Raw genomic sequence first — 110,783 nt, 5'->3', positions numbered from 1 at the left:
CATCAAGGAATTCAGCACGGATACCTACGAGTTCATTCGAACCCTGCCGTCGGGTCCCGACCCCGAACTGCTCGTCGTCTCGCCGGACGGCTCCCGCCTCTACGCGGCCAACGAGGACGACAATCTCGTCACCGTCATCAATCTCGAGACCGGCGCCCGCGTGAACGAGGTTCCGGTCGGCGTCGAACCGGAAGGCATGGGGATTTCCCCGGACGGCCAGACGATCGTCAACACCTCCGAGACCACCAACATGGCTCACTTCATCGACAAGGATTCGCAGCAGATCACCGCGAACGTCCTCGTCGATTCGCGGCCCCGCTTCGCGCAGTACAAGGCCGACGGGTCGGAGATCTGGGTTTCGGCGGAAATCGGCGGCACCGTCTCGGTGATCGATGCGGAAACAAAGGAGATCAAGACGAAGATCACCTTCGAGATCCCCGGCATCCGCTCCGAGGCGATCCAGCCGGTGGGCGTGCGGATCACGCCGGACGACAGCAAGGCCTACGTCGCGCTCGGACCTGCCAACCGCGTGGCGGTGATCGACGCGAACACCTATGAGGTGCTCGACTACCTGCTCGTCGGGCAGCGGGTCTGGCAGCTCGCCTTCTCGCCGGACGCCGAGCATCTCTTCACCACCAACGGCATTTCCAACGACATCTCGGTCATCGACGTCTCCGAAGACGAAGTCGTTCGCTCGGTCCAGGTCGGCCAGGAGCCTTGGGGCGTGGCGACCGCGGACGTCGATTGACGCGACCGAAAGACGGGGCGGTCGCGCATGCGGCGCGCCGCCACGAACGAGGATCCATAAACGGGAGGACTTTCATGCAGAACAACAAATTCTGGCTCATGCTGATGGCGTCGAGTCTCATTCTCGCACCCGCCACGCTCGCACAGGCGCAGACCGCGTCGGACCAGCCCGCCGAGACCGGCGCGTCCGAGACGGGCGATGCGGCATCGTCCGCGACGGCTGACGAGGATGCATCCTCCGGTGCCGAGAGCGCGCCGGAAGACGATGATGACGACGACGACGATGACGACACGGGCTCAAGCGCCATGGTTCCGCCGGCCAGCGAGCTGAACATGGCGCCCGGCTCGGAGATGATGCCGGCCAGCGCCCTCAACGGCGACCAGATCGGCCTGCCTCCTATCTCCCTGTCCACGCAGATCATCACGCCGCTCACCATCGGCTCCGACGAGGATCCGTTCGCCGTCAGCGCCAACGATTTCGTCCTGCGGGCCGGCCAGCCCTATCGCTGGAACATCGTTTCGGACGGCAATGTGGAGTACAAGTGGCACGCGCCGGACTTCTTCCGGAACGTGTGGAACAACCAGCTCGTCATCAACGATCTCGAAATCCACATGGACGGATCGCCGGCCTGGCTCGAATATGATGCCAAGGGCACGATCAGCGTTCAGTTCCAGACCATCCGCCCGGGCCGCTACGACTGGTACGTGGAAGGTCTCGACGACGAGGAGCGCAACATGAAGGGCACGATCACCGTCGTTCCGTGATAGTCCAGTCTCCTTGACAACGATCCTCGGGGCGGCGAGCTTCCACCGCCGTTCCGAAAATCTGGGAGGATTTGGGTGACATTGGCGTCCAACGCACAGACCAGGCCATCGCCGTTCGCCCTCGAGGTGAGCGGCGTCAGCCATTCCTACGGCACGCGCAAGGCGCTGGACGACGTGTCGTTCTCGGTGCCGCAAGGTTCGTTCACCGCGCTGCTCGGTCCGAACGGCGCCGGCAAGTCGACGCTGTTCTCCCTGATCACCCGTCTCTTCAACACGCGCGCCGGCGACATCCGCATTCTCGGCTTTCCGCTGCGCGGCCAATCGACGGAGGCGCTGCGCCGCCTCGGCGTCGTGTTCCAGGCGCGCACGCTCGATCTCGATCTCTCGATCAAGCAGAACCTCACCTATCACGCGGCGCTTCACGGGATCGGCCGCAGGGATGCCGAAGCCCGTATCGCCGAAATACTGAAGAATTCCGAACTCGCCGAGCGCCTCGGAGAGAAGGCCCGCAATCTTTCCGGCGGCCAGCTTCGCCGTATCGAGATCGTGCGCGCCTTCATGCATCGCCCCCGCCTGATTCTGCTCGACGAACCGACGACCGGCCTCGACATCAGGTCGCGCGCGGAGATCGTCTCCGAAGTGCGCCGGCTCGTCGAGGAGGAGAACGTCTCGGTGCTCTGGGCAACCCATCTCATCGACGAAATCGACGCATCCGACCGCGTGGTGATCCTGCACCGTGGAACGGTGCTCGCGGAAGGATCGGTCGCGGACGTGACCGAGGCCGAGAACACCAGCTCGATCCATGATGCCTTCACGCGGCTGACAGGCCTTGCGAAGGCGGCCGAGCCGAAACTTTCGGACGTGCTGGCATGAGCGACGCATCGGCCCTGAACGAGCAGGCGAACGAGCGGGCTGCCCGCCACGACGCCCCGATTGGATTTTCGGCGTCCGCTTACGCGATCTGCGCCGGCGGCATCGTCTGGCGCGAAGCCCTGCGCTTCCTGCACCAGCGCGAGCGCTTCGTCTCGGCGCTCGTCCGTCCGCTGCTGTGGCTGTTCATCTTCGCCGCGGGCTTTCGACAGGTGCTCGGCGTCTCGATCGTTCCGCCCTACCAGACCTACATTCTCTACGAGGTCTACATCACGCCGGGGCTGATCGGCATGATCCTGCTCTTCAACGGCATGCAGTCCTCGCTCTCCATGGTCTACGACCGGGAGACCGGCACGATGAAGACGCTTCTCGTCTCGCCCCTGCCGCGCTGGTTCCTGCTGGTCTCCAAGCTTTCGGCCGGCGTCGCCGTGGGCATCCTGCAGGTCTACGTCTTTCTCGCCATCGCCTGGTTCTGGGAGGTGCGGCCCGACTGGATCGGCTATCTCTACGTTCTTCCGGCGCTCGTGCTCACGGGCCTCATGCTGGGCTCCCTCGGCATGCTCCTGTCCTCGCTCGTCCAGCAGCTCGAGAACTTCGCGGGGGTCATGAACTTCGTGATCTTCCCGATGTATTTTGCCTCGAGCGCCCTCTATCCCCTCTGGCGCGTCCAGGAATCGAGCCCACTTCTCTATACGATCTGCCTGTTCAACCCCTTCACCCACGCGGTCGAACTGGTGCGCTTCGCGCTCTATCAGGAGTTCAACCTTCAGGCCTTCCCGATCGTCGTCGGCTGCACCGTCTTCTTCCTGGGCGCTGCCATCTTCGCCTATGACCCGGCCCGCGGAACGATCGCGCGCAAGAAGCAGGGTTGAACAGACGCATGACCCATCCCGGGAGGATCATCATGACCATGACGAACACGCATTCGACCTCATCTGAACCGACGCGCCGGGCGCTGCCATGGGCGCGCGCGCTGTGCGCTTCGACCTTGATCGCCTGTCTTTCCGGCATGCCGGCCGCGTTCGCGCAGGACGGGGCGCAGCCACGGGAGATTCCCGAAGGCTTCGTCGTGCCGGGCCCGGCCCCGACCAACGCGCCGGAAGCCGGCGGCGGAACCGGCGCCGCGGCACCAAGCGGGCAGGACGCGCCGGCCTCGAGCCCTGCGACACCCGAGGCGGCGGACGCGGCCACGCGCGCGCCGGTCTCGCAGGGCGGTTCCCTGCCCGCCGCGCCGTCGACCGTCGTCGGCGAGGGACGCACGGCCGCCAACCCGATGGCGTTCGCAAACATGCCGGAAACCGGCACGACGAACTGGCCATGCGTCCAGCGGCAGGTCGAAACCATTCAGGCCGCACAGATCTGGTCGGGTCCCGATCTTGAGATCGGCAGATCCGTCGAGCGGACCGCGCAGATGCGGGCCATCGTCGATCAGGCGGTCGCCCGCCGCATCGACGGGGAGGCGGCGACGCGTCTCGTGCGCGACTATGTCGAGACCGTACCGGAAGACGAGCGCGAAGCGGTTTCGACGGCACTCTTCACCGACATTCTCGATCGGCTGAACCTCGAACGCAACCAGGTCATGGGCGGCATCATGCGCTACGGCTCGCGCCAGAAGGCCCTGGCGGACGCGCTGCGCGAAAAGGCGCGTGAGATGGCTCGCATCCGCCGCGAAGGCGATGCGACGGCGTTTGCCGACATTCGCGAGGAAATGGCTTGGGACACGCGCATCTTCGACGATCGGCGCAAGTCCCTCACCTATGTCTGCGAGGTCCCGATCCTCATCGAGCGGCGTGCCTTCGCGCTCGGCCGCGAACTCAGCCGCGGCCTCTGATCGGCCGAGCGACACGCGGGCGGGCAACGCCCTCTAAACTGTCCGCCCGGCCGCTGCCGGGCGGGTTCGAGCGCGCGTCCCGTGTCAGCGACAAGGGGCGTGGCGCCCGCCTCAAAAGAATTGCCTACCGGCTCAGCGCCTTGAGGCCGAGGCGGATCAGCCGCGCGCTGTCCGCGCCCTTGCCCGCTTCCTTGACGGCTGCCGCGACCGCCGTTGCCGCCTGATCGCGGGCATAGCCCAGATTGGTCAGCGCCGACACCGCATCGGATATGGGTGCGGACGCCGTTCCGCCTCCCAGATCGCGTTTCAGGCCGAAGCTCTCCTCGGCGCCCGCGCCGGAAAATGCCGGTGCGCGATCCTTCAACTCGGCCACGATCCGCTGGGCGACCTTCGGTCCGACCCCGGGCGCCCGGGCGATCATCGCCTTGTCCTGCAGCGCCACCGCACTGGCGAGATCGCCCGGCGAGAGCGTCGCGATCACGGCGAGGGCGACCTTCGCGCCGACACCCTGCACCGTCTGGAGAAGCCTGAACCAGTCGCGCTCGGACGCGGTCGCAAAGCCGTAGAGCCGGATCATATCCTCGCGCACCACGGTCTCGATGAAAAGGATCACCGCCTCGCCGACACCGGCGAGAACCGAGAGCGTCCGCGTGCCGCAGTAAGCCACGTAGCCGACGCCGTGAACGTCGACGACCACATGATCCTCGCCGATCTCGTCGATCGTGCCCTTGAGTTTTCCGATCATGGCGTGCCTTCCGGTGTGACGATCGCAAGATCGGGGAAATAGGTTCGGTAGCGGACGGGATCGCGCGTCAGGAGCCGGTGTCCGCCCGTGTGGGCATGAGCGCCGATCAGGAAATCCGGCAGCGTGCGCTCGCGCCGTCCCCCGCGCCGGCGGTAGGCACGATGGGCCTGCCCCGCGCGATTGGCCGCCGAGAACGAAAAATCTTCGCGCCGGTAGGAAACGATCGAGTAGGCGCGCTCGATGTCGGCCTCCGTATCCAGCGTCGCGCTCAACTCGGCCCAAACGACGGCGCTCATGATCACCTGCTCGACTTCGCCTGCCTCGATCACCGAATGCAGGGACGGGCGATAGAACGGTCCGTCGTCGAGGAGATCGATCCAGATATTGGTATCAATCAACGTCGATGTCATCGCGTGGGCCCCTCAGCCAGTCGACATAGGCTTTCCCGTCCAGACCCCTCGTATCGAACGTTCCATGGAGCTTGCGAAAATGGCGATCCGTCGCGTCGATCCGTTCGTCGCGCGTACGTTCGGACCGAACGATGTGAACCTCGCCTTCGCTTTCCACGAACTCCACCTGGCTTCCGGGCCCGATACCGAGCTTGTCCCGAATGGGCTTCGGAATGGTCACCTGACCCTTTTCCGTCACGCGCATGGCCGTCTCCCCAGGTAATACTTCTTCGGTAATACTAACCGTGGCCCGGAACAAGTCAAGAACATGGGACGGTCGGGCGGCCCTCACAGCCCGGCCAGCGCGGCCCTTGAATGGGCCGACTGGCGGTGATGGGTGTGGCAGATCGCGATCGCGATCGCGTCGGCCGCATCGTCGGTGTCGAACGTCGCCTTCGGCAGAAGCACCTTCACCATCATGTGGATCTGCTTCTTGTCTCCGTGGCCGACGCCGATGACCGCCTTCTTCACGGCGTTCGGTGCATATTCGGCAACGGGAAGTCCGGCGAGCGAGGGTACCAGAAGCGCGATTCCCCTTGCCTGGCCGAGCTTCAGGGTCGCCACGGCATCCTTGTTGACGAAGGTCTGCTCCACCGCCGCCTCGTCGGGCCGGAACGAGTGGACGATCTGCGACAGCCCATCGTAGAGCTGCTTGAGGCGCGAGGCGAGATCGAGCTTCGCATCCGACGTCACGGTGCCGCTCGCCACGAAGCGAAGCGAGTTGCCTTGCGTTTCGACGACGCCCCAACCGGTGCGCCTGAGGCCCGGATCGATGCCGATAATGCGAATGGGTGTCTCCTGCAGCATGTCGATCGTGGTCTCCCGTTAGCACAGGCGGGAAGGAATCGCATCCGAACCGTGAACAAACATGAAACGATCGATCGCTTTTGTCGCAAAGGCGGCGCTTCCGGTCGATGGGTGTCGGCCGCCCCCGACGCCGCGCCGGGTTCGGCGGTCGCATCGACGATGACGAGGCGGCCGGAACTTCGATCCGTCAGCCTTGCGGCAGGGTGAAGATCTTGCCCGGATTCATGATGTTCAGGGGATCGAGGGCCGTCTTGATCGAGCGCATCACGTTCACGGCGGCGCCGAGCTCGGCGTCGAGATAGCCGCGCTTGCCCTGCCCGACGCCATGCTCCCCGGTGCAGGTTCCGTCCATGTCCAGGGCGCGCTCGGCCAGCCGCTTCATGAAGCCTTCCGCATTCGCGACCTCCGCCGCAACGTCCGTGTCGATCAGCAGGGTCACGTGGAAGTTTCCGTCGCCCACATGGCCGACGATCGGCGCGATGAGACCGGCCGAATCGGCGTCGGCACGGGTCTCGTCGATACAGTCGGCGAGGCGCGAGACCGGCACGCAGACATCGGTGGCGATCGCTTTCGCGCCCGGCCGCAGGCCCATGGACGCCCAGTAGAAATCGTGCCGCGCCTTCCAGAGCCGCGAGCGCTCCTCGGCGCGGCTCGCCGATTGCAGCAGGCCACCACCATGATCGGCGACGATCTCGGCGAAGGTGGCCGCCTGCTCCGTCACCGAGGCGGGGCTGCCGTGGAACTCGACGAACAGGTGCGGCGTCTCGGGCATGTCCATCTTCGAATGGGCGTTCGTCGCCCGGATCGACAGCGCGTCGAGAAGCTCGATCCGGGCGATCGGCAAACCCATCTGCACGGTCTGGATCACGGCGTTCACAGCGCTCGTCACATCTTCGAACGGGCAGGTGCCGGACAGGATCTCTTCCGGTATTCCGTAGAGCTTCAGGTTGAGCCGGGTGATGACGCCGAGCGTGCCCTCCGAGCCCACCAGCAGCCGCGTCAGATCGTAGCCGGCCGAGGTCTTGCGCGCCCGCCGCGCCGTGCGGATCGCGGTGCCGTCCGCCATCACCGCGTGGAGGGCGATGACATTGTCCCGCATCGTGCCGTAGCGCACGGCGTTCGTGCCCGAGGCGCGGGTCGCCGCCATGCCGCCGAGCGAAGCGTTCGCGCCGGGATCGATCGGAAAGAACAGGCCGGTATCGCGCAGATGGGCGTTCAGCGCCTCGCGCGTCACGCCGGGCTCGACGGTGCAGTCCAGATCCTCCGCATTCACCTGAAGCACCCGGTCCATGCCCGACAGGTCGAGCGAGACCCCGCCGAACGGCGCATTGACATGGCCCTCCAACGACGAGCCGACGCCGAACGGAATGATCGGCATGCCGTGGCGCGCGGCGATCCGCACAAGGGTCTGAACCTCCGATTCGGTTTTGGCGAACAGCACCGCATCGGGAAGCTGGTTGGGAATGTAGGTCGTCGTGTGGCCGTGCGCCCGCCGCACGTCCTCGCCGGTCACGAGCCGCTCGCCGAACGTTTCGGCAAGCTCGGCCAGAGCCGCTGCCGTCCCTGCTCGCCGTGGCCGTTCTTCCGCCAGAATCTCAGCAAGCGCCATGTGCGTGTCTCCCGTTGCGTGCGCCGGGAACTTTGGAGCCGCAAGCCTCCCATGGCAACCGCCGTTCACCACAACAGGCGAGAGCCGCGACGAAATTTCCTGTGGCGCCTCGAACCGGTCCGGTTGCTCGGCGTCAGCCGTGCTGGCTTCGTCGCCACGTCAGGGTGCGGAACGAAAGGGGTCATCACACCGCTCCAGGCTGTCTTTCCATGAATGTGCGAAGACGCCCCGATCCACGCCTCATGCAACCGCTGCATGGCATTTCGAAATCCGGCTGTCTGTTCACGGCTGACGGCCCATCGCCCCGGTTCATGCGAGGCTGGGTATCGTTCCGACCGGTGCCGCTGATCTCGGAACCGGCAATGATCGCGATGATGATGGAAGTCGCGGCCTGGTCTCGTGCGCCGCTTCGGGGCTGCAGGAAACCTGCTAACGTCGCAATCTCATCGTTTCCTGACGCTTGGGGTCGCGCAAGGCTCGCACGAAGCATTGAAAGCGCCTGACTGCTTGAAGTCTCAATGGTCGTCATGAGATCCGCTCCTGGCAGGATCTGCTCGAACATGTTTCACTCGTGCTTCCACGCGTGCGCCTTTCACTTCGATGGCCTCGGCTCGACGAGGTTATCGACACGATCGCGCACCTCTAGATTGCATAATTGCCACTCGTGAAAACTCCGTTAAACAAGCGGCACGGTTGACGACAGCGGCGCGTCGTTTCCCCGACACGGTCATGGATCGGCTTCCATGGTTCCGTGCCTTCATGGGAGCAAGACGATCTGGGGCGGCTTTCGAAGGACGAACTCTTCATTCTTGGTGCTGCGCCCCGATGACGGTGTCACCCTCTGGATGAGGATCGCGCGCCCCGGATGGGGGTGTCCGGTTCCGAGGATGCAGGTGGCCGGGAGATTGTCCAACAGATCCCACGGGCTGCGGGGCGTCCTCACGGTTCTAATTTACCTGCGAACCGGCGCACGCGACGTCACCCCGCCAGCAGCGAACACACGCGGCGGACGGCGAGAGAATAGCCCTCGACGCCGAAGCCGGCGATGACGCCGTCGGCGCGCGCCGAGACGAAGGAATGGTGCCGAAAAGCCTCGCGCTTGTGGACGTTCGAGATGTGCACCTCGAAGACGAGGCCTTCATAGGCGTTCAGCGCATCGAGGATCGCAACCGATGTGTGAGTGAAGGCAGCCGGGTTGATGACGATGGCGGCCGCACGTTCGCGCGCCTCGTGAATCCAGTCGATGATCTCGTATTCCCGGTTCGACTGGTGAAGGCGGACCGCGTGGCCGGCGTCGCGGGCCAGGGCCGCGCAGGCCGCCTCGACATCGGCCAGCGTCTCGCGCCCGTAGATCTCGGGCTGGCGCTTGCCGAGCAGATTGAGGTTGGGTCCGTTGAGGATCATGATCTCGGCCATGCGGCGCTCCGAAGTTCGTCAGTGCTTTGATCGCGCCTATCAGCCGCGGGACGTGCGCACAACGGGACCGGGCCTTCGGGCCCGGCCTGAAGGCGAGCGCTATGAAAAGAGCCTGTCGCCCTGCTCGTCGATCACCCGCCTCGCCTTTCGCAGCGCGGCTGCGTCGGCTTCGGCGCGCGAGGGAAAGAGATCGGCGCGAATCAGCCGATGCGCGCGCGGCTTGCCTTCCACCGTCTTCTCGATCAGGGCGGACAGGCGGAACTGGCCACCCTCGGGCATCGGCGCGGACGTGATGGTGAAGCCTTCGTAGCGTTCAGGATCGCCCCGCATGTCCGGTGCGGGCTCGGACGAGGATCCACCGCCGAAAAGGCGCTTCAGGAATGACATGTCACCTCTCTCACGGTCTTCGGACGCTCACGGCAAATCCGCTTTGATGCCACCGGCACAAACGCGCCGGCGCCTGGTTCGAATCGCTCCGTTCCGCCCGCACGCCGCGCCCGGCGGTCCCTTCGCCGTCCGGCTGGTGCGGTCGAGCCTCGATGCAGGCGGGACGTCCGAAAGCACCGACATGCCCTCAGACTAGCGTCGGAACGGCGGGAGGCAAAGATCGTCGCGGCGCTATCGCGTGAAGATCACGAATGCGAGCCGGCATCCTTCGAAGATACCGGCTCGCATTCGTACATGGGGGATCGCCCAGCCGGTCAGCTGTCAAGGAAGCTCCGGAGCTTGCGCGAACGGCTCGGATGCTTGAGCTTGCGCAACGCCTTGGCCTCGATCTGGCGGATACGCTCGCGCGTCACCGAGAACTGCTGGCCGACCTCTTCGAGCGTATGATCGGTGTTCATCCCGATCCCGAACCGCATGCGCAGGACGCGCTCCTCGCGCGGCGTCAGGGAGGCGAGAACACGCGTTGTCGTCTCGCGCAGATTGCCCTGGATCGCAGCATCGATCGGCAGGATCGCGTTCTTGTCCTCGATGAAATCGCCCAGATGCGAATCCTCCTCGTCGCCAACCGGCGTTTCGAGGGAGATCGGCTCCTTGGCGATCTTCAGGACCTTGCGGACCTTCTCGAGCGGCATTGCGAGCTTTTCGGCGAGTTCTTCCGGTGTCGGCTCGCGACCGATCTCGTGCAGCATCTGGCGCGAGGTCCGGACGATCTTGTTAATCGTCTCGATCATGTGCACCGGGATGCGGATCGTGCGCGCCTGATCGGCGATCGAGCGCGTGATCGCCTGCCTGATCCACCAGGTGGCGTAGGTCGAGAACTTGTAGCCGCGGCGATATTCGAACTTGTCGACCGCCTTCATCAAGCCGATATTGCCCTCCTGAATGAGATCCAGGAACTGCAGGCCGCGATTGGTGTATTTCTTGGCGATCGAAATGACGAGCCGCAGGTTCGCCTCGACCATTTCCTTCTTGGCCTGGCGGGCTTCCCGCTCGCCCTTCTGCACCATGTGCACGATGCGCCGGAACTCGGTGATCTCGAGTCCGGTCTCGGTCGCCAGATTCTGGATTTCCGTGCGCAGCTTCTGGATCTTGTCCTTGTCCTTCTGGACAAAGGGGAGCCATCCCTTGCCGGACAGGTTGGCGACCCGGCGGGTCCAGTTCGGATCGAGCTCGGAGCCCTGATACTCCTTGAGGAACTCGTCGCGCTTGACGCCGTGCGATTCGCCTAGCCGCAGGAGACGGCCCTCATTGCCCACGAGGCGCTTGTTGATGTCGTAGAGCTGCTCGACGAGGGCATCGATCCGGTTCTGGTTGAGGGACAGGCCCTTCACCGCCGCGATCAGGTCCTCCTTCAGCTTCCGGTAGGATTTCTCCTGCGAAGGCGAAAGCGCGCCAGTGGCCTGCAGGCGATTCTCGACCTGCTGGTCCTGCAGCTTGCGAAGCCGGAAATAGGTGTCGGCGATAAGATCGAAGGTTTCCATGACGAGCGGCCGGATCTCGGCTTCCATGGCGGCGAGCGAGAGATTGTTCTCGTCGTCCTCGTCCTCTTCCTCCTCCTCGGTGCCGACGGGCCTCGCCTCGCCAGGACGCGTCTCGTTGGCCGGCGGCTTCGGGATCGCCGAGCCGTTGGCCGCGCCGTTTTCGCCGGTCGTCGCGGGAACGGCGGGCGCCTTGGCCTCCGGGCCCGCATAGGTCGCCTCGAGATCGACGATGTCGCGCAGGAGGATGTTGCCCTCGTTGAGCTCGTCACGCCAGATGATGATGGCCTGGAAGGTCAGCGGGCTTTCGCAGAGCCCGGCGATCATCGTCTCGCGGCCGGCCTCGATCCGCTTGGCGATGGCGATCTCGCCTTCGCGCGACAGGAGTTCGACCGATCCCATCTCGCGCAGATACATGCGCACCGGATCGTCCGTGCGATCGTTCGACGCCTTCTTCTCGGCTGTCGCGATCTGGGTCTTGCCGGTCTCCGCGACGTCGGTCGACCCCGACGAATTGGTGTCGTCGTTATCGTTCTCGGATTCGCCCTCCTCGTCATCCTCGACGACGTTGATGCCCATATCGTTGAGCATCGCCATCAGATCCTCGACCTGATCGGACGTGACGTCGTTGGAGGACAGCATCGAATTGAGCTTGTCCATCGTGACGAAGCCGCGCTTCTTCGCCGCCTTGATGGTTTTCTTGACGGCGTCGTCCGAAAGGTCCAGCAAAGGCCCGTCGGTGGCGGCCTCGGCGCGCTCGTCCGTTGGGGCTTCTTTTTCTTTGACCTTTGTCGCCATAGGCTTCATTCTCCGATTTCGGGCGCATGCGCCCGGGTATTATGTGCCGGCATCCCGCAAACGACGGCCCACGGACTGACCCGTGAACCCGCCCGTTCGACTTTCAGTTCCAGACCCCTCGATCGTTCCGGGGATGCGTCGCCTGCGTCTTCGGGCCGCGGGGATCGAGTCTATGTCCGCTGTCATCACATGAGCGTTATTCTACGTTCAGCCGCGGTATATGTGCGCCGGACCGCGAGTTGGCAATGTTTAAACCATGCGACTTGCCGCAACCGTGCGGGAAGGTGCTGATCCGAAACATTCTTTTCCCCTCAGCCGACACGAGCGAAGAACGGAAATTAGAAGCTTTACATGGTCTTAACGGCACGTCCTGACAAGATGCCGAAACCCTCCACCAGAGCCTCGATCGTTTCGACCCGTTCGATTTCCGCCTTGACGGCGCGCATGTGCTCATATGCGTCATCGGTGGGTTCCTGACCGAGAAGCTGTTCGGCCTGCTTGAGTTCCCGGGTCAGGGCCTTGAAACGATGCTGCAGATGCAGGGCCTGGCGGAGCGCCTCGCGCGCGTCGTCGGCCGCCGCATCGGCGAGGACGGGCCAGAGACGGACCATCCGCGCCTTTTCCTCGTAGGCGATGAAAATCTCTTCCGCGCCGCGAAGCCGCAGCCCCTCGATGATCACGTCGCGATCGTGCGGCGCGCTTTCGGCGTAGATGTCGAGGACGCATGCCCGCAGCCGCGCCAGATCCGGCGCGTCGATTTCCAGATCCGCGAAATAGTCGAACGCCTCCTGCATCAGCACCGGGTGATTGACGAAGCCGACGACGATCGCGATTTCCCTCAAGGAGGGCGCCGGCCCACCCGTCGCGCGCAGAAGGCTGGAGCGGGCCAGGCGGTCGGAAATGGCCGGCCGCATGCCGGCCCCCGCGCCGTACCGCCCATTGGACTGACGCCCGCCGACCGCATTGGCGTAGCCGCCGCGATCTCCTCGCTGCCCGCGATCGCCGCCGCGCCCGTTCGATCGATCGCCGTAGGAGCGTGGCGCCGATCCGCTGCCGAAAAACGCCGAAAGCCGCTGGCGCATGTCCTGGCTGTAGTGCCGCCGCACGCTCTCGTCGCCGATCTGCCGGGTCAGCTGGTCGAGCCGGCGTTCGAGTTCGGCCCGCGCTTCGGGCGTATCGAAGGTCGAACCGGCGGTCTCGCGAGACCAGACCATGTCCGACAGGGGCCGCGCCTGCGCGAGGACGTCGCGGAACGCGTCCGCGCCGCCATCCTTCACGAGATCGTCGGGATCCTTTCCGTCCGGCAGGAGCGCGAAGCGCAGGGATCGTCCTGGCTTCAGCAGGGGAAGCGCCAGTTCGGCCGCCCGGTGCGCGGCCTTGATGCCTGCGCCGTCACCGTCGAAGCACAGGATCGGGTCCCCGGCGCTGCGCCACAGAAGCTCGATCTGGCTCTCGGTGAGCGCGGTACCGAGCGGCGCCACGGCGTGATCGAAACCGGCCTGCGCGAGCGCGATGACGTCCATATAGCCTTCGACCACCAGCAGCGTGCCGGCATTCTTCGAAGCCCGGCGCGCCATGCCGAGATTGTAGAGCATGCCGCCCTTGTGGAAGACGTCGGTCTCGGGAGAGTTGAGATATTTGGCGCGTGCCTCGGGCGACATCGCCCGGCCGCCGAAGGCGACGCAGCGCTCGGACGGGTCGAGGATGGGGAACATGATCCGGTCGCGAAACCGGTCGTACGACACGGCGATATCGTCGCCATGGACGACGAGACCGGCGGCCTCGATCTCCTTCTTGCCGACACCCTTGGCCGCCAGATGCTCCTTCAGCCGGTTGCGCGCCTCGGGCGCGAAACCGAGGCCGAACCGTTTCTGGATCGCGGGGTTCAGTCCGCGATCGCGCAGATATCCGCGCGCCTTCGCCCCTTCATTGTCCTGAAGACGGTCGCGGAAGAATTCGGCGGCGAGCTTGAGCGCGTCGAGGATCGTCGCGCGCTTCTCGTCCCGCTTCTCCGCCTCCGGGTCGCGCGCCGGCATCGCAAGACCGGCCATGCCGGCGAGCCGCTCCACCGCCTCGGGAAAGCTCAGCCCGTCGAGCTCGGTAAGAAAGCGGAAATGATCGCCCGAAACCCCGCAGCCGAAGCAGTGATAGCGGCCCTTGTCGTCCTCGCAGTGGAAGCTCGGCGAATTCTCGCCGTGAAACGGACAGCACGCCCAGTGATCGCCCTTGGCGGGACGGGATTTGCGGCGATCGAAGGTCACGCGCTGGCCGATCACGTCCGAAATCGGAACGCGGGCGCGGATATCGTCGAGGAAGGATGGCGGAAAACGCATATCGTTCGTCTAACCCATTCCGATCGTTTGGGGGAGTCGGGTGTCCGCAGGGACCCCCATCGCAAAAAGCGCGCAAAAGGCTTGCGAAGCCACGGACGCATGGGCGAAGTGATCCGGCCCGTGTGCCATCATCGCCGGGGGCCGAGCCGTTTCGACCGACATATGAGAGACATCGTTCCATGAACCGCGTCGCCGTTTTGACCACCCGCCCATGCTGAGGGCCCTTACCGCCATCTTCGCCTGCCAGCTGGTCGGCGAAGCGCTCGTCGCGGCAAGTGGCCTGCCGATGCCGGGACCGGTCATCGGCATGGCGCTCCTGTTCGGCTTCTTCGTGGCGCGGGGCGGCATCCCCGCCCCGATCGCGTCCGTCGGCGACGGCCTGCTCGGCAATCTCTCGGTCCTCTTCGTTCCCGCCGGCGTCGGCATCATGCAGCATGCCGCCCGCATCTCCTCGGAGGGCGTCCAGCTCGGCGGCGCGCTGGTCGGCTCGACCCTCGTCACCATCGGCGTCACCGGCCTCGTCATGAAGTTCTTCATGAAACCGGACGGGCGCGCGAAGCGGAAGCGGACCGACCATGGCTGACGAGATCACCGATATCTGGGTCTATCTCGCCACGAGCCCGCTCCTGTCGCTGACGCTGACCCTTGTCGCCTACCAGATCGTGCTGGAGGTCTGGACCCGGATCGGTCGACCCGCCCTTCTCAATCCCGTGCTCGCTTCGGTCCTGATCATCGTCGCAGTCCTGGCGGCGACAGGCACGCCCTACGACACCTATTTCGAAGGCGCGCAGTTCATCCACTTCCTTCTCGGGCCGGCCACCGTCGCCCTCGCGATCCCGCTCTACCGCCAATTCGAGCGGATCAGGGCGAACAAGCTCGCCATCGCCGCAAGCCTCGTCACCGGTTCGGTCACCGGCATCGCAACCGGTCTCGGACTGGGCGCCCTGCTCGGCCTCGATCGCGTGAGCTTCGTCTCGCTGGCACCGAAATCGGTCACGGCGCCTGTCGCCATGGGTATCGTCGAGCGGATTGGCGGATTGCCGTCCTTGACGGCGGTGCTGGTCATCGTCACCGGCATCATCGGCGCGGCGCTCGGGCCGGCGGCCCTCAACGCGATCGGCGTGACGGACGCCGCAGCGCGCGGCATGGCGATGGGGGTGGGCTCGCACGGCATCGGAACGGCCCGCGCGCTTCAGGAAAGCGAAGCCGCCGGGGCGTTTTCGGGCCTGGCAATGGGGCTGAATGCGCTTGCGACGGCGATCCTCGTGCCGCTCGCCTTCGCACTGTTCTCCTGATCGCGCCGCCTTCGGCCGCGACCGGCCGTCAGAAGCCCTGAAGGCCCGTCAGCGGAGCATGCCCTTCACGACGGTCGACGCCTTGGTGAAGTCCATCTGGCCGGGGAAGCGCTGCTTGAGCGCGTTCATGCAACGCCCGACGTCGCGCAGGCCCTTGGCGTCGATGTCTTCCACGGCGGATTTGCAGGCTTCCTGCATCGCGCTCTCGTCGAGCTGCGCGGGCAGGAATTCCTCGATGACCTCGATCTCATGGCGCTCCTGCTCGGCGAGCTCCAGGCGGCCGCTTTCCTCGTATGCCTGCGCCGACTCGATCCGCTGACGGCGCATGGTCAGGAGAATGTTGAGGATGTCGTCCTTGTCGACCGGGTCGCGCCCGGCCTCGCGATTGGCGACATCCCGATCCTTTACGGCACATTTGATGAGCCTGAGAATGGACATGCGCGTTTTGTCGCCCTTGTCCTGGGCACTCGTCAACGCTTCGGAAATCGCTTCGCGCATTGCGCCGATCACTTTCGAATTTACGACCGGGGCCTGCCAAAAGCAGAGAAAACCCTCGGACATGGAATGATTTTAAGCCAAGCGGAGCGGGATGCAACGCAGAATCCGGCGGAGTGCCACACGAAGCACACAATGTTGCAGGCTCACACAGGCTTGGACGTCGGACTGTCGAATTTTGGCGTCTGCGATGGATTTTGGCCGTTGCAGGCAGGCGGCGTCTTGTGGTCCATAGCGCCGCGCATATAGAGAAGCGTGAAGACCCACGCAAGCTTTGCGACGTTTTCGCAAGGTGAGGCGCTCCGTTTCCCGCGCCCCCAGCCTGTCCGGCGCGACGGAAACGCAAGGGAATTGACACGTTTGACCTTCGAGAAGGAGACCCGGACATGAGCGAGGGATGGACGAAACACGCGCCGACGGGGCTGCTGGTGCTCAGCGACGGAACGGTCATCGAGGGTTTCGGCCTCGGGGCCGAGGGCGCGATCGAGGGCGAGGTCTGCTTCAACACGGCGCTGACCGGCTATCAGGAGATCCTGACCGACCCCTCCTATGCCCAGCAGATCGTGACGTTCACCTTTCCGCACATCGGCAATGTGGGCGCGAACGAGGAAGACCGCGAAGACTTCTCGCCGCTCGGCAATGCGGGCGCGGTCGGCGCAGTTCTGCGCGCCGAGGTCACCGAACCCTCGAACTACCGCTCGGCCGGCCATCTCGACAGCTGGCTGACATCGCGCGGCATCGTCGCGATCTGCGGCATCGACACGCGGGCGCTGACGGCGCTGGTGCGCGAGACGGGCATGCAGAACGCGGTGATCGCCCATGATCCGTCCGGCCGGTTCGACATCGACGCGCTGAAGCGGAGGGCGCGGGACTGGAGCGGGATCGTCGGCGCCGACATCGCCCGGATCGTTGCCACGAAGGACCAATCCGTCTGGACCGAGAAGCCGTGGGTCTGGGGCGACGACGCGCGGGCCGAGACGGGCGCGCGCTACAAGATCGTCGCCATTGATTACGGCGCGAAACGCAACATCTTCCGTCTTCTCGCCGGCCATGGCGCCGAGGTCGTCGTGGTCCCGCCGACGACGAGCGCGCAGGAGATCGTCGCCATGGCGCCGGACGGGGTGTTCCTGTCGAACGGCCCCGGCGATCCGGCGGCCACCGGCCTCTATGCCGTCAAGGAAATCCAGGCGCTGGTCGAAGCCGACGTGCCGCTCTTCGGCATCTGCCTCGGCCATCAGCTTCTCGCCCTGGCCCTCGGCGGACAGACCACCAAGATGCACCAGGGTCACCATGGCGCGAATCATCCGGTGAAGGACTACACCACCGGCAAGGTCGAGATCGTTTCCATGAACCACGGCTTCGCGGTCGCCGCCGATAGCTTGCCGAGCGGTGTCTCGGAGACCCACCGCTCCCTGTTCGACGGATCGAACTGCGGCCTGCGGCTCGACGACAAGCCGGTGTTTTCCGTTCAGCATCACCCGGAAGCCTCGCCCGGCCCGCAGGATTCACACTATCTCTTCCAGCGCTTCTTCCAGATGATCGACGGGCACAAGGACGGCAAGCGCGCCGCCTGATCCATACCGTTCAAAGCCTGCCGCCGAGCCCGAGGAAGAGCCGATGCCCTGCCTCGGGCTCGATGCGTTCAGGAGAGCGGAAACCTCAAGACGGATCGACGCCGTCGTACTTCAGGCGAGCCAGGTGGCGTAGTCGCTGACCAGGAGATGGGTCGGTGCGACGTCTTCCTCGATCCGGGCGAACCGGCCGATCGGTTCGCGGAAGATGTTGTCGGTTTCATCGTCGTTGACGGTCGAGACCTCGCCGATGAGGACATCGCCGTCCTCGCCCCAGAAGGCGTGCCAGTCGCCGGGCATCAGCGTCACGCTCTCGCCGGGGGCGAGACGAAGCCGTTCGCCGGGGCCGTAGGCGCGGCGTATGCCGTCGCACATCACCGTGCCGCCGGCACGATCGTCGAATCGGCCGTCCGCGTCCGAACCGAACAGCTCGACGACCAGCGTTCCACCGCCGCGATTGATGATGTCCTCGGCCTTGATGATGTGGGTGTGCATCGGGCTCAGCTGACGCTCGCGCGAGATCAGCAGCTTCTCGGCGTAGCACATGCCGCGGCCCGCCGTGAGATCGGCAAGCCGGCCGTTGCGCAAGGTGAAGAGGAACAGGCCCATCTCGTCGTAACGGCCCGCGCCGTAATCGGTGATGTCCCAGCCGCATCGCGCGTCGATGACGTGGCGCGCCTCGTCCTTGCGACGGGCGAACGTCTCGGGAGACCATCGGGCGAAGGGCGGAAGGCTGAAGCCATGGCGCGCGATCATCGCGGCCGCGTCTGCGAGAATGCGATTGATGTCGGAACGTTTCATGTCGGGCCCGGCTCTTTCTCGATGGCGTATCGCGCAAGGCGGAGGCTCGCGCGTCGTTGGATCAGGTGCACCGTCCCCCGCAACGGGCCGGGACCGGTCGCGGGTCGCGATGACATCAAACGTACAAGAAAATCTGGAAGAAGGTTTGGTGGAGCTAAGCGGGATCGAACCGCTGACCTCTACAATGCCATTGTAGCGCTCTCCCAGCTGAGCTATAGCCCCACGCCGCGTCCTCGACGCGGAACGTTGCGGGTTCTGGTAAACACCGCTTCGTGTTGGCGGCGGTTTAGTCGAGAGCCGCGGACGGGTCAAGCGGTTTTCCGCATTCGCCTCGATGATTTCGGGGCAGCGCTCCCGATCGCTCCGCAGTGGCAGGTTCGAGGCGAACGGTGGCGTGGAAAACGACCGTCCCGGACCGATCGGCCCGCGGCGGGCGGCACCGCATCCCGCGGACCGCGCCCCCGGAACCGGCATGAAACGAGCCGGCATGAAAAAGCCGGATGTCGCGTCGACACCCGGCTCCTTTCGTTCTCTTCCGTTCGGAGCGAGGCGGCGCTTCCGCCTTCGTCGCGCTTCAGCCGGAGAACCGGCGATCAGGTGTCGTCGTCGTCGTCGCGGCCCGTGCCGAGAATGTCGGAGACGTCGTCGTCATCGTCATCGTCGTCGTCCGCCAGGAACGTGTCGTCGTCGTCATCGTCGTCGACCGCGACATCGTCGTCGCTCTCGTCGATATCCGGCGAGTTCTTGTCCTCTTTCTCGTTCTCGTCGTCCTCGACGTCGGAAAGCGACACCGTCTTGTCGTCGGCCTCGATCTCGACCTCCGACTCTTCTTCTTCCTTCTTCTTTTCCTTCACCTTGGATCGCGACGGCTTTTCCGGTTCACCGTCGAAGAAGGCGAGCGGATAGCTTTTTCCGGTGTAGGGGGAGACGATCGGATCCTTGTTCAGATCGTAGAACTTCTGACCCGTCTCCGGGTCGATCCGCTTGGTACCAAGTTCGGGTTTGGCCATGTATGCCTCGTTTGAAGACGTCGTCGGTCTGTTGAATGTCGTCCGGGACGCTGCGCCGGCACGAAACGCATCGGCGTGGTTTCGCGCGTCGTCCAGCCCACCCGATTCGGCGGCGTCCACGCGGCTCACCATCTGGATGGCCGACGTGGCGTTATAAAACGGTCTTGGCCTTACGGCCTGACCCCCGCCTTGTCAAAGCATCTGAGAAGAAGGCAATAAGAGACCATCGAAGGGACCCGTCCCACGACGCTCAGCACCTTGAAGAGAAGACGTTCATGCACAGCGACGATCAGACGCCACGACCCTTGCGCGCTTCCAGCGGAACGCCGCTTCGCGGCACTGCGCGCGTTCCCGGCGACAAATCGATTTCGCACCGGGCGTTCCTGTTCGGCGGGCTTGCGTCTGGCACGACGCGAATCACCGGTCTTCTCGAGGGTGAGGATGTCATCGCCACCGGCCGGGCCATGGTCGCGATGGGCGCGCTGATCCGGCGCGAGGGCGAGGCGTTCGTCGTCGACGGCGTCGGCAATGGCTGCCTTCTCGAACCCGAGGCCCCGCTCGATTTCGGCAATGCCGGCACCGGCGCGCGGCTGACCATGGGGCTTGCGGGGGCGTACAATTTCGGCGCGACCTTCATCGGCGACGCGTCCCTGTCGAAGCGCCCCATGGGCCGCGTGCTCGATCCCTTGCGCGAGATGGGGGTTCAGGTGGTCGCACGCTCGAAGGACCGGCTGCCGCTCTCGATCCACGGCCCGAAAATGACCGCGCCGATCGCGTACCGGGTGCCGATGCCGTCGGCGCAGGTCAAGAGCGCCGTGCTTCTGGCGGGCCTCAACACGCCGGGCGTCACCACCGTCATCGAACCGATCGCGACCCGCGACCATACCGAGAAGATGCTCGCGGGATTCGGTGCGGCGATCGACGTCGAGACGAAGGCGGACGGGGTCCGGCACATCCGTCTCGAAGGCCAGGGCGAACTGATCGGGCTTGCCGATTTCCAGGTTCCGGGCGACCCCTCCTCGGCCGCCTTCCCGGTGGTCGCGGCGCTGATCGTCGAAGGCTCGGACGTGACGATCGAGACCGTCCTGATGAACCCGACCCGCACCGGCCTGATCGAGACGCTCATCGAAATGGGCGGCTCGATCGAGATCCTGAACCGGCGCACGGAGGGCGGCGAGGACGTCGCCGACCTGCGCGTGAGGCACTCCGCGCTCACCGGCGTCGAGGTGCCGCCCGAGCGCGCGCCCTCGATGATCGACGAATATCCCGCCCTCGCCGTCGCGGCCGCCTTCGCGAAGGGACGGACCACCATGCGGGGGCTCGAGGAGTTGCGGGTGAAGGAATCCGATCGCCTGTCGGCGGTCGCGGCCGGCCTGGCCGCCAACAATATCGCGCACGAGGAAGGCGCCGACTGGTTGATCGTCGACGGCAATCCGGACGGCGTCGGGGCGAACGGCGAGGGCTATGGCAAAGGGACGGTCACCACCCATCTCGACCATCGCATCGCCATGAGCTTTCTGGTTCTGGGTCTTGCATCCGCCCATGCCGTGACGGTCGACGACGGACGCATGATCGCGACGAGCTTCCCCGAATTCGCCGGCATGATGGCAGGTTTCGGCGGAGCCATCGAAGCTGCGGCGCTCGACCCATGATCGGTGGGCTCTTCGTCGTCGTCTTCTTCCTGCCCCTGTCCTTCATCTACGGACGCTGGCGGGCGCGCGGCCTGAAGGCGGCGCATGCGACGCTGAAGGGCCGGCTTCTCGCCCTCATGCCGATGCCGCTGTTCTTCGCGGTCTGCTTTGCCGTCGCAACGGTGTGGCAGAGCGAAGCGGCGCAGCGGCGCATGGCGGATCTTGCGGGCAGCGAAGCCGAAAGCGCGCTCGACACCGGAAACGGCGTTCTCGACGGGGTTTTGACGATCGCCCGCTGGCTCGGCCAGGTCGAGCTCATCCTGTTCATGGTCGCCCTGCCCTATCTTCTCGGCGCCCTCGTCGCATGTGGGCTCCTGATCCTCGACGCGAACGGCCGGATCGTGCTCGCGCCGCCCGAGCCGCCGGCAGTGGACCCGCAGGCCGGCGAAGGCTAGACAGTCGTCATGTCATCATCTCTTCTCATCGCCATCGACGGGCCGGCGGCGGCCGGCAAGGGCACGCTCGCCAAGCGTCTCGCCGTCCATTACGACCTCCATTATCTCGACACCGGCCTGCTCTACCGCGCCGTCGGCCGCAAGGCGCAGGCCGAAAGCCTCGATCTGGACGATCCGGACCAGATGACGACGATCGCGCGCGCGCTCGACACGTCCGATCTCGACGAGGCGTCGCTGAGAGGCCGGGAGGCGGGCGAGCTTGCCTCGCGTGTCGCCGCCCATCCGGGCGTCCGTGCGGCGCTCAACGCGTTTCAACGGGATTTCGCGCGCCAGGCCGGCGGCGCGCTGCTCGACGGGCGCGACATCGGCACCGTCATCTGCCCCGATGCGGACGTGAAGATCTTCGTCACCGCGAGCGCGGAGGTGCGCGCCCGCCGGCGCACCGACGAACTTAACGCCAAGGGGCGGACGGTGATCTACGAGAAGATCCTCGAAGAGGTCCGCCAGCGCGACGATCGCGATTCCAATCGCGCGGTCGCACCGTTGAAACCGGCCGACGACGCCCACTTGCTGGACACCAGCGAATTGGATATAGAAAGCGTGTTCCGCGAAGCTTGTCGTCTGATAGACGCGCGAGAGGCTTGATACGCGAAACGGAGTTTTGTGGGGCGGCCCTCCTTGGGAAGGCGCGCCCTTTTCGGTCATGTTCAAACGGTTTTGTCCGTTTTGGCCGGCGACTTCGATGAACCGGTCCGTCCCGGCGTTCTTCTGCGCCAGACGGCGGCCATGCCTGATCCTTCATGCCAGGGCCGCCGCCAAGCCTGTTCGACAGCGCGTTTGCGCCAGAACGGGCGGAACCCGATTTCGGACCAACGCAACACGAACCTGGCAATCCGACTGGACGGCCAACGGCGCATACCCTTTTCGGCGTTTTGATGAGCCGGGAAGGTCTTCAAGGAGAACGAATGTCAAATCTCAATCCCTCTCGCGACGATTTCGCCTCGATGCTCGAGGCCTCGTTCCACGAGCAGGACGTCGCCGAAGGTTCGGTGATCAAGGGAACGGTCGTTGCGATCGAGAAGGATATGGCCGTCATCGACGTCGGCCTGAAGGTCGAGGGCCGCGTGGCTCTCAAGGAATTCGGCGCCAAGGGTCGCGACGGCGAACTCTCGGTCGGCGACGAAGTCGAAGTCTATGTCGAGCGGATCGAAAACGCTCTCGGTGAAGCTGTTCTGTCGCGCGACAAGGCACGCCGCGAGGAAAGCTGGATCCGTCTTGAGGCCAAGTTCAACGACAATGAGAAGGTCGAAGGCCAGATCTTCAACCAGGTCAAGGGCGGCTTCACGGTCGATCTCGACGGGGCGGTCGCCTTCCTTCCGCGCAGCCAGGTCGACATTCGTCCGATCCGCGACGTGACGCCGCTGATGAACACGCCGCAGCCGTTCCAGATCCTGAAGATGGACAAGCGCCGCGGCAACATCGTCGTCTCGCGCCGCACCGTCCTCGAAGAGAGCCGGGCCGAGCAGCGTTCGGAAATCGTCCAGAACCTCGAAGAGGGTCAGGTCGTCGACGGCATCGTCAAGAACATCACCGATTACGGCGCGTTCGTCGATCTCGGTGGTATCGATGGTCTCCTGCACGTCACCGACATGGCATGGCGCCGCGTGAACCATCCGACGGAGATCCTGCAGATCGGCCAGACCGTCAAGGTCCAGATCATCCGGATCAACCAGGACACCCACCGCATCTCGCTCGGCATGAAGCAGCTCGAGGCCGATCCTTGGGACGGCATCGGCGTGAAATATCCGATGGGCGTCAAGGTCACCGGACGCGTCACGAACATCACCGACTATGGTGCGTTCGTCGAGCTGGAGCCGGGCATCGAAGGCCTCATCCACGTGTCGGAAATGTCCTGGACGAAGAAGAACGTCCATCCGGGCAAGATTCTCGCCACCTCGCAGGAAGTCGAGGTCGTCGTACTCGAAGTCGACCCGAACAAGCGTCGCATCTCGCTCGGCCTGAAGCAGACGCTTCAGAATCCGTGGGATGCGTTCGCCGAGAAGTTCCCCGTCGGCACGACCGTCGAAGGCGAAGTCAAGAACAAGACCGAGTTCGGTCTCTTCATCGGCCTCGAAGGCGATGTGGACGGCATGGTCCATCTCTCCGACCTCGACTGGAACCGTCCGGGCGAGCAGGTCATCGAAGAGTTCAACAAGGGCGACCTCGTCAAGGCCCAGGTTCTCGACGTCGACGTCGAGAAGGAGCGCATCTCGCTCGGCATGAAGCAGGTCGGCGGCGATCCGTTCGTCGAAGCTGCGGAAGCCGGTGACGTTCGCCGTGGCTCGGTCGTGTCCTGTGAAGTGACCTCGGTCACCGATGGCGGCATCGAGGCGAAGATCCTCGAGACCGATCTGTCGGCCTTCATCCGCCGGTCCGATCTGGCCCGCGACCGCGAGGAGCAGCGGCCCGAGCGTTTCTCGGTCGGTCAGACGATCGATGCACGCGTCACCCAGTTCGACAAGAAGGCCCGCAAGGTCGGCCTGTCGATCAAGGCGCTGCAGATCGCCGAAGAGAAGGAAGCCGTCGCGCAGTTCGGTTCGACCGACTCGGGCGCTTCGCTCGGCGACATTCTCGGCGCCGCCCTCAAGGGCAACAAGGGCGACGAGGAATAAGCACCCTCCGGCGTTCTCGAACGCCGCATGAATGAAAAGCCCCCGGCGTGGAAGCGCCGGGGGCTTTTTCGTTCGCGTTCCCGGCTTTGCCGATCGCGGCGGCGCGCAGTGCCTCGACAAAGTTGACGGATGGGCCGTCCGCCGCATAGGCAGACGCCATGATGGCCAGTTCCCCCTCACCGCCCTTCGCCCCGCCGCTCTTTCCCTCGCAGCTCAATCCCGCCCGCCTTGTCCAGCGCTACAAGCGCTTTCTCGCCGATGTGGTGATCGACGAAACCGGTGAGGAAACCACCGTCCATTGCCCCAATCCCGGCGCGATGATGGGGTTGAAGGCGCCCGGGTCGAAAGTCTGGCTCTCGCGCTCGTCCTCCAAGACCCGCAAACTGCCGCTCACGCTGGAACTGGTGGAGGCCGACGGCACGCTGGTCGGCATCAACACCAATCTGCCCAACAAGCTTGCGGAAGAGGCGATCGCGGCCGGTCTCGTGCCGGCATTGTCCGGCCTCGGGGCCCTGCGGCGCGAGGTGAAATATGGGATCAATTCGCGCATCGATCTTCTGGGCGAAGAGCCCGGCGGGCGGCTCGTCCATATCGAGGTGAAGAACGTTCACCTGATGCGCGAGCCGGGTCTCGCCGAATTTCCCGATTGCGTGACGCTGCGCGGGGCAAAGCATCTGCGCGAACTCGGCGACCAGGTCGAGGCCGGGCATCGGGCCGTGATGCTCTATATCGTCCAGCGCGGCGATTGCGACCGGGTCGCGTTCGCGGCCGATCTCGATCCCGGCTACGCGGCGGCCTTCACGGCCGCACGCGCCAGAGGGGTTGAAGCGTACGGCGTTCGGTGCGACATCAGCCCGGATATGATCACCCCGTCGGTCGCGATCCCCATCTGCGATCCGGCAGGTCCCGTTCCACCACGAAATCCGGCATCCGACGCGCCATGACCACCTATCTCGAAGCCGAAGCCAACCCGCAACGCAACACGGGCGCGATCCGTCTCTACGGGCCGGAGGCCTTCGAGGGCATGCGCCGGGCATCGCGCGTGACGGCCGAATGCCTCGACGCGCTGGCCGAGATCGTCAAGCCGGGCGTCACGACCCAGGCGATCGACGATTTCGTCTGGCAGTTCGGCGTCGAGCGGAATGCGGCTCCGGCTTCGCTGCATTATCGCGGCTTCACCAAGAGCGTCTGCACCTCGATCAACCATGTGGTCTGCCACGGCATTCCGAACAACAAGCCGCTGAAGGAAGGTGACATCGTCAATATCGACGTCACCTACGTGGTCGATGGCTGGCATGGGGATTCGTCCCGCATGTATCCCGTCGGCCAGGTCAAGCGTGTCAGCGAACGCCTTTGCGAGGTGACCTACCGTGCGCTGTTGCTCGGCATCGCGGCGGTGAAACCGGGCGGCCATGTCGGCGATATCGGGGCGGCGATCGAGGAATATGCCAGAGCGGAACGGTGTTCCGTCGTCCGCGACTTTTGCGGCCATGGCGTCGGCCAGCTGTTTCACGACGCCCCGAACGTGCTGCACTACGGCTCGTACGGCGAAGGCCCCGAGCTGAAACCCGGCATGATCTTCACGATCGAGCCGATGATCAACACCGGGCGCCAGAACGTGAAGATCCTCGCGGACGGCTGGACGGCCGTCACCCGTGATCGTGGTCTTTCCGCGCAGTACGAGCACTCCCTCGGCGTGACCGAGGAGGGATGCGAGGTGTTCACCTATTCGCTGAAGGGTCTCGACACGCCCGGCATCACGGTTCCGCCGCTCGCCGCAGCGGCCTGAGGCGCGGGCGATGGCGGGATGGGACAAGCGGCCCGATCTGCGCGCAAGCGAGCGTGAGAGCGAACTGGACGATGCGACGGCGCGGCCGGGTCTTGCGGAAAGCGCAAGTTCGGCCAGGGCCAAGCCGGTCAAGCATCACGACGGCCATCGCGAACGCCTGAAGGGCAAGTTCGCCGCGCAGGGATCCGACGCCCTGGCCGATTACGAACTCCTCGAACTGGTTCTGTTTCGCTCGATCCCGCGCAAGGACGTCAAGCCCGTCGCCAAGGCGCTGATCGCGCGGTTCGGCTCGCTCGGAGAGGTGCTGAACGCACCGCATCGTCTTCTGACGGAGGTGGAAGGGGTGAAGGACGCCGTGGCGCTCGATCTCGCCATCGTCGCCAGCATCAACCAGCGCGCCATGCGCTCGGCCGTAAGGCAGCGCGAGGTGCTGTCATCCTGGTCGGCGGTCCTGCAATATTGCACCGCGGTCATGGCGCACGAGCCGCGCGAGCAGTTCCGCATCCTGTTCCTGGACAAGAAGAACGCCCTCATCGCCGACGAGGTGCAGGGGCGCGGAACGGTGGATCACACGCCGGTCTATCCGCGCGAAGTGGTGCGCCGGGCGCTCGAACTGAACGCGACGGCGCTGATTCTCGTTCACAACCATCCGTCCGGCGATCCGACCCCGTCGCGGGCCGACATCGATATGACGCGGATGATCCAGGATACGGCGAAGCCGCTGGGGATCAATCTTCATGATCACGTCATCATCGGAAAGAACGGCCACGCCAGTCTGCGCGGCCTGAAGCTGATCTGAGAGGCCTCGCACATGCGGCAGGCGTCAATGACGGGCAATGATCTCCTCGCCGTCCACCATCATGCGCATGCCGAGGCCGCCGATCTTGCGACGGGCGAGAAAGCGCGGGCGACGGGTGCGGTTCGAGGAGCGGCGGCGCGGTGCGGGCTGGCCGCTCTTCACGGTTCCGACCGTGTCTTCCAGTGCGATGACGGAGCCGTTGGCCTCGATCATCAGCATGGGAAGCGCGAAGAAATCGGCCCATGAGCGCCAGTCGGCGGCGACGTCGTAGAGATCGCTCGCCACCAGCAGCGGCACGCACAGGGCCGGATCGGTCTTGTGGAACAGCTCCAGCGTGACGGTCACCGAGCCGTCGGCATGTTCGATGGCCCGGGCGGCGATGCCCTCAAAGGCGCGCGCCGAAAGCGCGATCGACACCGGCAGACCGGCGCGCTGAAGCTTGCGGTGAATCACCGCGCCGCGCGGGCTGACCTGATAGCGAACCAGTTCGCCATCGGCGGACGGGATCTCGATCGACTGGACACCGGCGGGAACGGACGGATCCATGCGGACCGGAGCGTTGGCCCAATCGGGTCGCGAAAGATCGACGGTCTGTGCAACGTTGATGGTCATGACGCCTCTTGCCTGTGTTGAGAGCCGTTTGCGGCTTCTCTTGCCGGCCGGTGTGTCCCGGCCTTTCATGACACCAACTTACGGACCGCCTCCTACTCCCCTCCTAAGATATGGGGTTAAGCAAATCTGACGGATCAGAGGGTTAGCGGAAAGAAAACTTGAATCAAATCTGAATCAGCTTGCCCGGATTCATGATGTTGTTTGGATCGAGCGCGGTCTTGATCGCCACCATCGCCGCGTATTCGGCGCCCGCCTTGGTTTCGGCCAGCTCCTTGGCCTTCAGGACGCCGATGCCGTGCTCGGCCGAGAAGCTCCCGTCGAAATCCCGGACGACGGCGTGAACGAGATGGCTGATCTCGTCCCAACGCGCGAGAAAGGCGGCGGTATCGGCACCGACCGGCTGGGAGATGTTGTAGTGGACATTGCCGTCGCCCAGATGCCCGAAGGGCACGATACGCGCGTCCGGCATCGCCGCCAGAACCGCCTCGCTGGCCTTGACGAGAAAGTCGGGAACGGTTGCCACGGGCACCGACACATCGTGCTTGATCGAGCCGCCTTCCGGCTTCTGGGCCCAACTCATCTCTTCGCGCAGCGTCCAGAACGCCTCGGCCTGGGCTTGCGACTGGGCGATGACGGCATCGTCCACGAATCCGCTCTCCAACGCGTCGGTCAGGAGCGCTTCGAGGGTTTCGCGCGCGTCCTGCGACGAGCGCTGCGACGTCACCTCGATGAGGACGTACCATTCGTGCGCCGCGTCCAGAGGGTCGCGCGCGCCTTGCGTATGGCGCAGCGTCATCTCCATTCCGGCGCGCGAAAGAAACTCGAAACCGGTAAGGTTCGTGCCGGCATGGCGTTCCGCAACGCCCAGAAGCGCCGTCATGTCCGCCGCCTTCTTCAGTCCGGCATAGGCCACCTCCCGGCCCCTCGGCTTGGGAAAGAGCTTGAGCACCGCACCGGTGATCACCCCGAGCGTGCCTTCGGCGCCGATCAGAAGGTTTCGCAGGTCATAGCCGCGATTGTCCTTCTTCAGGCGCCGGAGGCCATGAATGATCTCCCCGTTCGGCAGGACCGCCTCGATGCCGAGACACATGTCGCGCGCGGTGCCATAGGCGAGCGCCCCGGTGCCGCCCGCATTGGACGAGAGATTGCCGCCGATCTGGCACGTGCCCTTGGCGCCGAGCGACAAAGGAAAGAACAGGCCGGCATCGTCCGCCGCCTCCTGGATCGTCTGGAGCACGGCGCCCGCATCGACCGTCATGGTCCGGCCGACGCGGTCGAGCTCCCGGACCGCGTTGAGGCGCGACAGGCTAAGAAGGATCTCGCCCTTCGAGCGGGGTTGCTGCCCGCCGACAAGACCGGTGTTTCCACCTTGAGGTACGATCGGCGTTCCGGTCTGGCTGGCGAGCCTCACGATCGCCGCGACCTCTTCGGTGGAGCGAGGCCGCAGGACGAGCCCCGCCACCCCCTGGAACAGGTCGCGCGGTTCGCGCAGATATTGCGCGCCCGCCGCCTCCGGGCTCAGCGCGTTGGCCGGGCCGACGATCGCGGCGAACCGCTCCCGGAGCGCAGGCGCGATCATGCTGCGCCCGGTCGTATCAGATGTGGTTTCCATGCTCCGGACCTACCGCGCGGGAGAGCATCCGTCGATGGTCGATCACGAAAGCGTAAGCGTTGCCCTTGCGAGGCGTTCGAGTTCAGTCCCGCGGGGCTGCGGCCCGTTTCAGGCGATCGTTGATCGCCTCGCCAAGGCCCTCGTCGGGTATCGGCATGACCGCGATGGCACGGATCGCGGGCCGGTCGATGGCGGCGAGAGCACCGAAGAGATTTGCCGCCGCTTCTCGAAGATCGCCGGACGGGCTGAGATTGATAATGCCCCGCGCCGCGTCGTGCCCCTCCGGAAGGCGGGGACCGAATGCGATCAGCCATTCGTGGGGCTCGACATGTTCGGCATCGAGGCGAACGGCGCCCGTGGGGGCATAATGGGAGGTCAGCTGGCCGGGCGCCGTGACGATCGGGTTCGACGCGCCACGGGAGGGCGTCCTGACCGGACGTCCCGATGCCTGCGCGATCGCGCCGCGCGAAATGCCGCCCGGCCGCAGAAGCGCGATATGGTCGGCTTCGACCCGCACAATGGTGGATTCGACGCCGACGCGGGCCGCGCCCCCGTCGAGGATCAGCGGGATCCGACCTTCCAGGCTTGCCGCGACATGGGCCGCGCTCGTCGGGCTGACGCGGCCGGACTTGTTGGCGCTCGGGGCGGCCAGCGGCTGGCCGAGCGCCCGCGCCAGCGCCGACATGACGCCGACGGGCGATCGCAGACCCACCGTGTCGAGGCCGGCGGTCGCGAGCGGATGGATGCCGCTTTCTTCCCGAAGCCGGCAGACGATCGTGAGGGCACCGGGCCAGAACGCGGCCATCAGCGCTTCGGAAAGGGGATCGATGAACGCCAGCCGATCCGCCATGCCCATATCGGGGACATGACAGATCAGCGGATTGAAGGATGGCCGGCCCTTGGCCGCGAAGATGCGGGCGACGCCGTCACCGTTCGTCGCATCGGCGGCGAGGCCGTACACGGTTTCGGTCGGCACGGCGACGCATTGGCCGGCACGCAGGAGTTCCAGCGCTTGGCCGATCGCGGCCGGGTCGTTCGCATCGCGGATGATGGGGTCGTCGATTTTTCGGGACATTGCGGGCTCCGTGCGCGCCTATAGCAAGCGGGCCGCGCAAATGCACGGGGCGTGACTTGGAAGCCGCTGCGGTTCGGGCACGAAAAAGGGCGCTTCCCAAGGAAGCGCCCTGCGGCATTCGCTCACCGGGTGCGGGGTCCAGCCCCGGCCGATCAGTTGGAGGTGGCAGGCTGTTCCGCGCCGTCCTCGGGAGCCGGCTCGATATCGATCGTCGGAACTTCGACAGTTCTTTCTTCGGATCCGACATTCACGTCGCCGGTCTGGACATCCGCCTCAGGAAGTTCGCCGCCCTCGACGTTCACTTCCGGGAGCGAACCCTCCTGCGTCACGTCGACATCGACAAAGAAGAAAAGAAAATATGCAACGACCACGACGATGATGATCGCGATGATGGCGCCGATCGCCTTACCCATGATTATACTCCAACACTGTTATTTTGTTCTGGTCCGTCCGAAATGTCGCAACGAGAAGAACGTTCCGGACCGATGCAAAATAATTCGTGACTGCCGGCCGAGGGCCGTGGAGAATTGATTGTCGAGCGGGGAATCCCGTCAGAAGCTGCGCATCGTCAATTGGTCAGGCTGAACGCATCGGCAACGCGCAGATCTGCCGCCGACAAGGTCGCATATCGGCCGGCGCCCGTTTCGTCGGCGCTCGACAGGTTCGCCGCCTCGTCCCCGGCGACGGCTTCGCTGTCCGTCGCCGCCGGCTCGGGGATCACCGTCGACGCCTGATCGTCGGCTTCGCGGCGCGGCGTTTCGTCCTGCGTCACGGTCTGGGTCACCGTGGCGGGAGGTTTGCCGGCTGTGCGATGGGCCCGCATCGGATTGAAGCTCGGGATCGGCATGCCGGGTGCCGCTTCCCCCTCGACCGTCGCCGCCACGGCGCCCGCAGCGTCCGAACCATCGGCGGCGTCGGAGGTGTCCTCTGCGTCGGCCGCGGCGGCCGGCCGAACCGCGACCGGCGACGGGTCGCGCCCGGGCCCCTCGGCCGCGACCGTGTTCAGAAGCTTGAGCGGATCGATGCGTTTCGGTCGATCGCCCATCGGACCATAGGCCGCCAGCATGCCGCTTTCGGTCTCGTCCGTTCGGTCGGCGTCGAGTTCGAGCTTCGAGACGGCGCTGCGCGTTTCGGCGTCGATCCCGGCCATCAGCATGGATGGATCGGACAGCGGATCGGGCAGCGGATGCAGCTCGTCGAACGGCCATGCCGCCTTCAGACCCGCGACATCCAGGTTCGAAACGTTGACGTCGATGTCGTATTTGGTGCCGTCCACCCGGTACGGGCAGGACCGCGCATTGCAATTGTGCATGGAGGAGAACTGCCACAGCGCATAGGACGGCCACGTCTCTTCCGGGAATTTGCCGGTGATGTCGCCGGTATAGCGCGCATACCAGAGCGGCAGGCGCGACAGCAGCGGGTAATCGGCGCGGTTGTCCGAGATATGCTTGGCCGTATTGCCGTTGGTATAGAGGACCGGATAGCGCCCGGTGCGGATCTTGATCTGGTCTGAGAAGATCTCGGCGTCTTCGAGGCTCATCCATTCCGGCCCGATATCCTCGATATCGAGGGCGATCAGATCGTCTTCGTCCGGCTCGGCGAAATTGATGAAATGGTCGGCCTGGGCGCGCGGATTGCCGGGACGTCCGAGGTGATAGGCGCCCCACAGCATGCCTTTGGACTTGGCGATCTGCTTGCGGGTCATGAACAGCTCTTTGGTGACGGAATATTTCCACCAGCGATTCTTGCACAGCTTCCAGGCATCGTCCTGTTTGGAACCGCACCGGTATTCCGGCGGCATTCCATCGGAGCCCTTGTTGATGAACGCGGCGATCCGCTTGTCCGACGCCATCTTCTCCCAGTCGATGGGATTGAACTCGTAGGCGTCGATGACGATCGCGCGGTCGTCGTCCTTCCAGGGCGTCTTCCAATCGGCCATGGCCGGCTGAGCTGCGAAGCCGAAAAGGCCGAGCGCCAGAACCAATGCCCGTTTCAGGCTCGTCGCTGATGCGGCGTGCGTCATCGTCATAAGTGGTTCCCCTCGATCAAGGTCCGAAGCGTTGGTCAGGTCTGCCACCTCGGACTATGGCCGGCCGGCCTTACCATCTCATGGATCTTCCCCAATCCAGAAGCATGGCGCCGGCCTGCAGTGGCTCTTCGACCTCTCTGCATACAAAATCTGTCAGGTTCCGGGCATGCGCGTTCACGAATTGTTAAAATCGCCGACAGGGCGATATCGGCCGACGCGGCCCCGTCTGCCGCAGTTCTTTTGCCATCACAGTATAGTTGCGGACGTCGCTTCCCGGCCGGGCCGTTGCCCGGCGTCCCGTCGGGCGTCAGGCTCTCGCGGGCGCGTGCCATCCTCTCGCAGCTGTCCCTGCCGTCCGCCCCTCTCGATGGCGACGTGGTTCCGCGCCGATCGAAGCGTTCGAGGCGATTGCCGGCCGCATCGATTTCGGAGGGGCGATACGCGGTCTTTGGGTTTTGGAAACGAATGGAAACGGCGCGACCGGAATGTCATCGATTCGTCGCAGATGGGCCATACGATTCGGTGCAAATTCGAACGACCGATTTTGCACGCGAAATATCGTAGTGCAATCAGGATCTTAGATAAGGTCACTGAACTTCTAAGAAAACCTTGCCATTTCCGTTTCCGGGAACTGCCGAGTCAAGCGCCGGTCATGCTCGACCCTGAAAAAAATAAAGCGCGTCGGCCCTATCAACAGATCTTTTCTGTGGAAGCCCTGACTCTCGGGGATTCACGATGCCGACCGGCCGCGATGCCTTGCCCAGAACATCACACTGAGTCAGCCGGAAGCGCGAATCTCCAAGAATCCGCCTTGCCACCACCTCCCTCGCGCCGTATTTTCAACCTCGAGACAAGGTTGGAGCAACGCATCGTGCCGAAGAAGACGACGGACCCAAGACCTTTCGCGAATGAGTATTCGGCAGGGGTCAAAGGTTTAGATCGTCAGTTTCACTGAACGGACACCGCGGCTCCCTTCGTCTTAAAAGATTTGATTGCGCGCGATACTGATACGTGTGCCGCTCCGGGTCCTTCGTGGGCGGGAGAACGAGGAAAGTGTGACATGCAAGGTGACTACAAAGCCGACGTGACCCCGTCGGACTGCTGGGCGCGTCTCAAGGAAACTCCGAACGCGTTCATGGTGGATGTGAGAACCCGGCCGGAATGGACCTTCGTCGGCATTGCACGCCTCGATGAGGCCGGCAAGCAGCCGATCCTCGCCGAATGGCAGGTCTATCCCACCATGAGCATCGATCCGAACTTCGTCTCCCTGACGGCGGAAGCGATCGATCGCGCCGGCGGCGACCGGGACGCGGAGATCTATTTTCTCTGCCGTTCCGGACAACGCTCCGCCTCTGCGGCGGCGCTCATGACGGCAAGCGGCTACGCCAACTGCTTCAACATCTCCGGTGGCTTCGAAGGACCGCCCGACGCCGAAGGGCATCGCGGCAAGAGCGCCGGCTGGAAAGCGGAAGGGCTGCCCTGGCAACAGGGATAGCGCCTTCCACACCTCTCAAGAGACAGACGATCATACGGAAGCTTCGCTGCACGCGGGGGCGAACTTCCTTTGGACTACGATAAGGGCGGGCGATGATGGCGAAAGCGACGGACGACTTCGGTGGCAGCGGTGCGGAGAGCGGCGACGAGGTGGTGATGGCCCGCGTCAGCGCCCGCCTGCGGGCACAGCTTGGCCAGGAGATCTTCGCAAGCTGGTTCCAGCGCATGCATCTCGACCATGTCGGCAAGGGAATCTGCCAGGTATCGGTGCCGACGGCGTTCCTGCGCTCCTGGATTCGCGGCCATTACGAAGAGATGCTGACCGAGGCGTTCAAGGCCGAGGTTCCCGGCACCTTGCGTGTCGATATCGTCGTCAGGAGCGCGGTTCGCGGCGGCGGGGTTCGCCTGCGGCAGGCGACGGCCGCCTCCGAAGAAGCCAACCGCGCCAGGATCGCCATCGACCGTCCGGCCCAGCCGGCGGCGACCGGTGCGTCCGCAAGCGTCCATCACCTGCGTCCGGGCACCCTGTCGGGCGGCATCGCCAATGGCTGCGAACTCGGCTCCCCGCTCGATCCGCGCTACGTCTTCGACAATTTCGTGGAAGGCGCGGCGAACCGCGTGGCGCTTGCCGCGGGCCGGGCGATCGCCGAGAACGGGCCGCAATCCTTCCGCTTCAACCCGCTTTTCGTCCATGCCGGTGTCGGTCTCGGCAAGACCCATCTTCTCCAGGCCATCGCGAATGCCGCCGCCGCCCGCGAGGACGCGCCCCGCGTCGTCTATCTGACGGCGGAATACTTCATGTGGCGCTTCGCATCGGCGATCCGCGACAACAAGGCGCTCGACCTGAAGGAGACCCTGCGCGGCATCGACGTTCTCATCATCGACGACGTCCAGTTTCTCCAGGGCAAGTCGATCCAGCAGGAGTTCTGCCATCTCCTGAACGCGCTGATCGATTCGGCCAAGCATGTCATCTGTGCTGCCGATCGCCCCGCCAAGGAGCTGGAGAGCCTCGATCCGCGCGTTCGCTCGCGCCTGTCCAACGGCATCACGCTCGAGATCGCCTCGCCGGACTACGAGATGCGCCGCTCGATCGTCGAGATGCGCGTGCGGGCCCATTCGGCCGACGACATCACGTTCAACCTGCCCGAAGAGACCATCGACGCGATCGCGCGCCGCGTCGACGGCACGGGCCGGGATCTGGAAGGCGCGTTCAACCAGATCGCGTTCCGCCATTCGCTGGGGCAGCCGCTGAATCCCGACGCGATCGGGGACCTGCTCTCGCAGTTCTCCCGCTCGAGCGCCGAACGGCGGGTCCGCATCGAGGACATCCTCAAATTCGTGTCGCGGCACTACAACATCTCGCGCACCGACATCCTGTCGGCCCGCCGAACGCGCACCATCGTGCGTCCGCGCCAGATCGCCATGTATCTCGCCAAGACCATGACGCCGCGCTCGCTGCCGGAGATCGGACGCCGCTTCGGCGGACGCGATCACACGACGGTCCTGCACGCGGTGCGCAAGATCGAAGCCGAACGCGGCAAGGACGACGTCTTTTCCGAGGAGCTCGACGTCATCCGCCGGATGATCGAGGAATAGGACCCTTTCGGCCAGCGACGCGCCGATGTCGGGATACCCACAGCGTTCCGCCGGGGTCGGGGGCTCGAAAGCTTCCCCTCCGGCCTGACTTTCTTTAAGACCGGCATTTCGAGGATGGGCAGCTTGCAAACGCCGCCCTCGCCCGCTCCCTTTTCGAACGGTCCAGTCTTATGCGTATCATCATCGAGAGATCGAACCTTCTGAAGTCGCTGGCGCACGTCCACCGCGTGGTCGAACGGCGCAACACGATCCCCATCCTGTCGAACGTGCTGCTGCGCGCCGGCTCCGACACGCTGGGCCTGAAAGCCACCGACCTCGACATCGAGATCACGGAATCGGTCGCGGCGCAGGGCGAGCAGGACGGGGCGACGACCGTTCCGGCCCACCTCCTCTACGATATTGTCAGGAAGCTGCCCGACGGCGCCGAAGTGAAGCTGAGCCTGAACGGCGAAGGCACCCAGATGACCGTTTCCGCCGGTCGTTCGAACTTCCGCCTCCAGTGCCTGCCGGAGACCGATTTTCCCGACATCACCGCCGGCGAGCTCAGCCATGGCTTCACCATCGAGGCTGCCGGCATGGCACGGCTGATCGAGCGCACGCAGTTCGCGATCTCGACCGAGGAGACCCGCTACTATCTGAACGGCATCTTCCTCCACACCATCGAATCCGAGGGCGACCTGATGCTGCGGGCGGTGGCGACCGACGGCCATCGCCTGGCGCGCGCCGAGATGAAGGCCCCCAGCGGGTCGGAAGGCATGCCCGGCATCATCGTCCCGCGCAAGACCGTGGGCGAGATCCAGAAGCTGCTCGGCGACTGCGCCGCCGATACCGAGATCAGGGTCGATCTTTCGGACGCCAAGATCCGCTTCACCATCGGTCCGGTGGTGATGACCTCGAAGCTGATCGACGGCACCTTTCCCGATTACCAGCGGGTCATTCCGCAGAACAACGACAAGGAACTGACGCTCGACCGCGCGACCTTCTCGTCCGCCGTCGACCGCGTATCGACGATCTCGGCGGAGCGCGGACGCGCCGTGAAGCTGACGCTGGCCGATTCGAACCTCACCTTGACCGTGAACTCGCCCGATGCGGGCACGGCGACGGAGGAACTGGCTGTCGGCTACGATTCGGACGATCTGGAGATCGGCTTCAACGCCCGCTATCTCCTCGACGTCACGAGCCAGCTGTCGGGCGAGGAGGCGGTCTTCGTCCTCGCCGATCCGGGTTCGCCGACGCTGATCCGGGATGACGACGACACCTCGACGCTCTACGTCCTCATGCCGATGCGGGTTTGACGATCCGCGCGCCTTCTGTTTCGTCCGGCACGAAAGAGTCTGCGAGAAACCATGGCTGACGACCGGGCCGACGCGTCGAGCGGTGTGGAATCGCTGAAGCTCTTCGATTTTCGCAACTACGCCACACTCAGTCTCGAATTCGACAAGCGCTTTGTCGTCTTTGCCGGCCCGAACGGTGCCGGAAAGACCAATCTTCTCGAAGCCCTCTCGCTGTTGTCGCCCGGCCGTGGCCTGCGCCGCGCGACCTATGCGGACATGGTCCGCAAGGGCGGGGAGAACGCGTTCTCCATCCGGGCCGGCATCGTCGCGGACGGGGACGAGACCATCGTGGCGACGAGCGTTCGGCTCGACGGCGAAGGCTCCTCCACCCGTCAGGTCAAGATCGGCGAAACCCAGGTCAGATCGTCCGAGGAGCTGCTCGACCTTGCCCGCATCGTCTGGCTGACGCCGGCCATGGACGGTCTCTTCACAGGGCCCGCCGGAGACCGACGCCGGTTTCTCGATCGGATGGTTCTCTCCGTCGATCCGGCCCATGGCAAGCGCGCCACCGATTTCGAGCGAGCGATGCGGTCGCGAAACCGGCTCCTGTCAGACAACCGGCTCGACGATCGCTGGCTGTCGGGCATCGAGATGCAGATGGCGGAACTGGGCGTCGCCATGGCCTTCGCCCGCGCCGAGATGGTCGCCAACCTCACCCATGCGATCGCGATGGCCGATCCTTCCGCGCCGTTTCCCAAGGCGGGCCTTTTCCTGATGCCCGGCCTCGACGAAGCGGATTTCGGCAAGCCCGCCGTCGAGATCGAGGATCTCTATCGCGATCGGCTGTCGCGCGAGCGGCGGCGCGACATGGCGGCCGGGCGCACGCTGGAAGGTCCGCACCGGGCCGATCTGTCCGTTCTACATCTTGCCAAGGACATGCCCGCCGGGCTCTCGTCGACAGGCGAACAGAAGGCGCTTCTCGTCGGCCTCGTGATCGCCCATGCGCGGCTCACCTCGACCCTGTCCGGCATGGCGCCGATCCTCCTTCTCGACGAGATCGCCGCCCATCTCGATGCCGGGCGACGGGCGAGCCTCTTCGACCTCGTCGGCGAGCTCGGCGGCCAGACCTTCATGACGGGCACCGACCGCGACCTGTTCGAAGCGCTCGGCGATCGCGCCCAGATGATGACCATCGCCGAGGGCGCGGCCGAACGCGCCTGAGCGACAGAGACGAAGGACCTGTGATGACAGACGCACCCCTCGAGCCAGATGAACTGGAACGCTACGCCCGGCACATCGTGCTTCCCGAAATCGGCGGGTCCGGCCAGCAGAAGCTGAAGGCTGCGCGGGTGCTCGTCGTCGGGGCCGGCGGCATCGGCTCGCCGGTCACGCTCTATCTGGCCGCCGCAGGCGTCGGAACCATCGTCTGCGCCGACGACGACACGGTCTCGCTCTCCAACCTCCAGCGCCAGGTCCTGCACGGGACGTCCGATATCGGGCGCGCGAAGCTCGACAGCGCCGCCGATGCCGTCGCGCGGATCAATCCCCATGTCCGCTTCGAGGCTCATCCCCACCACCTGACGACGGCGAACGGTCACGAACTCGTCTCGAGCTGCGATCTGGTGGTCGACGGTTCGGACAATTTCGCGACCCGCTACGCCATGGCCGATCTCTGCGCGGCCGCGAAGGTCCCGCTCGTCACCGCCGCCGTCCAGCGCTTTTCCGGTTCGTTGACGGTGCTTGCGCCTTACCGCGACGGCGCGGACGGACGGCCCCTGCCCCGCTACCGCGATCTCTTTCCGCAGGCGCCACCCGCCGGCACCGTTCCCTCCTGCGCCGAGGCCGGCATCCTCGGCTCAACGACCGGCGTCATCGGAACGCTCGCGGCCAGCGAAGCGATCAAGATGATCTGCGACGCCGGCGAGCCGCTGCTCGGACGCTTCCTGATGGTCGACCTCCTGACCATGCGCTTCGAGACCATCCGCTACGGGCGAATACGGGAATCGGCGTCCTGATCGCCCTTGCTCATCGAAGGGCTTGCGGCTAACCCGGCACGAAAGCGCACTCGACACATGAAGGAGCCGGCCATGGCACCCAACATCGCGGTCATCGGCTGTGGCCAATGGGGTCAGAATCACGTTCGAACGCTGGCCGAACTGCAATGCCTCGCGGCCGTCGCGGATCAGGATGCGGAGCGCGCGGGAGGGTTTGCCGAGAAGCACGGCGTGCCGGCGCTGACGCTCGACGAGGCGATCGAAAGCGATGCGATCGACGCCGTCATTCTCGCGCTTCCCGCACGCCTGCACGGCCCGACGGCGCGCCGCGCCTTTGCCGCCGGCAAGGACGTGCTCATCGAAAAGCCCATCGCGCTCGACACCGCCGAAGCCGAAGCGACGGCGAAGGCGGCCGAAGAGCACGGTCGCCTCCTGATGGTCGGCCATGTCCTGCGGTTTCACCCGGTCTTCCGGCGCCTCGGCGAACTCGTGGCGGCGGGCAAGATCGGCACCGTCCGGCATTTGATCGCCAACCGGCTCGGCCTCGGGCGGTTTCTCGGCATGGACGTGGTCTGGGATCTCGCCCCGCACGACCTCTCCCTGATCCTGCATCTGGCCGGCGAGCATCCGGACACGATCCGCGCCAAGCGCCGCACGGTCTTGAGCGACGAGACCGACATCGCCGACATGTCCTTCACCTTTCCGAGCGGCGTGACGGCCGACGTCCACGTCTCGCGCGTCTCGGCCTATCGCGACCGCCGCTTCGTCGCGATCGGAACCGACGGCATGCTCGTGTTCGACGATCTAGCGCCGGAGAACGAGAAGCTCGCCTTCTACGGCCACAAGGTCCGGCCGGGCGAACGCGGCTTCGATTTCACGCAGGCCGCCGCCGAATACATGGAGTACGAGGCGGGCCTGCCGCTGACGCAGGAGCTCCTGCATTTCATCGATTGCATCAAGACGCGAAAGCGGCCCGAGACCGGCGCGGACGAAGCAGTCGAGACCGTGCGCATACTCTCCGAAGCCTCGCCGATCAGCGCGCGATAGGGACGTGGTCTGCCGGGCGGCGCACCGCCGACGCCCAACGTGTCCGGCGTCGGATGACCCGATCGCGAAACCCCATGCATAATCGCCGGTATCAGCGCGTCGGCACCGGTTGCTCGCCGCGATAATCGTAGAAGCCGCGGCCCACCTTGCGGCCGATCCAGCCGGCTTCGACATATTTCACCAGAAGCGGGCACGGACGATATTTGGAATCCGACAGCCCGTCATGCAGCACCTGCATGATCGACAGGCACGTATCCAGCCCGATGAAATCGGCAAGCTGGAGCGGGCCCATCGGATGGTTCGCGCCGAGCTTCATGGCGGTGTCGATGGAGGTGACCGAGCCGACGCCCTCGTAGAGCGTGTAGATGGCTTCGTTGATCATCGGCAGAAGAATACGGTTGACGATGAAGGCGGGGAAATCCTCCGACACCGTCACCTGCTTGTCGAGCCTGTCGACGAACTGTTTCGAGGCCCTGAACGTCTCGTCGCCGGTCGCGATGCCGCGCACCAGTTCGACGAGCTTCATGACCGGAACCGGGTTCATGAAATGGATGCCCATGAACTGCTCGGGTCTGTCGGAGGCCGCGGCAAGCCGGGTGATCGAGATCGACGAGGTGTTGGACGCAAGGATCGCGGTCGGCGAGAGGTGCGGGCACACATCGCGGAAGATCTTGCGCTTCACCTCCTCGTTCTCGGTCGCCGCCTCGATGACGAGATCGAGATCGCCGAGCGTGGAGAATTCGACGGAGGTCTCGATCAGGGACATTGCGGTCCGGGCGTCGTCCGCGCTGATCTTCTCGGACGCGACCTGGCGCTCCAGGCCCTTCTGGATGCGGGCGAGGCCCTTTTGCGTCTGCTCCTCGCTCACATCGTAGAGCCGGGCTTTCATGCCGGCCAGCGCCACGACGTGGGCGATCCCCGACCCCATCTGCCCGGCCCCGATGATGCCCACATTCCTGATCTCGTTCATGGCCTCGCCTCCCGATTGTTGTCGTGGCCCCGGCTGCCTGGAAGGTGTCGGAGCCCGCTTGCTTATATGCAGTGCAGCATAGCGGCAGAGGCGACGCCTTCCAAGGGGCACGGCGAGCGAGGCTGAGCGCGGCGAGCTAGAGCTTTTCGGTCAGCTCCGGCACCAGTTCGAACAGGTCGCCGACGAGGCCATAGTCGGCGACCTGGAAGATCGGCGCTTCCTCGTCCTTGTTGATTGCGACGATCACCCTGGAATCCTTCATGCCGGCCAGATGCTGGATCGCGCCGGAGATGCCGCAGGCAATGTAGAGATCGGGCGCCACCACCTTGCCGGTCTGGCCGACCTGCCAGTCGTTCGGCGCATAGCCGGCATCGACCGCGGCGCGCGAGGCACCGATCGCGGCGCCCAGCTTGTCGGCGAGCGGCATCAGAAGCGTCTTGAACCTCTCGTCCGAGCCGAGCGCGCGGCCACCGGAGACGATCACCTTGGCACTCGTCAGGTCCGGCCGTTCGCTCTCGGCCAGCTCCTCCGAGACGAAGGTCGAGACGCCGGGTTCGTCGATCGACACCGAAACCGCCTCGACGGGTGCCGCCCCGCCCTCGCCCGCCGCCTCGAAGCTCGTCGTTCGGATCGTCATGACCTTCGTCGCATCGGAGGATCGCACGGTCTCGATCGCATTGCCGGCATAGGTCGGCCGCTTGAAGACATCGGGACCCTCGACGCTCGTCACGTCGGAAATCTGCATGACGTCGAGAAGCGCGGCGACACGGGGCAGAACGTTCTTGCCGGTCGTCGTGGACGGCGCGACGATCGCGTCGTAATCGCCGGCCATGGCCACGATCAGCGCAGCGACCGGCTCGGCCATCTGGTGGGCGAACTGTTCGCCGTCCGCGGTCAGCACCTTGGCGACGCCGCCGAGCCGGGCCATTGCCGCCGCGACGTGGTCGACGCCCTGTCCGGCGACCAGCGCATGCACGTCCGGCCCCAGCGCGAGCGCCGCGGTGAGAGCCTTGGCATTGTCCGGCGAAAGATCGGAATTGTCGTGTTCGACGAGTAAAAGCGTGGTCATGATCGTATTCTCCGGGGGTCTTTAGATGACGCCGACTTCGTTCCTGAGCTTGTCGACGAGTTCATCGACGGACGCGACCTTCACGCCTGCCTTGCGGACCTCCGGCTCTTCGGTTTTCAGGACTTCGAGCCGGCGCGTGATATCGACGCCGAAATCGTCCGGGGTCTTCGTCTCGATCGGCTTCTTCTTCGCCTTCATGATGTTGGGCAGCGAGGCGTAGCGCGGCTCGTTGAGGCGCAGATCGACGGTGACGATCGCGGGCAGTTTCAGATCCACCGTCTGCAGGCCGCCATCGACCTCGCGGGTCACCGCGACGCGGCCGTCCGACGGCTCCACCTTGTAGGCGAACGTGCCCTGCGCCCAGCCCGCAAGCGCGGCCAGCATCTGGCCGGTCTGGTTGCAGTCGTCGTCGATCGCCTGCTTGCCGAGGAAGACGATGTCCGGCGCCTCCGTCTCGCAGATGCCCTTGAGGATCTTGGCGACGGCCAGCGGTTCGACGATCTCGTCGGTCTGGACATGGATGCCGCGATCGGCGCCCATAGCGAGCGCGGTACGGATCGTGTCGGCAGACTGCTTGGGCCCGATCGAGACGGCGACGATCTCGGCGGCTGTGCCGGCCTCCTTGAGTCGGACGGCTTCCTCGACGGCGATCTCGTCGAACGGGTTCATGCTCATCTTGACGTTGGCCAGTTCCACGCCCGATCCATCCGCCTTGACGCGGATCTTGACGTTGTAATCGACCACGCGCTTGACGGCGACGAGAATTTTCATGGGGCAAAGCTCCCGAATGCGTTACGGCCTGAGCAGATCTCAGGCCCGGATATGGTGTCTGGTGTGGCTTCGGAACGCCGCGATTTCAAGCATTCTGATTTACATCGGGGCGGGAAGCGGGAAAATCTGTTCGCTTTCGACGCGCGTAAGGCCCGAAAACGGGCCGCAGGATCGAAAACGGTGAATCAGCGGCTGCCGCCCGGCACCCAGAGGACGTCGCCCCTGCCCTCGTCGTTGGCGATGCGGCTGCAGACGAAGAGATGATCGGAGAGGCGGTTCATGTAACGGATCGCCGTATCGGCCACCGGTTCCTTCCGGGCCAGCGATACCATCAGCCGTTCGGCTCGGCGCGCCACGGTGCGCGCGAGGTGAAGATGGGTGGCGACCGGCGATCCGGCCGGCAGCACGAAGCTCTTCAGGGGCTCCAGCTTCTCGTTCATGCGATCGATCTCCGCTTCGAGGCGATCGACCTGGCTGTCGACGACCTTCAGCGGCTCGAAGCCCAGGGGCTCGCCGCTCTGCGGTGTCGCGAGCTCGGCGCCGAGGTCGAAGAGTTCGTTCTGGATCATCGCCAGCATCGCGTCCATCGTCCCGGATGCGTGAAGCCGTGCCATGCCGATGGTGGCGTTGAGCTCGTCCACAGTCCCGTACGTCTCGACGCGCAGATCGTCCTTCGACCGGCGCTCGCCATTGCCGAGCATGGTGTCGCCCTTGTCACCGGTCCGCGTGTAGATCTTGTTCAACTTGACCATGATGGCTCATCTCATCGTATCGGAGGGACAGGCTCGCAACGGCCGCGCGTCAGCGGCCGAAGACGAGGAACAGGACGATCAGAACCACCGCGATCGCCTGGAACAGGATGCGGTATCGCATCAGCTTTTGCGAACGGTTGCCGGGTCCGTCCTTCATCAGGTTCAGAAGCCCGGCGAGGAGGACGATCGCGGTCGCGACCATCGCGCTGATCGCAAGAAAGGTCAGGAAGCCGGACATGGACGCCTATTCATCAAGAAACGGGCGGCCGATGGACCGCCTCATACCCCACCCAATCTAGCGCAGCGCTCGTGCCGTCAACATCGGTCATTGTCGCAGCAGAAGGCCGGGTCCCTTGCAAAGGGCCCGGCCTCCGAAACTGCGGCCACCTCCGTGGTTTCACGCATCAGGCTTTGCGAACATCGACACCGGTTTTCACGGCGGTTGCTCGCGTGCCCGGCGTGTCCTGCCGAAAGCCTGTCAGTGCAGGATGCGCATGTCGGCTTCGGACGTCAGGTGCAGGACATCGTAGCTCGTGGCGGCGTTCAGGTCGTGCGCCAGTGCCTCGACATCCGCGCTTCTGTCCTCGGCGGCCGCGACGATCACCGCGGTCTCGCCGTCGTTCAACCCGGAGAGGCGTTTCAGCGATTCGATCGGTGCATGGATGACGTTCATCGCATAGGCGTCGTTGAAGGCGCCAAGATAGAATGCGAGATCCTCGAGCTGGTCCTCCTCGAGGGCCTCGGTATCGACACCGCCCGAGGGCGCCACGTGAAGACGGCTGTGCGGATCCCTGTGAATGATGTCGGCGACCTCGCGCCCGCCGCCCAGAAGGTCGATCCAACCGGCCTGTGCGCGCGTGTCGCCATCCTCGTCGCCGGTGACGGGTGACGGCGCGTTGCCGTCGAGCTGGATCAGGGCGACCGGGTGGTTGTCCTCGGTCAGGAGCCGTGCCAGCGTGAGAACCGTACCGAGCGAGGCCGGATCGCCGAACGGCGTGACGACGACGAGGCGCTTTACTTTCATGTCCTTGGCGGCAAAGGCGAGATCGTCCACGCCCACCTGCTCGATGAGACCGACGAGGCTCGAGCCGGCGTCCGGCTGTTCGGCGGGCCGAGGGTCGAGGCCGTCCACGTTCGCATTCGCCATATCTGTCATCGCCTTGTAAAATCCGTGTCCGGGCCCGGCCTCGACGGCCAGCCGCGCGCTCTTGTCGAGGGGCTTTAGCGGGTCGGCGACCGCGATCCCGGGCTGATCGCCCGACGTCTCGTATCGAGTGCTGGGATTGCTCATGATCGCCATCGTCCACTTGATCTTCGCCGGCCGTCCGATCTTCGACGATGCCGGCCAGGTTCCTGTTCGCGCCGCGTCCGCAGCGCTTCGGAAGCACCCGTAAGCCGCGAAGCCCGTGGCGCAAGCGTCGCGCGTTTTGGTAACCAGTCCGTTAAGCGGACCATACGTTTCGATCACGCCGATCGAAGACTGCGCTCCGGGCGTTGCGCCGGGGCGCGCTCGCGCAGCGGTTTCACCAATGATTAACCCTAATTGCTGTAAGGCTTTCGGGCGACGGACGAGATCCGACCCGGGTCTTGGCGAACGACAGCCGAACGGGTGCGTTCAGAGCGACGAGGGACCTTTGAAATGAAGACATTTTCCAGGCTCGTCATCGGCCTGTCCCTGTCGGTCCTCGCCGGCTGCTCGTCCCATTACAAGCCGGCGCCGCCGGCCTTCCATGCGGCCCTCAACCAACCCTACCGGTTCGACAGCGGCGACGTCGCCCGCGTCACGGTCTTCGACCAGAGCGAACTCACGGCGGCCTATCCCGTCGACAAGGCCGGCTACCTCTCCATGCCGCTGATCGGCGACGTTCCGGCTCGGGGACGGACGTCGAAGCAGCTCGAGGGCGAGATCGCAGCGCGCCTGCGCGACGGGTTCGTCAACGATCCGGACGTCACCATCGCGGTCGATCGCTATCGCCCCTTCTTCATCATGGGCGAGGTCACGCAAGGGGGGCAGTACACCTATGTTCCGGGCATGACGGTGCAGAAGGCGATCGCGGTCTCGGGTGGCTTCACGCCGCGCGCCGAACAGGCCACGGTCGACATTACGCGCCAGATCGGCAACGAGATCGTCACCGGCCGCGTGCTGACCTCCGACCCGCTGCTTCCGGGCGACACGGTCTATGTGCGCGAGCGCTGGTTCTAGGCATCCCGGGCGCCCCGACCGACGCCTGCGGACCGTTTCGTTCGAAAGATCGTCCTTAGAGCATGATGCCAAAAAGTTGCATGACTGTTCGGACAACATCATGCGGAACAACAAACACTTAGAGCGAAATGTCGATCCAGACTTATCGCATTTCGCTCTAGGCGGATAACGGAAACGGCGCGGGACGACCCGCGCCGTTCGTTCGTCGGTCCCCGGACGGGATCAGACGGCCGAAAGGCCGTCCGAGCCGATATAGGCGATGCGCAGCATGTTCGTTGCGCCGGGCTGGCGGAGCGGCACGCCGGCGGTGACGATCAGTTTCTGGCCGGCCACCGCATAGCCCTGTTCGACCGAGATCCGGCAGGCCTTGTCGACCATGTCCTCGAGATCCTGCGCGTCCTCCGTGACCACGCAATGGAGGCCCCAGGCCAGCGACAGGCGCCGCGCGGTCCGCGTGATCGGCGACAGCGCGAGAATGGGAATGCGCGGCCGCTCGCGGGCAGCGCGCAGGCCCGTCGTTCCGGTCGCCGTGTAGGTCACGATGACCGCCACATCGAGCGTCTCCGCCATCTGGCGGGCGGCCAGGGAGACCGCGTCCGCGCCGGTGGCTTCCGGTTCGGGCCGCTGGGCGGCGATGATGCCGGGGTAGAGCGGGTCCTTCTCGACCTGAACCGCGATCCGGTTCATGGTCGAGACCGCATCGACGGGATAATCGCCGGCAGCCGATTCGGCCGAAAGCATCACTGCATCGGCGCCCTCGAACACTGCGATCGAGACGTCGGAGACCTCGGCGCGGGTTGGAACCGGGGCGGAAATCATGGATTCCAGCATCTGTGTCGCGACGACCACCGGCTTGCCCGCACGCCGGCACGCGCGCGTGATCCGCTTCTGAATACCGGGCACTTCCTCCAGCGGCAGTTCGACACCGAGATCGCCGCGCGCCACCATGATCGCGTCGGACAGTTCGATGATCTCGTCCAGCCGTTCGACGGCCTGCGGCTTTTCGATCTTCGCCATCAGGAGCGCACGGCCCTTGGCGATCTTGCGCGCCTCGGCCATGTCCTCGGGGCGCTGGATGAAGGACAGGGCGACCCAGTCGACGTCGGCTTCCAGTACGGCATCCAGATCGGCGCGATCCTTTTCGGTCAGCGCGCCCGTCCTCAGCGTCGTGTCGGGCAGGGAAACGCCCTTGCGATCGGAAATCTTTGTTCCTGCGACGACCTTCGTCTTCACCATCGTCCCGTTGGTCTCGATACATTCGAGGAACAGGCGGCCATCGTCGATCAGGAGCCGGTGACCGACTTCGACCGCCTCGAGGATCTCGGGGTGCGGAAGGTAGACGCGGGTTTCGTCGCCGTCCTCCGGATTGTTGTCGAGCGTGAACTCCTGGCCGATCTCGAGCATGGCCGGACCGTTCCGGAACTTTCCGACGCGCAGCTTCGGCCCCTGGATATCGGCGAGGATGCCGATCGGCCGACCGATCTCGGCCTCGACGCGGCGAATACGGCCGACCAGTTCGCGCATCAGATCGTGGCTGGCATGGCTCATATTGATCCTGAAGACGTCAGCCCCCGCCCTGTGCAGCGCGGCGATCTGAGATTCTTCGGACGATGCGGGCCCGAGTGTGGCCAGGATCTTTACGCTTCGATTCCGTCTCATTCAGTCTCCGTTGCATTGCGTGGGGGCTCGGTGAGCTGGACCATCCAGCTTTCCTGTTCGCCCGTATCGAATTCGCGAAAGCCCATGCGCTGGTAGCCGCGCTTGAGACATTCGCTGACGCCGGCGATCTTGAACTCGTTCTCGGCGACGCAGATGTTGATGTCGCCTGCCCAGCGGGATTCCCCGTTGGCGTCTTCGGCGTAGAGATAATAGTAGCGGGAGTTGAGCTGCCCGGTGATCAGCGGCTTGCAGGTCTCGGCCGGAATGCGCCACCACCCTTCGCTGGTCCAGCCGGCCTCGGCCCGATAGGCGATCGAGACGCCGACGAGGCTCGAGGTGCCGTTGCAGACGCGAAAATCGGCTTTCGCCGCCCCGGCCCCGAAAGCCAGCGAGCCGGCCATGCCGAGGGCTGCGATGATCAGCGATCTGACGACCGCGGCGGGACGAAAGAGGGAAGCACCGCGCATGGGCTGTCCAGCCTTGTTTGAATCGTTTGAATTTCCTGACAATGGCATAGCTCTAATTTCCGTCAAAGCAATCTCGTTGCGGCGAGATGGCACCTTTTCCTGGCGATGGGCTGGCATATTCGCCGGCCCGCGCCGTGACCGATACTTGAACGCTTCAACTGGAGCAGCGATATGGCGAAGACGCAACACTTTCATGAAGGGGACCGACCATTGTCCGAGAGCGACGGCAGCATGGGCGAGGCACGCCGGACCGAACTGGAAGCTGCCGCATTCCGGCGCCTGCGGGACCATCTGCGCGAACGCACCGACGTCCAGAACATCGACCTGATGAATCTTGCGGGCTTTTGCCGAAACTGCCTGTCGCGCTGGTATCAGGAGGCGGCGAACGAGCGGGGCGAGGCCATGTCGAAGGAAACCGCGCGGCAGATCGTCTACGGCATGCCCTACGACGAATGGCGCGAGCGCCATCAGAGCGAGGCGAGCCCCGAAGGACAGGCAAGCTTCGCCGCACGCGAACCGCACGAATGAGCCTCGACGCCCGCCGCCTGAGCGGCACCGGTTAGGCTCGTATTAACCCTGTGATGAGACCTGTTGGTGACGATCGGCCCGCCGGTCCAACGAACCACAAGGCCAACTCCTCGGGAGACTTTTCATGTCCGACGTTTCCGCCGTTGCCGGCGACCACCTCCGTTCCTTCATCGAGCGCATCGAGCGGCTCGAGGAGGAAAAGAAGACCATCGCGGACGACATCAAGGACGTCTACGCCGAAGCCAAGGGCAACGGTTTCGACACCAAGGTGCTGCGCAAGATCATCTCGATCCGCAAGCAGGACCAGAACGAGCGCCAGGAGCAGGAAGCGATCCTCGATCTGTACCTCCAGGCTCTCGGCATGGGTCCGGACATGCCGGACGAATAGGTCTCGGCTCCGAATATGTTGACCCTCGGCTGAGATCGCTGCAAACAGCAGCCAATCAAGATCGAGCGGCGCTTTAATCCTGACGGCGCCCGGACACATATCCGAAGGACTCACCCCATGGGTTTCAGATGCGGCATCGTCGGCCTGCCGAACGTCGGCAAGTCGACGCTTTTCAACGCCCTGACCAAGACCGCGGCCGCACAGGCCGCGAACTATCCGTTCTGCACGATCGAGCCGAACACCGGTGACGTCGCGGTTCCAGACACACGCATGAAGGCGATCGCGAGCATCGCGAAATCGGCCAACATCATTCCGACCCGCATCACCTTCGTCGACATCGCCGGCCTCGTGCGCGGCGCCTCGAAGGGTGAAGGCCTCGGAAACCAGTTCCTCGCCAATATTCGCGAAGTCGACGCGATCGTCCACGTGCTGCGTTGCTTCGAAGACGACGACATCACCCATGTCGAGGGCAAGATCGATCCGGTCTCGGACGCGGAAACCGTCGAGACCGAGCTGATGATCTCCGATCTGGAGAGCCTCGAGCGCCGCGTCGTCGCCACCCGAAAGAAGGCGACCGGCAAGGACAAGGAGGCACAGACCCAGCTTCCGATCATGGAGAAGGCGCTCGAGGTCCTCAATGACGGCAAGCCGGTCCGGGTTCTCGTGGACGGCTTCGACGTGGACGAGCGGCGCGAACTGCGCAATCTCAACCTTCTGACCTCGAAGCCCGTTCTTTACGTGTGCAACGTCGCCGAAGGCGATGCCGCGGAGGGAAACCACCATTCGCAGGCCGTGGCGAAGATGGCAGAGACCCAAGGCGCCGGCGCGGTCGTCATCTCCGCCGCCATCGAGGCGGAAATCGCCCAGTTGCCGGAGGCCGACGTCGCCGAATATCTCGATGCAATGGGTCTCGCCGAGCCCGGCCTCGACAAGCTGATTCGCGCCGGATACGACCTTCTCGAGCTGATCACCTACTTCACGGCGGGACCGAAGGAGACACGTGCCTGGACCGTGAACAAGGGGTCGAAGGCACCCCAGGCGGCCGGCGTCATCCATTCCGATTTCGAGAAGGGCTTCATCCGTGCCCAGACGATCGCCTACGACGACTATGTCGGTCTCGGCGGCGAAGTCGCGGCCAAGGAGGCCGGCAAGGCGCGCGACGAAGGCAAGGAGTATGTCGTGTCCGACGGCGACGTGATGCTGTTCAAGTTCAACGTCTGAACGGCGCGATCTCAGCCGCACCAACCGAGCCGTCGCAGGGGCTCGCTTGCGGCGATGCGCGGGGTCGCTTCGCGGCGCGTCAGGCGGCCACGAACGCTTTCGCGGCGGCCGGTCCGCCCTCGGCGGTCAAATGCACGAGGTGCTCGATAAGGTTTTCGTGGGTCGCCGGTTTCGTGCAGCATCTGGCATCGGGGTAGCGCGAGACGATCTCGCGCGGGTCGAGATGACCGGAATGGAACACGATCGGAATGCCGCGATCGCGCAGCGTGTCCGCGATCGCGAAGACCTCTCCGTCGAGCAGCCGGACATCGAGGATCGCCACGTCGATCGGCGCACTTTCAGCCGCCGGGCGGCACTCGCTGATCGTCGGAAATGGGCCGATCACGCAACCGGCGTCAAACTCGACCATATCCGCCAGATCCATGGCGACGAGCGCCTCGTCCTCGGCGATCAGGACGTTCATGCCGGAAAGTCGATTGTCGTTCATGCGATGTTCGGCACCTTGAGTTTCATCCGACGCTCGGTCGCCATCTGTTCGACGTCGAGCGAAGCACGCAGCTGCTTGACCGAAAACTCGATCAATCGCGACCCGAACCCGACCTGCTTGTCGTCGTCCTCGGGATAGCCGCCGTCGAAGATCTCGCGCCAGTCGATCATAAGCGAGTCATCGCGGTTATGGTTCCAGCTGATATCGAGACGACCGCCATTTTCGCCGAGGCTCCCGTATTTCGCGGCATTCGTCGCCCATTCGTGGAGGACGAGGGCCAACGGCGTGAGCTTGTCGATCTCGATCGTGACGTCCGGACCCTCGATCCGGATCGAACGGCCGTCCTGATAGGGCTCGACCGCTTCCGTCAGAAGATCCTTCAGCGGCGCACGCGCGCGGCTCGAGCTCGTATGCGTCAGCGAATGGGCCCGCCCCAGCGCGGCGATCCGTTCGCGAACGTCCTTCGCGAGCTCCGCCGGAGTTTCGGCCGCCCTTGCCGAACCGGTGACGATGCTCGAAATGACCGCGAACAGGTTCTTCACCCGGTGGTTCATCTCGCGCAGCATGAATTCGCGCTGCTCGGCGAAATGCGCCTCGCTCGTGACGTCGTAGGATACGCCCATCAGGCGCTTGGGGTTCGAGTCCGGGATGAGACGGCCATATCCCTTGAGGTGAACGGTCTCGCCGTCGGCGCGGTTGACCCGGAAGAGCGACTCGAAATTTCCCTCGCCCGCGATCGCCCGGCGAAGCGACGCCTCGACGGCGGGGCGATCCTCCGGGTCGATCATGGCGAGAAGCTGCTCGATATTGGTGGTTTGCCGGTCGCTTGCCAGACCGAAGAAATCGAGCTCGTTCGCATTGAGCGTGATGTCGCCGCTGTCGACCTGATATTCCCACACGCCGATGCCCGCGACGCGGATCGCCATTTCCAGCCGCTCGCGTTCGGCGTCGAGTTCCGCCTGCATGCCGAGCGCGTTGGTGATGTCCGTCAGGACGATCGTCGCGCCCTCGATGGTTCCGTCCAGATCGCGGTAGGGCATCACCCGCATCGACCATTTCCGCATGTCGTCCTTGGAGGAAATGGTGCGCAGGGTCGGCTCTCCCCCGGCCGCCACCACCCGGGCATCGTGAAGGAAACGATCGTCGGACAGGTGGCTCGCGACATCGCTCAAGGACCGGCCGCGATCGCCGGACTGCAGCGGAAACACGTCGAGGGCCGCGTCGGTGAAATTACGGATGCGCAGGTTCCGGTCGACGACGACCACAGCAAGACGCGTCGAATCGAAGAAATTGCGCAAGTCCGAATTGGCGACGGTCAATTGATCGACCTTCGACTTCAGCTCGTCGTTGACGGTGGACAGTTCCTCGTTCGTCGACTGCAACTCCTCGTTCATCGACATCATTTCTTCGTTGGAGCTTTTCAGCTCCTCGTTGGCGGTCTCCAGTTCCTCGACCGCGCTGCGAAGCCGGTGACGCGTGAGGCGCAGTTCGTCTTCAAGTTGCTGCGTCGTCGTGTCGGCGGGCCCGAGATCCACCATCTCGTCGTCGTCGCCGGATTCGAACGGTGCGGTATCCTTGAAGACGATGAGCGCCGTTCCGTCCGGCAACGGATCGGCGATCACGTCGATGGACTGGCGGCCGAATTCGGCATGCACGCTCACATCGCGGGCGATCGTCCGCTTCTTTTCCTCGATCGCCTGGCGCAGGAGACCGGGAAGCACTTCCCGCAGGCCCGGTCTCGCGATCGAGGTGACGAACACGCTGCCGGAGGTTCCGTGCGGAAATTCGAGATATTTCGCCAGCCGTCCGTTCGACGACATGATCTCTCCGTCCCGGTTGGCGACGACCGTCGCCGGCGCATAGCGGTCGAGAATGCGCCGCGTCGAGAACCCCTCCTCCCAGCTCGATCCGAACCCGGTGTCGGCGCTTCGGTGCCTGACCCTGCGAACCGATCCGCGCGCGACATTGGGCGAAAGCCGTATCGGATAGACGCTCCGTCCCTCGCGCCGCTCGAAGATCCGCGCCTTGGGATCGGTCACCAGAAACATGTCCTCGTGGCGTCCGATGCTTTCGGAGGGACCGAGGAAAAGGAACCCACCCTCCTTCAGCGCGTAGTTCAGGATCGGAAAGACCTGACGCTGCAGGTCCTCGTCGAAATAGATCAGCAGGTTGCGGCACGAGAGGAGATCGACGCGCGAAAAGGGCGGGTCCTTGATCAGGCTGTGCGACGAGAAGCGAACCATGTCGCGGACCTTCGGCGCCATCTGGAACACCCCGTCCTGACCGATCGTGTAGTGCTCGCGCAGCGCCTCCGGAATGTCGCCCATCGCCGAAAGCGGATAGCGCCCCTCCCGGGCGATCGCCAGCATCCGCTCGTCGATGTCGGTCGCGAAGATCTGCACATAGGGTCGCTCCTGCCTGCCGCGCAGGGCATCGGCGAACAGGACCGCGATCGTGTAGGCCTCCTCGCCGCTGGAACAGCCGGGTATCCAGACCCGGATCTCGGTGTTCGGCGCGGTCCGCTCGACCAACGGCACGATGACCTTCTCCCGCAGGGCTTCGAACATTTCGGGGTCGCGGAAGAACCGCGTCACATTGATCAGCAGGTCCCTGAACAAGGCGTCGCATTCTTCCGACGAGCTCTGAATTCGCGCGAGATAAGCCTGCGGCGTCTCGATATCGAGAACCTTCATGCGCCTCTCGATCCGGCGAACCAGCGTCGAGCGCTTGTAGCCGGAGAAGTCGTGGCCGATCAGATCCTGAAGCGTCGAGCACATGTCGTCCACATGATCGGCGACGATTTTCGCCGCCTCCTCCCGGCGTCCATCGTCCCTGCGGTCGAAGAAGGTCTGCAGGCATTCGGCGATCTCGTTCGGTGCCCTGATGAAATCGACGAGGCCGGTGCCGACCGCGGAAACCGGCATGCCATCGTAACGCGCCGTCTCCGGGTCCTGGGCGATGCAGAGTCCGCCATGCTCCTTGATCGCGCGAAGCCCAGTCGTGCCGTCGGCGCCGGTGCCCGACAGAATCACGCAGGCCGCGTTCCCGCCCTGATCGCGGGCAAGCGATTCGAAGAAATCATCGATCGGCCTGCGCATTCCGCGCGGCTGGACGAAATCCGTCAGCTTCAGCCGCCCGTTCTTTATCGCCAGCCCGTGTCCGGGGGGGATGATGTAGACATTGCCGCCTTCCACCCGCTCGCCGCCGGAAACCTGCCGGACGTTCATGCCCGTATGCCGACCGAGAAGTTCGGCGAGCAGGCTGTCATGGGTGGGATCGAGATGCTGGACGACGACGAAGGCGAACCCATCGCGGGACTGGACGGCACCGAGCATTTCGCGGATCGCTTCCAGCCCGCCGGCCGATGCTCCGACCCCGATCACGGGGACCGCTTTCGTCGTCCTGTCGTTCAACCCATCGTCTCCAGATATACGGCGCGCGCGAAGGTCAGCATGCGCCCGGTGTCATCCGTGTCATCCTTGTAATCGGTGCAGAGGCCGGAAGCTTCACCGCCGGGCAGGCCGCGACACCATCGGCACAGATATGTCATTTCCGGGAACAGATAAGTCCTTCACGCAGTTCTCATGGGCCTGCTATCGCAAACGGGTATCAACACGCGCCAGACACGGCAAGATGGTTACGACGGGGAAGCGAACGTGGAACAGGGTATCGAGCCGGCTTTGACGGCATTCGCAAGAACCGCGCGGGTCGCGGTGACGATTTCCGATGCCGCCGCGGACGATCTGCCGCTGTTCCTCGTCAACGACCGGTTCTGCCAACTCTCCGGCTATTCTGCGGACGAGGTCATCGGCAAGAACTGCCGTTTCCTGCAGGGCGAGGCCCGCGATCAGCCTGGGACGGCTCACATCCGCGAGTTCCTGCGCAACCCGGCGCCCCGCTCCTTGCGCACGACCCTTCTGAACTTCCGCAAGGACGGGACGCCATTCGTCAATCTCATTCTCATGACCAAGCTGACCGATCAGCGGCACCGGCCCCGCTACATCTTCGCGTCTCAGTTCGACGTCACGAGAACCAGCAGCGACGAGATGGCGCGCCAGGACAAGACCTTGAAGGGAAGCGTCGCGACGATGAGCGCGATCGCGAGCGACCACCGCTACATCATGAACGCCTCCTTCGAGACGCTCGGGAAGACCATCGCCCAGATCGCCCAGTGCCGCCTCGCTCTCGCCGAAACTGGCTGAACGGGCATTCCGCACCATTTGGGTCGCAAACGCGTTGCGCAAGGGCGGCCGAGACCGTCCTGCGTGCCGCGCAACTCGACGGATGGTATGCGATGGCGAAATATGTGCTGGAAGACTTCACCGATGGACGGATTTTCGATCTTCCGTCCTATGCGGTGGAAAGGGACGAGATCATCGCGTTCGCGCAGGAATACGATCCCCAACCCTTTCATCTCGACGAGGCGGCGGGAAAGGCATCCATGCTGGGTGGGCTCTCGGCCTCCGGCTGGCACGTCTGCGGCATGATGATGCGGATGATCTGCGATGCCTATCTGCTCGAATCGACATCGCAGGGCAGCGGCGGGATCGATTATATCGACTGGAAATCGCCGGTGCGTCCGGGCGATACGCTGACCGGCACTTCCACGGTCCTCGCCTCGCGCACCTCCTCGTCGAAACCTCATCTCGGCCTCGTCACGATCCGGACCGAAATCCGCAACCAGCGGGGCGAGACGGCCGCAGCCTGCGAGCACCTGCTTCTCTGCCTGACGCGCAAGGGCTATGAAGAAGGGGCCGCCGCATGAGCTTCTGGAACACGATCCCACTCGACGAGACCTATGCGCTCGGCAGCCACCGTTTCAGCGCCGAGGACATCATCGCCTTTGCGGAAAAGTTCGATCCGCAGCGGTTTCATCTCGACCCCGAGCTCGCCAGACAGACCCTGTTCGCCGGGCACTGCGCCTCCGGATGGCACACCACCGCCGTCTACATGAAGCTGAACGTCGCCTGGCGCAAGACGATCCTGAAGGCCTGGCTGGCCGGCGGCAACCCGATGCCGAACTTCGGCCCCTCGCCGGGCATCCGGAACATCCGCTGGACCCGGCCGGTCTATGCCGGCGACACCATCTCCTATTCCCACCGGGTGAGCGAAAAGCGCGTGTCGAAGTCGAAGCCCGGCTGGGGCATTATCGGCTTTGCGGTCGAAGCGCGGAACCAGGACGGCATCATCGTGATGACGTTCGACGGCGCAGCCTTCATCGGAACCGACTGACGGCCGAACGCTACCGGCGCAGCGGCATGCGGGCGGCGCGGCGCTCCTGCCACCCGGCCCGTTCGAGTTCGGGAACGTCGTCCTCCCCTTCGGGATATCCGACGCAAAGATAGGCGACGAGCCGCCAGTCTGCTGGAACCGTCAGGGCGGCGGAGACGGCACGCGGCTCGAGGATCGAGACCCAGCCGACGCCGAGGCCGTGGGCCCGCGCCATGAGCGCGAACAAGGTGGCGGCCCCGGCGACGGAGTGATCGAGGGTTTCCGGCATCGTCCGGCGCCCGAGCCCGTGCCCCGCCGCAGGATCGGGATCGCAGAAGATGGCGAGCTGCACCGGTGCCGCTTCGAGACCTGCAAGCTTGAGCCTTGCATACAGATCGGACCGCCGAGGGTCGGTCGCGGCGAGCGCCGCAGCATTGCAGCGCCTGAAGCTTTCGCGTATGCGCGCTCGCGCCGTGTCGCTCTCGACTGAGACCAGGCGCCATGGCTGGCTGTTTCCGACCGACGGGGCCAGTTCGAAGGCGCGCAGCACGCGCGCCATGAGGTCGTCCGGCACGCGATCGACGCGGAACCTGCGCACGTCCCTGCGCCAGACCATCAGCGCGTCGAGGCGCGCGCGAAAGTCCGCGTCGAACTCGGGCGGACCGTCCGACATGCGGGGTCTCACTCGCCGTCGAAAGCGACGAGGCAGTGCACGTCGACCCCGAGGTCGCGCAGGTTTTGCGCCCCTCCCAGATCGGGAAGATCGACGAGGAAGCACGCCCCGACGATCTCCGCACCGAGCCCGCGCAGCAGCTTGACCGCACCGAGCGCCGTGCCACCGGTGGCGATCAGATCATCGGTCAGAAGAACGCGCTCGCCCGCCTCGATCGCGTCCCGGTGCAGTTCCATCCGATCCTCGCCATATTCGAGCGCGTAGGTGACCGAGACCGTCTCGCGCGGCAGCTTGCCCGACTTGCGAATGGGAACGAAGCCCGCCGTCAACTGATGGGCGAGCGCACCGCCCAGGATGAAGCCGCGCGCCTCGATACCGACGACATGGCGGATCCGCGCGTTCGCATAGGGTCCGACCAGCGCATCGACGGCAGCGCGGAAGACGGAGGGATCGCTGAGGAGCGTCGTGATGTCGCGAAACTGGATCCCGGGCTTGGGGTAGTCGGGGATCGTGCGGATCGCGGCCTTGAAGTCGGTCAAGAATGTCTCTCCTGTCAGCGCCGTCGCCGCGCCCGTGCCTCGGGCATAAAGCTTCGACCATGTGCCGGACGGGCGGCCCCCGCCGATGCGACCGGGCAACGAAAATGCGACCGAAGCAGCGTCAGTCGTCGCGGCCGATCGTCTGGATGACCTCGAAACCCTCGAAGTCTGGTGGTCCGAGATAGAGCGGCTTGCTCGACCTTGCTCCGCCATGGGCTTTGCGGAACGCATCCGATTTCGTCCACGCCTCGAAGGATGCGTAGTCGGCCCATGTGGTGTGCGAGGAATAAAGCTGGTGATCGTCACGCTTGGGACCGCGCAGCATGTGGAATTCGACGAAGCCGGGCGATTGCTTCAACTGCGATTCGCGATTGAGCCAGAGGGCTTCGAAATCCTCGGTCGCATCGAGCAACACCCGGAAACGGTTCATGGCGATAAACATCGGCTTCTCCAAACTGACAATCGGGGCGATCGGCGCTGAACGCACCATACGCAGAAAAGGGAGCCGAAGCTCCCTTTTCAAATCACGCCGAAACGGGAAACGGGGCGCCGGCGATCAGTGCGGCGTCCCGGCCCAGACGCGCCGCTTGACGAGGAACATCAGCACCGCGAACACGATCAGGAAAATCATGGTCACGAAACCGGTCGCCTTGCGCTCGGTGAGGTGCGGCTCCGCGGCCCACATCAGGAAGGCGGAGACGTCACGCGAATATTGCTCGACGGTCTGCGGCGAGCCGTCCGTATATTCGACCGAATCCTCGTAGAGCGGCTGCGCCATCGCGAGCGCGGCGCTCGAAATGAAGTACGGGTTGTAATAGGTCCCGTCCATCACTTCGGTACCCTCGGGCACCTCTTCCTCGTAGCCGGTCAGAAGCGCGTGGATATAGTCCGGACCGGATTCGGCATATTGCGTGAAGATATCGAAGACGAAGGTCGGGAAGCCGCGCTCGACCGCGCGGGCCTTCGCGATCAGCGAAAGATCGGGCGGAACGGCGCCATTGTTGGCAACGGCCGCGGCGGCCGGGTTCGGATAGGGGGCGGGCATGTAGTCCGACGCCGTTGCCGGACGCTCGAACATCTCGCCCTGGTCGTTGGGCCCATCCTGAACCGTGAATTCGGCCGCGTGGGTATCGATCTGCTCCGACGAAAAGCCCAGCGCTTCCAGATTGCGGAACGCGACGAGGTTCATCGAGTGGCAAGCCGAACAGACTTCGCGGTAGACCTTGTAGCCACGCTGGAGCTGGGCGAGATCCCAGCTCCCGAACGGTCCCGCGAAGCTCCAGTCGAGTTCGCTCGGTCGCTTGATCGGGTAATGCGGCGTCGCCGCATGGCCCTCTTCCGCAGCCTCCTCGGGCGCATCGGCGTTCTCGACCGCGGCTGCCTGATCCTCGGCGGTGTTCGTGTCCGGTCCCTGGCCATCCTGCGCGAGGACGGAAAGGGGCGCGAACGCGATGCCGGCGGCCAGTATGACGGATAGCGTCTTTTTCATCAGTCTTTTTCTCCGAAGCGTTCCGCTCAGCCTTTGGTTTCCGGCGATGCCGCTGCGCCAGCGGGCGTCGCGGAGCCACCCTCGCGGTTGGCCGCCTTGCCCAAAACCGCTTCGGTGATCGAGTTCGGCAACTTCTTCGGCGTCTCGACCAGTCCGAGGACCGGAAGGACGATGAGGAAGTGGGCGAAGTAGTAGATCGTCCCGATCAGGGCCAGCGTCGGGTAGACGCCTTCCGCAGGCTTGGCGCCGAGCCAGCCGAGGAAGATCGCGTTCACGACGAAGATCCAGAAGAAGATCTTGTACACCGGACGGAAGGCCGTCGAACGGACGCGGCTCGTGTCCAGCCATGGCAGGAAGAACAGGACGATGATCGAACCGAACATCACCAGAACGCCGCCGAGCTTGGAATCGATCGGGCCGATGTTGAAGGTGATGGCGCGCAGCATCGCGTAGAACGGCAGGAAGTACCACTCCGGAACGATGTGCGACGGCGTCTTGAGCGGGTTCGCCTCGATGTAGTTGTCGGGATGACCGAGGAAGTTCGGCAGGTAGAAGACGAAGTAGGCGAAGACCGCGAGGAACACGACCATGGCCAGGCCGTCCTTGACGGTGGCGTGGGGCGTGAAGGGCACGGTGTCCTTCGACGACTTCACCTCGACGCCGGTCGGATTGGTCTGCCCGGTCACATGCAGCGCCCAGACGTGGAGGATGACGACGCCCGCGATCATGAAGGGCAGGAGATAGTGAAGCGAGAAGAACCGGTTCAAGGTCGGATTGTCGACCGAGAAACCGCCAAGGAGCAGGGTCTGGATCGATTCGCCGACCAAAGGAAAGGCCGTGAAGAAGCCGGTGATCACGGTCGCGCCCCAGAAGGACATCTGGCCCCAGGGCAGAACGTAGCCCATGAAGGCGGTCGCCATCATCAGGAGGAAGATGACGACGCCGAGGATCCACAGCACTTCGCGCGGCGCCTTGTAGGAGCCGTAGTAGAGGCCGCGGGCGATGTGCAGATAGACGGCGACGAAGAAGAACGAGGCGCCGTTGGCATGCATGTAGCGCAGCAGCCAGCCCCAGTTCACGTCGCGCATGATCTTCTCGACCGACTCGAAGGCGAGCGCGGAGGACGCCGCATAGTGCATGGCGAGCACGATGCCGGTGAGGATCTGGATGCCGAGGAAGATCGCGAGGATGCCGCCGAACGTGTAGGCATAGTTCAGATTGCGCGGCACCGGATAGGCGACGAACGAATCATACACCATGCGCGGAAGCGGCAGGCGGGCATCGAGCCAGCGCATGACGCCGCTCGACGGGACGTAGGATGAGTGACCACTCATTTAAGAAGTTCCTTCCGTTCCGATCAACCGATGGTGATGGTCGTGTCGTCAGAGAATGTGTAGGGCGGAATCGCCATGTTCGTCGGCGCGGGACCGGTGCGGATACGGCCGGCGGTATCGTAGGACGATCCGTGGCACGGACAGAAATAGCCGTCGAACTCGCCGGCCTGACCGAGCGGGATGCAGCCCAGATGGGTGCACACGCCGACCATGATCAGCCAGGCTTCCTTGCCTTCCGCCGTACGGTTCTCGTCCGTCGCGGGCGCGTCGCCGGGAATGTTGGCGTTCTGCGCGAGCGGATCCTTCAGTTCGGACAGGTCGACGGCCCGCGCCTCCTCCACTTCCTGCGCGGTGCGCTGGCGGATGAAGATCGGCTTGCCGCGCCACTTGGCCGTGATCGACTGCCCTTCGGCGACCTGGCTGACGTCGACATCGATCGATGCGAGCGCGAGCGTTGCGGCATCCGGGTTCATCTGGTCGATGAACGGCCATGCGACCGCTGCGGCACCCACGGCACCGACGGCACCGGTTGCGATGTAGAGGAAGTCGCGGCGGTTCGGTTCGGCGCTGTCGTTTACGCTCACGGTTGAGCCTTTCCTGTCACAATACAAAGCCCGGCTGTCACGGGTTCTGCGAAATTTTCATGGTCACGGCAAGATGACGAACTGTCGCCAGCGTTTGATCGCGCCCATTTACCCAAGTGTTTGCCCGGCTTCTATGACAGTCGGGCTGGAAATGTCCAGTTCGGCGGCGGAGCGTGCACGCATATTCGGCAATTCTTTCGCACCCGGTTCGAACCCGTCACACCCGCCGGCGCGGCCTTTCACCAGGGGTTGCTTTCATGCTCCCGCACGCGGCCGGGCGCGACCATGCGCGTGCGTCAGCCGATCGCGCGCGCCAGGGCGACGAAACCTGCACCGAACGCCACCGTGGCAATGAGCGGAAGACGAAACGCCAGGAGCCCGCACAAGACCAGTGCGGCGCGCTCGGGCCAGTCGCCGCTGATCATCACCGGCGCGAAAATCGTCGTCAGGACGGCGGCGGGCACGGCATCGAGCGCCGCCTCCAGCCTCGGCGGGAGTTCGCCGACGGTGCGGATGAGAAGATATCCCCCGATCCGCGTCAGATAGGTGAGAATGCCGGCCAGGACGACGATCAGCCAGAACTCGCTCATAGACGGGTCTCCAGCGCTTTCGCCTCGGCCTCGACGGCTGTCCCCGCAAGGTTGCGAACCGGCATGACGGCGGCGACGCCGACACCCGCCAGCGCTCCGAACGTGACGTGCCAGGGCGGGCCCACCGTCCAGTAGATGGCGATCGACGCGATCGCGCTCGCGCTCGCCACGGGCCAGAACGTCCTTCGGGTCCGGAACGTCATCACCAAAGCGAGAAAGTAGACCGGCAGCACGAAATCGATGCCGTAGACGGCCGGATCCTCGATGAACGATCCGAAAACGCCGCCGAGGATCGAGGACGCCAGCCAGCACACATAAAGCGAGACACCGTAGACGAAGTAGTATCGCTTGGTGAGTTCGACCCGCGCGGCCCGCGCCTCGGCGGCCCCGAACGTCGGATCCACCAGAAAGAAGAAGGCGAGCCCTTTCGCCGCGTTCGGAAAATGGCGGATATGCCGCCCGACCGAGGCCGAATAGAGAATGTGCCTGAAATTGAGCGCAAGGACCGTCAACAGCACCGACCAGACCGGCGCGCCGATGCCGATCAGTTGCAGCGCGGCCAACTGCGAGGCCCCGGCAAAGACCGAAGCGGAGAAACCGACGATCTGCAGCATGTCGAGGCCGTCCCCGGCAGCGACCGTGCCGTAGACCATGCCGAAGGGGACGATCGCGAGAAGGACTGGAAACACGTCCTTGAACGCGGTCGCCATTTCGGCGCCGGACCTCTTGGAATCCACGGACATGACCGACTTTCATTCATGGTTGTCGAATGCGCAGCGCGCCGATGCGGTACGCCAGCCGGCCCTCCTTTTCAATCGTGGAAGCTGAAGATCGCTGCCATCAGGGTGCGCCGCCGATGACGGTCCGCGCAAATTCGGCAAGGGCGATCGTCCATTGCTCGAACACATAGTCCAGCTGTTCCCGCTGAAAGCCACCTTTCGCAGGCAGGTTCATCTCGATGACCGGACGGTTCTGCTCGGTCAGATAGGCCTTGTTGAACGGGGCGGTCCGGTTCCAGACGTTCAGGGCCCCGACCGACACGGTGGGAACGTCCCAGACGGCGTAGAAATTCAGCGCGCCGCAGTTTTCCCCGTTGTCGCATTCGAGAAAGAACAGCTGGTAGTCGGTCCCATTGATTTCGCCGACGATCGCCGGATCGCCATTGTCGAGTTCCACGACGCGGGCCGCCCCGTAGCCCTCGGCCAGATCCCGGATGGCGTCCACATCGTCGGCGTGGAGAACCTCCCCCTCCGCTCTCGCCATGGTCGCGTCAGCGCTCGCGGCGCGTGCGTCGACATGGCCCAGCGCGGCAGTGGACAGAATGGCGAGTGAGACGAAACGAATCAATGACATGGCACGTGTTCCAGCGGTTGCAGCTCCCTGTGTCAATCAAAACGGTAAGGAAGGGAACCGACCTTGCGCGGTAAGGGCGAAATGAGGGCAGCGTATGATGCAATGGCTCATCACCCCGCCCCTCGGGCAAACCCTCCCTCCGCGCCAAATGGTGCCGTCTTGAACCGGCGGCGACGGTTCCGGTCGCAGCCCGCCACGCCCGCCGGATGCACAAGACGACTGCGACGGTAAGGCGCGAGCGGGCCGATGGCGCCCAGACGCCTGCGTCCCTTACACTGTCCGAAGCGCCAGTGGCTTGCCTCCCGATCCGCGAGTCCGACATCTGCAAGGCGCGGATTGCTATCGGTATCATATACCGAGCGGTTCGGTCCCCACGGAACCAAGACGAGAGATTTTTTCACATGAACATGAAGCCAGACATTCCGAACCGCGGCGAATGTCCTTTTGGTGGCACGCGCATCGGTGGAGCGATCGGCTCCGCGCCAACGCTCGAGCATTGGTGGCCGAACCGCTTGAAGGTCGAACTTCTTCATCGGGATCCGATCGAGGCCAATCCGCTCGGCAAGGATTTCGACTATGCCGAAGCGTTCAAGACGCTGGATCTGGATGCGGTCAAGGCGGACATCAAGGCGTTTCTGACGACGTCCGTCGAATGGTGGCCGTCGGACTACGGCAATTACGGCCCGCAAATGATCCGCATGGCGTGGCATTCGGCCGGCACCTATCGGCGGGCCGACGGACGCGGCGGCGCAGGCCAGGCCATGCAGCGCTTCGCCCCCATCAATTCCTGGTGGGACAATGGCAATGTCGACAAGTCGCGCCGCCTGCTCTGGCCGATCAAGCAGAAATACGGCGCAGCGCTCTCCTGGGCCGATCTGATCGTGCTTGCCGGCAACTGCTCGCTCGAGATCATGGATTTCCCGACCTTCGGCTTTGCCGGCGGACGTGTCGACGCGTGGGAGCCGGATACCGCGATCTATTGGGGACCCGAAGGGTGGAACGGAAAGAAGCCCGGCGAGACCGCGCCCGGCCCCATGCAGGGGCATCCCAACCAGATGGTGACACGGACGCTGCGCTGGGAAGGCGAGCCCACCGACGCGCATTACGACCTCGAGAACCCGCTGGCCGCGTCCCATCAGGCGCTCATCTATGTCGATCCGGAAGGCCCCGGCGGCAATGGCGTACCACTCGATTCCGCCCGCGACATCCGTACGACGTTCAGTCGGATGGCGATGAACGACGAGGAGACGGTCGCGCTGATCGCGGGCGGTCATGCCTTCGGCAAGTCGCACGGCATGGTCAGCCCCGGCAAGATCGGTCCGGCACCGGAAGGCGCTCCGATCGAGGCGATGGGCATGGGCTGGCAGAATCCCGAAGGCACGGGGTTCGCCGAATATACGATGACCAACGGCATCGAAGGATCGTGGACACCGAACCCGACCAAGTGGGACAACGACTATCTGATCAACCTGTTCAAGTTCGAATGGGAACAGACGAAGAGCCCGGCCGGCGCCATCCAGTGGAAGCCGAAGAACCCGGACGCGCCGACGACGCCGGACGCCCATAGAGAGGGTGTCGAGCATCCGCTGATGATGATGACATCCGATCTGGCGCTGAAGGAAGACCCGGAATACCGCAAGGTCTGCGAGAAGTTCCTCAACGATTTCGATGCCTTCACCGACGCGTTCGCCCGCGCATGGTTCAAGCTCGTCCATCGCGACATGGGTCCGAAATCGCGTTATCTCGGTCCCGAAGTCCCGGACGAGGATCTGCTCTGGCAGGATCCGATCCCGGCGCTCGACCATGAGGTCGTGGACGAGATCGACATTGCGAGCCTCAAATCCCAGATCCTCGGATCGGGCCTGACGGTGTCGGAACTCGTCTCGGTCGCCTGGAGCGCGGCGTCCACCCACCGCGTGTCCGACAAGCGGGGCGGCGCCAATGGCGGCCGGATCGCGCTCGAGCCGCAGAAGAGCTGGGACGTGAACAACCCGGCACGGGTCGCGAAAGTTCTCTCGACACTCGAAGGCCTGCAGAAGGGCTTCAACGACCTGAATGCCGGATCGAAGAAGATCTCGATGGCCGATCTCGTCGTTCTCGCCGGCAGCGCGGCGATCGAAAGGGCTGCGAAGGATGCGGGCGTCGACGTGACGGTGCCGTTCACGCCGGGCCGCATGGACACGACCCAGGAGAACACCGACATCGAGCAGTTCGACTGGCTCAAACCGGTGTCCGACGGGTTCCGCAACTACCACCGCGAGGACATCGTCTACAATGTGCCGCCGGAGCAGATGTTTCTGGACAGGGCGGCGCTCCTGTCGCTGACGGCGCCCGAATGGACCGCTCTCGTGGGCGGACTGCGGGTTCTCGACACGAACTGGGATGGGTCCCGGCATGGCGTCTTCACCGATCGTCCGGGCGTCCTGACGAACGATTTCTTCACGAACCTCACCAGCATGAGCATGGAGTGGCGGAAGACCGACGAGGACGGCATGAGCTTCACGCTCAACGATCGTAAGTCCGGCGCCGTGATGTTCACGGCGACGCGCTGCGACCTGATCTTCGGCGCCAACGCGCAACTTCGCCAGATCGCCGAAGTCTACGCCGCGAACGACGGGCATGTCCGCCTGGTGAAGGATTTCGTGGCAGCCTGGACCAAGGTGATGATGCTCGATCGCTTCGACCTGTCGTCCTCGTCCCAGGGCTGAAGCATCGGCGTTCCGCGTTGAAACGACAGGCCGGGGTCCGATGGGCCCCGGCTTTTTTCGTCTCGTTCCGCCATGGAAGGAAGGAGCGGGCGCCGGACCGGTGCGGAAGAAAGCGCCGCGGGTCAGACCTTCGGCGTCTCGCTTCGGTAGGCGGCCCAGTCGCCGTTCGGGACCACCGGATCCTCGTCCGATATCAAGGACATATAGATCCAGGCTTCGATGTCCGGTTCGAGCAGCCGGACCTTGCGGCGCAAATAGAGCGAGTTCGCTTCGTCGTCCGGATCGTACTCTTCCCAGCGGTCGAAGATCAGCAGCGCGTGCGGCGCGACGATTTCGTGGAGTTCTGCTTCAACGATCGGCGGTGTGACGGCATGGGGCTCGATCGAGCCGTCAGCGGGAAAATAGCCGGGGTAATGACCGTGATCGCGCAGGACGCCCTCGAGCCTGCAAGGCTCGACGAACTTCGACAGACCGGCGCGGGAGGGCGCCGACGGATCCTTCGCCCGTTCCATGAGCGAGCCGTAAAACGCGATATATTCGGTCATTGGATGAATTCATTCTCTTGGCTCGTCGTAGAGGCGGCAGGCTGGCGCGCACCGCCGGACGCTGGCGGTTCATCCGTCGCAGCTTCTCTTCGCCCGAAGGCCGGATGCGACGTCCCGGGCCAGGCTGGCGCGCCGGGCGAAAACGTGAAATTCGGTTTTTCGCCCTGCGGGCCGAGCGTTAAACCGATGGTCTCAGGCGATGCTGAAGATGTCGACTGAGGCCGGAATGGGTGCCTGACACGGGCGCGGCCGTATCGCCGAACGGAAAACGCGGCCCCGAACGGGACCGCGTGTTCCGACAAACAGATGGCACGCCTCGACCTTTTGATCAGCACCCGCTCGATGAGAGGGTCACGCGGCCCGCCTCGATCGCGTCGACGGTGACGGAGCATCCGCTTTCGGTCTCGTAGCTGGAGCCGACTTCCACCACGTCACGGGTCTTGGTCGCAACATCGAACAAGGTCGCCTCGTTTTCGCCGATCGACGAGACGAAGATCGCGGTATCGCCGAATCGTGCGGTGCGGCCCACCGGCGTTCCCTCCGAACCGCCCTCGCCCGACGATGCCTGGTCTTCGGCCGGCGGTGCGGCCGAAGCTTCGTCGCCCGAGGCCTGCTGTTCGTCCGACGCCGCCTCGGCGGGTGCTTCCTCGGCCGGTGCGGCGTCCGGCGCTGCTGCCGCGGGTGCCGCGTCTCCGGATGGCGCCTGAGCGTTGCCGGCTTCGTCCGAAGCCCCGCCTGCAGCCGGTGCCGCATCCTGCGGCGCCTGCTCATTGGCATCCGAGCCCGAAGGCGCGGCTTCGGCCTGCGTGCCGCCTTCGCAACCCTCGGCCGACAGGCTGACACGGCGATCCTCGACGCTGTCGACGGTGATCGCGCAACCATTGCCCGCATCGAACGCCTCGCCGACCGCGACCGTCTGGCGGCCGACACCGATCACCGAGAGCGTCGCGCCGTCCTCGCGGATCGAGGAAACGAACACCCGGATATCGCCGAAGGACTGCGCTTCACCGATCGTCAGACCGTCCGACGAACCGGATGCCTGGGAGGAGGCTGCGTCCGTCTCGCTCTGGCCGGACGCCGCCTGTGCCTCGCCCTCGCCTGTCTGTTCCTGCGCAGCTGCAGCATCCGTGCCGCCCTGCGCCGTCGCGCCATCGGCGCCGGTCGCGGCCGGCTGGCCGGCTGCATCCGGCGACCCGCCGCCGCATTCCGCGCTCGCGAAATAGGCAGCGCCCGCTGCGACACCCGTGAGCGTGACCGAACATCCGCCACCCAGATCGATGCTGTCGCCGGCAGCGACATCCTGTGGCTCGCCGCCCGAGACCGTGACCGACGCGGCGCCATTGTCGCCATCGACCGACGCCAGATCGAGCTGCGCATCGCCGAAGATCGCAGCCTGTCCCGGAAGGAGGATTGCGCCTGTTGCGCCGATTTCCTCTGCGAGCGCTGCCGCATCGCCCGAACCGGAACCGGTCGTGCTGCCGGCGCTTTCGCCGGTGTCCTGCGTCTTGGCCTGCTGCGTCGCGCAGCCATCGGCGGACACGAAGGCGGCATTGCCTGCCACTCCGACGAGGGTCAGCGCGCAACTATCGGAAATTGCGACCTGATCGCCGGTCGAGACCGATTGCTCCTCGCCGCCGACGTCGAACGATGCAGATCCCGTATCGGCATCGACGCTTGCGAGCGTCAGCTCGGTTCCGCCGAAGATGGCGGCCTGTTCGGCAAACAGCACCGCGCCCGTCGCGCCGACCTGTTCGAGAAGCGCCATCGCCCCGTCGCCACCACCAGCGCCGGCATCGCCGTCGCCGGCGCCTTGGGCCGGCTGGGCAGGCTGGGCTGCCTGAGCGGTGCGGAACTCTTCCAGTGCGGCCTGCTGATCGGCCGCGCGTTGATCGGCTTGTTGCTGCGCAGCCGTCATCTGCTCGGCCAGGGAATTCTGCGTTTCCCCGAGCGTGGCGATCTCTGCCTTGAGGGCGTCGAACTGGGTCGTAAGTTCGTTCGTGACGTTCGTCGTCTGCTCGCCGAGCGCGGCCGAGAGCGCGTCCATCCTCTGCTGGATCGGTCCGATCGCTTCCTGGACGCGGGTTCCGACGGCGGCGGTCGCTGCGTTGGCAGCCTGAGCCGATTGCTCCGCCTGTGCGGCGAGCTGCTCGCCGAGGCCTGCGACCTGGGTCTGGATCGCGCCGACCTGTTGGGCGATCGCCGCCTGCTGGGCCGCGACCTCCTCGCGATGGGCGGTGATTTCGCTCGAAAGGCTGGCCACCTGGTTCTGGACGGATGACTGGACGTCGGCGACGCGGCTCTCTACCTCGCCGACATCGGGCCCCATCAACCAGCCGATGAACAGGCCGACCAATCCGGCGATCACGATTGGAATGAACTTCGATCCGCCCATCAACTAAATCCTCCGCACCCCGACAACAGGCCTACAGAGTTGCCGCCGAAGGAGTGCAAGTCAACGGCAGACCTTTCAAAATCATCCGATCACGCCAGATTCGCCGTGCAGCCCAACACTCTCCCGGAGCGGATATGCCAACCCTACTTTCGGTCAATCTCAACGCCGTCGCCATGCTCCGCAACCGGCGCGACCTGCCCTGGCCGAGCGTCACCGCGCTCGGCCGCATCGCGATGACGGCGGGCGCGCACGGCCTGACCGTCCATCCAAGGCCCGACGAGCGCCATATCCGCTTCACCGATCTGCCCCAGATCCGGGCCCTCATCGACACGGAATTTCCCGGTGCCGAATTCAACATCGAAGGCTATCCGTCGGACGAGTTTCTCGATCTCGTGGACACGGTCCATCCCGAACAGGTGACGCTCGTTCCCGACGATCCGAGCCAGCCGACATCCGACCATGGGTTCGATTTCAAGGCGGAGGGCGAGTGGCTGAAACCGATCGTCGCGCGCCTGAAGCGCCAGGGTGCCCGGGTCTCGATCTTCGCCGATCCCGATCCGGACCAGATGGACGCGGCCGTCGCTACCGGATGCGACCGGATCGAACTCTATACCGGCCCCTACGGCGCAACGTTTGCCGATCCGGCAGCCGCCCGCATCGAACTCGGCAAGCTGGGCGAGACGGCGGACCGCGCCATGGCGCTCGGCCTCGGCGTGAACGCCGGGCACGATCTCACCGTCGACAATCTGCCGGCGCTGGTCGCGCGCATTCCGAACCTTGCCGAAGTTTCCATCGGCCACGGTCTGACCGCCGACGCGCTCGAATTCGGCATGGCGCAAACCGTGCGGCGGTTCCGCAAGGCATGCGGACAGGCCCTGTGAACGCGCAGGCGGGTCTCGACGTGAAACGGTGGTCATGGCTCGATGGTACGGGCGGCGGGACTCGAACCCGCACGGCTTGCGCCTCCGGATTTTAAGTCCGGTATGTCTACCATTCCATCACGCCCGCCGACAGCGACGCCGATCCCGGTCCTCGCAGGCCGAGGGACCGTCCTGCCGCCGAAGCATCGATCCCGCGCGAATGCGCGCCGACCTTGCAAAAGGGTAGCAAGCGGGGTCGCGAGCGTCGAGATGGAGGCGGCGCTAAATTTGGCGGTTCGTCAACGGACCTGATCGAGCAGCCGCTTGCATTCGAGAAGATCGATGATGACCTCCTGCAGGCGTTCGGACTGTTCGGCTGTCAGGTTTCCGGCGTCGGATTGGACCAGTCGGCGGCCGAGCAGCGAGCCGACCACCGATCGGCGCTGCGGGCGTTCGCGCCGATCCGGATAGTCTTCGTATTCGTCGGGTGCGGAATTGGCGACCGGAGCGGGCCGGACCGCTGGGACCGGCGGCTCCGGCGGCGCCGTCAGGTCGAAATCGTCGGGGACATCCGGCGTGGCGGCCGTCGCCGCGGACGTATCCCAGGCGTCGGCATGGGATGCGACCGTCGTGTCCGGCCGCAATTCGCCGGTCGCCGTTGCGGCGACGAACCGTGCGCCCTGCTCGCGCAGCAGCCGCTGCACGCCCTTGATGGTAAAGCCCTTGGCATAGAGAAGGAAGCGGATGCCGTGGAGAAGCGCCACGTCCTCCGGCCGGTAGTAGCGCCGTCCCCCGCCCCGCTTCAGGGGGCGAACCTGAGGAAAGCGCGTTTCCCAGAACCGCAGGACATGCTGCGGAATCTTCAGTTCGGTGGCGACTTCACCGATCGATTTGAAGGCATCGTCAGATTTTTCGCTCATCGTTCCGATATCGTCGCCCCGGACTATTCGGCCGCGCGAACCTCTTCGCCGAGATAGTTGTCGTCGTTGGCCGCCACGGTCTTGCGCTCGTGCGCCTCCAGGATCCGTTCCTTGAGGACGTTCGACGGCTTGAAGACGGTAACCTTGCGCGGGGAAATCGGAACCTCCTCGCCGGTCTTCGGGTTCCGCCCGATCCGCTCGTTCTTGTCCCTGACGAGGAACGATCCGAAGGACGAGATCTTGACCGATTCACCGCGTGAGATCGTGTCGCAGATCTCCTCGAGGATCATCTCGACGAGCGAGGCCGATTCCGTGCGTGACAGCCCGATCTTGCGAAAGACGGCCTCCGACAGATCGGCCCGCGTGAGTGTCTTCCCGCTCATTGCTTCCCTCTTTTATTCCATCAGGAGTCGCACCATTACGACTGAAGATATATCGTATCCCAGTGCGTTCGGGCGGACTATCACCATCTTGTGATAGTCTAGCCGACTACCAGCGCAGAAGACAAGCGCCCCAGGTGAAACCACCGCCCATCGCTTCCAGAAGGACGAGCTGTCCGCGCTGGATGCGTCCGTCGCGTGCCGCCAGATCGAGGGCCAGCGGGATCGAGGCGGCCGATGTGTTGCCGTGCCTGTCGACCGTGATGACCACTTTTTCGGCGGGAATACCGAGCTTCTTCGCCGACGCGTCGATGATCCGGCGATTGGCCTGATGCGGAACGAACCAGTCGATCTCGTCCGCCGAGAGGCCCGAATGTTCAAACGATTCCTCGATGACGTCGGTTATCATACCGACCGCGTGGCGGAAGACCTCCCGGCCCTCCATCCGGAGGTGGCCGACGGTTCCCGTCGACGAGGGTCCGCCATCCACGAACAGCTTTTCCTTGTGAACGCCGTCGGAGCGGAGCCGGGAAATGATGATTCCCCGCCCCTCTCCATCGTCTTCCTGCGCTTCGAGCACGACGGCGCCCGCCCCGTCCCCGAAGAGAACGCAGGTCGAGCGATCGTTCCAGTCGATGATGCGCGAGAAGGTTTCGGCGCCGATGACCAGCGCGCGTTTGGCAAGTCCGCTCTTCAGATAGAGATCGGCGGTGGTGATCGCGTAGACAAAGCCGGTGCAGACCGCATGAATGTCGAAGGCGAAGCCGTGATGAATGCCGAGATTGTTCTGAATCTGGACGGCGGAAGCCGGAAACGTGTTGTCGGGCGTCGCGGTCGCCAGCACGATGAGGTCGATGTCGGCGGGCTGTAGACCCGCAGCGTCGAGCGCCCGTCGTGCGGCGGCCTCGCCCAGGGACACGGTGGTCTCGTGGTCGCCGGCGATATGCCGCTGCGCGATGCCCGTCCGCTGCCGGATCCATTCGTCGGAGGTTTCCACGACGCCTTCGAAGTCACGATTGGTCATCACGCGGTCGGGCAGCGCCGAGCCGGTTCCGAGCACAATCGATCGAACTGTTCCACTCATACGCTTGCGCTTCCAATGTCCGCTTCGTGTTCGTCTTTTTCTTCCTGCTTGACGGGCGCATTGCTCATGCGCTCGTGGAAACTCCGCAGGTCGGCCGCGATCTTGTTCATCAGATCGTTGCGCGCCATCGCATGGGCAAGGTCGAGGGCGGCGGCGAAGCCCTCGGCGTCCGTCCCGCCGTGACTTTTGATCACGATGCCGTTGAGGCCGAGAAACACGCCGCCATTGACCTTGCGCGGGTCCATCTGGTCGCGCAACCGGTCGAAGGCGCCGCGCGCCAGCACGTAGCCGAGCTTGGAAAGCCAGGTGCGCGACATCGCCTCGCGCAGGTAGCTCGCGATCTGCCTCGCCGTGCCCTCGGCGGTTTTCAGCGCCACATTGCCGGTGAAGCCCTCGGTCACGACGACGTCGACGGTCCCCTTGCCGAGATCGTCGCCCTCGACGAACCCATGATAAAGGATCCGATCGAGATTGGACTCCTTAAGGAGACGGCCGGCCTCGCGGACCTCGTCCTGTCCCTTCACTTCCTCGACGCCGATGTTGAGAAGCCCGACGGTCGGCTTGTCGAGGCCGAACAGCGCCCGCGCCATGGCCCCGCCCATCATCGAGAAATCGATCAGTTGCTGGGCATCGGCCCCGATCGTCGCGCCGACGTCGAGAACGATGCTCTCGCCGCGCAAGGTCGGCCAGATCGCCGCGATCGCAGGGCGCTCGATCTCCGCCATGGTGCGAAGGCAGAACTTGGCCATCGCCATCAGGGCGCCGGTGTTGCCGGCAGACACCGCCACGTCCGCCTCGCCGGTCTTCACCGCCTCGATGGTCCTCCACATGGAGGATTTGTGGCGCCCCTGGCGCAGCGCCTGCGAAGGCTTGGCATCCATCGCGATCGACATTTCGCAATGGCGAACGCTGGCGACGGTCCGCAACGCCTCATGATCCTTGAGAACGGCCCGGATCGCGTCTTCGTCGCCGAAGAGCACGAAACGCGTATCCGGTCTGCGCTGCAGTGCGAGGGCCGCGCCTGCCAGCGTGACCGCCGGGCCAAAGTCGCCGCCCATCGCATCGATCGCAATGGTCGTCGTTTTCACGTCAGTCAATTGAGAATCGCCTTCTTGAATCGCTCGATCACTTCGCCGTGGGCGATCCGGGATGACATTAGTCATCTGGCGGCCCGCCGCAACACGCGGCGCGCTACTTGTCTTCGCCCTGTTGCTTCTTCAACGCCGCAAGATCCGCAAAAGGCGAGACTTTTCCCACATCGGGCGCGGGATCCGTATCGACCGGCTCGAACGCCTCCCCCTCCTCGCGCGGATAGGGATCGAGTTCGAGCGCCAGCAGTTCCTGGATGTAAGGGGCAAGGTCGATCGTGTCGCCCGAGAAGGGCTCGGGCGGATCCTCGCCTTCCGGATCGACGAAGAGTTCCTGCTCGCCCGGGCTCGTGATCCGCAGAAGCCTGGACGTATCGGGAACGAACGTCATCGCCACGTCGAAGCGATAGGACCGCTCGACGGGCTCCAACGTGACGACGCTCTCGTGGGTGGCATTTGCGACGAGCCGTCCGGTCACGCGCACGCCGCCTTTCTGCCAGGGCGCGGCCAGGAGCGTGCCGGCGAATTTCGACAGGCCGGCAAGGTCGAGTTCGGCGGCGATCCGCTGGCGATCGGCCTCTCCCGCCTCGAACCTGATCGTATCGCCCGCCTTCGAGAGGCGCGCGGGAAGAAGCGTCAGTTCGGCATGCAGATCGGATTTGGCGCTCGTCTCGTTCGTCATCGGCCTTCCTCGCTCAAGCTTCCGGACAAGATGGCGCTTTCGGGCACAGCGGCCAGTCGCGCCTCCTCGTCGAGGGTCTCGCGGGCAAGTTTCCCCGCAACGTCCCGCGGGCATTCCGCATCGAGCGCGCGGCCGGAAAAGCCGTCGATCAGCGCGGCGTGCGGATCGGCGCTGGCGAGCGCCTTGTCGTAGATGTCCACCCGTTCGTAGAAGCGCCCCGTCAGCTTCCGCATGCGCTTGGGCACCGACTGGTCGCCGATGCCGATCTGGCGCAGCGAATCATCCATATCGACGATGAACCGGTCGACCATGTCCTGGGCGATCGGCCTCAACGCGTCCGAGGTTCGGCAACGGCGCAGAAACAGGAACATCTGAAGCGAGAGCGCCTCGAAACGTCCCATGACGGTGTCGGGAACGCCGCATTCCTCGAATAGCCGAGGTCTGCGGGCGCGTTCGATCACCGCTTCGTACAGGCGATCGACGATTTCACGATTGCGTCGCCGCCGTTCGCGCCACTTGGAAAACATCCGTCCGCCCGATCTCAACCCAACTCACGTCGCCGATGGCGGTGCCATAGGCCTCAAGCGATTGCAACGCGTGAAGGTCTGTTTTACGGAACGATGCGACACTGCTGACTGACCGATGATCATCATGCGGACCAACTTCGCGTGAGACAGTTTCGATCGATCGTTTGAACGGAGAAATGGAACGTGGGTTTTGACATCACGCTACGGCATGCGGCGTCGGCGACCTTGCTCGCGGCGACCCTCGCGGTCACGGGCGCCTGTTCGACGAACGAGGTCCTCAGCACAGGCTACGTGATGGACGAGCAGACGCTGCAGCTCGTTCCCACCGGTTCGAGCCGGGAACAGGTCGAGCTCGCGCTCGGCTCGCCTTCGACCAAGGCGACCTTCGATTCGGCCGAGACCTACTATTACATCTCCCAGCGGCGGGAGCGTCCCGTCGCCTTCCTGCAGCCCCGCGTGACGGACCAGCGGGTCCTCGCGGTCTATTTCAACGCGGAAAACCGCGTCTCGCGGATCGCCAATTACGGCCTGCAGGATGGCCGCGTGTTCGACTACATCTCGCGCACGACCCCGACCGGCGGCCAGGACGCGACATTCCTCAACCAGATCCTCGGCGATACGGTCAGCGGCGGCGGCCCGCGCTGAACCGGGCGCACGCCCGAACGTCGAGCCGTTCCGCAGATCAGGCGGAACGGCGCTGACGCGCGCCAAGCGCGGCGTCCCAGATCAGCACCAGCAGGCAGACGGCGACGACGGGCAGGACGATCCAGTTCATCGTCCCCCAGCCCGCGCCGACATAGGTCTTGCCCGACATGAACGAGGCCAGCGCGACGAGCCCGAACAGGACGAAGTCGTGGAAGCCTTGCGTCTTCGCGCGTTCCTGCGGCCGGTAGACGCTGGCCACCATCGTCGTCGCGCCGATGAAGCCGAAATTCCAACCGAGCCCCAGAAGCACGAGACCGAGCCAGAAGTTCCAGATCTCGAGGCCCGACAGGAACACGCCGGCACTCAGGGCCGTGAAGCAGAGACCGCATCCGACGATCGTCTCGGCGCCAAATCGACGGATCAGCCTGCCGGTGACGAGGCTCGGCCCGAACATGGCCAGCACGTGCCACTGTATACCGAGAAACGAGATGTCCATCGGCAGGCCGCAGCCGACGATGGCGAGCGGTGCGCCGGTCATGACGAAGCTCATCAGCGCGAACGTTCCGACGCCGCAGATCAGCGCGACCACGAACCGGCGCTGGGTGACGATCTCGCGCAGGGGCCGCCCGGTATCGACGAGGATGGGCGCGGCCCCCTTCGGGCGTGGAACCGGTCTTGGGAACCGGACGAGGCTGAGGATCGCGGCGCCGACGAGGCCGAGAAGCGCAAGCGCCAGGAACGAGCCCGCAAATTCGATCGGCAAGAAGAGTGCGGAGGTGTAGCGCACGGTCTGCGGGCCAATCACCGCCGCGCCGATGCCGCCGACGAGGACGATCGAGATCGCCGTGGACTGGTATTCGAGCGGTGCGCCGTCGGTCGCGGCAAATCGGTATTGCTGCACGAAGGCGCCGCTCAATCCGAGCACGAGAAGGGCGAGCGCGAAGATGACGAAGCTCTGCTGGGAGAGCGCGGCCGCACCGATCAGGGCTCCGAGGACGAGAACGAGCGCGCCGGTCACGAAACCGTAGCGCCGTCCGACCGTGCGCATCAGGAAGGCCGCGGGGAGCGCGCCCAGCGCGACGCCGACATTGTAGGCGGTGACGGGCAGCGTCGCGAGCGACTTGTCGTCGGCCAGAAGCCATGTGCCGGCCAGTCCGCCGGTCGAGATTGCGATCGGCGTCGCGGCCCCGCAGACCGCCTGCGCCCCGGCAAGCACGAGGGCGTTGAGGCGCGCGCCATGCACGTCCTGCCGCCCAGGCGCCTGCGGCGCCGGGTTCATTTTTTGGGCGCCGGTCGGGTATCGGCGCGCGTTTCGCGCGCGACCCGGTCGAGCAGCGCGTTGACGAGCTTGGGCTCCTCGTCCTCGTAGAACGCCTTGGCGACATCGACATATTCCGACACGATCACCGCGGTCGGCACGTCGTTGCGGGTCTCGATCTCGTAGACGCCCGCGCGCAGGATGGCACGCAGGGTGGAATCGAGACGCGAAAGCGGCCAGCCTGGCGGCAGGCTCGCATGGATCGTCGGATCGATGCTCCTTTGATGGCGCACGACGCCGGACACCACATCGCGGAACCAGGCGGCGTCGGCTTCACGATAGGTCTCGCCATCGATCTCGTTGCCGAGGCGATAGGTTTCGTATTCGGCGACGGTCTCGACGAGCGGCGTTCCCGCAATATCCATCTGATAGAGCGCCTGGACCGCAGCAAGGCGGGCGGCGCCGCGCTTGTTGGCGGGCCGGGCCGACTTCGGCTTGGAATCGGTCATCGCCTCACGCCCCGAGCTTGTCGCGCAGCGCGATCATCTCGAGCACGGTTCGGGCAGCCCCGCCACCCTTGTCCTTGCGGGCGGCATCGGCACGCTCCAGGGCCTGCGCCTCGTTCTCCACGGTCAGGATTCCATTGCCGATGGCGGTGGACCCGTCCATCGAAAGCGCCATCAGGCCGCGCGCGGATTCGCCCGCGACGATCTCGAAATGATAGGTCTCGCCGCGGATGACGCAGCCCAGGACGACGAAACCGTCATATTCGGTGCCGTCGCCATCGGCGCCGGCCAGCGCATAGGCGACCGCGGCCGGCGCTTCGAGCGCCCCCGGAACGGTGACGACATCATAGGTGACTTCGTTCGCGTCGAGTTCGGCCTTGGCACCGGCAAGCAGATGATCGGCAATCTCTTCGTAAAAGCGCGCCTCGACAATGAGAACGTGAAGGTTGGCGGCCATGGTCAGTCCTTTTGGGAAAGTTCGTTGTCGCGGGAGATACGCCCGGCACTTGCATCTAGCAACAGGCCCAACCGGATGAAACCGTTCGATTCGCGGGCGCAGGTCATTGATCGGGCGATCCCCGGGCCAGCCCATCCCAGCGTCGGTGGCGCATGGTCGAACGGCTTGCGACGACGCGCGAAGCTGCGCCGTCAGGCCTTCTGGAACAGACGCTCGGCATATCGGGCGATCTGGTCGACCTCCAGATTGACGCGGTCACCGACCCTGCGGTCCTTCCAGGTGGTCACTTCCAAAGAGTGGCGGATCAGGAGGACGTCGAACATGGGACCATCGACGGAATTGACCGTCAGGGAGGTGCCGTCGAGACAGACCGAGCCCTTCCGCGCAATGAAGCGGGCTTCACCCTCTTCGGCCCGAAGCCGGAACCGAACCGCCTCGCCCTCCTCCTCGATCGCCGCGATCTCGCCGGTTCCATCGACATGGCCCGAGACGAGATGGCCGCCGAGCTCGTCCCCGAGCTTCAGCGAGCGCTCGAGATTGATGCGTGTACCGGCCTGCCAGCTTCCGGCCGTCGTCAGGCGCAGCGCTTCTTCCCAGGCTTCGACCTCGAACCATGCTTCGGGCGCGCTGGCCTCGGCCAGCCCCGTCACGGTGAGGCAGATGCCAGAACACGCGATCGAAGCGCCGAGCGCGATCGATGCGGGATCGTAGGCGGTCTCGACCCGGAAGCGCTTTCCCTTGGCCAGCGGCTCGAGCGAAGCGACGCGGCCGATATCGGTGATGATTCCCGTGAACATGATCAGTTCCGACTTTCGAATTCGAACCAGCGATCGGCGCCGAAGCGCAGGCGTTCGCGAAGATGGAAGCGTTCGCACGCCTCCGCAAAGAGGATCGGCGCCGCAATGCCGCCGGGGCCGATCTCGAGATCGCCGACGACGAGGATCAGCCTGTCGACGAGGCCGGCCTCGAGGAAGCTTGCGGCGACACTCGCCCCGCCCTCGACGAGGACGCTCTGAAGGCCCATCGCGCCGAGATCCTCGAACAGTTCGGGCAGCGCCACGCGGGTGGTGCCGGGCACCATCGCGCAGGCGACGAAATCGATGCCGGCATCCGACAGGGCGACCCGTTTCGCGCGGTCGGCGTCCGCCCGGGTGACCAGCGTCGTCCGGGTGCGGCGCGCGGTCCGCACGAGTTGCAGACCGGGCTCCATCCGCAGATCGGGGTCGAGGATGATGCGCCGCGGCGAGCGCTCGGCCAATCCGGGAAGCCGGCATTCGAGACTTGGATCGTCCTCCGTGACAGTGCCCATCCCCACGAGGATCGCGTCGGTGCGGGCACGCACCAGATGGGTCTGACGGTTGGCGGTCGGTCCGGTAATGAAGACCTGGCCGCTTCCCTCCCGGCCGATACAGCCGTCCGACGACATGGCGAACTTCAGCGTCACGTGCGGCCGGCCCTTGGCGTGCCGTGCAAGATAGGGCGCGAGATCGGAGGCCGCCTCGCGCGCCATGACGCGCGGCCTCACGGCCAGCCCGCCGGCCTGCAGGATGGCATGGCCCTTGCCGTCGACGCGCGGATCGGGATCGGCAGCGGCCGACACCACGCGCGCAACGCCCGCCGCGACCAGCGCCTCGGCGCATGGCGGCGTGCGGCCATGGTGGGCGCAGGGCTCGAGCGTCACATAGGCGGTCGCGCCGCGCGCCTTCTCGCCCGCCTCGCTGAGCGCCTTGGCTTCGGCATGGGGCCGCCCGCCAAGGGCGGTGATGCCGCGCCCCACAATGCGCGGGCCCTGTCCGTCGTCGCGCACGATCAGCGTCGCGACCGAAGGATTCGTTCCCGTCAGTCCGGAATGACGCATGGCATAGCGGATCGCGGCCGCCATGAACCGCTCGTCGGCAGCGTCTGAAATTCGGGTCGCGGTCCGCGCCCTGGTCGCGTCAGCCAAGATCAGGGCACCTCATTTCCGTTGTCCTTGTGCTTCGATGAAAGCTCTTCGACGAGATCGCCGAAATCCTTGGCCTCGTGAAAGTCGCGATAGACGGAGGCGAACCGCACGAATGCGACATCGTCCAGCGTCTTGAGGGCGTCCATCACCATCCCGCCGATCGTGTCGGAGGAAATATCCTGATCGCCGGATTGTTCGAGGCGCCGCACGAGGCCTGACACCAGCCGTTCGACGCGGTCGTGCTCGACGGGGCGCTTGCGCAGCGCGACCTCGACCGAGCGCGCCAGCTTGTCGCGATCGAAGGGAACCCGCCGCCCGGATTTCTTCAGGACGTGGAGTTCGCGCAACTGCACGCGCTCGAAGGTCGTGAACCGGCCGCCGCAATCGGGACAGACGCGGCGGCGGCGCACGGCAGCGCCGTCCTCGGCAGGGCGCGAATCGCGCACCTGGCTATCTAGCGACCCGCAATAGGGACACCGCATGGCTTGCCCGATCGTTCTTCACAATACAAAACCCGCCGGCCACGATCGTGGCCGGCGGGTCTGTCATGCGTCAGATCGAGGGACGACCGCAAGCGCGCCGTCCTCCCTCGTGGCGATCAAAGGCCCTGATAGATCGGGAAGCGATCGGTGAGCGCGATCACCTTCGCCTTGACGGCGGCTTCCGCCGCATCGTTCTCTTCGGAATTCGACTTGCGCAGACCCTCGAGCACCTCGACGATCAGATTGCCGACTTCGCGGAACTCGGCGGTGCCGAAGCCGCGCGTCGTGGCCGCCGGCGTGCCGAGACGGATGCCCGAGGTGATCGCCGGCTTTTCCGGATCGTTCGGGACCCCGTTCTTGTTGCAGGTGATGTTGGCGCGGCCGAGGGACTTCTCGGACGCCTTGCCGGTCAGCTCCATCGGCCGCAGGTCGACGAGCATCAGATGGGTGTCCGTGCCGCCTGAAACGATGTCGCAGCCACCGGCCCGCAAGGTTTCGGCCAGCACCTTGGCGTTCTCGCAGACCGCGCGCTGGTAGGACTTGAACTCGGGCGTCAGGGCTTCGCCGAACGCGACCGCCTTGCCGGCGATGACGTGCATGAGCGGTCCACCCTGGAGGCCCGGGAACACGGCCGAATTGATCTTCTTGGCGATCGCCTCGTCATTGGTGAGGACGATGCCGCCGCGCGGGCCGCGCAAAGTCTTGTGCGTCGTGGACGTCGCGACGTGGGCGTGGGGGAACGGCGACGGATGGACGCCGGCCGCCACGAGACCGGCGAAATGGGCCATGTCCACCATGAAGTAGGCGTCGACCGAATCGGCGATCTCGCGCATGCGCTTGAAATCGACCTGTCGCGAATAGGCGGAGCCGCCACCGATGATGATCTTCGGCTTGTGCTCGTTCGCCAGCTGCTGGACCTGATCATAGTCGATGAGGCCGGTTTCGAGATCCAGTCCGTACTGGATCGCGTTGAACCACTTGCCCGAAAGGTTCGGCTTGGCACCGTGGGTCAGGTGGCCGCCGGCGTCGAGGCTCATGCCGAGGATGGTGTCGCCCGGCTGGATCAGCGCGAGAAAGACCGACTGGTTGGCCTGGCTGCCCGAATTGGGCTGGACGTTGGCGTAGGTGCAGCCGAACAGCTTGGTGACGCGCTCGATCGCAAGGTCCTCGACCAGATCGACATATTCGCAGCCGCCATAGTAACGACGGCCGGGATAGCCTTCGGCATACTTGTTCGTGAGCACCGACCCCTGGGCGTCGAGGACCGCGCGCGACGTGATGTTCTCCGACGCGATCAGTTCGATTTCCTGGCTCTGGCGTCCGAGTTCCTTCCGGATCGCCGACATCACGTCGGCGTCACGCTCGGCAAGCGGCGTGTTGAAGAAGGTCTCGTGAAGGTTGGACTGGCTCTGGATGGCCTCGCTCATGATTGTCTTAACTCCCATTGTTGCCGACGAGTATGTGCTGGCCCGGGGACCATAAGACATACGGACTGGAGGCCGAGCCTAGCATGCAGGCCGGACTATTCCAACGAAACTCCTCTACCCTCCCGGATAACAAGTTCCTATCCGGTCAGCGCCGAAGCGGGCGCGTCCGGCGCATCGGGACCGAAGCCCGGACACGAAGAACCCGGCTCCGCGCGAACGCCCGGGCCGGGTCCCGTCAAGCTGCGCGGGGCCGCCTTCGGCCCGTCGCGGCGAGCAAAGCTCAGAAGCCGTCGTCGCCCTGTGCGTAAGGGTTCTGCTGGCCGGCCGCGTAGGCGGTCGCGGTCAGCTCGCCCATCGCAAGTTCCTGGGCGCCGTCGCGATGATAGATGTCGTCGCGGAACTGGACGACGGTCGGGTCGCTCGCCCAGGCGGTGACATAGGTGAAGTAGACGGGCACCGAGTTGGTGAGATCGATGTCCCGTCGCGTGCGTGCGGAAATGACGCGCTCGATCGCCTGGCGATCCCAACCCGGTTCGTCCCGGGCGAGCCATACGATCAGATCGCGCACGTTCTGGACGCGCACGCAGCCGGAGGATTCGAACCGCATCAGTTCGGAGAAAAGGCTCTGCTGCGGCGTGTCGTGCATGTAGACGGCGTGCGGATTGGGAAAGTTGATCTTCACCGACGCCATCGCGCTGTTGGGGCCGGGATCCTGGCGGAAGAGATATTTCACCGCTTCGTCGGAATTCCAGTCGATCGACTGCTGCGGAATCTCCTGCCCGTTGCCGTCGAAGATATGGATGCCGCTGCGCTGAAGATAAGCGGGATCCTGGCGCACGAGCGGAATGATGTCCTTGCGCACGATCGAGGCCGGCGCGTGCCAGTAGGGATTGAGGTTGAGGTTCTGGATGTTGGAATTGAGGATCGGGGTCTGGCGATCCACCTTGCCGACGACGGCGGTGTGGCGTTGCACGACCTGGCCGTTCTCGACCGCCTCGATCGAGGCTGCGGGGATGTTGACCATGACATAGCGCGAGGGCAGCGCCTCGGAGAGCTGGTTCTGAAGCCGCGCGGCGTTCGTCTGGAGCTGGCCGAGCCGCAGGTTCGCCGGAACGTTGAGCGCCTTGTAGGCATGTTCGCCGACGACGCCGTCCACCGGCAGACCGTGCCGGGCCTGAAAACGCTTCACCGCCGCATCGACATAGGTATCGAAAGCGGGCGATCGGGCAGCTTGCGCGGACAGATCGCCGGAGATGGCAAGGCGCTGGCGCAGGATCTCGACATCGGGCGAGACCTCGCCCAGCTTGAGGACGTAGCGCGCCGGAACCTGTGGCCAGCCGCCCTGATAGACGATCTCGCTGTGGCGCTGCATGGCCGCCTGCATGGAGGAGAGCGTCTGCTGGGAAAACACCGGGCTGAGCGAGGATACCTGCCTGGCACTCGAGCCGCGCGTATCGAACTGGTCGTCCCAATTGCCGCGCGAGGGGGCCTTGAGAAGCCCGTCGAGCGCGGTCTGCGCCAGTCCGGCCCCGGTCATGCCGAGACCGAGCGCCGCCGTGGTTCCGGCCAGGAACGAACGGCGCGTCGTGCGTCCGGACGCGTTTGTGGTGTTGGTCATGTCATCTGTTCCCCTCGTCGCCGCCCGCTCGTCTCAACGTGCCGATCGCACGGTGCGATCGCTACCGTCGCGCACGCACCACGCTATCGAACGAGGCTTTCCCAACCCCGTCCACCCGCTGAAAACATGTGGGCTATCGCGCGACGCTCCCATTTCAATGCGGCGAAACGAAGGATCGGACGCGGGCCCCGTCCCGCTTCTTGCGACCGGGGGGCGCTGCCGCAATTTCATGCCCGCCTCGGCGGCGGACCTTTAATACGAAGTCCGGTTGATCCCTTCGGGATACCGGACTTCAATCCGCTCAAACGCCGCGCGGGCTTTGATCCGGTGTCCGGTCTCATCAACCGGACCCCGTATGAAATCGCCAAAAGGCCCCGCTCTGCAAGAGCGGGGCCTCGTCGGGGATGTCCGGCCATGGCGCGGAGAACGAGAAGGCCGGACATTGCCGGGTCGCCGGGTGCGGGACGCCCTCTTAGAGGCGGTAGACGATCTGGTCGTTCCAGAACCGGTCGAGGCGCTGCAGCGACTTGTTCATCTTGGAGAATTCCTGCTCGTCGAGACCGCCGACCTTGTCGATCGAACCGATGTGACGCTCGTAGAGTTCGGCGACGACGCTGGCGATCTCCCGGCCGGTCTCGGTCAGCGAGATGCGGACGGCGCGGCGGTCGACGCGGGACTTCTGGTGGTTGATGAAGCCGAGGTCGACGAGCTTCTTGAGATTGTAGGAGACGTTGGAGCCGAGATAGAAGCCGCGGCTGCGCAGTTCGCCCGCCGTGAGGGTCGCGTCGCCGATGTTGAACAGGAGCAGCGCCTGAACCGCGTTGATGTCCGTGCGGCCCTGGCGCTCGAACTCGTCCTTGACCACGTCGAGCAGGCGGCGGTGCAGACGCTCGACCAATTGGAGGGTTTCGAGGTAGAGCGACTTCAGGTCGCCGGTGGTCTCGGTTTCGTGGCTGGACAGGTGGGCAAGGGACTGGCTCATGATCGTTCTCCGCTGATGAAGTGATGAGCTCTTGGTCGTCTCATCTTGAAAACCGTTTTAGTCCGCCCCTCTAAAATTCGACTTAAACTTCAGGCTTAACAAGCTTTTACGACAAGTGCCGCGGTTTCGTCCTTAATTAAACCTCGCCGAAACCTTTCCAAATTCCAACAACTCCAAGCATCTTTACAGCTTGTTCATCACGCGTCTTTGCGCCCGCGCGCCCGCCGGACCCCTTACCGACCGGCGGGCACCTTGCGCCTCGCCTCGCGCAGCTTCAGCCTGTCGCGGTGGGCCATCAGGCGCAGCGCGCCATACATGCCGATGCCCCACACATGCAGCGCCAGGACGAGAAGCCGCGACCCGAACAGAATCGGGAAGCCGAGATGCAGCATCGCCTCCACCAGGATGACGAGCCCCCAGACGACGGGTGACCAGCGGGCCGTCATCCACAGGGCGATGCCGGCGATCGGATAGAGCACGGCAAGGATCGGCACGGCGATCTTCCACCAGGCCGGCATCAGGTCGAATCGCGCCGGCACCTCGACGAAGATCGGAAGCAGCGGCGCGAAACCCACGAGGGACGCCCAGTAGGCGACGCCGAGCGCCAGGAGATAGAGGGAGAACACCCGCAGGAGAATGACCGTCAGGAGCCGGTTGACGCCGAATTCGTGGCTTTCGCTCGGAAGCTCGATCGTCATGGCCGTGCCTTCCCGCGGGGCCTGCGCGCCATGCGGCGCACCCCCTGCCCGCAGATCGGGACGGTGTCTGTCGGCGTTTGCTGTCCCAAGAGGCAAGTTCCGTATTTTTGGTCGGCGACCGTTTTACGCGAGGCTCCGATCCTATAGTCAGATCCCATCGCGGGGAACCCGCATGGTGAACGAGATGAGACCGGGCCGCCGCCGCCGCGCCCGAGGAGGATGCGATGAGCCAGAGAGACGTGAGCGATATTTCCCGACAGATCGTCGATGCGACCGGCGGCCTTCGCATGCGCCGCCTGCGCCAGGCCGAATGGTCGCGCCGGCTCGTGCGCGAAAACCAGTTGCGCAGCTCCGACCTCATCTGGCCGATCTTCGTCAAGGACGGCGACGGCGCCGAGCCGGTCGCGTCCATGCCGGGGGTCGAGCGGCGCTCGGTCGCGGGCTGCGTGGACGCTGCAAGGCAAGCTGCCGATCTCGGCATTCCGGTGATCGCCCTGTTCCCTTTCACCGACCCGGCGCTGCGGGACGAAACCGGATCCCAGGCCCTCAATCCCGACAATCTCGTCTGCCGCACCGCGCGCGCCATCAAGAAGGCCGTGCCCGAGATCGGCATCATGTGCGATGCCGCCCTCGATCCCTACACCAGCCACGGCCATGACGGGCTGATGGACGGCGAGCGCATCCTCAACGACGAATCGGTCGAGGTTCTCATGCGCCAGTCGGTCATCCAGGCCGAGGCCGGAGCCGATATCATCGGCCCGTCCGACATGATGGACGGGCGCGTCGCCTGCATCCGCTCCGCGCTCGACGATGCCGGGCTGCGCGACACGATGATCATGGCCTATTCAGCGAAATACGCATCGGCCTTCTACGGCCCGTTCCGCGATGCGGTCGGCTCGAACGCCATGCTGAAGGGCGACAAGCGGACCTATCAGATGGATTTCGCCAATGCGAACGAGGCGCTGCGCGAGGCCGCGCAGGATATCGCCGAAGGCGCCGACATGATCATGGTCAAGCCCGGCCTTGCCTATCTCGACATTCTCTCGCGCATCACGCAGGAACTCAACGTTCCGGCATTCGCCTACCAGACCTCCGGCGAATACGCGATGATCATGGCGGCGGCGCAGAACGGATGGCTCGACGGGGACAAGGCGATCCTGGAAGTCCTGACCGCCTACAAGCGCGCCGGCGCGTCGGGCATTCTCAGCTATTTCGCGCCCAAGGTGGCCATGGCGTTGCGGGAAGCGGCCGGCTGAGACGGGACTGAGTGGGCAGCGCCGTCAGCCGGCTGGGGTTTGGAACGGGATACGGTGGAGGTGTTTCGGACACGAGCGTTTGAAGGGCCGGGATGGGTGGTTTCCGGACGGTCGGCTTTTAGGAAAAGACATGGATAAGCAGCCGAACGGTTTGCCCGTTCGGCTGCTTGCTGTCACTCGCTGAATGTCGGTTCGAGCATCTCGATGAGACTCCGGGTTGCCTCGGACCTGACGTCGTTGGGATAGTTTCGGTTCGCCAGCACTACGACACCCAGCTTTTCGGACGGCAGGAGGGCCACGTAGGCACCAAAACCGTTGGTCGAGCCGGTCTTGTTGAGGAACACGTCATCGAAGTCGGGAGGGATCGGCGAGGTAAGGCGTTCCACGGGCTGTGCGTTCAACGCCATGTCGCTCGAATTGCCGGATTTCAGTCCGTCGACTTCGACCGGCCAAGGATACTGCTCCCAGATGAGGTCCTGGACATAGTAAGCGGTCTGGAAATACCCGGTGCGGGTTCCAGAGAGAGCCGCTGAGATGTCGTTCGGAACGTCCACTGTGCCGAGGTGGGCACCGAGGAACCGGGTCATGTCCGTCACCGTCGACTTCACGCCGTAAGCTTCGGCATCGAGAATACCCGGATTGACGCGGATGGGCTGATCACCGTCTCTCGAATAGCCGTAGGCGTATCGGTCGGCTGCCTGCGAAGGCACGGAAACATAGGTGCTTGTGAGCCCAAGACCATCGAAGACCTGCTCCTCGACGGCCTCACCATATGGCTTCCCGAAGCTTTCCGCAGCGATCTTGCCCAAGAGGCCGATGCTGACGTTTGAATAGGAACGCGTCGCGTTCGGATCGCCTTCCGGTTCGAAGGTTCTCAGATAGGTGATCAAGCCGTTTCCTGAATCCGAAACGCTATCGGGCACCTGAAGCGGAAGACCGGCTGTCGTATGTGTGGCAAGGTTCAAAAGCGTGATGCCGTCGAACGCTGTTCCCTTGAGGGCCGGAACATAATCAGAAACGTTATCTTTCAACGATAGGAGCCCGCGCTCCTCAGCAAGCTCTGCCAGGGTGACGTTGAAGAGCTTACTCACCGAACCGAGCTCGAAGATCGTGTCGTTCGCGACCGGCTTGCCGTTCTCGCGAATTGCCTCGCCATGGTTGAAATAGAATTCCCGCCCGTCGAGCGTCAGGCCGACAGCAAGACCCGGTATGCGGTATTCCTCAATGATCGGCAGGAAGACTTTCGAAGCGGCCGTCTGGAACTCGCCATCCGTCAGCGCATGGGCCGAGGATGATCCGAAGGCGAGGGCGAGGACTGCGGGGGCAATGATGGTCGTTTTCAACCGAAGACTCCAAGGTGAGAATGGGTGCCTTCTACAGGAGCAGTTTGTGGCATTCCCGCGGCCTCTCTTGGGATCGCAAATTTAAGTGTGGAGCGTCGTTAATGAGGTCGAAAGCTGACCGTAGCTCGTCCGAGCGAATTTAAGACAAAATCATGAATTCGGTTTCGGATCGCGAACTGCCGATCACGGCGGCACCACGGCTATCGTGCCTGTTGCGGACGCGCGCGGGCATCACCATTTTTGGTTCGAACCCGTGATGAGAGAAAACGCACCAATGGATAGAACCGCACCCGTGAACGACGTCTTCGAGACCGGCTCCGAACTCGACGAACCGCTCCTCTACCGCAGCGCGTTGCGCCGTCGGTCGGCCGCATTCCTCATCGACTACGCCTTGATCCTGATCCTGTCGGTTCCGGCAGCGATCGTGGTCTTCTTCCTCGGCATCGTCACGCTGGGCCTGGCCTTCGGCCTCTACGCCTTCCTGCTTCCCGTCGTCGCGATCGTCTACATCGCGTTCACCATGGGCGGCGCGGCGCAGGCGACACCGGGCATGCGGCTCGCCAATCTGGAAGTGCGGCGCCTCGACGGCGGCACCGTCGATCCGACGCTCGCGGTCCTGCACGGCGTGCTCTTCTGGGCCAGCACCGTGATTCTGACCCCGGCCGTGGTGGCCGTCGGCCTCTTCACCAGGCGCAAGCAATTGCTGCACGATGTGCTGCTCGGGACGGTCGTGTCACGAAAGTTCTAAGGCTTTCTCAAACGGCGGACGTCTCCCGAAGATCGATTCGATATTTGGCGGCCGATTAGAATATTGTTTCGCAATGGCCGATCGAGCGTCTCGAACCGGTCCTTGCGTTCGTGCGGCACCCCACGGATAAGCTAGACCCCGAAGACTTGCGCGGGGTTTCATGGATCAGTTCCATATCTGGGTGACATACGGGCTCATCGCGCTCAGCGTCGTCGGCTACGCGGTCGAGCGCTGGCCGATCGAGGCGGTCGCGGCCGCATCGCTCAGCCTGTTCCTCCTCTTCTTCGCCGCCGTGCCCTACACGGACGCGGACGGCGCGACGATCTCGACGGCCGACCTCCTTTCAGGCTTTGCCAATCCGGCCCTGATCACCGTCATGAGCCTGCTCATCGTCGGACAGGGCCTGTTCGCGACCGATGCGATGTCGCGACCGGCGCAGTTGCTGACCCGACTCGGCGGCGCCACGGGCGGCTCGACGATCGTCGTCGTCCTCGTGGCGGCCGGCATTCTCTCGGCCTTCCTCAACAACACACCCGTCGTCGTCATCTTCATTCCGATCCTGACGGTCATCGCCACGCAGCGCGCGGTGCCGGTCGCCCATGTGTTCATGCCCCTGTCCTATCTGTCGATCCTCGGCGGCATGACGACGCTGATCGGCTCCTCCACCAATCTCCTTGTCGCGGGCGTCGCGCAGCGCTCGGGGATCGCGGTCGGCTTCTTCGACATCACCCTCGTCGGCATCGTCCTCGCCGTCATCGGCGGCTTCTACGTCCTGAAGATCATGCCGCGCATCCTGACGCCGCGCAGCGGCGGCGACGGGCGTCCGATCGAAAGCGGCGGCAAGCAGTTTCTCGGCGAGATCAATATCGACGAGGACCATGCCTTCGCGGGTATCTCTGCGCGCGCCGGCCTCTTTCCCGGGCTCGGCGAACTGACGCCCCGCATGATCCTGCGGGACGCGCAAACCTTCCTGCCGCCCTTCGACGACGTGACGCTCGCTCCCGGCGACCGGCTGATCGTGACGGCCACGCGCAAGGCATTCTCCAAGGCGCTATCGACCGGCAATCTGGCCGTGCGCACCATCGATCCGGCGTCCGGCGAAAACAATCCGGAGCGGACCCGTTCGATCGGCCCGGACATGGTGATGGCCGAGGCCGTGGTCGCGCCGGGCTCGCGCTATGCGGGCCGCACCATGCAATATTCGGGGCTGCGCACCCAGTTCGGCATCACGCTCTTCGGGTTGCAACGCAAGAACCGCATGGCGCGCTCGGCGCTCGGCGATATCCGGCTGGAGCCCGGCGACACCCTGCTTCTGTGCGGTCGCCAGCCGGCGATCAACGCCCTGCGCGGCAATCACGACCTGCTGCTTCTGGAATATTCCGCCCAGCCGATCCCCCAGTCGAGCAAGGCGGGCCTTGCGGGCGCCATCTTCCTCGCCATCGTCATGATGTCGGCCTCCGGCGCCCTGCCGATCGAGGTCCTGGCGTTCTCCGGCGCCGTCCTGATGGTCGCGACGGGTTGCCTCACCGTCGGCGAGGCGGCCCGGTCGTTCGATCGCTCGATCTTCATGCTCGTCGGTGCCTCCATCGCGGCGGCGACCGCGCTCGAGCAGACCGGTGGCGCGACGCTGCTGGCGAACGCGCTGGTCTCGAGCCTTGCCGGCGCCTCCCCGCTGGTGATCCTTTCCGGCCTGTTCCTGCTGATCGCGATCCTGACGAACTTCCTGTCGAACAACGCCACCGCCGTCCTGTTCACGCCGGTGGCACTCGACATTTCGGCGCAACTCGACGTCTCGCCGATGGCGTTCATCGCCTGCGTCATTTTCGCGGCCAACGCATCGTTCGCGACGCCGATCGGCTACCAGACCAACCTTCTGGTCATGGGGCCCGGACGGTACCAGTTCAGGGACTTCGTCAAAGCCGGGCTTCCCCTCGTCTTTTTGATATGGGTGTGTTTTACTTTGATCGCACCCTTCTACTACGATCTCTGAACCGCGGTGATCATCCTTGACGATCCACCACCCGCAAGCGCCTCAATTCTTCCTGACGTCGCCCTCCCCCTGCCCCTACCTTCCGGGCCGCGCGGAGCGGAAGGTGTTCACGCATCTGACGGGCGACCGCGCATCGGGGCTTCTCGACCTTTTGAGCCAAGGCGGTTTCCGGCGGAGCCAGAACATCGCGTACCGGCCGGCCTGCGAGCGGTGTCGGGCCTGCATATCGGTGCGGATTCTGGTGGACGAGTTCACCCCGAGCCGGAGCTTTCGCCGGACCATCCGCAAGAACGCGGATCTCATCGCGTTCGAGGGCAAGGCGGAGCCGACGAGCGAGCAATACAGCCTGTTCCGCAGCTATCTGGACGACCGCCACCTCACGGGCGGCATGAGCGAGATGAGCGTCCTCGACTATGCGATGATGGTCGAGGACAGCCAGGTCGACACGCGGCTGATCGAATATCGCATGCGCGTCCCCGGTGCGATCGGAACGACGGACGAACGGGGCGGCGAACTGATGGCCGTTGCCCTCAGCGACGTGATGGCGGACGGCCTGTCCATGGTCTACTCCTATTTCGAGCCGGACGCCGCCGAGCGCAGCCTCGGCACGCTGATGATCCTCGATCACATCGAGCGGACGCGCAAGCTCGGCCTTCCCTATCTCTATCTCGGCTACTGGGTGGAAGGGTCCGCGAAGATGAACTACAAGATCCGCTTCCAGCCACAGGAGCATCTGATGCCGAAGGGCTGGGAACGCTTCGTCGGATAGATCGCGGCGGCGGCCAGATCCGCCGGCCTCCAGAACTGCGTCCGAGAGGCCTCGGCGGCGAGCCTTCCGGCCGTCCGCTTCCGCAACGGATCGATCGACAGCCTCCGGGGTCTCCAGCATTGACGAACAACGCCATCGCCGAATCGAACCGTGTCGGCCTCCTGCTCATCGCGATCGGCGGCATGGTGCTGTCGTTCGACATACCGCTGATCCGGCTTTCAGGCAGCGACTACTGGTCCGTCCTCTTCCTCCGCAGCCTTCTCATCAGCGGCGCCGCCGTGGGTTACTGGGCCTTCCGACGCTACGTGCAGGGCCACGAGACGAGGCTCGTCGATGGCTGGAAGGGATTGTTCGTCACCCTTTGCTACGCGGTCGGCGTCACCAGCTTCCTCTATTCGGTGTTCAACACGACGGCGGCGAACACGGTCTTCATCCTCGCCTTCAACTCGGTCTTCGCGGCGCTCCTGAGCTGGGTCCTGTTCGGCGAACGTCCGTCGCGAACGACGATGACCGTCATTCCGGTGACGATCGCCGGCGTGTGCCTGATCATTGGATCGGGGCTCGAAACCGGCAATTGGACGGGGGATCTGGCGGCTCTGAACGCTGCCTTCTTCATCGCGCTGGCGCTCGTCGTCAGCCGTGGCTCGCGGCGCGACATGCGCTATGCCGCGGCCCTCGGATCGATCCTGCCGGCGCTGGTCGCGCTGCCGATCGTGCTGGCGGAGGGATTTCAGTCGCAGGCACCGGTCTGGCTCGTTCTCAACGGCGGCCTCGTCGTGCCGATCGCGCTGATCTGCCTTGCCGCCGGCCCGATGTTCGTGCCGGCGCCGCTGGTCTCTCTGGGATATCTGCTCGAAACGGTGTTCACGCCCGTCTGGGTCTGGCTCGTCTTCGACGAGCGTCCTGCGGCGCTCGCCTTCGCCGGAGGCGGCGTCATCCTTGCCGCTCTCTGCGTGCAGACGATGGCGGAACTTCGCTCGAACCCGAAGCCGGGGCTCGCGACGGCCGCGTCGGGCGGACGGGCCGGACAGCATCCCTGACGACCGCCTGTCAGAACAGGCCGAGATCGCTCAGTTCGTCGCGCATCTCGCGCGGCAGGCCATCGTCTTCAGACGCGCCGGCGAAATCGGCCGGGGCTTCGTCGGGCTTGAGATAGCGCCAGCCCTGAAAGGGGCGCTTGGGATGGCGTTCCGTGCGCACCAGCACCGGGTCCAAGATCAGACGGCAGCGCCCGATCCCGCTCTCGTCGGTGAACGGAACGATGTCGAGAAGCACCTGACGGGCGCAGATCTGGCCCTTGATGACCCAATAGATCGAGCCGCCGTCGAGGAGTTCGTCCCGGCGTTTGGGGACCATGCGGGTCTGGTGCCACGTCACGTCGGCGCCGGACAACAGCATGCGCTGCGCGATGAATCCCTCCAGATCCTCGACGGTTTCCGGCCCGACGCTCAGCTTCAACAAGTTCAACGCCATCACGCTCCCAACGCCCGTTTCACGAGCGCGCGACCCCTACGGCGCCGCGCCATGAACGGGCCTCCTGTTGTCCGGCCATCCGGCGCGAAGACGCAAAAAACCGACGACACGAAACGATGCGAGCCGATGAAAGCCGATCGTCGTGTGCCGCGTAAGGCAGAGGGTGGGAAGAGGTTTGGGAGACGCCTGGCGGCAATCCATGCCCGGTCCGGCCTGTCTCCTGGGCGGCTCTCAGCTCGCGGCGACGGCCACGGCGACAGGCTCACCGCCCGCAAAGAGAAAACCAAATGCCATAAACGCTGCGAACAGTGCGACCGTCCAAACGGTCACACCCCAGCGCGACGTGCATACGCTATCGTCCATGAGCCAACTGATCCTAGAATTGAATTCCCCGAACCGACACCAGGATCTCCCCTTCCCGTCTCGGCGAAGTCGTTAATTAGACGTTAATCGAGGCTCTCGCAAGGGCCCCGATCCTGCAGGTCTGGCCAGCATAGATCGCATGCCTTGCATCTTTCTTGCGTCCCGCCGCAACGCGCGTTTTCGCCCGGTCACAAGCGTTTCGATGGTGCTAGAGTGTTGGCATGGTGAACGAATCGGCAGGGCCGCGGCCACGGACGATGGACGCCGTTTTCGGCTAGCCGTGGCACGCTTGCATCGCTATGGGATCGGCATGTTTATAGACTGGACCGACATCGCCGCGCTCGGCCTCTACCTCTGCGTCTGGGTCGGCTACAACCGCATCACCGACAATATGGCGCGGGGGGGCGGCAGTCTTTCCTCCCTGATGAACGAGGAGCGTGAACGCTGGCTGCGCACCGCCCTGTCGCGCGATCTGCGAATGATCGACACGGCGGTCCTCACCAGCCTCCAGCAGGGCACCGGCTTCTTCGCGTCGACCTGCATCTTCGCGATCGGCGGATGTTTCGCCCTGCTCGGCTCGGCCGAGGTCATCGCGGACATCTCGTCCGACTTCTCGATCATCAGCACGGCCCACAAGGTTCTGGTCGAGATCAAGCTTCTCGGGCTGGTGGTGATCTTCTCCTACGGCTTCTTCAAGTTCGCCTGGTCCTACCGGCTGTTCAATTACTGCGCGATCCTGATCGGCGGCCTGCCGATGCGCAGCGACGCGGAGAAGAATCCCGTGGAAGCCGAGGAGGCCGTGCAGAGGGCGCTGACGATGAATGTCGTCGCGGGATACAATTTCAATGCGGGCCTGCGGGCGATCTTCTTCGCCCTCGCCTATCTCGGCTGGTTCCTCGGACCCTACACCCTGGTCGTGTCGACGATCCTCGTCGTTGCCATCATCGCCAATCGTCAGTTTCGCTCGCCCGCCGTCAAGGCGCTCAAGGATCTCCGGACAAAGGCACCCACGGCATGACGGACGCCGCCACCATCGATCGCGCACGCATCACCGAGACGATCGTCGCGCTCACCGCGACGCGCGGCCCGGGCAAGACCGTCTGCCCCTCCGAGGTCGCGCGCGCGCTCGCGGGTTCGAACGAGAAGGAATGGCGCAAGCTCATGGCACCCATTCGCGCCGAATCGGTGCGGCTGGCGAGCGCGGGCGAGATCGTCATCAAGCGGAAGGGAAAGCCCGTCGATCCGCAGGATTTCAAGGGAATCTACCGGCTCGCCCTGCCGGCCGGCGATGGCGAACCGGGCGCCGAAGAGATCGAACCGGGCAAAAGCGAGCCCCCGTCGACGGCGTAGACGAGAGCCGGTTCAGCCCCCGGCCTGAAGCGCGTCGAGCTTTTTTGGCGAGGGAATCAGCGCGTCCGTCCGCCCGGCCAACCAATAGGCCAGAAGCCCCAGATATTCGCGGATCGCGAAATGGACCTTCTCCAGATTGCGCGTCGTCGCGGTCGAAGGCCGCCACATGTCCGCGCCGCGGGGCGTGCGATAGTCGACCGGATAGGGCGTCACGTCGAAGCCCACCGTGCGAAAGGTGCCGACGGCACGGGGCATGTGATAGGCCGACGTCACGAGAAGCCAGGTCTCGCCGGGCCGGGGCCTTGCGAGCGCCTTGGCGTAGACCGCGTTCTCGAACGTGTCCCGCGCCCTGCCCTCCAGCGACAGGCGATTCGGATCGAGGCCCAGCCCCAGATAGAACGCTTCGGCCGATTGGGTTTCGGGAATATCCTCGCTGAAGGCAGCCGCCACGCCGCCGGTGAACAGCAAACGTGCCTCGGGATAGGTCCGTGCCAGCGCCATCGACACGGTGGCGCGGTCGGCCGCCTCGTTGAGCTCCACGACACCGCGCGTGCGCGCGACACGCGTATCGAACGCGCCGCCCAGAACGATGATACCCGCCGCGGTCTCGGGCATGGGCGACGGTCGCTCGAACCGGTTCTCCAGATGCGCGGTCATCGCGATGCCGAGCGGCGAGAGGCTGACGACGGCCAGCACGAACGCCGCAAGAGCGAAGAGCGCCTTCCCCGTGCGCCGGAACCCGAGCGCGACCGCGACCCAGCCAAGGGCGGCCGTGAGGATGATCGCGACGAGCGGCTGCAGCACGAACCAGCCGATCTTGGCGAGATAGAAGAACATGGACGGCGGAACTCCGCTTTACTGCTGTTCGCCGGAATCAGTTGTGCGTGCCGACTTTGCGGGACGCAGGGCATCGAGATCCGAGGCGTCGAAATCGACATTGACAGGCGTGCGCATGATGATCTCTCGATGCGGAAAGGGAATGGCGACCCCGTTCTCCCTGAACGCGTCCCATAAGGCCATCAGCACCTGGCCCTTGACGTTGGCAATACCCGCCGGCGGATCGCTGATCCAGAACCGGACCACGAAATCGATCGACGAGGCGCCGAAACCGGTCATCCAGCAGACGACGCCGCGATGCTTGATCACGCGCTCCACCGACATCGTCGCCTCTTTCGCGATCTCGATCACCTGATGCGGATCGGAATCGTAGGATACGCCGAAATTGACGTCGATCCGGACCAGTTCGTTGGAAAACGACCAGTTGATGACCTGATTGGTGATGAAATCCTCGTTCGGGATCAGATATTCGCGCCCGTCCCGCGTCACCACCGACACGAAGCGGGCGCGCAGCTCGCGAATCCAGCCGAACGTATCGCCGAGAGAGATGGTGTCGCCGGGCTTGATCGACCGATCGAGCAGGATGATGACGCCCGAGATGAAGTTCGAGACCACCTTCTGCAGACCGAAGCCGAGACCGACGCCGATTGCCCCCGACAGGACGGTGAGCGCGGTGAGATCGACGCCGACGGCCGCGAGGGAGACCGCCAGAGATATGAGAATCAGCCCGATCTTCAGGAATTTGCCGATGAGCACGCGCAGCGTCGGAGTCAGCTCCTGCGAGCGCTGGACCCGGGCATCGAGGTAACGCCCGAACAGGCTGGCGAGCCAGAGCGTCACGGCCAGGACAAGGATGGTCTTGATGACGATGAGGGCCGAGATGCGGCCGTCGCCGACCTGGATCGCCGCCGAATCGAGCGCTCGCGTGAGGGGGACGAGCAGGTCGAGGATCGACAGGGCGGTGATGCCCCAGACGATCCAGGTGATCGCACGCGCCAGAATGCGGTTCCGCACGAGCCGCGAGGCGACCGAAATGACGAGCAGTGCCAGCGCCAGATTGAAGACGATCGCCACGATCTGGCTTCGCGGCCCGCCGGCGCTGATGTCGAGCAGAATCGCGACGAGCAGAAACAGGACGAAGAAGACCAGCCGCATGCGATGGCGGATCGCGACGACGATCCGCAAAAGGCCGGGCGCGCCCTTGATCCTGCGGGCCTGACGTTCGATCGGCTTGCGCGTCAGCCTGTCGGCGACGAAGGCCAGAACGAAGCAGACGAGAACCGCCCCGATCTGCGCCAGTTGCGAAGGCTGGTAGAAGAAGGCGAGCGCGGCCCGGCTTTCGGCAAGAACGTCCGGCCAGAGCGCCGCAAGCCGATCGAGGTCCATCTCAGTCGCGATCCCAGATCGGCGCGAACGAGGGATCGACCATGCGGCCCTGCGGCGAGGCGAGCGTCGCGATCGCGGCCTTTTGCGCCTCGGTCAGCTCGATATCGAAGACTGCGATGTTCTCGGCCAACCGGTCCGGGTTGGAGGTGCGCGGAATGGCGCCGACATTCTTCTGGCTCACATGCCAGGCGAGCACGATCTGAGCCGGCGACGTTCCGTGCGCCTCGGCCGCCTCGACGATCGGAGCCTTGCTCAAAAGCTCGCCGCCCCGGCCGATCGGCGAATAGGCGACGAGGGCGGCATCATTGTCGCGGCAGGCTTCCAGCACGCTGTTCTGGCTGAGGAAGGGATGATACTCGACCTGATTGCACACGAGGGGATTGGCGGACATCGCGGCCGCTTCGCGAAACAGGGCGTTCGGGAAATTGGCGACGCCGATGTGCTTCGCAAGCCCTTCCGAGATCGTCTCGTTGAGGGCGTCGATGCTCTCCTCCAGCGCGATATCCGGGTTCGGCCAGTGGATCAGCATGAGGTCGACCGGCCCGATATCGAGATCCTCGACGCTTCTGCGGGCCGATGCCAGGAGATCGTCCCGGCCGATATCGGTCCACCAGACCTTCGTCGTGACGAACAGTTCGGACCGGTCGTGGCCGCTCTGCCGGACGCCCTTGCCGACGGCCTTCTCGTTTTCGTACATCTTCGCCGTATCGAGATGGCGGTAACCGACCTCGATCGCCTTCGCGACGAGGCGGGAGCATTCCTCGTCCTTGAGCGTGTAGGTTCCAAGTCCGATGGCGGGAATGGATGCGCCGTGCGCTTCGATGATCTTCATGTGCGTCTTCCGATTGTCCGGCATGATCGTTCGATCGATCTTCCGATGGCTTTGCAAAGAAGATAGGCACAGCGCGGAGCGGTCCAGAAGAGAGAGCAGGTGGAATGGCGGAAATCGCGCGCAATGCCCGTTCGGGCGGCCCGGAAGGGCGTCCGGGTTCTCCCGCCGAACGGGGTCGGATCGACACGATCGACGTCCTGCGCGCCATCGCACTCCTGGCGATGGCCATCTATCATTTCACCTGGGATCTGGGGAATTTCGGCTATGTGCCGCGCGATATGGCGACGAGCGGCGGCTGGATCGTCTTTGCGCGATGCATCGCGTCGAGCTTTCTCTTTCTCGTCGGTTTCAGCCTGATCCTCGCCCATGCGCGCGGCATCAGGTGGCGCCCGTTCCTCGTGCGGCTGGCGCAGATCGTCGCGGGCGCTGCCGCGATCACGCTCGTGACGCTGTTCGTCACGCCGGACAGCTTCGTCTTCTTCGGCATTCTTCACCAGATCGCGTTCGCCTCGCTGGCGGGCCTTCTCTTCGTGCGCGTGCCCTGGTTCGTCTCCCTGCCTCTCGGTGTCGCGGTCATCGCGCTGCCCTTCGTCTACAGCAGCGCGATCTTCGATCCCCGGGCGTTCGTGTGGATCGGGCTTCATGCGACGGCGCCGTTCTCCAACGATTTCGTGCCGGTCTTTCCGTTTTTCGGCGTCGTGCTTCTCGGGATCGCCACCGGCCGGCTCACGGTCGATCACGACCTGCTGCGCTTCGTGCGGCGGATCGATCCGAAGCTTGGGCCCTTGCGGCGCCTCGCGCCCCTCGGGCGGCATTCGCTCGCCTTCTATCTCCTCCACCAGCCGCTTCTGTTCGGGCTCGTCTTTCTCGCCGCGCAGGTCGCGCCGCCCGATCCGGCCCTGTCGTTTGCGCGCGACTGCCGCCAGACCTGCCTTGCGACGCAGGACGAAGCGTTCTGCGCGCGCTATTGCGCCTGCACCAAGACAAGTCTCGACGAGAGCGATCTCTTCACGGCGCTGATGCAGGGGCAGATCGACGAGACGCAGCGTCAGAGCGTGCGGCAGATCACCGAACGCTGTTCGTTCGAGGCCTTCATGGACAGCGACCGCCCGCAGTCTCCCTGACGAAAGGCATCGGGCGTTCCGAAAATCGAGACCGATCCTTCGGCCGATGCTCTAACGCGCCTTGATCTCGGACAGGCGCGCCTCGCAGGCCTTTTCGGCGCTGTCGAGGTCGACGAGCAGGTCCTCGATGTCGCGGCGCTTCTGTTCGAGCTCGGACCGCCGGGCCTGAACCTTTTCGATGATCGACTTCAACTGGCCGGCCTCGCCCGGCGGGGCCTTGTACATCTCGACGATCTCGCGAATCTCGGCGATGGAGAAACCGAGGCGCTTGCCACGCAGGATGTTGTGCAGAAGCGTCCGGTCGGAATGGCGGAAGAGACGGGCCCGTCCCTTGCGAACCGGGTGTATCAGCCCCTCGTCCTCGTAGAATCGGATCGTACGCGTGGATACGCCGAACTCCCTGGTCAGATCGGTAATCGAATAAAAATGATCCATGCCGCGATCGAACCTCTCCAACGGACCCCCATGATGGCGCGCACCGGTTAATATCAAACCGACGAACCATGCCAGACGCCGGCCGGTTCAGCCAAGGCCGAACCACCATCCGGCAAGACCCAGAAAGGCGAAGAAGCCGACGACGTCGGTCACGGTCGTCACGAACGTTCCCGATGCCAAAGCCGGGTCGGCGCCGAGATTGTCGAGGACCAGCGGAATCAGAATTCCGGCGAGCGCCGCGGCGAGCATGTTGATCACCATGGCGGCCGCGATGACCCCGCCGATCCCGAGACTCTGGAACCACAGGGCCGCGACGATGCCGATGATGAGCGCGAACAGGACGCCGTTGAGCAGGCCGATCAGGCTTTCGCGCCGGATGATTCGGCCGGCATTGCGCAGATCGATGTCGCGGGACGCCAACGCCCGCACGGCCACCGTCATGGTCTGGGTTCCCGCATTGCCGCCCATCGAGGCGACGATCGGCATGAGAACGGCGAGCGCGACCATCTGCTGGATCGTCGCATCGTAAAGGCCGATCACCATCGATGCGAGGATCGCGGTCGCCAGATTGACCAGAAGCCAGGTGAAGCGCGATCTGACGGCGGTCATCACCGTATCGGAGATTTCCTCGTCGCCGACGCCGCCGAGGCGCTTGATGTCCTCCTCGGCCTCGGCCTGCACGATGTCGATGACGTCGTCGATCGTCAGCACGCCGACGAGGCGCTCGTCCGCATCGACGACGGCCGCCGAGAGCAGATCGTACTGCTCGATGATCTGCGCGGCCTCTTCCTGGTCCATCTCGGCCGGAATCGCATGCCGCGTGTCGTGCATGATGTCTTCGATCTTCTCCGGCCGCTTGGCGCGCAGGATGCGATCGAGTTCGACGGCGCCGATGAGCTTCAGCGTCGGATCGACGACGAAGATCTGCGCGAACGAAGTCGGAAGATCCTCGTCCTCGCGCATGTAGTCGATGGTCTGGCCGACCGACCAGTAGGGCGGCACCGAGATATATTCGGTCTGCATGCGCCGGCCGGCGGACTCCTCGGGATATTCGAGGGACCGGCGCAGCCGGATCCGTTCCTTGAACGGCAGAGCTGCGAGAATTTCCTTGCGGTCCTCCTCCTCGATATCCTCGAGAATGTAGACCGCATCGTCGGAATCGAGTTCGCCCAGCGCTTCGGCGATCTGCTGGTTCGGCATCGCCTCGACGATGGCCAGACGGATGGCCTCGTCCACCTCGGTGAGCGCCGCATAGTCGAAGCTGTTTCCGAGAAGACGGACGAGGTTCTGCCGCGGTTCGGCATCCAGCGTCTCGAGAATGTCGCCGAGTTCCGATTCGTGGAGCGGCTCCACCATCTCGATCAGGGCCGCGGCCTTCTCCGCCTTGACGAGAGAGCGAAGGCGATCGAGGAAATCAGCGTCGACGAAGCCGTCCTCGTCGTAGATTCCGAGATCGCGGGCATGTTCGGACGTGCGGCGCTTGTCCAGAGTTTCGGCCATCGTCCACTCCCCCGTTCGGCATCATCGAAACGACCGGCTCGACAGATCGATCGGCTCGGCCCGAGGCTCTAGAGCAGTTTGACGGCCGGGGAAAGAAGATCTGAAACGAAGGATTGCAAAACCATCGCGACGATAAGTCATGATGCGATCGAACCAGCCTCGCGGTCGGCGAAGGCCGTCGAAAATCCGGCAATGGCTCGAAAAGATGGCTGGTGCGGTCGAGAAGACTCGAACTTCCACGGGTTGCCCCACAGCGACCTCAACGCTGCGCGTCTACCAATTCCGCCACGACCGCACGCCGTGTCCGAAGCGTTGGTATCGCCTCGGTGAGCGGGCATGTAACAAGACTTGTGACGGGCCGCAAGAGCAATCCGTGCCGCGATCGTCCTGAAATTCCGAAGACGGCGTTTTTCGTTCGGGTCGGGCACTGCGCATCCCTTGTCGCGGGCGGTGGCAAGGCTTTATCTCTGCGCCATGAACACATCCGTGCCGACCGCCTCCGCCTCGGGAGCGACCCGTCTTGCCACCGTTGCGGAGACCTTTCGCGCGCACGAAGGGTCTGCGCCGGTCGCCTGGACGATCGTCGAGGGACGGACGCCCTATCCCGACGCCTTGACGATGATGGAGGCGCAGGTCGCAGGCATCGATTCGGGAACGGCTCCGGAGACGGTCTTCCTCGTCGAACATCCTCCGCTCTACACGGCCGGGACCAGGGCCGATGCGGCCGATCTGGTGGACCGCGAACGCTTTCCGGTGTTTCAGGCCGGGCGCGGCGGGGAATATACCTATCACGGGCCGGGACAGCGGGTCGCCTATGTCTGCCTCGATCTGAAGCGACGGCGGCAGGATGTGCGCGCCTTCGTCGCCGCCCTCGAAGCCTGGGTCATCGAGACCCTCGCCGAGTTCCACATCGTCGGCGAACGCCGGGAAACCCGGGTCGGCGTCTGGGTGCAGCGGCCCGAGCGCCCGCCGGCCGCCGATGGATCGGTCGCCGAGGACAAGATCGCGGCGATCGGGATCCGGGTCCGCAAATGGGTGACGTTCCACGGCATATCGCTGAACGTCGATCCCGATCTCGACCATTTTTCCGGGATCGTGCCGTGCGGCGTCCGTGATCATGGCGTGACAAGCCTGTCGGACCTTGGATTTGCGGTTTCGATGCCGGAGGTCGACGCCCTTCTGCGGCGCAATTTCGAAACCATCTTCGGGCCGACGATCGACGTTCCGACCGTCGATCCGACGATCAGCGCGTCGGCCTGATCTCGAACGCGTGCGGCATGTCCCCCTCGACCCTGTTCGCGATGATCTCGACCGATTCGACGCGTGCATGGGAGGGCCCGCGTTCGAGGTCGAACAAGAAGCCGCTCAGCGCCTCGCCGTCTCCCGCGGCGACCACCTCGACGGTTCCGTCCGATCGGTTCCGGCACCAACCGGCAAGCCCGCGCGAGCGCGCCGTGCGCTCGGTCCAATCGCGAAATCCGACGCCCTGGACGCGTCCGTGAACGATGACATGCATGGTTGAATCGGGCATCCGTCCGAGCGTCCCTTCCTTGTCTTTCCGGCTTGTCTTTCCGGACTGGTCATTCCGGCTGCGGCGCTCCGGTTCGCCCGCGACACGCAAAGCATTGGCGAAGCCGAACCGTCTGAGCCGCCTGCTTCGCACGTCTTTGCCGCCGGTTGCCTCGCCACATCCGGATGATAGGCCGGCGGCCCCATGCATGTCATCAGTGCTTCCCTTCGGTGTCGTCTCACCCATGGCGTCTCGCCCATGTCGTCTCGCCGGTGTCTTCGCTCGGCCGCGCGTATCAATCCGCGGCGCGACGATCCCCCCGGCGCGACGATCCACGGCCGAGGATCAGCAACGAGGACGGATGTCTCCCCCGCTCCGCTCTTGCCGATCGCACCCGCCGCGCGTCACCCTGCTTCGGCGAAGTCGAAGATCGGCTCAGTGCGGTGGCGCGGGTCGCGCTTGTCGGCGCGCGAGGCCAGGCCATGGGGCGTCTTTTCCCAGCCGTGCGGCTCGAAGACCAGCTGGAACAGACCGCGATAGGCGGCCGCGGACACGAGCAGCCAGTAAAGCGGCACCAGCGGCAGTGCGCCCACGGTCTTTCGCAGCTCGCTGAATGTCGACCCGCGGACCGTCAACGCGACGAAGCTTCCCATCCCGCCGATCAGGATGAGGAGGTCCATGACCAGAAGATCGGCCGCGAGCGACGGCGGCCAGCCGGAACCTGCCAAGGAAACCGCGGTGTACGACATCATCAGGATCGCGAACGGCAGGAGCAGGGCCGCGCTCATCATGCCGTGAAAGGTCAATTGAAACACCGCGAAGCGTTTCAGTCCGAGTTCGCGATACACGCGTAACGGGTTTCGCATATGCACCGCATAGGTCTGGAACCACCCCTTCAGCCAGCGCGTCCTCTGCTTGATCCAGACCTCGAGCGTTTCGGGCGGGTCCTCGCAGGTCGGCAGGCGCAGGGTCGCGATCCCGTATCCGGCGCGCGTCAAACGGATGCCGAGATCGGCATCCTCGGTGACATTGTGCGAATCCCATCCGCCGACCTGCCGGAGGATGTCGGTCCTGAAATGGTTGCTCGTGCCCCCGAGCGGGATCGGCAGGCGATGACGGGACAGCCACGGCAGGAGAGCGCGGAACAGGCCCGCATACTCCATCGCGAACATGCCGGTGCGCCAGTTCCGGTCCGCGTTGCGAATGATCAGCGGCGCCTGCAGGCAGGCCAGCCGCTCGTCCCCGATCGCGTAGCGATCGAACGCTTCGAGGAGCTGGTCGGGGTGGGGTTCGTCCTCGGCATCGTACAGGACCAGAAACCTTCCCCGCGCGAGCGGCAGGACGTGGTTGAGCGCCTTGGGTTTCGTGCGCGGATGGCCCGGCGGAACGAGAAGCACGTGAAACTGGGGCTTGTCGCGGGTGAGCGTCCGGCACGGCGCGATCGTCGCCCTATCGTCGGCCTCGCACACCAAAAAGATCTCGAGCCGTGACAGCGGCCAGTTCAGCGCTTCGAGATTGCGAACGAGCTGGCCGACGATCTCGTGCTCGCGATGCAGCGCCACGACGACGGTGTAGACCGGCAGCGCCTCCGGTCCGCGATCCTCCTTCACGGGCACGGCCGCGTCGTGCCGGCCGAACGCGGCCGCGAAGCGAAGAGCGATCCAGGCGCTGAAGAACAGGGCCGCAGCGAGGTGAAAGACGAGGACGCCCGTCCACAGGAACGTCGACACGATCCAGATCGCCCCGAAAAACGAGGCGCCGATCACGGCGCCTTGCCAGCCGGTGAGGACGATGCGCGCCGAATGCTCGATCCTGTCCCGCGACAGGCTCAAGGTCGCCCGCTCGAACCGGTGTCCGTCGTCCCCGGCATTCAATGTCTGCCGAATGGCCGCGCCCGTGGTGACCCGGCACCGTCGGGCCAGCGCCGGATGGTCGGAAAGCATCTTCTTCACGGAACCGATCCGCTCGAGGCGGGGGTCGAAGAAGAACTTCGCCTCGAGCAACCGGTTGCAGGTTCGCAACGATCTGGCAAAGGGAAGGCGCCCGTTGTCCCCGGCCGAAATGATGATGTCCGAGGGCTCCGGACGTTCCATCGGAAGGCCCAGCACGCTGGCCGCGCAGGCGGCATAGTCCTCCGCGGTCAACGCCCGCCCGGCGATCAGTTCGGCGACGATATCCGTGCCGTTGCGTCTGGCCGCGGTCTCGGCCTCGTCCAGACTGCGTTGCGCAAGGTTCAGCTTCTGGAGAAGCTGCCGGGTGAACACATCGTCCCGAAAGTCGGGCGCCGGTTTCGGGAATTCGTCGGTGTCCGCCAGCCGTGCCCAGAAGGCCCGCTCCTGTTCGATCCCAGGGGCACCTTCACGGCGCAGCGAAACAACATTGTCCGATGTTGCGATCGGAGGCTCGACAATGCTCACGCAATCCCCCACCCAATGATCCGCCGGCACGCCCCGGGACTGAAGGATGCCATTCGATCGCCAGAGTTGAAGGTTGCACGGTATGATATCGTATTTGAACAAACGCGCGCGCGAATTCTTCGCTCGGAAGTTGAAAAACGTGCCGTTAAGGATGTTCGTCACCACGCTTTTGCTGACGATCGGATCGGTCGCGGGGGCCCAGGAGCCCGCTCTCCCCAGCTTCATCGATCAGAAACAGCGTCTCACCGCTCCCGAACTGCCTAACCTGACCCGCCTGCGCTTTCTGACCGCCACCGATTACCCGCCGTTCAATTTTCTCGATCAGCGCGGCCGGCTGGTCGGCTTCAACGTCGACCTCACGCGGGCGCTGTGCGAGGAACTGGACATCCTGCGCCTTTGCCAGGTGGAGGCGGTGCCGTTTTCGGACCTCGAGGAAGCGCTCGCGTCGGGCCGCGGCGAAGCGGTGATCGCCGGGCTCGCCATCAGCCCGCAAAGCCGCAACCAGTTCGCGTTCACCCAATCCTATCTGAGATTTCCCGCGCGCTTCGTGACCTTGAAGGAGGCCGCCCTTCAGACGCCGGTCGCCGAAAATCTCGGTGGAAAGACCGTCGGCGTCCTGCAGGGAAGCGCCCACGAAGCCATGTTCCGCGCCTTTTTTCCGGACGTCGAGCCGCGCGCCTTTCCCGATCGCAACGCCGCGCTCGACGCATTGAAGGAGGGCGAGATCGACGCCTATTTCGGCGATGGCGTCAGCCTGTCCTTCTGGCTCGAAAGCGACCGGGCCGAAGGCTGCTGCGCCTTCTCCGACGGCCCGTTCCTGTCCGATCAATATCTCGGCGAAGGCCTTTCGATCGCGGTCGCCGCCAAGGATGCAAGGCTTGCCCGCGCCCTCGACTATGCGCTCGTCCAGACCGTCGAGAAGGGTATCTTTTCCGAGCTTCTGCTTCGCTACTTCCCGGTCAGCCCCTGGTAGCGAGCCAGGGCCCTCGCGCCAGGGCCCACCGCGCCTCAGTCGAGCCGGCGATAGCGCACGCGGGCCGAATGTTCGATAGCACCGGCGGTCAGCCGGTCCATGTCGAAGGCGTCGCGCAGCATTTCGAGGAGCCGAAGCTCGGCCTGCGTCGCCCTGACGTCGGCCGAGATCACCTCGACGGCGAGCGCATAGGCGGTCTCGTAGAGGCGCACCGGCACCTTCGCGGTGACGTTGGCGATGATGGCGTCGATCCCGTCGTCCGACGACAGGAGGGTGGCGTTCTGATCGGCGATGCCTGCGAGCCGTGCGCGATCGAACCCGTCGAAGACCGGCAGAAACGACATGAGCTCGTCGACCTCGCGAAGCTCCTTGTCGCTGATCGAACCGTCCGCGGCCGCGGCCGCCAGCATCAGCTGGATCAACGCATCCTGAGCATTCCCGTCGGACATTGCTATCGGCTCCTTCGCCCCGTCGTTTTGCGCCCTGAAGCTAGGCAGGCCAAACCGGCTGCACAAGCCCGATGGAACAAGCCTTCGTCCCTCCCGCCGGTTGACGCAACCCGCCTTCCGTCCATAGAGCTTCTTCAGCGCACCCTTCGGCATCGGCCATCCCAAGCCCCTGCCCGCCATGGGTTCGCCCGTCACGCCACATCCTGGACCCAGATCGCTCATGACATCGCTGACCTCTTCCGAACTTTCGGACCTCGCGCTCGCCTCCAACGCATGGCCGTTCGAGGAAGCACGCAAACTCCTGAAGCGGTTCGAGACCAGCGGCATGCCCGAAACGGTGCTGTTCGAGACCGGCTACGGGCCCTCGGGCCTGCCGCATATCGGCACGTTCGGCGAGGTGGCGCGCACCACCATGGTGCGCAATGCGTTCATCGCGCTGACCGAAGGCAAGGTCGCGACGAACCTCATCTGCTTTTCCGACGACATGGACGGGCTTCGCAAGGTTCCGGACAATGTCCCGAACCGCGAGATGTTGCTTGCCCATCTCGGCAAGCCGCTCTCGCGCATTCCCGATCCCTTCTCGAACGAGCATGCCTCGTTCGCCGCCCACAACAATGCGCGCCTGTGCGCCTTTCTCGACACGTTCGGCTTCGATTACGAGTTCATCTCGGCGACTGACCATTACGCCGCCGGCCATTTCGACGCGATGCTCACCAAGATGCTTTCGGTCTACGACGAGGTCATGGACATCATTCTGCCCACGCTCGGACCCGAACGGCGCGAGACCTATTCGCCGTTCCTGCCGGTCCACCCCGTGACCGGAGTGGTGCTGCAGGTGCCGATGGTGGATCGCGACGTGGCGCAAGGCACGATCACCTACCTCGACCCGGACAGCGGCGAGCCGATCCGGACGAAGGTGACGGGCGGAGCCGTCAAGTGCCAGTGGAAAGCCGACTGGGCGTTGCGCTGGGCGGCGCTCGGCGTCGATTACGAGATGGCCGGAAAGGATCTCATCGATTCGGTCAACCTGTCGTCCAGGATCTGCCGTGCGCTCGGCGTGCAGCCGCCCGAAGGGTTCAACTACGAGCTCTTTCTCGACGACAACGGACAGAAGATCTCCAAGTCGAAGGGCAACGGCCTGACGATCGACGAGTGGCTGACCTATGCATCGCCCAAGAGCCTGTCCTTCTACATGTTCGGCAAGCCGAAGGCCGCCAAGAAGCTGCATTTCGACGTCATCCCGAAGGCGGTCGACGATTATTACCAGTTCCTGTCGGCCTATCAGCGCCAGGACGGCAGGCAGCAGCTCCAAAATCCGGTCTGGCACATCCATTCCGGCAATCCCCCGGCCGAGGGCATCAAGGTACCCTTCGCCATGCTGCTCAATCTCGTCTCGGCGTCGAACGCGTCGAATGCCGAGACGCTGTGGGGCTTCATCTCGCGCTACTCCCCGGACGTGACGCCGCGGAGCGATCCCGAACTCGACGAACTCGTCGGCTATGCGATCCGCTACTATGATGATTTCGTGAAGCCGACGAAGCGTTTCCGCGCGCCCGACGATGTCGAGCGCGACGCGTTGCGGACCCTCGACGAAAAGCTCGCGGCGCTGCCGGCCGATGCGGATGCCGGCACCATTCAGGACGCGTTGCTCGACGTCGCCCGACCCATCGAACGCTATCAGGACCAGAAGAAGAAGGGTCCCGACGGCGGCCCCGGCGTGTCCGGCGAGTGGTTCCAGGCGCTCTACGAGGTGTTGCTCGGCCAGGAGAAAGGCCCGCGTTTCGGATCGTTCATCGCGCTCTACGGCATCGGGGAGACAAGGGCCCTGATCGCCGAAGCCCTGGCCGGCCGGCCGGCCGCAAACGCCTAGACCGGGCCGGGCAAGGGCGATGCGCTCGCTTCACCCTTGCCCGAGGCTTCTTTCCTGCGGGCCTTGACGCGCGCGAGCCGGATCACGCCCTCCCAGTCCGCCGCCCTATCGCCAAATGCCGCGCGCGGCCTTCTTCGCCTCGGCTTCGATCGCCACATAGGGCCCGCCGGGCACGGCCCTGCCCCATCCGTTCGCAACGATCCAGGCGCCGATATCCGCGCCGGCGAGGCTGCAGGCCGACACGATCTCGCCCGGCGCCTCGCCGAACGCCTTCGGAACCGTGCATGCGATCGAGCGGCCGCGCAGGAACGCGCGAAATGCGGTGCGGGCGCGCGCTCCGCAGGGCCATCGGCTCGCTTGCGGCCCGCATTGATCGTGCACCGAGAGCGGTTCGACGCCCGGAAGGGCGATCCTCGCCTCGCCGATCTCGATATGGGCGTTGTCGATCGCGACCGGGCGGGACAGGAGACGTTCGCGGACGTCGTCCGGCTCGAGGCCGGGCGCGGCGAGCGTCGACAGGGCATCGCGCGGCGGAAGCCGCTTCGGCGCGCCGATGGGGGCCGCGTCGCCGCGCGGGGCGGCGACCGTGCGCATGTCCTTCGGCCTTTCGGTGAGCGCGCGACCTGCGGCCGTGCCGGCGGCAGCCCCGTCCTCGTGCGACCGCGTGGCGGTCTGCGCGGCAGTCTCGTCGGCGCGAGGGCGATCCGCCATCCGACGCGCCCGTTCGTCGGGAAAGGCAAGCAGCAGAAGGACCGTCAGAGCGGCGAGACCGGCGGCGGTCGCGAGAAAATTGCGAAACCTCGCCATATCGCGCACCGCGCTACTGGCTTGCCCACAGAATTCGCGCGATCCAGTCGATCTCTTCGATCGCGAACTGGCGGAGCGGGAAATCCGGGTTGATGGACGACAGTTCGAGCGTTCTGGCGGTGCGCCGCTGCAGGATCTTCGCCATCACCTCACCGTCCCGGGTCCGCACCACGACACGGTCGCCGCGGCGGACCGAGACGGTCGGCGAGACGATAATCCTATCCCCCTCCCGGTAGAGCGGCTCCATGGAGCGGCCGGACACCTCCAGCGCATACATCGGCTCGCCGTTCGAATCGGGAAGCGTGATCTCGTCCCAGCCATGGCCGGCCGGAAAGCCCGAATCGTCGAAATATCCCCCGCCGCCGGCCTCGGCCAGCCCCAGAAGCGGGACCGAGATCGCGGTGTCGCGAAACCGCATTTCCGGCTCGGCCCTGTCTCCGGTGATCAGAACGGCGAATTCCGCGAAGGTGGAGTTCACGGCTTCGATCACTTTCGAGATCGATTCGGTCGACGGCCAACGCGGTCGGCCGTCCGCACTCATGCGCTTCGACTTGTTGAAGGTCGTCGGATCAAGACCGGCCTTCTTGGCGAGCCCCGACGGCGTCAGGCCGTTCCGGGTCGCGAGGGCGTCAATGGCCGACCATATATTCTCGTGCGAAAACATGGATCCCGATATCGAAAGCAGCCGAGGAAAATTATCCTCATCTGGGGATAAGTGGTCATCGGCGGTTTGTCTACAAGCGTACGGTGAAAGCCGGCGAATTACCAAGCTTTTATCGCCTGAAGCGCGATAACTCTCGCGAAAGACGCATTACACCCAAACAACTCACTCATAAGTTGTTGCACTGCGCGCAATCAGGCACCATCATCGCTTCGTCCGGGAACGCGCCAAGAACCGACATCGCCGCGCGTCCCGGCCGGGATCGTGCCGATGGCCCGGCCGGAAGCAAGCGCTCCACGCAACTTGCGGGCATCGGACGCATGTCCGGGCAAAGCCGCGGTGGGAACTCCGGTGCCGCCGTGGACATTGATGAGCGAACGGGAAACCGAAGTCCCGCAACACGACCAAATGGGGAACGAACGAAGCGCAATGGTTGGACGGTTCAGCCCCTACACGAACGAGGAGACGCGCAGGCGCGCGAGCGAGCCCGGCAGGGGCCGCGACGCGGAAGGTCCGCTCGACATTCCATGGAAGGGCTGGAAGGACATCGCGCTGCGGCTCTACGCGTCCTTCTTCGAGGACAGGGTGATGCTGATCGCCGCCGGCGCGACCTTCTACCTGCTGCTCGCCCTGTTCCCCGCCTTCGCCGTCTTCGTCTCGCTCTACGGTTTCGTCAGCGATCCGTCGTCGATCTCGGAGCATATCGCCTTCATCGGCCAGTTCCTGCCGCAGGCGGGAACGGAGCTTTTGCAATCCCAACTCGCGACGCTGGCCAAACAGGACCCGGCTTCGCTCTCCGTGGGCTTTCTGACCGGCTTCGTCTTTGCGATGTGGAGCGCGAACAACGGGATCAAGACGCTGTTCGAGGCGATGAACGTCGCCTATGGCGAGGTCGAAAGCCGCAGCTTCCTGAAACTCAATGCGGTCGCGTTCTGCTTCACCATCAGCATGATCATCGTCGGCATCGTTCTCATCATCGCCATCGGCATCGTGCCGGCGGTCATGGCGATCCTCGGCCTGCAGACCTTCACCGAGACCTTTATCGCGGCGCTGCGCTGGCCCGTCGTGTTTCTCGTGATCGTCGCGGCGATCGCCGCGATCTATCGCTACGGCCCGAGCCGGTCACGCGCCGAATGGAAATGGGTCTTCGGCGGCGCCTTCCTCACCGCCTTCGTCTGGCTGGGCGCTTCCATCGGCTTTTCCTGGTATCTGCAGAACTTCGCCAACTACAATGCGACCTACGGCTCGCTCGGTGCGGTCATCGGCTTCATGATGTGGGTCTGGGTCTCGTCGGTGATCTTCATCATCGGCGCGGAAGTGAACGCGGAAATGGAGCACCAGACCGCCCACGACACGACCGGCGATCCCAAGCAGCCGCTCGGCGAACGAGGCGCGCGCGTCGCCGATACGCTCGGCAAGAGCCGCCGCCGCGATCCCGAACCGACGGCGGAAAAACGCGGCCTGTTCGGCTGATCCCAAAGAGTCGCTCGGTGCATCCGCGCGGGACCGGCCCACGGACGGGCAAGGCCCGTCAGTCGCGATCCTTCACATAGGTCCCGTAGACATAGCCCTCGGTCGTCTCGTAGCGGACGTGGCACCAGTTGTCGCAGTCGAGCACGGTCAGCGGCGCGCCGGCCGCAACGACGGTCAGGACAGGCGCATCCATCTCGGGTGCCTCGCGCAGGTTGACGGATGTGAGCGCGGATCCGACGCTCGGCTTGATTGCCGGCGCCGCCGCTTCCCCGGCCGATGCCGTCAGCACGTCGTCGCGGGCGGTGCGACCTTCGGCCGCGACCGGATTGGGCGCCGGGATCGGGATCGCGCTCGCCGCCGGTGCGCTCATCGCATCCGTCCGTTCGATCGGGCGAGCGGGCGCCGTCACCGGCTCGGATCGGCTTACCGTCGCCGGTTCGGCGGTTTTGTCCGGCGCCGGCGGGGTCACCGTCTCGAACATGTCCGGCCAGGCGGACGCGGCCTTGGGATCGGCCAATCTGGCCCGCTCCAGGATCGAAGCGACCTCGGGGTCGATCTGCGCCCGCTCGATGCTTCCCGTCGTCAGATCGCGGTCGACCGACGCGACCCGAGAGGAGGCGATCGTCGACAGAGCGGGGGTCGCCGCGACGCCGTCACGGATCGGCAGCGGCGCGCTTTCGGCACGCGCAGACGCAGGCTGGGCACGTTCGATCGTGCGCGTCGCGCCATCGGCCGGTACGCCGTTCGCCATCGTCCCTGCAGGCGCGATTGCAATTGCAGGCACGGGCGTGGGCGCGGCGGGATATTCGGACCGGACAAGGGGCTCGGCCCTATCGGCCGGCACGGCGAGCGCCACCTGCTCCCGGTCGGCGCCGTTCGCCGTCCTGTCCCCGGTCAAGGCATTGACGGTGACGAGACCCGCCGTCAGGGCGAGCACGCAGACGCAGGACGCGGCCACGAAGGCGCGGACCGGGTAGCGCTGCCAGACCGGCGCAGCCTTCGAAATGTCTTCGGGCTCTTCCATGAAGCTTCGTTTCAGCTTCTTCAACGAGGACGCGGAGGTCCGCTCCAGCTCGTAGAGGCTCCGGCGATTTCGCAACCGGTCGCGGATCATCTGTTCGCTGGGCCGGTTGGCGGCATTTGCACCCGGTTCGTTCATGCTCTTGGCCACCCTGTCGCGGCGAAACCGGCTCCCGGTGGCGCTGCGGTCTTCTCGCGCGCTCTCTCGGAAAATTCGGTCCGCCTTCGGTTGAAAGACGTATCGCCCTCGAACCATCGGCTCGAGCGACGCAGTGCTCGATATTGTTTCAAATTGAAACAGTGATGCATTCTCGCGAACGTTCCTTCTCATGTTTGGCGATGCAAAGGCCACCCTCTTTGCCCCCCGGTGGCCAGCCTGGCACCAGCTTGGCGACAGGCCGTCAGCACTTTTACTAACTGGTTGTCACACCACGAAAAAAGCCCGGCTCGCAAGTCGCGAACCGGGCCTTCGACAAGGGCGCATATCCTTGGAAATCAGGCTGCGCGGGACGGTTTTCCGAAGCGCCCATAGAAGGTTTGCCCGGTCTCGGACATCTCGATCAGGAGCGGCGTCGGCGCGAACCGTTCACCGTGCCTTTCAGCAAGTTTGCGGCAAAGTTCGACGAAGCTGGAAACACCCATTCCGTCGATATAGCTGATCGCGCCGCCCGTATAGGGCGCGAAACCGAAGCCGAGGATCGAGCCGATATCGGCCTCGCGGGGATCGACGACGACCCCCTCTTCCATGGTCCGGGCCGCTTCCAGCGCCATCGTCGCCAGAAAGCGCTGCTGCAGCTCTTCGAAATCGACCGCGTCGGCGGCCTTCTGCACGTGCAGCTGCTTCAGTTCGGGCCAGAGCTGCTTTCGGGCGGGCTTTTCGGGATAATCGTAAAATCCCTTGCCGGCCTTCCGGCCGAGCCGGCCGCTGGCGGTCATCGACGTGACGAGCTTGAAATGGGCGGGGTCGACCGAATCCTCGCCCATGTCGCGCATGGTCGCCTTCATGATCTTCTCGGACAGGTCGACGGCGACCTCGTCGTTGAGGGCGAGCGGGCCGACCGGCATTCCGGCGGCCTTCGCCGCGTTCTCGATCATCGCCGGCGGCACGCCCTCGACGAGCATGTCGTAGGCCTCGTTCATGTAGCGAAGCACGCAGCGA

General features: G+C 64.7%; 112 protein-coding genes and 3 tRNA genes (2 of these 115 only partly in view). 43 read left to right on the top strand and 72 right to left on the bottom strand.

Going from position 1 to position 110,783, the window contains the following annotated elements; all coding sequences use genetic code 11:
• From U0C82_RS11055 to U0C82_RS11035, 5 genes are all read left to right on the top strand, one after another.
• On the top strand, nucleotides 1-748 hold the 3' portion of the coding sequence (locus U0C82_RS11055; RefSeq protein WP_322187164.1) for a PQQ-dependent catabolism-associated beta-propeller protein. It extends 230 nt beyond the left edge of the window; the window shows 748 of its 978 coding nt (coding positions 231-978); its start codon lies beyond the left edge, outside the window; the stop codon is at nucleotides 746-748.
• 74 nt (nucleotides 749-822) lie between these two features.
• Entirely contained in the window at nucleotides 823-1,512 is a 690-nt protein-coding gene (locus U0C82_RS11050; protein WP_322187163.1) for a cupredoxin domain-containing protein, read from the top strand.
• An 81-nt stretch (nucleotides 1,513-1,593) separates the two neighbouring features.
• Nucleotides 1,594-2,385, top strand: coding sequence for an ABC transporter ATP-binding protein (locus tag U0C82_RS11045; protein WP_322187161.1), 792 nt, complete (start codon nucleotides 1,594-1,596; stop codon nucleotides 2,383-2,385).
• Complete coding sequence (locus U0C82_RS11040) at nucleotides 2,382-3,254, top strand: ABC transporter permease (RefSeq protein WP_322187160.1); 873 nt, start codon at nucleotides 2,382-2,384, stop codon at nucleotides 3,252-3,254. Before U0C82_RS11045 ends, U0C82_RS11040 begins: the two co-directional genes overlap by 4 nt.
• A gap of 38 nt (nucleotides 3,255-3,292) precedes the next feature.
• Nucleotides 3,293-4,213, top strand: a complete 921-nt coding sequence (locus U0C82_RS11035) for a hypothetical protein (RefSeq protein WP_322187159.1) — start codon at nucleotides 3,293-3,295, stop codon at nucleotides 4,211-4,213.
• Between the two features lie 124 nt (nucleotides 4,214-4,337).
• Here the strand turns inward: U0C82_RS11035 and ruvA are convergent, their stop codons facing one another.
• From ruvA to dnaG, 9 genes are all read right to left on the bottom strand, one after another.
• On the bottom strand, nucleotides 4,338-4,958 hold the full coding sequence (gene ruvA, locus U0C82_RS11030) for a Holliday junction branch migration protein RuvA (protein WP_322187158.1): 621 nt from the start codon (nucleotides 4,956-4,958) through the stop codon (nucleotides 4,338-4,340).
• Nucleotides 4,955-5,368, bottom strand: a complete 414-nt coding sequence (locus U0C82_RS11025) for a type II toxin-antitoxin system VapC family toxin (RefSeq protein WP_416186663.1) — start codon at nucleotides 5,366-5,368, stop codon at nucleotides 4,955-4,957. The genes ruvA and U0C82_RS11025 overlap by 4 nt, the downstream gene beginning before the upstream one ends.
• Entirely contained in the window at nucleotides 5,349-5,612 is a 264-nt protein-coding gene (locus tag U0C82_RS11020; protein ID WP_322187156.1) for an AbrB/MazE/SpoVT family DNA-binding domain-containing protein, read from the bottom strand. Before U0C82_RS11020 ends, U0C82_RS11025 begins: the two co-directional genes overlap by 20 nt.
• 83 nt (nucleotides 5,613-5,695) lie before the next feature.
• Nucleotides 5,696-6,214 carry a crossover junction endodeoxyribonuclease RuvC gene (ruvC, locus tag U0C82_RS11015; protein ID WP_322187155.1) on the bottom strand — a complete coding sequence of 173 codons (519 nt, stop codon included), beginning with the start codon at nucleotides 6,212-6,214 and terminating at the stop codon, nucleotides 5,696-5,698.
• A gap of 187 nt (nucleotides 6,215-6,401) precedes the next feature.
• The gene (locus U0C82_RS11010) at nucleotides 6,402-7,823 is read right to left on the bottom strand and encodes an FAD-binding oxidoreductase (protein ID WP_322187154.1); all 1,422 of its coding nucleotides are present in this window, start codon (nucleotides 7,821-7,823) and stop codon (nucleotides 6,402-6,404) included.
• Between the two features lie 978 nt (nucleotides 7,824-8,801).
• Nucleotides 8,802-9,239 (bottom strand): type II 3-dehydroquinate dehydratase, encoded by a 438-nt coding sequence (aroQ, locus tag U0C82_RS11005; RefSeq protein ID WP_322187153.1) that lies wholly within the window; start codon nucleotides 9,237-9,239, stop codon nucleotides 8,802-8,804.
• A gap of 99 nt (nucleotides 9,240-9,338) precedes the next feature.
• Entirely contained in the window at nucleotides 9,339-9,626 is a 288-nt protein-coding gene (locus tag U0C82_RS11000; RefSeq protein ID WP_322187152.1) for an HlyU family transcriptional regulator, read from the bottom strand.
• Between the two features lie 314 nt (nucleotides 9,627-9,940).
• A complete protein-coding gene (gene rpoD, locus U0C82_RS10995) occupies nucleotides 9,941-11,962 on the bottom strand; it encodes an RNA polymerase sigma factor RpoD (RefSeq protein WP_322187151.1) in 2,022 nt (673 codons plus the stop codon).
• Nucleotides 11,963-12,309: 347 nt separating this feature from the next.
• Complete coding sequence (dnaG, locus tag U0C82_RS10990; protein ID WP_322187150.1) at nucleotides 12,310-14,295, bottom strand: DNA primase; 1,986 nt, start codon at nucleotides 14,293-14,295, stop codon at nucleotides 12,310-12,312.
• A gap of 211 nt (nucleotides 14,296-14,506) precedes the next feature.
• Here dnaG and U0C82_RS10985 point away from each other — a divergent pair, with 211 nt between their 5' ends.
• Entirely contained in the window at nucleotides 14,507-14,878 is a 372-nt protein-coding gene (locus U0C82_RS10985) for a CidA/LrgA family protein (protein ID WP_322187149.1), read from the top strand.
• The gene (locus U0C82_RS10980; protein ID WP_322187148.1) at nucleotides 14,871-15,590 is read left to right on the top strand and encodes an LrgB family protein; all 720 of its coding nucleotides are present in this window, start codon (nucleotides 14,871-14,873) and stop codon (nucleotides 15,588-15,590) included. The genes U0C82_RS10985 and U0C82_RS10980 overlap by 8 nt, the downstream gene beginning before the upstream one ends.
• Before the next feature lie 48 nt (nucleotides 15,591-15,638).
• On the opposite strand, the gene U0C82_RS10975 is transcribed toward U0C82_RS10980, so the two are convergent.
• On the bottom strand, nucleotides 15,639-16,088 hold the full coding sequence (locus U0C82_RS10975; protein WP_322187147.1) for a GatB/YqeY domain-containing protein: 450 nt from the start codon (nucleotides 16,086-16,088) through the stop codon (nucleotides 15,639-15,641).
• Nucleotides 16,089-16,471: 383 nt separating this feature from the next.
• Between U0C82_RS10975 and carA the strand changes: the two genes are divergently transcribed.
• Nucleotides 16,472-17,659, top strand: coding sequence for a glutamine-hydrolyzing carbamoyl-phosphate synthase small subunit (gene carA, locus U0C82_RS10970; protein ID WP_322187145.1), 1,188 nt, complete (start codon nucleotides 16,472-16,474; stop codon nucleotides 17,657-17,659).
• A 111-nt stretch (nucleotides 17,660-17,770) separates the two neighbouring features.
• On the opposite strand, the gene U0C82_RS10965 is transcribed toward carA, so the two are convergent.
• The 3 genes from U0C82_RS10965 to U0C82_RS10955 all read right to left on the bottom strand — a co-directional run bounded on the left by U0C82_RS10965 (nucleotide 17,771) and on the right by U0C82_RS10955 (nucleotide 19,467).
• On the bottom strand, nucleotides 17,771-18,457 hold the full coding sequence (locus U0C82_RS10965; RefSeq protein ID WP_322187144.1) for a D-lyxose/D-mannose family sugar isomerase: 687 nt from the start codon (nucleotides 18,455-18,457) through the stop codon (nucleotides 17,771-17,773).
• 146 nt (nucleotides 18,458-18,603) lie between these two features.
• Nucleotides 18,604-18,679: transfer RNA gene (locus U0C82_RS10960), tRNA-Ala, on the bottom strand.
• A gap of 371 nt (nucleotides 18,680-19,050) precedes the next feature.
• Complete coding sequence (locus tag U0C82_RS10955) at nucleotides 19,051-19,467, bottom strand: TIGR02300 family protein (RefSeq protein ID WP_322187143.1); 417 nt, start codon at nucleotides 19,465-19,467, stop codon at nucleotides 19,051-19,053.
• 275 nt (nucleotides 19,468-19,742) lie between these two features.
• On the opposite strand from U0C82_RS10955, the gene aroA reads away from it, so the two are divergent.
• The 7 genes from aroA to radC all read left to right on the top strand — a co-directional run bounded on the left by aroA (nucleotide 19,743) and on the right by radC (nucleotide 26,813).
• On the top strand, nucleotides 19,743-21,119 hold the full coding sequence (gene aroA / locus U0C82_RS10950; RefSeq protein ID WP_322187142.1) for a 3-phosphoshikimate 1-carboxyvinyltransferase: 1,377 nt from the start codon (nucleotides 19,743-19,745) through the stop codon (nucleotides 21,117-21,119).
• Nucleotides 21,116-21,553, top strand: coding sequence for a hypothetical protein (locus U0C82_RS10945; protein ID WP_322187141.1), 438 nt, complete (start codon nucleotides 21,116-21,118; stop codon nucleotides 21,551-21,553). Before aroA ends, U0C82_RS10945 begins: the two co-directional genes overlap by 4 nt.
• Nucleotides 21,554-21,562: 9 nt before the next feature.
• Entirely contained in the window at nucleotides 21,563-22,198 is a 636-nt protein-coding gene (cmk, locus tag U0C82_RS10940; protein ID WP_322187140.1) for a (d)CMP kinase, read from the top strand.
• Nucleotides 22,199-22,518: 320 nt separating this feature from the next.
• On the top strand, nucleotides 22,519-24,225 hold the full coding sequence (gene rpsA / locus U0C82_RS10935; protein WP_322187139.1) for a 30S ribosomal protein S1: 1,707 nt from the start codon (nucleotides 22,519-22,521) through the stop codon (nucleotides 24,223-24,225).
• Nucleotides 24,226-24,386: 161 nt separating this feature from the next.
• A complete protein-coding gene (gene sfsA, locus U0C82_RS10930; RefSeq protein ID WP_322187429.1) occupies nucleotides 24,387-25,169 on the top strand; it encodes a DNA/RNA nuclease SfsA in 783 nt (260 codons plus the stop codon).
• Nucleotides 25,166-26,014: a type I methionyl aminopeptidase gene (map, locus tag U0C82_RS10925; protein WP_322187138.1), complete on the top strand. Its 849-nt coding sequence runs from the start codon at nucleotides 25,166-25,168 to the stop codon at nucleotides 26,012-26,014. Before sfsA ends, map begins: the two co-directional genes overlap by 4 nt.
• Nucleotides 26,015-26,024: 10 nt before the next feature.
• Nucleotides 26,025-26,813: a RadC family protein gene (gene radC / locus U0C82_RS10920; protein WP_322187137.1), complete on the top strand. Its 789-nt coding sequence runs from the start codon at nucleotides 26,025-26,027 to the stop codon at nucleotides 26,811-26,813.
• Nucleotides 26,814-26,837: 24 nt separating this feature from the next.
• Here the strand turns inward: radC and U0C82_RS10915 are convergent, their stop codons facing one another.
• From U0C82_RS10915 to U0C82_RS10895, 5 genes are all read right to left on the bottom strand, one after another.
• Nucleotides 26,838-27,425 carry a DUF6101 family protein gene (locus U0C82_RS10915; RefSeq protein WP_322187136.1) on the bottom strand — a complete coding sequence of 196 codons (588 nt, stop codon included), beginning with the start codon at nucleotides 27,423-27,425 and terminating at the stop codon, nucleotides 26,838-26,840.
• Nucleotides 27,426-27,588: 163 nt separating this feature from the next.
• Nucleotides 27,589-29,004 (bottom strand): FAD-binding oxidoreductase, encoded by a 1,416-nt coding sequence (locus U0C82_RS10910; RefSeq protein ID WP_322187428.1) that lies wholly within the window; start codon nucleotides 29,002-29,004, stop codon nucleotides 27,589-27,591.
• Between the two features lie 115 nt (nucleotides 29,005-29,119).
• The gene (locus U0C82_RS10905) at nucleotides 29,120-30,112 is read right to left on the bottom strand and encodes an L-threonylcarbamoyladenylate synthase (protein ID WP_322187135.1); all 993 of its coding nucleotides are present in this window, start codon (nucleotides 30,110-30,112) and stop codon (nucleotides 29,120-29,122) included.
• Nucleotides 30,113-30,264: 152 nt separating this feature from the next.
• The gene (locus tag U0C82_RS10900; RefSeq protein WP_322187134.1) at nucleotides 30,265-30,525 is read right to left on the bottom strand and encodes a hypothetical protein; all 261 of its coding nucleotides are present in this window, start codon (nucleotides 30,523-30,525) and stop codon (nucleotides 30,265-30,267) included.
• A 155-nt stretch (nucleotides 30,526-30,680) separates the two neighbouring features.
• Entirely contained in the window at nucleotides 30,681-32,141 is a 1,461-nt protein-coding gene (locus U0C82_RS10895) for a glycoside hydrolase family 25 protein (protein ID WP_322187133.1), read from the bottom strand.
• Nucleotides 32,142-33,201: 1,060 nt separating this feature from the next.
• Here U0C82_RS10895 and U0C82_RS10890 point away from each other — a divergent pair.
• From U0C82_RS10890 to U0C82_RS10865, 6 genes are all read left to right on the top strand, one after another.
• Nucleotides 33,202-33,636 (top strand): rhodanese-like domain-containing protein, encoded by a 435-nt coding sequence (locus U0C82_RS10890; RefSeq protein ID WP_322187132.1) that lies wholly within the window; start codon nucleotides 33,202-33,204, stop codon nucleotides 33,634-33,636.
• A gap of 95 nt (nucleotides 33,637-33,731) precedes the next feature.
• On the top strand, nucleotides 33,732-35,231 hold the full coding sequence (dnaA, locus tag U0C82_RS10885; RefSeq protein WP_322187131.1) for a chromosomal replication initiator protein DnaA: 1,500 nt from the start codon (nucleotides 33,732-33,734) through the stop codon (nucleotides 35,229-35,231).
• 170 nt (nucleotides 35,232-35,401) lie between these two features.
• Nucleotides 35,402-36,526 (top strand): DNA polymerase III subunit beta, encoded by a 1,125-nt coding sequence (dnaN, locus tag U0C82_RS10880; RefSeq protein WP_322187130.1) that lies wholly within the window; start codon nucleotides 35,402-35,404, stop codon nucleotides 36,524-36,526.
• 51 nt (nucleotides 36,527-36,577) lie between these two features.
• The gene (gene recF / locus U0C82_RS10875; protein ID WP_322187129.1) at nucleotides 36,578-37,726 is read left to right on the top strand and encodes a DNA replication/repair protein RecF; all 1,149 of its coding nucleotides are present in this window, start codon (nucleotides 36,578-36,580) and stop codon (nucleotides 37,724-37,726) included.
• Nucleotides 37,727-37,749: 23 nt separating this feature from the next.
• Nucleotides 37,750-38,520, top strand: a complete 771-nt coding sequence (gene moeB, locus U0C82_RS10870; protein ID WP_322187128.1) for a molybdopterin-synthase adenylyltransferase MoeB — start codon at nucleotides 37,750-37,752, stop codon at nucleotides 38,518-38,520.
• A gap of 72 nt (nucleotides 38,521-38,592) precedes the next feature.
• The gene (locus U0C82_RS10865; protein ID WP_322187127.1) at nucleotides 38,593-39,546 is read left to right on the top strand and encodes a Gfo/Idh/MocA family protein; all 954 of its coding nucleotides are present in this window, start codon (nucleotides 38,593-38,595) and stop codon (nucleotides 39,544-39,546) included.
• A gap of 91 nt (nucleotides 39,547-39,637) precedes the next feature.
• Here U0C82_RS10865 and U0C82_RS10860 read toward each other — a convergent pair whose 3' ends face one another.
• From U0C82_RS10860 to U0C82_RS10835, 6 genes are all read right to left on the bottom strand, one after another.
• Nucleotides 39,638-40,516: a 3-hydroxybutyryl-CoA dehydrogenase gene (locus U0C82_RS10860; RefSeq protein WP_322187126.1), complete on the bottom strand. Its 879-nt coding sequence runs from the start codon at nucleotides 40,514-40,516 to the stop codon at nucleotides 39,638-39,640.
• Nucleotides 40,517-40,652: 136 nt separating this feature from the next.
• On the bottom strand, nucleotides 40,653-41,585 hold the full coding sequence (locus U0C82_RS10855) for an electron transfer flavoprotein subunit alpha/FixB family protein (RefSeq protein WP_322187125.1): 933 nt from the start codon (nucleotides 41,583-41,585) through the stop codon (nucleotides 40,653-40,655).
• A gap of 21 nt (nucleotides 41,586-41,606) precedes the next feature.
• Complete coding sequence (locus tag U0C82_RS10850; protein WP_322187124.1) at nucleotides 41,607-42,356, bottom strand: electron transfer flavoprotein subunit beta/FixA family protein; 750 nt, start codon at nucleotides 42,354-42,356, stop codon at nucleotides 41,607-41,609.
• 185 nt (nucleotides 42,357-42,541) lie between these two features.
• Nucleotides 42,542-43,108, bottom strand: a complete 567-nt coding sequence (locus U0C82_RS10845) for a cob(I)yrinic acid a,c-diamide adenosyltransferase (protein ID WP_322187122.1) — start codon at nucleotides 43,106-43,108, stop codon at nucleotides 42,542-42,544.
• Nucleotides 43,109-43,157: 49 nt separating this feature from the next.
• Nucleotides 43,158-43,346, bottom strand: coding sequence for a twin transmembrane helix small protein (locus U0C82_RS10840; protein WP_322187121.1), 189 nt, complete (start codon nucleotides 43,344-43,346; stop codon nucleotides 43,158-43,160).
• A 240-nt stretch (nucleotides 43,347-43,586) separates the two neighbouring features.
• A complete protein-coding gene (locus tag U0C82_RS10835) occupies nucleotides 43,587-44,399 on the bottom strand; it encodes a P-loop NTPase family protein (protein ID WP_322187120.1) in 813 nt (270 codons plus the stop codon).
• Between the two features lie 348 nt (nucleotides 44,400-44,747).
• On the opposite strand from U0C82_RS10835, the gene U0C82_RS10830 reads away from it, so the two are divergent.
• Nucleotides 44,748-45,311 carry a polysaccharide biosynthesis/export family protein gene (locus tag U0C82_RS10830; RefSeq protein ID WP_322187119.1) on the top strand — a complete coding sequence of 188 codons (564 nt, stop codon included), beginning with the start codon at nucleotides 44,748-44,750 and terminating at the stop codon, nucleotides 45,309-45,311.
• A gap of 222 nt (nucleotides 45,312-45,533) precedes the next feature.
• On the opposite strand, the gene pyk is transcribed toward U0C82_RS10830, so the two are convergent.
• Nucleotides 45,534-46,970 (bottom strand): pyruvate kinase, encoded by a 1,437-nt coding sequence (gene pyk, locus U0C82_RS10825; RefSeq protein WP_322187118.1) that lies wholly within the window; start codon nucleotides 46,968-46,970, stop codon nucleotides 45,534-45,536.
• Nucleotides 46,967-47,371, bottom strand: a complete 405-nt coding sequence (locus U0C82_RS10820; protein WP_322187427.1) for a DUF1036 domain-containing protein — start codon at nucleotides 47,369-47,371, stop codon at nucleotides 46,967-46,969. Before U0C82_RS10820 ends, pyk begins: the two co-directional genes overlap by 4 nt.
• A 297-nt stretch (nucleotides 47,372-47,668) precedes the next feature.
• On the opposite strand from U0C82_RS10820, the gene U0C82_RS10815 reads away from it, so the two are divergent.
• The 3 genes from U0C82_RS10815 (at nucleotide 47,669) to ychF (ending at nucleotide 49,574) form a co-directional block, all read left to right on the top strand.
• Nucleotides 47,669-47,965, top strand: a complete 297-nt coding sequence (locus U0C82_RS10815) for a DUF1244 domain-containing protein (protein WP_322187426.1) — start codon at nucleotides 47,669-47,671, stop codon at nucleotides 47,963-47,965.
• A gap of 124 nt (nucleotides 47,966-48,089) precedes the next feature.
• Nucleotides 48,090-48,353 (top strand): DUF2312 domain-containing protein, encoded by a 264-nt coding sequence (locus U0C82_RS10810; protein ID WP_322187117.1) that lies wholly within the window; start codon nucleotides 48,090-48,092, stop codon nucleotides 48,351-48,353.
• A gap of 117 nt (nucleotides 48,354-48,470) precedes the next feature.
• Nucleotides 48,471-49,574, top strand: coding sequence for a redox-regulated ATPase YchF (gene ychF / locus U0C82_RS10805; RefSeq protein WP_322187116.1), 1,104 nt, complete (start codon nucleotides 48,471-48,473; stop codon nucleotides 49,572-49,574).
• A gap of 79 nt (nucleotides 49,575-49,653) precedes the next feature.
• Here ychF and U0C82_RS10800 read toward each other — a convergent pair whose 3' ends face one another.
• Together U0C82_RS10800 and U0C82_RS10795 are read right to left on the bottom strand one after the other, a co-directional pair.
• Entirely contained in the window at nucleotides 49,654-50,061 is a 408-nt protein-coding gene (locus U0C82_RS10800) for a response regulator (RefSeq protein ID WP_322187115.1), read from the bottom strand.
• Nucleotides 50,058-53,444: a chemotaxis protein CheB gene (locus U0C82_RS10795; protein ID WP_322187114.1), complete on the bottom strand. Its 3,387-nt coding sequence runs from the start codon at nucleotides 53,442-53,444 to the stop codon at nucleotides 50,058-50,060. Before U0C82_RS10795 ends, U0C82_RS10800 begins: the two co-directional genes overlap by 4 nt.
• 273 nt (nucleotides 53,445-53,717) lie before the next feature.
• Here U0C82_RS10795 and U0C82_RS10790 point away from each other — a divergent pair, with 273 nt between their 5' ends.
• The 3 genes from U0C82_RS10790 to U0C82_RS10780 all read left to right on the top strand — a co-directional run bounded on the left by U0C82_RS10790 (nucleotide 53,718) and on the right by U0C82_RS10780 (nucleotide 55,293).
• Nucleotides 53,718-54,263, top strand: a complete 546-nt coding sequence (locus U0C82_RS10790) for a PAS domain-containing protein (RefSeq protein WP_322187113.1) — start codon at nucleotides 53,718-53,720, stop codon at nucleotides 54,261-54,263.
• A 92-nt stretch (nucleotides 54,264-54,355) separates the two neighbouring features.
• Complete coding sequence (locus U0C82_RS10785; RefSeq protein WP_322187112.1) at nucleotides 54,356-54,826, top strand: MaoC family dehydratase; 471 nt, start codon at nucleotides 54,356-54,358, stop codon at nucleotides 54,824-54,826.
• Entirely contained in the window at nucleotides 54,823-55,293 is a 471-nt protein-coding gene (locus U0C82_RS10780) for a MaoC family dehydratase (protein WP_322187111.1), read from the top strand. Before U0C82_RS10785 ends, U0C82_RS10780 begins: the two co-directional genes overlap by 4 nt.
• Before the next feature lie 10 nt (nucleotides 55,294-55,303).
• Here U0C82_RS10780 and bluB read toward each other — a convergent pair whose 3' ends face one another.
• The 9 genes from bluB to U0C82_RS10735 all read right to left on the bottom strand — a co-directional run bounded on the left by bluB (nucleotide 55,304) and on the right by U0C82_RS10735 (nucleotide 61,834).
• Nucleotides 55,304-55,945, bottom strand: a complete 642-nt coding sequence (bluB, locus tag U0C82_RS10775) for a 5,6-dimethylbenzimidazole synthase (RefSeq protein WP_322187110.1) — start codon at nucleotides 55,943-55,945, stop codon at nucleotides 55,304-55,306.
• An 8-nt stretch (nucleotides 55,946-55,953) separates the two neighbouring features.
• The gene (locus U0C82_RS10770; RefSeq protein ID WP_416186672.1) at nucleotides 55,954-56,502 is read right to left on the bottom strand and encodes an adenine phosphoribosyltransferase; all 549 of its coding nucleotides are present in this window, start codon (nucleotides 56,500-56,502) and stop codon (nucleotides 55,954-55,956) included.
• A 103-nt stretch (nucleotides 56,503-56,605) separates the two neighbouring features.
• On the bottom strand, nucleotides 56,606-56,926 hold the full coding sequence (gene hmuQ / locus U0C82_RS10765) for a heme-degrading protein HmuQ (RefSeq protein WP_322187108.1): 321 nt from the start codon (nucleotides 56,924-56,926) through the stop codon (nucleotides 56,606-56,608).
• A gap of 114 nt (nucleotides 56,927-57,040) precedes the next feature.
• Nucleotides 57,041-57,973 (bottom strand): cytochrome c1, encoded by a 933-nt coding sequence (locus tag U0C82_RS10760; RefSeq protein WP_322187107.1) that lies wholly within the window; start codon nucleotides 57,971-57,973, stop codon nucleotides 57,041-57,043.
• Between the two features lie 26 nt (nucleotides 57,974-57,999).
• Entirely contained in the window at nucleotides 58,000-59,307 is a 1,308-nt protein-coding gene (locus tag U0C82_RS10755) for a cytochrome b (protein ID WP_322187106.1), read from the bottom strand.
• Nucleotides 59,308-59,330: 23 nt separating this feature from the next.
• Nucleotides 59,331-59,891 (bottom strand): ubiquinol-cytochrome c reductase iron-sulfur subunit, encoded by a 561-nt coding sequence (petA, locus tag U0C82_RS10750; protein ID WP_322187105.1) that lies wholly within the window; start codon nucleotides 59,889-59,891, stop codon nucleotides 59,331-59,333.
• A 296-nt stretch (nucleotides 59,892-60,187) separates the two neighbouring features.
• Entirely contained in the window at nucleotides 60,188-60,481 is a 294-nt protein-coding gene (locus tag U0C82_RS10745; protein ID WP_322187104.1) for an AzlD family protein, read from the bottom strand.
• Nucleotides 60,478-61,224 carry an AzlC family ABC transporter permease gene (locus tag U0C82_RS10740; protein WP_322187103.1) on the bottom strand — a complete coding sequence of 249 codons (747 nt, stop codon included), beginning with the start codon at nucleotides 61,222-61,224 and terminating at the stop codon, nucleotides 60,478-60,480. Before U0C82_RS10740 ends, U0C82_RS10745 begins: the two co-directional genes overlap by 4 nt.
• Before the next feature lie 97 nt (nucleotides 61,225-61,321).
• Nucleotides 61,322-61,834, bottom strand: a complete 513-nt coding sequence (locus U0C82_RS10735; RefSeq protein WP_322187102.1) for a YbjN domain-containing protein — start codon at nucleotides 61,832-61,834, stop codon at nucleotides 61,322-61,324.
• 407 nt (nucleotides 61,835-62,241) lie between these two features.
• On the opposite strand from U0C82_RS10735, the gene katG reads away from it, so the two are divergent.
• Complete coding sequence (katG, locus tag U0C82_RS10730) at nucleotides 62,242-64,542, top strand: catalase/peroxidase HPI (RefSeq protein WP_322187425.1); 2,301 nt, start codon at nucleotides 62,242-62,244, stop codon at nucleotides 64,540-64,542.
• Between the two features lie 122 nt (nucleotides 64,543-64,664).
• Here katG and U0C82_RS10725 read toward each other — a convergent pair whose 3' ends face one another.
• Nucleotides 64,665-65,087: a gamma-glutamylcyclotransferase family protein gene (locus tag U0C82_RS10725; RefSeq protein ID WP_322187101.1), complete on the bottom strand. Its 423-nt coding sequence runs from the start codon at nucleotides 65,085-65,087 to the stop codon at nucleotides 64,665-64,667.
• A gap of 328 nt (nucleotides 65,088-65,415) precedes the next feature.
• The gene (locus U0C82_RS10720) at nucleotides 65,416-67,479 is read right to left on the bottom strand and encodes a hypothetical protein (protein ID WP_322187100.1); all 2,064 of its coding nucleotides are present in this window, start codon (nucleotides 67,477-67,479) and stop codon (nucleotides 65,416-65,418) included.
• A gap of 134 nt (nucleotides 67,480-67,613) precedes the next feature.
• Between U0C82_RS10720 and U0C82_RS10715 the strand changes: the two genes are divergently transcribed.
• The gene (locus U0C82_RS10715) at nucleotides 67,614-68,360 is read left to right on the top strand and encodes a pyridoxine 5'-phosphate synthase (RefSeq protein ID WP_322187099.1); all 747 of its coding nucleotides are present in this window, start codon (nucleotides 67,614-67,616) and stop codon (nucleotides 68,358-68,360) included.
• 43 nt (nucleotides 68,361-68,403) lie between these two features.
• On the opposite strand, the gene U0C82_RS10710 is transcribed toward U0C82_RS10715, so the two are convergent.
• The 7 genes from U0C82_RS10710 to U0C82_RS10680 form a co-directional block, all read right to left on the bottom strand.
• Nucleotides 68,404-68,487: transfer RNA gene (locus U0C82_RS10710), tRNA-Leu, on the bottom strand.
• 151 nt (nucleotides 68,488-68,638) lie between these two features.
• Entirely contained in the window at nucleotides 68,639-69,259 is a 621-nt protein-coding gene (locus tag U0C82_RS10705; protein WP_322187098.1) for a MerR family transcriptional regulator, read from the bottom strand.
• A 23-nt stretch (nucleotides 69,260-69,282) separates the two neighbouring features.
• Nucleotides 69,283-69,642 (bottom strand): integration host factor subunit alpha, encoded by a 360-nt coding sequence (locus U0C82_RS10700; protein ID WP_322187097.1) that lies wholly within the window; start codon nucleotides 69,640-69,642, stop codon nucleotides 69,283-69,285.
• A gap of 106 nt (nucleotides 69,643-69,748) precedes the next feature.
• Entirely contained in the window at nucleotides 69,749-70,723 is a 975-nt protein-coding gene (locus U0C82_RS10695) for a beta-ketoacyl-ACP synthase III (RefSeq protein WP_322187096.1), read from the bottom strand.
• Nucleotides 70,720-71,781 (bottom strand): phosphate acyltransferase PlsX, encoded by a 1,062-nt coding sequence (gene plsX, locus U0C82_RS10690; protein WP_416186671.1) that lies wholly within the window; start codon nucleotides 71,779-71,781, stop codon nucleotides 70,720-70,722. Before plsX ends, U0C82_RS10695 begins: the two co-directional genes overlap by 4 nt.
• Nucleotides 71,782-71,914: 133 nt before the next feature.
• Complete coding sequence (locus U0C82_RS10685; protein ID WP_322187094.1) at nucleotides 71,915-72,493, bottom strand: YceD family protein; 579 nt, start codon at nucleotides 72,491-72,493, stop codon at nucleotides 71,915-71,917.
• On the bottom strand, nucleotides 72,490-73,020 hold the full coding sequence (locus U0C82_RS10680; RefSeq protein WP_322187093.1) for a ubiquinol-cytochrome C chaperone family protein: 531 nt from the start codon (nucleotides 73,018-73,020) through the stop codon (nucleotides 72,490-72,492). The genes U0C82_RS10685 and U0C82_RS10680 overlap by 4 nt, the downstream gene beginning before the upstream one ends.
• Nucleotides 73,021-73,203: 183 nt before the next feature.
• Between U0C82_RS10680 and U0C82_RS10675 the strand changes: the two genes are divergently transcribed.
• Nucleotides 73,204-73,665, top strand: coding sequence for an outer membrane protein assembly factor BamE (locus U0C82_RS10675; protein ID WP_416186659.1), 462 nt, complete (start codon nucleotides 73,204-73,206; stop codon nucleotides 73,663-73,665).
• 37 nt (nucleotides 73,666-73,702) lie between these two features.
• Here the strand turns inward: U0C82_RS10675 and U0C82_RS10670 are convergent, their stop codons facing one another.
• The 10 genes from U0C82_RS10670 to U0C82_RS10625 all read right to left on the bottom strand — a co-directional run bounded on the left by U0C82_RS10670 (nucleotide 73,703) and on the right by U0C82_RS10625 (nucleotide 83,038).
• Entirely contained in the window at nucleotides 73,703-74,944 is a 1,242-nt protein-coding gene (locus U0C82_RS10670; RefSeq protein ID WP_322187092.1) for an MFS transporter, read from the bottom strand.
• Nucleotides 74,941-75,432, bottom strand: a complete 492-nt coding sequence (gene nusB, locus U0C82_RS10665) for a transcription antitermination factor NusB (RefSeq protein WP_322187091.1) — start codon at nucleotides 75,430-75,432, stop codon at nucleotides 74,941-74,943. The genes U0C82_RS10670 and nusB overlap by 4 nt, the downstream gene beginning before the upstream one ends.
• A 4-nt stretch (nucleotides 75,433-75,436) precedes the next feature.
• Entirely contained in the window at nucleotides 75,437-75,886 is a 450-nt protein-coding gene (locus U0C82_RS10660) for a 6,7-dimethyl-8-ribityllumazine synthase (RefSeq protein ID WP_322187090.1), read from the bottom strand.
• A 191-nt stretch (nucleotides 75,887-76,077) separates the two neighbouring features.
• Nucleotides 76,078-76,683: a riboflavin synthase gene (locus U0C82_RS10655; RefSeq protein ID WP_322187089.1), complete on the bottom strand. Its 606-nt coding sequence runs from the start codon at nucleotides 76,681-76,683 to the stop codon at nucleotides 76,078-76,080.
• A 2-nt stretch (nucleotides 76,684-76,685) separates the two neighbouring features.
• The gene (gene ribD, locus U0C82_RS10650; RefSeq protein WP_472924703.1) at nucleotides 76,686-77,834 is read right to left on the bottom strand and encodes a bifunctional diaminohydroxyphosphoribosylaminopyrimidine deaminase/5-amino-6-(5-phosphoribosylamino)uracil reductase RibD; all 1,149 of its coding nucleotides are present in this window, start codon (nucleotides 77,832-77,834) and stop codon (nucleotides 76,686-76,688) included.
• On the bottom strand, nucleotides 77,834-78,313 hold the full coding sequence (nrdR, locus tag U0C82_RS10645) for a transcriptional regulator NrdR (protein WP_322187088.1): 480 nt from the start codon (nucleotides 78,311-78,313) through the stop codon (nucleotides 77,834-77,836). The genes ribD and nrdR overlap by 1 nt, the downstream gene beginning before the upstream one ends.
• Nucleotides 78,314-78,429: 116 nt before the next feature.
• Nucleotides 78,430-79,740, bottom strand: coding sequence for a serine hydroxymethyltransferase (glyA, locus tag U0C82_RS10640; protein ID WP_322187087.1), 1,311 nt, complete (start codon nucleotides 79,738-79,740; stop codon nucleotides 78,430-78,432).
• Nucleotides 79,741-80,020: 280 nt separating this feature from the next.
• Nucleotides 80,021-81,358, bottom strand: coding sequence for a L,D-transpeptidase family protein (locus U0C82_RS10635; RefSeq protein ID WP_322187086.1), 1,338 nt, complete (start codon nucleotides 81,356-81,358; stop codon nucleotides 80,021-80,023).
• A gap of 472 nt (nucleotides 81,359-81,830) precedes the next feature.
• Nucleotides 81,831-82,340: a transcriptional regulator LdtR gene (ldtR, locus tag U0C82_RS10630; protein ID WP_322187085.1), complete on the bottom strand. Its 510-nt coding sequence runs from the start codon at nucleotides 82,338-82,340 to the stop codon at nucleotides 81,831-81,833.
• A gap of 233 nt (nucleotides 82,341-82,573) precedes the next feature.
• Nucleotides 82,574-83,038, bottom strand: a complete 465-nt coding sequence (locus U0C82_RS10625) for a DUF6163 family protein (RefSeq protein WP_322187084.1) — start codon at nucleotides 83,036-83,038, stop codon at nucleotides 82,574-82,576.
• Between the two features lie 224 nt (nucleotides 83,039-83,262).
• Between U0C82_RS10625 and hemB the strand changes: the two genes are divergently transcribed.
• Nucleotides 83,263-84,294, top strand: a complete 1,032-nt coding sequence (hemB, locus tag U0C82_RS10620; RefSeq protein WP_322187083.1) for a porphobilinogen synthase — start codon at nucleotides 83,263-83,265, stop codon at nucleotides 84,292-84,294.
• 173 nt (nucleotides 84,295-84,467) lie between these two features.
• Here the strand turns inward: hemB and ampC are convergent, their stop codons facing one another.
• On the bottom strand, nucleotides 84,468-85,637 hold the full coding sequence (ampC, locus tag U0C82_RS10615) for a class C beta-lactamase (protein WP_322187082.1): 1,170 nt from the start codon (nucleotides 85,635-85,637) through the stop codon (nucleotides 84,468-84,470).
• Between the two features lie 274 nt (nucleotides 85,638-85,911).
• On the opposite strand from ampC, the gene U0C82_RS10610 reads away from it, so the two are divergent.
• The 4 genes from U0C82_RS10610 to U0C82_RS10595 all read left to right on the top strand — a co-directional run bounded on the left by U0C82_RS10610 (nucleotide 85,912) and on the right by U0C82_RS10595 (nucleotide 90,184).
• The gene (locus tag U0C82_RS10610) at nucleotides 85,912-86,385 is read left to right on the top strand and encodes an RDD family protein (protein ID WP_322187081.1); all 474 of its coding nucleotides are present in this window, start codon (nucleotides 85,912-85,914) and stop codon (nucleotides 86,383-86,385) included.
• A 160-nt stretch (nucleotides 86,386-86,545) separates the two neighbouring features.
• Nucleotides 86,546-88,375: an SLC13 family permease gene (locus U0C82_RS10605; protein WP_322187080.1), complete on the top strand. Its 1,830-nt coding sequence runs from the start codon at nucleotides 86,546-86,548 to the stop codon at nucleotides 88,373-88,375.
• Between the two features lie 16 nt (nucleotides 88,376-88,391).
• A complete protein-coding gene (locus U0C82_RS10600; RefSeq protein ID WP_322187079.1) occupies nucleotides 88,392-89,144 on the top strand; it encodes an arginyltransferase in 753 nt (250 codons plus the stop codon).
• A 119-nt stretch (nucleotides 89,145-89,263) separates the two neighbouring features.
• Nucleotides 89,264-90,184, top strand: coding sequence for a DMT family transporter (locus tag U0C82_RS10595; protein WP_322187078.1), 921 nt, complete (start codon nucleotides 89,264-89,266; stop codon nucleotides 90,182-90,184).
• 10 nt (nucleotides 90,185-90,194) lie between these two features.
• Here the strand turns inward: U0C82_RS10595 and U0C82_RS10590 are convergent, their stop codons facing one another.
• Nucleotides 90,195-90,617, bottom strand: coding sequence for a DUF1489 family protein (locus U0C82_RS10590; RefSeq protein ID WP_322187077.1), 423 nt, complete (start codon nucleotides 90,615-90,617; stop codon nucleotides 90,195-90,197).
• Nucleotides 90,618-90,848: 231 nt separating this feature from the next.
• Nucleotides 90,849-90,980 (bottom strand): hypothetical protein, encoded by a 132-nt coding sequence (locus tag U0C82_RS10585; RefSeq protein ID WP_322187076.1) that lies wholly within the window; start codon nucleotides 90,978-90,980, stop codon nucleotides 90,849-90,851.
• A gap of 310 nt (nucleotides 90,981-91,290) precedes the next feature.
• On the opposite strand from U0C82_RS10585, the gene U0C82_RS10580 reads away from it, so the two are divergent.
• Together U0C82_RS10580 and U0C82_RS10575 are read left to right on the top strand one after the other, a co-directional pair.
• A complete protein-coding gene (locus tag U0C82_RS10580; protein WP_322187075.1) occupies nucleotides 91,291-91,998 on the top strand; it encodes a DUF599 domain-containing protein in 708 nt (235 codons plus the stop codon).
• Nucleotides 91,995-92,330, top strand: a complete 336-nt coding sequence (locus U0C82_RS10575) for a DUF3253 domain-containing protein (protein WP_322187074.1) — start codon at nucleotides 91,995-91,997, stop codon at nucleotides 92,328-92,330. The genes U0C82_RS10580 and U0C82_RS10575 overlap by 4 nt, the downstream gene beginning before the upstream one ends.
• Nucleotides 92,331-92,342: 12 nt before the next feature.
• Here U0C82_RS10575 and U0C82_RS10570 read toward each other — a convergent pair whose 3' ends face one another.
• The 3 genes from U0C82_RS10570 to U0C82_RS10560 are packed head-to-tail and all read right to left on the bottom strand — an operon-like array spanning nucleotide 92,343 to nucleotide 95,385.
• Nucleotides 92,343-93,167, bottom strand: coding sequence for a YdcF family protein (locus tag U0C82_RS10570; RefSeq protein ID WP_322187073.1), 825 nt, complete (start codon nucleotides 93,165-93,167; stop codon nucleotides 92,343-92,345).
• Nucleotides 93,168-93,185: 18 nt separating this feature from the next.
• Nucleotides 93,186-94,553, bottom strand: coding sequence for a mechanosensitive ion channel family protein (locus U0C82_RS10565; protein WP_322187072.1), 1,368 nt, complete (start codon nucleotides 94,551-94,553; stop codon nucleotides 93,186-93,188).
• 1 nt (nucleotide 94,554) lies between these two features.
• On the bottom strand, nucleotides 94,555-95,385 hold the full coding sequence (locus U0C82_RS10560) for an aldo/keto reductase (RefSeq protein ID WP_322187071.1): 831 nt from the start codon (nucleotides 95,383-95,385) through the stop codon (nucleotides 94,555-94,557).
• Nucleotides 95,386-95,489: 104 nt separating this feature from the next.
• Here U0C82_RS10560 and U0C82_RS10555 point away from each other — a divergent pair, with 104 nt between their 5' ends.
• Entirely contained in the window at nucleotides 95,490-96,509 is a 1,020-nt protein-coding gene (locus U0C82_RS10555; RefSeq protein ID WP_322187070.1) for a heparan-alpha-glucosaminide N-acetyltransferase, read from the top strand.
• A gap of 51 nt (nucleotides 96,510-96,560) precedes the next feature.
• On the opposite strand, the gene U0C82_RS10550 is transcribed toward U0C82_RS10555, so the two are convergent.
• From U0C82_RS10550 to U0C82_RS10540, 3 genes are all read right to left on the bottom strand, one after another.
• Nucleotides 96,561-96,944 carry a MerR family transcriptional regulator gene (locus U0C82_RS10550; RefSeq protein WP_322187069.1) on the bottom strand — a complete coding sequence of 128 codons (384 nt, stop codon included), beginning with the start codon at nucleotides 96,942-96,944 and terminating at the stop codon, nucleotides 96,561-96,563.
• An 87-nt stretch (nucleotides 96,945-97,031) separates the two neighbouring features.
• Nucleotides 97,032-98,444 (bottom strand): magnesium transporter, encoded by a 1,413-nt coding sequence (mgtE, locus tag U0C82_RS10545; RefSeq protein ID WP_322187068.1) that lies wholly within the window; start codon nucleotides 98,442-98,444, stop codon nucleotides 97,032-97,034.
• Nucleotides 98,445-98,654: 210 nt separating this feature from the next.
• Nucleotides 98,655-98,739: transfer RNA gene (locus tag U0C82_RS10540), tRNA-Leu, on the bottom strand.
• A 179-nt stretch (nucleotides 98,740-98,918) separates the two neighbouring features.
• Here U0C82_RS10540 and lipB point away from each other — a divergent pair.
• On the top strand, nucleotides 98,919-99,704 hold the full coding sequence (lipB, locus tag U0C82_RS10535) for a lipoyl(octanoyl) transferase LipB (RefSeq protein ID WP_322187067.1): 786 nt from the start codon (nucleotides 98,919-98,921) through the stop codon (nucleotides 99,702-99,704).
• On the opposite strand, the gene U0C82_RS10530 is transcribed toward lipB, so the two are convergent.
• Both U0C82_RS10530 and U0C82_RS10525 read right to left on the bottom strand, forming a co-directional pair.
• Nucleotides 99,688-99,975: an acylphosphatase gene (locus U0C82_RS10530; protein WP_322187066.1), complete on the bottom strand. Its 288-nt coding sequence runs from the start codon at nucleotides 99,973-99,975 to the stop codon at nucleotides 99,688-99,690. The genes lipB and U0C82_RS10530 overlap by 17 nt on opposite strands.
• Nucleotides 99,976-100,358: 383 nt before the next feature.
• Complete coding sequence (locus U0C82_RS10525) at nucleotides 100,359-102,371, bottom strand: glycosyltransferase (protein ID WP_322187065.1); 2,013 nt, start codon at nucleotides 102,369-102,371, stop codon at nucleotides 100,359-100,361.
• A gap of 151 nt (nucleotides 102,372-102,522) precedes the next feature.
• Here U0C82_RS10525 and U0C82_RS10520 point away from each other — a divergent pair, with 151 nt between their 5' ends.
• Nucleotides 102,523-103,344: a transporter substrate-binding domain-containing protein gene (locus U0C82_RS10520; protein WP_322187064.1), complete on the top strand. Its 822-nt coding sequence runs from the start codon at nucleotides 102,523-102,525 to the stop codon at nucleotides 103,342-103,344.
• A gap of 35 nt (nucleotides 103,345-103,379) precedes the next feature.
• Here U0C82_RS10520 and U0C82_RS10515 read toward each other — a convergent pair whose 3' ends face one another.
• Nucleotides 103,380-103,793 (bottom strand): tellurite resistance TerB family protein, encoded by a 414-nt coding sequence (locus tag U0C82_RS10515; RefSeq protein ID WP_322187063.1) that lies wholly within the window; start codon nucleotides 103,791-103,793, stop codon nucleotides 103,380-103,382.
• A gap of 220 nt (nucleotides 103,794-104,013) precedes the next feature.
• On the opposite strand from U0C82_RS10515, the gene U0C82_RS10510 reads away from it, so the two are divergent.
• Nucleotides 104,014-105,663, top strand: a complete 1,650-nt coding sequence (locus U0C82_RS10510; protein ID WP_322187062.1) for a lysine--tRNA ligase — start codon at nucleotides 104,014-104,016, stop codon at nucleotides 105,661-105,663.
• 105 nt (nucleotides 105,664-105,768) lie between these two features.
• Here the strand turns inward: U0C82_RS10510 and U0C82_RS10505 are convergent, their stop codons facing one another.
• Both U0C82_RS10505 and U0C82_RS10500 read right to left on the bottom strand, forming a co-directional pair.
• Nucleotides 105,769-106,470 carry a thermonuclease family protein gene (locus U0C82_RS10505; protein WP_322187061.1) on the bottom strand — a complete coding sequence of 234 codons (702 nt, stop codon included), beginning with the start codon at nucleotides 106,468-106,470 and terminating at the stop codon, nucleotides 105,769-105,771.
• Nucleotides 106,471-106,483: 13 nt separating this feature from the next.
• Nucleotides 106,484-107,134 carry a S24 family peptidase gene (locus tag U0C82_RS10500; RefSeq protein ID WP_322187060.1) on the bottom strand — a complete coding sequence of 217 codons (651 nt, stop codon included), beginning with the start codon at nucleotides 107,132-107,134 and terminating at the stop codon, nucleotides 106,484-106,486.
• Nucleotides 107,135-107,560: 426 nt separating this feature from the next.
• Here U0C82_RS10500 and U0C82_RS10495 point away from each other — a divergent pair, with 426 nt between their 5' ends.
• Nucleotides 107,561-108,604 carry a YihY/virulence factor BrkB family protein gene (locus U0C82_RS10495; RefSeq protein ID WP_322187059.1) on the top strand — a complete coding sequence of 348 codons (1,044 nt, stop codon included), beginning with the start codon at nucleotides 107,561-107,563 and terminating at the stop codon, nucleotides 108,602-108,604.
• Between the two features lie 58 nt (nucleotides 108,605-108,662).
• On the opposite strand, the gene U0C82_RS10490 is transcribed toward U0C82_RS10495, so the two are convergent.
• Both U0C82_RS10490 and U0C82_RS10485 read right to left on the bottom strand, forming a co-directional pair.
• The gene (locus U0C82_RS10490) at nucleotides 108,663-109,763 is read right to left on the bottom strand and encodes an SH3 domain-containing protein (RefSeq protein WP_322187058.1); all 1,101 of its coding nucleotides are present in this window, start codon (nucleotides 109,761-109,763) and stop codon (nucleotides 108,663-108,665) included.
• 356 nt (nucleotides 109,764-110,119) lie between these two features.
• Nucleotides 110,120-110,783: the end of a 3-hydroxyacyl-CoA dehydrogenase NAD-binding domain-containing protein gene (locus tag U0C82_RS10485; RefSeq protein ID WP_322187056.1), read on the bottom strand. 1,535 nt of this gene lie beyond the right edge of the window; 664 of the gene's 2,199 nt are visible here — the last part of the coding sequence; its start codon lies off the right edge, out of view; the stop codon is at nucleotides 110,120-110,122.

Origin of the sequence: Fulvimarina uroteuthidis, from assembly GCF_034321785.1 — a bacterium.
Classification (GTDB): Bacteria; Pseudomonadota; Alphaproteobacteria; order Rhizobiales; family Rhizobiaceae; genus Fulvimarina; species Fulvimarina uroteuthidis.
Note: the sequence above shows the minus strand (reverse complement) of the source record. Positions and strands in the feature narration are given on the sequence as shown.

Bases quoted from the DNA above. Each gene is read 5' to 3' on its own strand.
- U0C82_RS11050 (WP_322187163.1), top strand. From the start codon at position 823: ATGCAGAACAACAAATTCTGGCTCATGCTGATGGCGTCGAGTCTCATT.
- U0C82_RS11040 (WP_322187160.1), top strand. From the start codon at position 2,382: ATGAGCGACGCATCGGCCCTGAACGAGCAGGCGAACGAGCGGGCTGCC.
- U0C82_RS11035 (WP_322187159.1), top strand. From the start codon at position 3,293: ATGACGAACACGCATTCGACCTCATCTGAACCGACGCGCCGGGCGCTG.
- ruvA (WP_322187158.1), bottom strand. From the start codon at position 4,958: ATGATCGGAAAACTCAAGGGCACGATCGACGAGATCGGCGAGGATCAT.
- U0C82_RS11025 (WP_416186663.1), bottom strand. From the start codon at position 5,368: ATGACATCGACGTTGATTGATACCAATATCTGGATCGATCTCCTCGAC.
- U0C82_RS11020 (WP_322187156.1), bottom strand. From the start codon at position 5,612: ATGCGCGTGACGGAAAAGGGTCAGGTGACCATTCCGAAGCCCATTCGG.
- ruvC (WP_322187155.1), bottom strand. From the start codon at position 6,214: ATGCTGCAGGAGACACCCATTCGCATTATCGGCATCGATCCGGGCCTC.
- U0C82_RS11010 (WP_322187154.1), bottom strand. From the start codon at position 7,823: ATGGCGCTTGCTGAGATTCTGGCGGAAGAACGGCCACGGCGAGCAGGG.
- aroQ (WP_322187153.1), bottom strand. From the start codon at position 9,239: ATGGCCGAGATCATGATCCTCAACGGACCCAACCTCAATCTGCTCGGC.
- U0C82_RS11000 (WP_322187152.1), bottom strand. From the start codon at position 9,626: ATGTCATTCCTGAAGCGCCTTTTCGGCGGTGGATCCTCGTCCGAGCCC.
- rpoD (WP_322187151.1), bottom strand. From the start codon at position 11,962: ATGGCGACAAAGGTCAAAGAAAAAGAAGCCCCAACGGACGAGCGCGCC.
- dnaG (WP_322187150.1), bottom strand. From the start codon at position 14,295: ATGCGTTTTCCGCCATCCTTCCTCGACGATATCCGCGCCCGCGTTCCG.
- U0C82_RS10985 (WP_322187149.1), top strand. From the start codon at position 14,507: ATGCTGAGGGCCCTTACCGCCATCTTCGCCTGCCAGCTGGTCGGCGAA.
- U0C82_RS10980 (WP_322187148.1), top strand. From the start codon at position 14,871: ATGGCTGACGAGATCACCGATATCTGGGTCTATCTCGCCACGAGCCCG.
- U0C82_RS10975 (WP_322187147.1), bottom strand. From the start codon at position 16,088: ATGCGCGAAGCGATTTCCGAAGCGTTGACGAGTGCCCAGGACAAGGGC.
- carA (WP_322187145.1), top strand. From the start codon at position 16,472: ATGAGCGAGGGATGGACGAAACACGCGCCGACGGGGCTGCTGGTGCTC.
- U0C82_RS10965 (WP_322187144.1), bottom strand. From the start codon at position 18,457: ATGAAACGTTCCGACATCAATCGCATTCTCGCAGACGCGGCCGCGATG.
- U0C82_RS10955 (WP_322187143.1), bottom strand. From the start codon at position 19,467: ATGGCCAAACCCGAACTTGGTACCAAGCGGATCGACCCGGAGACGGGT.
- aroA (WP_322187142.1), top strand. From the start codon at position 19,743: ATGCACAGCGACGATCAGACGCCACGACCCTTGCGCGCTTCCAGCGGA.
- U0C82_RS10945 (WP_322187141.1), top strand. From the start codon at position 21,116: ATGATCGGTGGGCTCTTCGTCGTCGTCTTCTTCCTGCCCCTGTCCTTC.
- cmk (WP_322187140.1), top strand. From the start codon at position 21,563: ATGTCATCATCTCTTCTCATCGCCATCGACGGGCCGGCGGCGGCCGGC.
- rpsA (WP_322187139.1), top strand. From the start codon at position 22,519: ATGTCAAATCTCAATCCCTCTCGCGACGATTTCGCCTCGATGCTCGAG.
- sfsA (WP_322187429.1), top strand. From the start codon at position 24,387: ATGGCCAGTTCCCCCTCACCGCCCTTCGCCCCGCCGCTCTTTCCCTCG.
- map (WP_322187138.1), top strand. From the start codon at position 25,166: ATGACCACCTATCTCGAAGCCGAAGCCAACCCGCAACGCAACACGGGC.
- radC (WP_322187137.1), top strand. From the start codon at position 26,025: ATGGCGGGATGGGACAAGCGGCCCGATCTGCGCGCAAGCGAGCGTGAG.
- U0C82_RS10915 (WP_322187136.1), bottom strand. From the start codon at position 27,425: ATGACCATCAACGTTGCACAGACCGTCGATCTTTCGCGACCCGATTGG.
- U0C82_RS10910 (WP_322187428.1), bottom strand. From the start codon at position 29,004: ATGATCGCGCCTGCGCTCCGGGAGCGGTTCGCCGCGATCGTCGGCCCG.
- U0C82_RS10905 (WP_322187135.1), bottom strand. From the start codon at position 30,112: ATGTCCCGAAAAATCGACGACCCCATCATCCGCGATGCGAACGACCCG.
- U0C82_RS10900 (WP_322187134.1), bottom strand. From the start codon at position 30,525: ATGGGTAAGGCGATCGGCGCCATCATCGCGATCATCATCGTCGTGGTC.
- U0C82_RS10895 (WP_322187133.1), bottom strand. From the start codon at position 32,141: ATGACGATGACGCACGCCGCATCAGCGACGAGCCTGAAACGGGCATTG.
- U0C82_RS10890 (WP_322187132.1), top strand. From the start codon at position 33,202: ATGCAAGGTGACTACAAAGCCGACGTGACCCCGTCGGACTGCTGGGCG.
- dnaA (WP_322187131.1), top strand. From the start codon at position 33,732: ATGGCGAAAGCGACGGACGACTTCGGTGGCAGCGGTGCGGAGAGCGGC.
- dnaN (WP_322187130.1), top strand. From the start codon at position 35,402: ATGCGTATCATCATCGAGAGATCGAACCTTCTGAAGTCGCTGGCGCAC.
- recF (WP_322187129.1), top strand. From the start codon at position 36,578: ATGGCTGACGACCGGGCCGACGCGTCGAGCGGTGTGGAATCGCTGAAG.
- moeB (WP_322187128.1), top strand. From the start codon at position 37,750: ATGACAGACGCACCCCTCGAGCCAGATGAACTGGAACGCTACGCCCGG.
- U0C82_RS10865 (WP_322187127.1), top strand. From the start codon at position 38,593: ATGGCACCCAACATCGCGGTCATCGGCTGTGGCCAATGGGGTCAGAAT.
- U0C82_RS10860 (WP_322187126.1), bottom strand. From the start codon at position 40,516: ATGAACGAGATCAGGAATGTGGGCATCATCGGGGCCGGGCAGATGGGG.
- U0C82_RS10855 (WP_322187125.1), bottom strand. From the start codon at position 41,585: ATGACCACGCTTTTACTCGTCGAACACGACAATTCCGATCTTTCGCCG.
- U0C82_RS10850 (WP_322187124.1), bottom strand. From the start codon at position 42,356: ATGAAAATTCTCGTCGCCGTCAAGCGCGTGGTCGATTACAACGTCAAG.
- U0C82_RS10845 (WP_322187122.1), bottom strand. From the start codon at position 43,108: ATGGTCAAGTTGAACAAGATCTACACGCGGACCGGTGACAAGGGCGAC.
- U0C82_RS10840 (WP_322187121.1), bottom strand. From the start codon at position 43,346: ATGTCCGGCTTCCTGACCTTTCTTGCGATCAGCGCGATGGTCGCGACC.
- U0C82_RS10835 (WP_322187120.1), bottom strand. From the start codon at position 44,399: ATGAGCAATCCCAGCACTCGATACGAGACGTCGGGCGATCAGCCCGGG.
- U0C82_RS10830 (WP_322187119.1), top strand. From the start codon at position 44,748: ATGAAGACATTTTCCAGGCTCGTCATCGGCCTGTCCCTGTCGGTCCTC.
- pyk (WP_322187118.1), bottom strand. From the start codon at position 46,970: ATGAGACGGAATCGAAGCGTAAAGATCCTGGCCACACTCGGGCCCGCA.
- U0C82_RS10820 (WP_322187427.1), bottom strand. From the start codon at position 47,371: ATGGCCGGCTCGCTGGCTTTCGGGGCCGGGGCGGCGAAAGCCGATTTT.
- U0C82_RS10815 (WP_322187426.1), top strand. From the start codon at position 47,669: ATGGGCGAGGCACGCCGGACCGAACTGGAAGCTGCCGCATTCCGGCGC.
- U0C82_RS10810 (WP_322187117.1), top strand. From the start codon at position 48,090: ATGTCCGACGTTTCCGCCGTTGCCGGCGACCACCTCCGTTCCTTCATC.
- ychF (WP_322187116.1), top strand. From the start codon at position 48,471: ATGGGTTTCAGATGCGGCATCGTCGGCCTGCCGAACGTCGGCAAGTCG.
- U0C82_RS10800 (WP_322187115.1), bottom strand. From the start codon at position 50,061: ATGAACGACAATCGACTTTCCGGCATGAACGTCCTGATCGCCGAGGAC.
- U0C82_RS10785 (WP_322187112.1), top strand. From the start codon at position 54,356: ATGGCGAAATATGTGCTGGAAGACTTCACCGATGGACGGATTTTCGAT.
- U0C82_RS10780 (WP_322187111.1), top strand. From the start codon at position 54,823: ATGAGCTTCTGGAACACGATCCCACTCGACGAGACCTATGCGCTCGGC.
- bluB (WP_322187110.1), bottom strand. From the start codon at position 55,945: ATGTCGGACGGTCCGCCCGAGTTCGACGCGGACTTTCGCGCGCGCCTC.
- hmuQ (WP_322187108.1), bottom strand. From the start codon at position 56,926: ATGTTTATCGCCATGAACCGTTTCCGGGTGTTGCTCGATGCGACCGAG.
- U0C82_RS10760 (WP_322187107.1), bottom strand. From the start codon at position 57,973: ATGAAAAAGACGCTATCCGTCATACTGGCCGCCGGCATCGCGTTCGCG.
- U0C82_RS10755 (WP_322187106.1), bottom strand. From the start codon at position 59,307: ATGAGTGGTCACTCATCCTACGTCCCGTCGAGCGGCGTCATGCGCTGG.
- U0C82_RS10745 (WP_322187104.1), bottom strand. From the start codon at position 60,481: ATGAGCGAGTTCTGGCTGATCGTCGTCCTGGCCGGCATTCTCACCTAT.
- U0C82_RS10740 (WP_322187103.1), bottom strand. From the start codon at position 61,224: ATGTCCGTGGATTCCAAGAGGTCCGGCGCCGAAATGGCGACCGCGTTC.
- U0C82_RS10735 (WP_322187102.1), bottom strand. From the start codon at position 61,834: ATGTCATTGATTCGTTTCGTCTCACTCGCCATTCTGTCCACTGCCGCG.
- katG (WP_322187425.1), top strand. From the start codon at position 62,242: ATGAAGCCAGACATTCCGAACCGCGGCGAATGTCCTTTTGGTGGCACG.
- U0C82_RS10725 (WP_322187101.1), bottom strand. From the start codon at position 65,087: ATGACCGAATATATCGCGTTTTACGGCTCGCTCATGGAACGGGCGAAG.
- U0C82_RS10720 (WP_322187100.1), bottom strand. From the start codon at position 67,479: ATGGGCGGATCGAAGTTCATTCCAATCGTGATCGCCGGATTGGTCGGC.
- U0C82_RS10715 (WP_322187099.1), top strand. From the start codon at position 67,614: ATGCCAACCCTACTTTCGGTCAATCTCAACGCCGTCGCCATGCTCCGC.
- U0C82_RS10705 (WP_322187098.1), bottom strand. From the start codon at position 69,259: ATGAGCGAAAAATCTGACGATGCCTTCAAATCGATCGGTGAAGTCGCC.
- U0C82_RS10700 (WP_322187097.1), bottom strand. From the start codon at position 69,642: ATGAGCGGGAAGACACTCACGCGGGCCGATCTGTCGGAGGCCGTCTTT.
- U0C82_RS10695 (WP_322187096.1), bottom strand. From the start codon at position 70,723: ATGAGTGGAACAGTTCGATCGATTGTGCTCGGAACCGGCTCGGCGCTG.
- plsX (WP_416186671.1), bottom strand. From the start codon at position 71,781: ATGGGCGGCGACTTTGGCCCGGCGGTCACGCTGGCAGGCGCGGCCCTC.
- U0C82_RS10685 (WP_322187094.1), bottom strand. From the start codon at position 72,493: ATGACGAACGAGACGAGCGCCAAATCCGATCTGCATGCCGAACTGACG.
- U0C82_RS10680 (WP_322187093.1), bottom strand. From the start codon at position 73,020: ATGTTTTCCAAGTGGCGCGAACGGCGGCGACGCAATCGTGAAATCGTC.
- U0C82_RS10670 (WP_322187092.1), bottom strand. From the start codon at position 74,944: ATGAACCCGGCGCCGCAGGCGCCTGGGCGGCAGGACGTGCATGGCGCG.
- nusB (WP_322187091.1), bottom strand. From the start codon at position 75,432: ATGACCGATTCCAAGCCGAAGTCGGCCCGGCCCGCCAACAAGCGCGGC.
- U0C82_RS10660 (WP_322187090.1), bottom strand. From the start codon at position 75,886: ATGGCCGCCAACCTTCACGTTCTCATTGTCGAGGCGCGCTTTTACGAA.
- U0C82_RS10655 (WP_322187089.1), bottom strand. From the start codon at position 76,683: ATGTTCACGGGAATCATCACCGATATCGGCCGCGTCGCTTCGCTCGAG.
- nrdR (WP_322187088.1), bottom strand. From the start codon at position 78,313: ATGCGGTGTCCCTATTGCGGGTCGCTAGATAGCCAGGTGCGCGATTCG.
- glyA (WP_322187087.1), bottom strand. From the start codon at position 79,740: ATGAGCGAGGCCATCCAGAGCCAGTCCAACCTTCACGAGACCTTCTTC.
- U0C82_RS10635 (WP_322187086.1), bottom strand. From the start codon at position 81,358: ATGACCAACACCACAAACGCGTCCGGACGCACGACGCGCCGTTCGTTC.
- ldtR (WP_322187085.1), bottom strand. From the start codon at position 82,340: ATGAGCCAGTCCCTTGCCCACCTGTCCAGCCACGAAACCGAGACCACC.
- U0C82_RS10625 (WP_322187084.1), bottom strand. From the start codon at position 83,038: ATGACGATCGAGCTTCCGAGCGAAAGCCACGAATTCGGCGTCAACCGG.
- hemB (WP_322187083.1), top strand. From the start codon at position 83,263: ATGAGCCAGAGAGACGTGAGCGATATTTCCCGACAGATCGTCGATGCG.
- U0C82_RS10610 (WP_322187081.1), top strand. From the start codon at position 85,912: ATGGATAGAACCGCACCCGTGAACGACGTCTTCGAGACCGGCTCCGAA.
- U0C82_RS10605 (WP_322187080.1), top strand. From the start codon at position 86,546: ATGGATCAGTTCCATATCTGGGTGACATACGGGCTCATCGCGCTCAGC.
- U0C82_RS10590 (WP_322187077.1), bottom strand. From the start codon at position 90,617: ATGGCGTTGAACTTGTTGAAGCTGAGCGTCGGGCCGGAAACCGTCGAG.
- U0C82_RS10585 (WP_322187076.1), bottom strand. From the start codon at position 90,980: ATGGACGATAGCGTATGCACGTCGCGCTGGGGTGTGACCGTTTGGACG.
- U0C82_RS10580 (WP_322187075.1), top strand. From the start codon at position 91,291: ATGTTTATAGACTGGACCGACATCGCCGCGCTCGGCCTCTACCTCTGC.
- U0C82_RS10575 (WP_322187074.1), top strand. From the start codon at position 91,995: ATGACGGACGCCGCCACCATCGATCGCGCACGCATCACCGAGACGATC.
- U0C82_RS10570 (WP_322187073.1), bottom strand. From the start codon at position 93,167: ATGTTCTTCTATCTCGCCAAGATCGGCTGGTTCGTGCTGCAGCCGCTC.
- U0C82_RS10565 (WP_322187072.1), bottom strand. From the start codon at position 94,553: ATGGACCTCGATCGGCTTGCGGCGCTCTGGCCGGACGTTCTTGCCGAA.
- U0C82_RS10560 (WP_322187071.1), bottom strand. From the start codon at position 95,385: ATGAAGATCATCGAAGCGCACGGCGCATCCATTCCCGCCATCGGACTT.
- U0C82_RS10555 (WP_322187070.1), top strand. From the start codon at position 95,490: ATGGCGGAAATCGCGCGCAATGCCCGTTCGGGCGGCCCGGAAGGGCGT.
- U0C82_RS10550 (WP_322187069.1), bottom strand. From the start codon at position 96,944: ATGGATCATTTTTATTCGATTACCGATCTGACCAGGGAGTTCGGCGTA.
- mgtE (WP_322187068.1), bottom strand. From the start codon at position 98,444: ATGGCCGAAACTCTGGACAAGCGCCGCACGTCCGAACATGCCCGCGAT.
- lipB (WP_322187067.1), top strand. From the start codon at position 98,919: ATGAACACATCCGTGCCGACCGCCTCCGCCTCGGGAGCGACCCGTCTT.
- U0C82_RS10530 (WP_322187066.1), bottom strand. From the start codon at position 99,975: ATGCCCGATTCAACCATGCATGTCATCGTTCACGGACGCGTCCAGGGC.
- U0C82_RS10520 (WP_322187064.1), top strand. From the start codon at position 102,523: ATGTTCGTCACCACGCTTTTGCTGACGATCGGATCGGTCGCGGGGGCC.
- U0C82_RS10515 (WP_322187063.1), bottom strand. From the start codon at position 103,793: ATGTCCGACGGGAATGCTCAGGATGCGTTGATCCAGCTGATGCTGGCG.
- U0C82_RS10510 (WP_322187062.1), top strand. From the start codon at position 104,014: ATGACATCGCTGACCTCTTCCGAACTTTCGGACCTCGCGCTCGCCTCC.
- U0C82_RS10505 (WP_322187061.1), bottom strand. From the start codon at position 106,470: ATGGCGAGGTTTCGCAATTTTCTCGCGACCGCCGCCGGTCTCGCCGCT.
- U0C82_RS10500 (WP_322187060.1), bottom strand. From the start codon at position 107,134: ATGTTTTCGCACGAGAATATATGGTCGGCCATTGACGCCCTCGCGACC.
- U0C82_RS10495 (WP_322187059.1), top strand. From the start codon at position 107,561: ATGGTTGGACGGTTCAGCCCCTACACGAACGAGGAGACGCGCAGGCGC.
- U0C82_RS10490 (WP_322187058.1), bottom strand. From the start codon at position 109,763: ATGAACGAACCGGGTGCAAATGCCGCCAACCGGCCCAGCGAACAGATG.